General features: G+C 65.7%; 99 protein-coding genes, 1 tRNA gene and 1 pseudogene (2 of these 101 only partly in view). 36 read left to right on the top strand and 65 right to left on the bottom strand.

The features are described from left to right. The 5 genes from dnaA to ahpF form a co-directional block, all read left to right on the top strand. Positions 1-750, top strand: partial view of a chromosomal replication initiator protein DnaA gene (gene dnaA, locus P5703_RS22080; RefSeq protein WP_285589826.1) — the 3' portion only. The gene continues 711 nt to the left of window position 1, outside the view; 750 of the gene's 1,461 nt are visible here — the last part of the coding sequence; its start codon lies beyond the left edge, outside the window; its stop codon occupies positions 748-750. Between the two features lie 33 nt (positions 751-783). Beyond that, positions 784-1,887, top strand: a complete 1,104-nt coding sequence (dnaN, locus tag P5703_RS22075) for a DNA polymerase III subunit beta (RefSeq protein ID WP_011911253.1) — start codon at positions 784-786, stop codon at positions 1,885-1,887. Positions 1,888-1,896: 9 nt separating this feature from the next. Beyond that, a complete protein-coding gene (gene recF / locus P5703_RS22070; protein WP_285589823.1) occupies positions 1,897-3,009 on the top strand; it encodes a DNA replication/repair protein RecF in 1,113 nt (370 codons plus the stop codon). Further along, entirely contained in the window at positions 3,006-5,420 is a 2,415-nt protein-coding gene (gyrB, locus tag P5703_RS22065; protein ID WP_285589820.1) for a DNA topoisomerase (ATP-hydrolyzing) subunit B, read from the top strand. The genes recF and gyrB overlap by 4 nt, the downstream gene beginning before the upstream one ends. Positions 5,421-5,622: 202 nt before the next feature. After that, entirely contained in the window at positions 5,623-7,185 is a 1,563-nt protein-coding gene (gene ahpF, locus P5703_RS22060) for an alkyl hydroperoxide reductase subunit F (protein WP_125866713.1), read from the top strand. A 72-nt stretch (positions 7,186-7,257) separates the two neighbouring features. Here ahpF and P5703_RS22055 read toward each other — a convergent pair whose 3' ends face one another. Genes P5703_RS22055 through glyQ form a run of 5 tightly spaced genes read right to left on the bottom strand, consistent with a single transcriptional unit; the run spans position 7,258 to position 12,967 of the window. Next, complete coding sequence (locus tag P5703_RS22055) at positions 7,258-8,628, bottom strand: GGDEF domain-containing protein (protein ID WP_125866712.1); 1,371 nt, start codon at positions 8,626-8,628, stop codon at positions 7,258-7,260. Between the two features lie 47 nt (positions 8,629-8,675). After that, on the bottom strand, positions 8,676-9,425 hold the full coding sequence (locus P5703_RS22050; RefSeq protein WP_011911258.1) for a lysophospholipid acyltransferase family protein: 750 nt from the start codon (positions 9,423-9,425) through the stop codon (positions 8,676-8,678). After that, positions 9,422-9,964, bottom strand: coding sequence for a D-glycero-beta-D-manno-heptose 1,7-bisphosphate 7-phosphatase (gene gmhB, locus P5703_RS22045; RefSeq protein WP_013981184.1), 543 nt, complete (start codon positions 9,962-9,964; stop codon positions 9,422-9,424). Before gmhB ends, P5703_RS22050 begins: the two co-directional genes overlap by 4 nt. 4 nt (positions 9,965-9,968) lie before the next feature. Next, positions 9,969-12,023, bottom strand: a complete 2,055-nt coding sequence (gene glyS / locus P5703_RS22040; RefSeq protein WP_061374459.1) for a glycine--tRNA ligase subunit beta — start codon at positions 12,021-12,023, stop codon at positions 9,969-9,971. Beyond that, positions 12,020-12,967, bottom strand: coding sequence for a glycine--tRNA ligase subunit alpha (glyQ, locus tag P5703_RS22035; protein WP_003284253.1), 948 nt, complete (start codon positions 12,965-12,967; stop codon positions 12,020-12,022). The genes glyS and glyQ overlap by 4 nt, the downstream gene beginning before the upstream one ends. Before the next feature lie 107 nt (positions 12,968-13,074). Here glyQ and P5703_RS22030 point away from each other — a divergent pair, with 107 nt between their 5' ends. From P5703_RS22030 to P5703_RS22020, 3 genes are all read left to right on the top strand, one after another. After that, positions 13,075-13,632, top strand: coding sequence for a DNA-3-methyladenine glycosylase I (locus P5703_RS22030; protein ID WP_011911262.1), 558 nt, complete (start codon positions 13,075-13,077; stop codon positions 13,630-13,632). Between the two features lie 99 nt (positions 13,633-13,731). Next, positions 13,732-14,619: a lysophospholipid acyltransferase gene (locus tag P5703_RS22025; protein WP_020308639.1), complete on the top strand. Its 888-nt coding sequence runs from the start codon at positions 13,732-13,734 to the stop codon at positions 14,617-14,619. 34 nt (positions 14,620-14,653) lie between these two features. Further along, positions 14,654-14,920: a PilZ domain-containing protein gene (locus P5703_RS22020; protein ID WP_013981187.1), complete on the top strand. Its 267-nt coding sequence runs from the start codon at positions 14,654-14,656 to the stop codon at positions 14,918-14,920. A gap of 8 nt (positions 14,921-14,928) precedes the next feature. Here the strand turns inward: P5703_RS22020 and P5703_RS22015 are convergent, their stop codons facing one another. The 9 genes from P5703_RS22015 to def all read right to left on the bottom strand — a co-directional run bounded on the left by P5703_RS22015 (position 14,929) and on the right by def (position 23,132). Continuing rightward, entirely contained in the window at positions 14,929-15,246 is a 318-nt protein-coding gene (locus P5703_RS22015; protein ID WP_125864994.1) for a tetratricopeptide repeat protein, read from the bottom strand. Between the two features lie 147 nt (positions 15,247-15,393). Continuing rightward, positions 15,394-16,233 (bottom strand): ectoine/hydroxyectoine ABC transporter ATP-binding protein EhuA, encoded by an 840-nt coding sequence (gene ehuA, locus P5703_RS22010; RefSeq protein WP_020308638.1) that lies wholly within the window; start codon positions 16,231-16,233, stop codon positions 15,394-15,396. Then, positions 16,230-16,889 (bottom strand): ectoine/hydroxyectoine ABC transporter permease subunit EhuD, encoded by a 660-nt coding sequence (ehuD, locus tag P5703_RS22005; RefSeq protein ID WP_014595316.1) that lies wholly within the window; start codon positions 16,887-16,889, stop codon positions 16,230-16,232. Before ehuD ends, ehuA begins: the two co-directional genes overlap by 4 nt. After that, positions 16,886-17,545 carry an ectoine/hydroxyectoine ABC transporter permease subunit EhuC gene (ehuC, locus tag P5703_RS22000; RefSeq protein ID WP_279642048.1) on the bottom strand — a complete coding sequence of 220 codons (660 nt, stop codon included), beginning with the start codon at positions 17,543-17,545 and terminating at the stop codon, positions 16,886-16,888. The genes ehuD and ehuC overlap by 4 nt, the downstream gene beginning before the upstream one ends. A gap of 119 nt (positions 17,546-17,664) precedes the next feature. Then, complete coding sequence (ehuB, locus tag P5703_RS21995; RefSeq protein ID WP_011911268.1) at positions 17,665-18,522, bottom strand: ectoine/hydroxyectoine ABC transporter substrate-binding protein EhuB; 858 nt, start codon at positions 18,520-18,522, stop codon at positions 17,665-17,667. A gap of 339 nt (positions 18,523-18,861) precedes the next feature. Beyond that, on the bottom strand, positions 18,862-20,235 hold the full coding sequence (gene trkA, locus P5703_RS21990) for a Trk system potassium transporter TrkA (RefSeq protein WP_011911269.1): 1,374 nt from the start codon (positions 20,233-20,235) through the stop codon (positions 18,862-18,864). Positions 20,236-20,309: 74 nt separating this feature from the next. Beyond that, the gene (gene rsmB, locus P5703_RS21985) at positions 20,310-21,632 is read right to left on the bottom strand and encodes a 16S rRNA (cytosine(967)-C(5))-methyltransferase RsmB (RefSeq protein WP_049325694.1); all 1,323 of its coding nucleotides are present in this window, start codon (positions 21,630-21,632) and stop codon (positions 20,310-20,312) included. After that, entirely contained in the window at positions 21,629-22,573 is a 945-nt protein-coding gene (gene fmt, locus P5703_RS21980; RefSeq protein WP_017245968.1) for a methionyl-tRNA formyltransferase, read from the bottom strand. The genes rsmB and fmt overlap by 4 nt, the downstream gene beginning before the upstream one ends. Before the next feature lie 52 nt (positions 22,574-22,625). After that, positions 22,626-23,132 carry a peptide deformylase gene (def, locus tag P5703_RS21975; RefSeq protein WP_011911272.1) on the bottom strand — a complete coding sequence of 169 codons (507 nt, stop codon included), beginning with the start codon at positions 23,130-23,132 and terminating at the stop codon, positions 22,626-22,628. 147 nt (positions 23,133-23,279) lie between these two features. On the opposite strand from def, the gene P5703_RS21970 reads away from it, so the two are divergent. The 3 genes from P5703_RS21970 to tsaC all read left to right on the top strand — a co-directional run bounded on the left by P5703_RS21970 (position 23,280) and on the right by tsaC (position 26,184). Next, positions 23,280-24,305, top strand: a complete 1,026-nt coding sequence (locus P5703_RS21970) for a LysM peptidoglycan-binding domain-containing protein (RefSeq protein WP_013981193.1) — start codon at positions 23,280-23,282, stop codon at positions 24,303-24,305. Between the two features lie 86 nt (positions 24,306-24,391). After that, positions 24,392-25,489 carry a DNA-processing protein DprA gene (gene dprA / locus P5703_RS21965; RefSeq protein WP_017245969.1) on the top strand — a complete coding sequence of 366 codons (1,098 nt, stop codon included), beginning with the start codon at positions 24,392-24,394 and terminating at the stop codon, positions 25,487-25,489. A 137-nt stretch (positions 25,490-25,626) separates the two neighbouring features. After that, the gene (tsaC, locus tag P5703_RS21960) at positions 25,627-26,184 is read left to right on the top strand and encodes an L-threonylcarbamoyladenylate synthase type 1 TsaC (protein WP_279641091.1); all 558 of its coding nucleotides are present in this window, start codon (positions 25,627-25,629) and stop codon (positions 26,182-26,184) included. A gap of 53 nt (positions 26,185-26,237) precedes the next feature. Here the strand turns inward: tsaC and P5703_RS21955 are convergent, their stop codons facing one another. Further along, entirely contained in the window at positions 26,238-27,215 is a 978-nt protein-coding gene (locus P5703_RS21955) for an NADPH:quinone reductase (RefSeq protein WP_014595321.1), read from the bottom strand. Between the two features lie 152 nt (positions 27,216-27,367). Here P5703_RS21955 and hemF point away from each other — a divergent pair, with 152 nt between their 5' ends. Both hemF and aroE read left to right on the top strand, forming a co-directional pair. Further along, positions 27,368-28,288, top strand: coding sequence for an oxygen-dependent coproporphyrinogen oxidase (gene hemF / locus P5703_RS21950; RefSeq protein WP_011911277.1), 921 nt, complete (start codon positions 27,368-27,370; stop codon positions 28,286-28,288). 89 nt (positions 28,289-28,377) lie between these two features. Continuing rightward, complete coding sequence (gene aroE / locus P5703_RS21945; RefSeq protein WP_108241215.1) at positions 28,378-29,190, top strand: shikimate dehydrogenase; 813 nt, start codon at positions 28,378-28,380, stop codon at positions 29,188-29,190. A gap of 90 nt (positions 29,191-29,280) precedes the next feature. On the opposite strand, the gene P5703_RS21940 is transcribed toward aroE, so the two are convergent. Then, a complete protein-coding gene (locus tag P5703_RS21940; protein ID WP_014595322.1) occupies positions 29,281-29,892 on the bottom strand; it encodes an NAD(P)-dependent oxidoreductase in 612 nt (203 codons plus the stop codon). A 6-nt stretch (positions 29,893-29,898) separates the two neighbouring features. After that, a complete protein-coding gene (locus P5703_RS21935) occupies positions 29,899-30,204 on the bottom strand; it encodes an ElaB/YgaM/YqjD family protein (RefSeq protein ID WP_011911280.1) in 306 nt (101 codons plus the stop codon). A gap of 260 nt (positions 30,205-30,464) precedes the next feature. Between P5703_RS21935 and pbpG the strand changes: the two genes are divergently transcribed. The 4 genes from pbpG to P5703_RS21915 all read left to right on the top strand — a co-directional run bounded on the left by pbpG (position 30,465) and on the right by P5703_RS21915 (position 35,650). Continuing rightward, positions 30,465-31,403, top strand: coding sequence for a D-alanyl-D-alanine endopeptidase (gene pbpG, locus P5703_RS21930; RefSeq protein ID WP_014595323.1), 939 nt, complete (start codon positions 30,465-30,467; stop codon positions 31,401-31,403). Positions 31,404-31,553: 150 nt separating this feature from the next. Then, positions 31,554-31,955, top strand: coding sequence for a DUF2946 family protein (locus P5703_RS21925; RefSeq protein WP_014595324.1), 402 nt, complete (start codon positions 31,554-31,556; stop codon positions 31,953-31,955). Positions 31,956-32,078: 123 nt separating this feature from the next. After that, positions 32,079-34,127 carry a TonB-dependent receptor gene (locus tag P5703_RS21920; RefSeq protein WP_279645094.1) on the top strand — a complete coding sequence of 683 codons (2,049 nt, stop codon included), beginning with the start codon at positions 32,079-32,081 and terminating at the stop codon, positions 34,125-34,127. Between the two features lie 5 nt (positions 34,128-34,132). Then, a complete protein-coding gene (locus tag P5703_RS21915) occupies positions 34,133-35,650 on the top strand; it encodes a PepSY domain-containing protein (protein WP_279645095.1) in 1,518 nt (505 codons plus the stop codon). Here the strand turns inward: P5703_RS21915 and P5703_RS21910 are convergent. After that, entirely contained in the window at positions 35,629-37,332 is a 1,704-nt protein-coding gene (locus P5703_RS21910; RefSeq protein ID WP_020308622.1) for an alpha/beta hydrolase, read from the bottom strand. The two genes, P5703_RS21915 and P5703_RS21910, sit on opposite strands and share 22 nt — an antisense overlap. Before the next feature lie 164 nt (positions 37,333-37,496). Here P5703_RS21910 and treS point away from each other — a divergent pair, with 164 nt between their 5' ends. Both treS and P5703_RS21900 read left to right on the top strand, forming a co-directional pair. Continuing rightward, positions 37,497-39,566 (top strand): maltose alpha-D-glucosyltransferase, encoded by a 2,070-nt coding sequence (treS, locus tag P5703_RS21905; protein WP_197861506.1) that lies wholly within the window; start codon positions 37,497-37,499, stop codon positions 39,564-39,566. Between the two features lie 83 nt (positions 39,567-39,649). Further along, a complete protein-coding gene (locus P5703_RS21900) occupies positions 39,650-40,255 on the top strand; it encodes an eCIS core domain-containing protein (protein WP_020308618.1) in 606 nt (201 codons plus the stop codon). 110 nt (positions 40,256-40,365) lie between these two features. Here the strand turns inward: P5703_RS21900 and P5703_RS21895 are convergent, their stop codons facing one another. Genes P5703_RS21895 through P5703_RS21885 form a run of 3 tightly spaced genes read right to left on the bottom strand, consistent with a single transcriptional unit; the run spans position 40,366 to position 42,882 of the window. After that, positions 40,366-41,139, bottom strand: coding sequence for a MetQ/NlpA family ABC transporter substrate-binding protein (locus P5703_RS21895; RefSeq protein ID WP_020308614.1), 774 nt, complete (start codon positions 41,137-41,139; stop codon positions 40,366-40,368). A gap of 58 nt (positions 41,140-41,197) precedes the next feature. Continuing rightward, positions 41,198-41,875, bottom strand: a complete 678-nt coding sequence (locus P5703_RS21890; protein WP_011911288.1) for a methionine ABC transporter permease — start codon at positions 41,873-41,875, stop codon at positions 41,198-41,200. Next, on the bottom strand, positions 41,875-42,882 hold the full coding sequence (locus P5703_RS21885) for a methionine ABC transporter ATP-binding protein (RefSeq protein WP_020308611.1): 1,008 nt from the start codon (positions 42,880-42,882) through the stop codon (positions 41,875-41,877). Before P5703_RS21885 ends, P5703_RS21890 begins: the two co-directional genes overlap by 1 nt. Before the next feature lie 225 nt (positions 42,883-43,107). Between P5703_RS21885 and katE the strand changes: the two genes are divergently transcribed. Next, complete coding sequence (gene katE / locus P5703_RS21880) at positions 43,108-45,282, top strand: catalase HPII (protein WP_256042952.1); 2,175 nt, start codon at positions 43,108-43,110, stop codon at positions 45,280-45,282. 144 nt (positions 45,283-45,426) lie between these two features. Here the strand turns inward: katE and P5703_RS21875 are convergent, their stop codons facing one another. From P5703_RS21875 to zur, 4 genes are read right to left on the bottom strand one after another with little or no spacing between them, the layout of a single operon-like run. Then, on the bottom strand, positions 45,427-45,924 hold the full coding sequence (locus tag P5703_RS21875) for a YgjP-like metallopeptidase domain-containing protein (protein WP_013981211.1): 498 nt from the start codon (positions 45,922-45,924) through the stop codon (positions 45,427-45,429). Then, positions 45,921-46,706, bottom strand: a complete 786-nt coding sequence (znuB, locus tag P5703_RS21870) for a zinc ABC transporter permease subunit ZnuB (protein ID WP_014595334.1) — start codon at positions 46,704-46,706, stop codon at positions 45,921-45,923. The genes P5703_RS21875 and znuB overlap by 4 nt, the downstream gene beginning before the upstream one ends. Before the next feature lie 12 nt (positions 46,707-46,718). Further along, positions 46,719-47,489, bottom strand: coding sequence for a zinc ABC transporter ATP-binding protein ZnuC (gene znuC / locus P5703_RS21865; RefSeq protein ID WP_041755176.1), 771 nt, complete (start codon positions 47,487-47,489; stop codon positions 46,719-46,721). Next, positions 47,486-47,971: a zinc uptake transcriptional repressor Zur gene (gene zur / locus P5703_RS21860; protein WP_013981214.1), complete on the bottom strand. Its 486-nt coding sequence runs from the start codon at positions 47,969-47,971 to the stop codon at positions 47,486-47,488. The genes znuC and zur overlap by 4 nt, the downstream gene beginning before the upstream one ends. Positions 47,972-48,035: 64 nt before the next feature. Between zur and znuA the strand changes: the two genes are divergently transcribed. Further along, positions 48,036-49,025, top strand: a complete 990-nt coding sequence (znuA, locus tag P5703_RS21855) for a zinc ABC transporter substrate-binding protein ZnuA (RefSeq protein ID WP_014595336.1) — start codon at positions 48,036-48,038, stop codon at positions 49,023-49,025. Positions 49,026-49,163: 138 nt separating this feature from the next. Here the strand turns inward: znuA and aptA are convergent, their stop codons facing one another. Further along, a complete protein-coding gene (gene aptA, locus P5703_RS21850; RefSeq protein WP_045632441.1) occupies positions 49,164-50,483 on the bottom strand; it encodes an omega-aminotransferase AptA in 1,320 nt (439 codons plus the stop codon). A 186-nt stretch (positions 50,484-50,669) separates the two neighbouring features. Here aptA and P5703_RS21845 point away from each other — a divergent pair, with 186 nt between their 5' ends. Then, the gene (locus P5703_RS21845) at positions 50,670-52,163 is read left to right on the top strand and encodes an aldehyde dehydrogenase (protein WP_218650904.1); all 1,494 of its coding nucleotides are present in this window, start codon (positions 50,670-50,672) and stop codon (positions 52,161-52,163) included. A gap of 101 nt (positions 52,164-52,264) precedes the next feature. On the opposite strand, the gene P5703_RS21840 is transcribed toward P5703_RS21845, so the two are convergent. The 9 genes and pseudogenes from P5703_RS21840 to P5703_RS21800 all read right to left on the bottom strand — a co-directional run bounded on the left by P5703_RS21840 (position 52,265) and on the right by P5703_RS21800 (position 65,756). Beyond that, a complete protein-coding gene (locus P5703_RS21840) occupies positions 52,265-53,668 on the bottom strand; it encodes a glycosyltransferase family 2 protein (RefSeq protein ID WP_279645096.1) in 1,404 nt (467 codons plus the stop codon). Continuing rightward, positions 53,665-54,450: pseudogene (locus P5703_RS21835) on the bottom strand (HEAT repeat domain-containing protein); the annotation flags it as partial. The gene P5703_RS21840 and the pseudogene P5703_RS21835, both read right to left, overlap by 4 nt. Then, positions 54,446-54,835, bottom strand: coding sequence for a response regulator transcription factor (locus P5703_RS21830; protein WP_011911301.1), 390 nt, complete (start codon positions 54,833-54,835; stop codon positions 54,446-54,448). The gene P5703_RS21830 and the pseudogene P5703_RS21835, both read right to left, overlap by 5 nt. Next, positions 54,832-57,708: a CHASE3 domain-containing protein gene (locus P5703_RS21825; RefSeq protein ID WP_279643070.1), complete on the bottom strand. Its 2,877-nt coding sequence runs from the start codon at positions 57,706-57,708 to the stop codon at positions 54,832-54,834. The genes P5703_RS21830 and P5703_RS21825 overlap by 4 nt, the downstream gene beginning before the upstream one ends. A gap of 126 nt (positions 57,709-57,834) precedes the next feature. After that, positions 57,835-59,475: a diguanylate cyclase gene (locus P5703_RS21820; RefSeq protein WP_279643069.1), complete on the bottom strand. Its 1,641-nt coding sequence runs from the start codon at positions 59,473-59,475 to the stop codon at positions 57,835-57,837. After that, on the bottom strand, positions 59,468-59,857 hold the full coding sequence (locus P5703_RS21815) for a response regulator (RefSeq protein WP_003282388.1): 390 nt from the start codon (positions 59,855-59,857) through the stop codon (positions 59,468-59,470). The genes P5703_RS21820 and P5703_RS21815 overlap by 8 nt, the downstream gene beginning before the upstream one ends. Then, on the bottom strand, positions 59,854-62,265 hold the full coding sequence (locus P5703_RS21810; protein ID WP_279643068.1) for a PAS domain S-box protein: 2,412 nt from the start codon (positions 62,263-62,265) through the stop codon (positions 59,854-59,856). The genes P5703_RS21815 and P5703_RS21810 overlap by 4 nt, the downstream gene beginning before the upstream one ends. 76 nt (positions 62,266-62,341) lie before the next feature. Continuing rightward, positions 62,342-62,728 (bottom strand): response regulator, encoded by a 387-nt coding sequence (locus tag P5703_RS21805; RefSeq protein ID WP_011911305.1) that lies wholly within the window; start codon positions 62,726-62,728, stop codon positions 62,342-62,344. A 49-nt stretch (positions 62,729-62,777) separates the two neighbouring features. After that, the gene (locus tag P5703_RS21800; protein ID WP_279643067.1) at positions 62,778-65,756 is read right to left on the bottom strand and encodes a PAS domain S-box protein; all 2,979 of its coding nucleotides are present in this window, start codon (positions 65,754-65,756) and stop codon (positions 62,778-62,780) included. A 303-nt stretch (positions 65,757-66,059) separates the two neighbouring features. Here P5703_RS21800 and desA point away from each other — a divergent pair, with 303 nt between their 5' ends. Both desA and P5703_RS21790 read left to right on the top strand, forming a co-directional pair. Further along, positions 66,060-67,250 (top strand): delta-9 fatty acid desaturase DesA, encoded by a 1,191-nt coding sequence (gene desA, locus P5703_RS21795; RefSeq protein ID WP_279643076.1) that lies wholly within the window; start codon positions 66,060-66,062, stop codon positions 67,248-67,250. A 128-nt stretch (positions 67,251-67,378) separates the two neighbouring features. Further along, positions 67,379-68,377 carry a GGDEF domain-containing protein gene (locus P5703_RS21790; RefSeq protein ID WP_279643066.1) on the top strand — a complete coding sequence of 333 codons (999 nt, stop codon included), beginning with the start codon at positions 67,379-67,381 and terminating at the stop codon, positions 68,375-68,377. A 21-nt stretch (positions 68,378-68,398) separates the two neighbouring features. Here P5703_RS21790 and P5703_RS21785 read toward each other — a convergent pair whose 3' ends face one another. The 5 genes from P5703_RS21785 to P5703_RS21765 form a co-directional block, all read right to left on the bottom strand. After that, complete coding sequence (locus P5703_RS21785) at positions 68,399-68,803, bottom strand: VOC family protein (RefSeq protein ID WP_011911309.1); 405 nt, start codon at positions 68,801-68,803, stop codon at positions 68,399-68,401. Positions 68,804-68,849: 46 nt separating this feature from the next. Continuing rightward, complete coding sequence (aguA, locus tag P5703_RS21780; protein WP_279643065.1) at positions 68,850-69,956, bottom strand: agmatine deiminase; 1,107 nt, start codon at positions 69,954-69,956, stop codon at positions 68,850-68,852. Between the two features lie 100 nt (positions 69,957-70,056). Beyond that, complete coding sequence (gene aguB / locus P5703_RS21775; RefSeq protein WP_011911311.1) at positions 70,057-70,938, bottom strand: N-carbamoylputrescine amidase; 882 nt, start codon at positions 70,936-70,938, stop codon at positions 70,057-70,059. 124 nt (positions 70,939-71,062) lie between these two features. Then, entirely contained in the window at positions 71,063-71,713 is a 651-nt protein-coding gene (locus P5703_RS21770) for a TetR/AcrR family transcriptional regulator (protein WP_011911312.1), read from the bottom strand. A gap of 74 nt (positions 71,714-71,787) precedes the next feature. Next, complete coding sequence (locus P5703_RS21765; protein WP_011911313.1) at positions 71,788-73,161, bottom strand: glutamine synthetase family protein; 1,374 nt, start codon at positions 73,159-73,161, stop codon at positions 71,788-71,790. Positions 73,162-73,401: 240 nt separating this feature from the next. Between P5703_RS21765 and P5703_RS21760 the strand changes: the two genes are divergently transcribed. The 4 genes from P5703_RS21760 to P5703_RS21745 all read left to right on the top strand — a co-directional run bounded on the left by P5703_RS21760 (position 73,402) and on the right by P5703_RS21745 (position 78,289). Next, a complete protein-coding gene (locus P5703_RS21760) occupies positions 73,402-74,148 on the top strand; it encodes a gamma-glutamyl-gamma-aminobutyrate hydrolase family protein (protein WP_017245996.1) in 747 nt (248 codons plus the stop codon). Positions 74,149-74,190: 42 nt separating this feature from the next. Further along, a complete protein-coding gene (locus P5703_RS21755) occupies positions 74,191-75,549 on the top strand; it encodes a glutamine synthetase family protein (RefSeq protein ID WP_011911315.1) in 1,359 nt (452 codons plus the stop codon). Between the two features lie 67 nt (positions 75,550-75,616). Continuing rightward, positions 75,617-76,975: an aspartate aminotransferase family protein gene (locus P5703_RS21750; RefSeq protein ID WP_011911316.1), complete on the top strand. Its 1,359-nt coding sequence runs from the start codon at positions 75,617-75,619 to the stop codon at positions 76,973-76,975. 216 nt (positions 76,976-77,191) lie between these two features. Beyond that, positions 77,192-78,289 (top strand): polyamine ABC transporter substrate-binding protein, encoded by a 1,098-nt coding sequence (locus tag P5703_RS21745; RefSeq protein ID WP_011911317.1) that lies wholly within the window; start codon positions 77,192-77,194, stop codon positions 78,287-78,289. Here P5703_RS21745 and P5703_RS21740 read toward each other — a convergent pair. Then, positions 78,273-78,563 (bottom strand): hypothetical protein, encoded by a 291-nt coding sequence (locus P5703_RS21740; protein WP_020308588.1) that lies wholly within the window; start codon positions 78,561-78,563, stop codon positions 78,273-78,275. The two genes, P5703_RS21745 and P5703_RS21740, sit on opposite strands and share 17 nt — an antisense overlap. A gap of 3 nt (positions 78,564-78,566) precedes the next feature. Between P5703_RS21740 and P5703_RS21735 the strand changes: the two genes are divergently transcribed. The 4 genes from P5703_RS21735 (at position 78,567) to P5703_RS21720 (ending at position 82,743) form a co-directional block, all read left to right on the top strand. Beyond that, positions 78,567-79,652, top strand: coding sequence for a polyamine ABC transporter substrate-binding protein (locus P5703_RS21735; RefSeq protein ID WP_279644705.1), 1,086 nt, complete (start codon positions 78,567-78,569; stop codon positions 79,650-79,652). Positions 79,653-79,799: 147 nt separating this feature from the next. Beyond that, positions 79,800-80,951, top strand: a complete 1,152-nt coding sequence (gene potA / locus P5703_RS21730) for a polyamine ABC transporter ATP-binding protein (protein ID WP_011911319.1) — start codon at positions 79,800-79,802, stop codon at positions 80,949-80,951. An 11-nt stretch (positions 80,952-80,962) separates the two neighbouring features. Next, positions 80,963-81,844, top strand: a complete 882-nt coding sequence (locus tag P5703_RS21725) for an ABC transporter permease subunit (protein WP_201267797.1) — start codon at positions 80,963-80,965, stop codon at positions 81,842-81,844. Then, entirely contained in the window at positions 81,841-82,743 is a 903-nt protein-coding gene (locus tag P5703_RS21720; RefSeq protein ID WP_011911321.1) for an ABC transporter permease subunit, read from the top strand. The genes P5703_RS21725 and P5703_RS21720 overlap by 4 nt, the downstream gene beginning before the upstream one ends. An 84-nt stretch (positions 82,744-82,827) precedes the next feature. On the opposite strand, the gene P5703_RS21715 is transcribed toward P5703_RS21720, so the two are convergent. Further along, on the bottom strand, positions 82,828-83,397 hold the full coding sequence (locus tag P5703_RS21715; RefSeq protein WP_125460277.1) for a DUF6436 domain-containing protein: 570 nt from the start codon (positions 83,395-83,397) through the stop codon (positions 82,828-82,830). A gap of 85 nt (positions 83,398-83,482) precedes the next feature. Between P5703_RS21715 and bipL the strand changes: the two genes are divergently transcribed. Beyond that, complete coding sequence (bipL, locus tag P5703_RS21710; RefSeq protein ID WP_011911323.1) at positions 83,483-84,421, top strand: phospholipase BipL; 939 nt, start codon at positions 83,483-83,485, stop codon at positions 84,419-84,421. A gap of 13 nt (positions 84,422-84,434) precedes the next feature. Here bipL and P5703_RS21705 read toward each other — a convergent pair whose 3' ends face one another. Continuing rightward, positions 84,435-85,199: a DUF2059 domain-containing protein gene (locus P5703_RS21705; protein ID WP_125460276.1), complete on the bottom strand. Its 765-nt coding sequence runs from the start codon at positions 85,197-85,199 to the stop codon at positions 84,435-84,437. A 155-nt stretch (positions 85,200-85,354) separates the two neighbouring features. Here P5703_RS21705 and P5703_RS21700 point away from each other — a divergent pair, with 155 nt between their 5' ends. Then, entirely contained in the window at positions 85,355-85,963 is a 609-nt protein-coding gene (locus P5703_RS21700) for a 2OG-Fe(II) oxygenase (RefSeq protein ID WP_014595358.1), read from the top strand. A gap of 37 nt (positions 85,964-86,000) precedes the next feature. On the opposite strand, the gene P5703_RS21695 is transcribed toward P5703_RS21700, so the two are convergent. The 21 genes from P5703_RS21695 to P5703_RS21595 form a co-directional block, all read right to left on the bottom strand. Beyond that, positions 86,001-87,203: an ISL3 family transposase gene (locus P5703_RS21695; protein WP_161612779.1), complete on the bottom strand. Its 1,203-nt coding sequence runs from the start codon at positions 87,201-87,203 to the stop codon at positions 86,001-86,003. 110 nt (positions 87,204-87,313) lie between these two features. Beyond that, a complete protein-coding gene (locus tag P5703_RS21690) occupies positions 87,314-88,516 on the bottom strand; it encodes an ISL3 family transposase (protein ID WP_285585726.1) in 1,203 nt (400 codons plus the stop codon). A 154-nt stretch (positions 88,517-88,670) separates the two neighbouring features. Next, entirely contained in the window at positions 88,671-89,951 is a 1,281-nt protein-coding gene (gene dctM, locus P5703_RS21685; protein WP_011911326.1) for a C4-dicarboxylate TRAP transporter large permease protein DctM, read from the bottom strand. Further along, a complete protein-coding gene (locus tag P5703_RS21680; RefSeq protein WP_011911327.1) occupies positions 89,948-90,577 on the bottom strand; it encodes a TRAP transporter small permease in 630 nt (209 codons plus the stop codon). Before P5703_RS21680 ends, dctM begins: the two co-directional genes overlap by 4 nt. Positions 90,578-90,842: 265 nt before the next feature. Further along, positions 90,843-91,838: a C4-dicarboxylate TRAP substrate-binding protein DctP gene (gene dctP / locus P5703_RS21675; RefSeq protein ID WP_013981241.1), complete on the bottom strand. Its 996-nt coding sequence runs from the start codon at positions 91,836-91,838 to the stop codon at positions 90,843-90,845. 345 nt (positions 91,839-92,183) lie between these two features. Further along, complete coding sequence (locus P5703_RS21670; protein ID WP_014595359.1) at positions 92,184-93,578, bottom strand: sigma-54-dependent transcriptional regulator; 1,395 nt, start codon at positions 93,576-93,578, stop codon at positions 92,184-92,186. Further along, on the bottom strand, positions 93,575-95,380 hold the full coding sequence (locus P5703_RS21665; RefSeq protein ID WP_279643064.1) for a sensor histidine kinase: 1,806 nt from the start codon (positions 95,378-95,380) through the stop codon (positions 93,575-93,577). The genes P5703_RS21670 and P5703_RS21665 overlap by 4 nt, the downstream gene beginning before the upstream one ends. 105 nt (positions 95,381-95,485) lie before the next feature. Then, positions 95,486-96,400: a dTDP-4-dehydrorhamnose reductase gene (rfbD, locus tag P5703_RS21660; RefSeq protein WP_279643063.1), complete on the bottom strand. Its 915-nt coding sequence runs from the start codon at positions 96,398-96,400 to the stop codon at positions 95,486-95,488. Continuing rightward, positions 96,397-96,942, bottom strand: a complete 546-nt coding sequence (gene rfbC, locus P5703_RS21655) for a dTDP-4-dehydrorhamnose 3,5-epimerase (RefSeq protein WP_014595362.1) — start codon at positions 96,940-96,942, stop codon at positions 96,397-96,399. The genes rfbD and rfbC overlap by 4 nt, the downstream gene beginning before the upstream one ends. Continuing rightward, entirely contained in the window at positions 96,939-97,811 is an 873-nt protein-coding gene (gene rfbA / locus P5703_RS21650; RefSeq protein ID WP_020309167.1) for a glucose-1-phosphate thymidylyltransferase RfbA, read from the bottom strand. Before rfbA ends, rfbC begins: the two co-directional genes overlap by 4 nt. Then, positions 97,808-98,878: a dTDP-glucose 4,6-dehydratase gene (gene rfbB, locus P5703_RS21645; protein ID WP_020309168.1), complete on the bottom strand. Its 1,071-nt coding sequence runs from the start codon at positions 98,876-98,878 to the stop codon at positions 97,808-97,810. Before rfbB ends, rfbA begins: the two co-directional genes overlap by 4 nt. A gap of 195 nt (positions 98,879-99,073) precedes the next feature. Continuing rightward, positions 99,074-100,189, bottom strand: a complete 1,116-nt coding sequence (locus P5703_RS21640; RefSeq protein WP_111481808.1) for an ABC transporter permease — start codon at positions 100,187-100,189, stop codon at positions 99,074-99,076. A gap of 1 nt (position 100,190) precedes the next feature. After that, positions 100,191-102,935: a ribosome-associated ATPase/putative transporter RbbA gene (rbbA, locus tag P5703_RS21635; protein ID WP_125919502.1), complete on the bottom strand. Its 2,745-nt coding sequence runs from the start codon at positions 102,933-102,935 to the stop codon at positions 100,191-100,193. Continuing rightward, on the bottom strand, positions 102,932-104,008 hold the full coding sequence (locus tag P5703_RS21630; protein ID WP_125843350.1) for an HlyD family secretion protein: 1,077 nt from the start codon (positions 104,006-104,008) through the stop codon (positions 102,932-102,934). The genes rbbA and P5703_RS21630 overlap by 4 nt, the downstream gene beginning before the upstream one ends. Before the next feature lie 118 nt (positions 104,009-104,126). Further along, on the bottom strand, positions 104,127-104,750 hold the full coding sequence (locus P5703_RS21625) for an ABC-type transport auxiliary lipoprotein family protein (protein ID WP_125843352.1): 624 nt from the start codon (positions 104,748-104,750) through the stop codon (positions 104,127-104,129). After that, entirely contained in the window at positions 104,747-105,685 is a 939-nt protein-coding gene (locus P5703_RS21620; protein WP_279643062.1) for an MlaD family protein, read from the bottom strand. Before P5703_RS21620 ends, P5703_RS21625 begins: the two co-directional genes overlap by 4 nt. A gap of 1 nt (position 105,686) precedes the next feature. Beyond that, positions 105,687-106,472 (bottom strand): ABC transporter ATP-binding protein, encoded by a 786-nt coding sequence (locus P5703_RS21615; RefSeq protein WP_279643061.1) that lies wholly within the window; start codon positions 106,470-106,472, stop codon positions 105,687-105,689. Continuing rightward, complete coding sequence (locus tag P5703_RS21610) at positions 106,469-107,617, bottom strand: ABC transporter permease (protein WP_037005504.1); 1,149 nt, start codon at positions 107,615-107,617, stop codon at positions 106,469-106,471. Before P5703_RS21610 ends, P5703_RS21615 begins: the two co-directional genes overlap by 4 nt. Positions 107,618-107,761: 144 nt before the next feature. Beyond that, a complete protein-coding gene (locus P5703_RS21605; protein ID WP_279643060.1) occupies positions 107,762-108,898 on the bottom strand; it encodes a catalase family protein in 1,137 nt (378 codons plus the stop codon). Positions 108,899-108,924: 26 nt separating this feature from the next. Next, positions 108,925-110,796: a di-heme-cytochrome C peroxidase gene (locus P5703_RS21600; RefSeq protein ID WP_106442601.1), complete on the bottom strand. Its 1,872-nt coding sequence runs from the start codon at positions 110,794-110,796 to the stop codon at positions 108,925-108,927. Between the two features lie 300 nt (positions 110,797-111,096). Then, a tRNA-Arg gene (locus P5703_RS21595) sits at positions 111,097-111,173 on the bottom strand. Between the two features lie 160 nt (positions 111,174-111,333). Between P5703_RS21595 and P5703_RS21590 the strand changes: the two genes are divergently transcribed. Next, entirely contained in the window at positions 111,334-112,035 is a 702-nt protein-coding gene (locus P5703_RS21590; protein ID WP_125875791.1) for a cytochrome b/b6 domain-containing protein, read from the top strand. Between the two features lie 37 nt (positions 112,036-112,072). Here the strand turns inward: P5703_RS21590 and P5703_RS21585 are convergent, their stop codons facing one another. Beyond that, complete coding sequence (locus P5703_RS21585) at positions 112,073-112,525, bottom strand: c-type cytochrome (RefSeq protein WP_017245863.1); 453 nt, start codon at positions 112,523-112,525, stop codon at positions 112,073-112,075. Between the two features lie 312 nt (positions 112,526-112,837). On the opposite strand from P5703_RS21585, the gene gabD reads away from it, so the two are divergent. Then, on the top strand, positions 112,838-114,003 hold the 5' portion of the coding sequence (gabD, locus tag P5703_RS21580) for an NADP-dependent succinate-semialdehyde dehydrogenase (RefSeq protein WP_017245864.1). The gene runs 283 nt beyond the window's last position; only the first 1,166 of its 1,449 coding nucleotides appear in the window; the start codon lies at positions 112,838-112,840; the stop codon falls past the right edge of the window.

Here is a 114,003-nt window from a genome sequence, read left to right as displayed (position 1 = left end):
ATCAACGAATTCAAGCGCTTCTATCGTTCGGTGGATGCGCTGCTGATCGATGACATCCAGTTCTTCGCGAAGAAGGAGCGCTCTCAGGAAGAGTTCTTCCATACTTTCAATGCGCTGCTCGAAGGCGGCCAGCAGGTCATCCTTACCAGTGACCGCTATCCGAAGGAGATCGATGGGCTCGAGGAGCGCCTTAAGTCGCGTTTCGGCTGGGGGTTGACCGTAGCGGTCGAGCCGCCCGAACTGGAGACCCGCGTGGCGATCCTGATGAAGAAGGCGGATCAGGCCAAGGTGGACCTGCCCCATGATGCGGCCTTCTTCATTGCCCAGCGTATTCGCTCCAATGTCCGCGAACTCGAGGGTGCGCTGAAGCGCGTGATCGCTCATGCCCACTTCATGGGCCGCGACATCACCATCGAGCTGATCCGTGAGTCGCTGAAAGACCTGCTGGCGTTGCAGGATAAACTGGTCAGCGTCGACAATATTCAGCGCACCGTGGCCGAGTACTACAAGATCAAGATTTCCGATCTGCTGTCCAAGCGGCGTTCCCGTTCGGTCGCGCGTCCTCGGCAAGTGGCCATGGCCCTCTCCAAGGAATTGACCAACCACAGCCTGCCGGAGATCGGCGACGCGTTCGGCGGTCGGGATCACACCACGGTGCTGCACGCCTGCCGTAAGATCGCCGAATTGCGGGAAACGGATGCGGACATACGCGAAGACTACAAGAATTTGCTGCGAACTTTGACAACCTGAGTGCGACCCAATCTATAGGCAAGGGACCAGACCATGCATTTTTCCATTCAGCGCGAAGCCCTGTTGAAACCCCTGCAGCTGGTTGCTGGCGTCGTCGAGCGCCGTCAGACCTTGCCGGTGCTGTCCAACGTTCTTCTCGTCGTACAGGGGCAGCAGCTGTCGCTGACCGGTACCGACTTGGAAGTCGAACTGGTGGGCCGTGTCGCGCTGGAAGATGCCGCCGAGCCTGGCGAGATCACCGTGCCGGCGCGCAAGCTCATGGACATCTGCAAGAGCCTGCCGAGCGATGCGCTGATCAGCATTCGCCTGGATGACCAGAAGGTCGTCATCAAGTCGGGGCGCAGCCGCTTCACGCTGTCGACCCTGCCGGCCAACGATTTCCCTACCGTGGAAGAAGGTCCGGGCTCGCTGTCATTCACCGTCGCGCAGGGCAAGCTGCGCAAGCTCATCGAGCGCAGCGCATTCGCCATGGCCCAGCAGGACGTGCGCTATTACCTCAACGGCATGCTGATCGAAGTGTCCAGCGGCATGTTGCGTGCCGTCGCCACCGATGGCCATCGCCTGGCCATGTGTTCGATGCAGGCCGGCATCGAACAGCCCGATCGCCACCAGGTGATCGTTCCGCGCAAGGGTATTCTGGAATTGGCGCGTCTGCTCAACGACCAGGATGCCGAGGTCAGCATCGTGCTGGGTCAGCATCACATTCGCGCCACCACCGGCGAGTTCACCTTCACCTCCAAGTTGGTGGATGGCAAGTTCCCCGACTACGAGCGCGTGCTGCCGCGGGGCGGTGACAAGCTGGTGGTCGGTGATCGCCAGCTGCTGCGCGAGGCGTTCAGTCGCACCGCAATCCTCTCCAACGAAAAGTACCGGGGCATTCGGCTGCAGCTGGAAAGCGGCCTGTTGAAAATCCAGGCCAACAACCCGGAGCAGGAGGAAGCAGAGGAAGAAGTCGCCGTCGACTACAACGGCGGTTCGCTGGAGATCGGTTTCAACGTCAGCTATCTGCTGGATGTCCTTGGCGTGATGACTACCGAGCAGGTGCGGCTGATTCTCTCCGACGCCAACAGCAGCGCGCTGGTGCAGGAGTTCGATAACGACGATTCCGCCTACGTCGTGATGCCGATGCGTCTGTAACCCCGCTTAATGTCCCTCAGCCGTCTCTCCGTCACCGGGGTTCGCAATCTGCACCCGGTGACGCTGACCCCCTCCTCGCGCATCAACATCCTCTTCGGCGACAACGGCAGCGGCAAGACGAGCCTGCTGGAAGCCATCCATCTGCTCGGCCTCGCACGTTCCTTTCGCAGTATTCGACTGAATCCGGTGATCACCTACGAGCAACCGGCTTGCACGGTGTTCGGCCAGGTCGAGCTTCCGGATCAGCACAGTCGAGCCCTGGGCGTCTCCAGAGATCGCAGTGGCGAAGTCCGAATTCGTATCGATGGGCAGAGCGTTCGCTCTGCCGCCGAGTTGGCTGACACCCTGCCGCTGCAGCTGATCAACCCTGACAGTTTCCGCTTGCTGGAGGGCGCTCCCAAGCTGCGCAGGCAGTTTCTCGATTGGGGGGTGTTCCACGTGGAACATCGATTCATGAGTGCCTGGCAGCGCCTGCAGCAGGCCCTGCGGCAACGGAACTCATGGCTCCGGCATGGTACACTGGACGGCGCTTCGGACGCTGCCTGGAGCCGGGAACTGAGCCTGGCCAGCGACGAGATCGATGGTTATCGCCGGGCTTACATCCAAGCGCTGAAACCGGTCTTCGAGACCACGCTCAAGGCGCTGTTGGACCTGGATGGCCTGACGCTGAGCTATTACCGCGGTTGGGACAAGGATCGGCCACTGGTCGATGTACTGGCTTCGTCACTGGAGCGCGATCGCGCAATGGGCCATACGCAATCTGGACCGCAGCGCGCGGATCTGCGACTGAAGGTTGGCAGTCATAACGCGGCTGAAGTGTTGTCGCGTGGGCAACAGAAGCTGGTGGTGTGTGCGTTGCGCATTGCCCAAGGTCATCTCGTTAGCGAGGCCAAGCGCGGGCAATGCATTTATCTGGTCGACGACCTGCCCTCGGAGCTGGATGCGCAGCACCGATTGGCGTTGTGCAGGTTGCTCGAACAGCTGAACTGTCAGGTTTTTATTACCTGCGTCGATTCAACCGTTTTGCAAGAAGGCTGGGGTGAACAGACACCAGTCTCAATGTTTCACGTGGAACATGGGCAAATCACCCAGCTCCACGGCCCCTCGGGAGTGAAGGCATGAGTGAGAACCACACGTACGACTCTTCGAGCATCAAGGTACTGAAAGGTCTTGATGCCGTGCGTAAGCGCCCTGGCATGTATATCGGCGACACCGATGACGGCACCGGCCTGCACCACATGGTCTTCGAAGTCGTCGATAACTCGATCGATGAAGCGCTGGCCGGCTACTGCAGCGATATTTCCATCACCATCCATACCGATGAATCCATCACCGTGCGCGACAACGGCCGCGGCATTCCGGTGGATATTCACGAAGAAGGCGTATCGGCAGCCGAGGTCATCATGACCGTGCTGCACGCAGGCGGTAAGTTCGACGACAACTCCTACAAGGTATCCGGTGGCCTGCACGGCGTGGGTGTCTCGGTGGTGAATGCATTGTCCGAGGAGCTGCTGCTGACCATCCGCCGCGAAGGCAAGGTGTGGGAACAGCTCTATCGCCATGGCGTCCCGCAAGCGCCGCTCGCGGCCGTGGGCGAGACCGATACGTCGGGCACGCAGATCCATTTCAAACCATCCGCCGAGACCTTCCAGAACATCCATTTCAGCTGGGATATTCTGGCCAAGCGTCTTCGCGAACTGTCCTTTCTCAACTCCGGGGTGGGTATCGTCCTGCGCGACGAGCGCACGGCCAAGGAAGAACTGTTCAAGTACGAAGGCGGCCTCAGCGCCTTCGTCGCCTACCTGAACACCAACAAGACCGCGGTGAATCAGGTGTTCCACTTCAACGTCCAGCGTGACGATGGCGTCGGCGTCGAAGTCGCGCTGCAGTGGAACGACAGCTTCAACGAGAACATCCTCTGCTTTACCAACAACATTCCCCAGCGTGACGGCGGCACTCACCTGGCCGGCTTCCGCTCCGCACTGACGCGTAACCTGAACAACTACATCGAGCAGGAAGGCCTGGCGAAGAAGCACAAGATCGCCACCACCGGTGACGATGCGCGTGAAGGTCTGACCGCGATCATCTCGGTCAAGGTACCGGATCCGAAATTCAGTTCCCAGACCAAGGACAAGCTGGTTTCCTCCGAGGTGAAGACCGCGGTGGAACAGGAGATGGGCAAGTACTTCGCCGACTTCCTGCTGGAGCATCCAAACGAGGCGAAGGCGGTGGTCGGCAAGATGATCGACGCTGCCCGCGCCCGTGAGGCTGCGCGCAAGGCACGGGAAATGACCCGGCGCAAAGGCGCGCTGGATATCGCCGGCCTGCCGGGCAAGCTTGCCGACTGCCAGGAGAAGGATCCTGCGCTGTCCGAACTGTACATCGTGGAGGGTGACTCCGCGGGTGGCTCGGCCAAGCAGGGCCGCAACCGCAAGACCCAGGCGATCCTCCCGCTCAAGGGCAAGATCCTCAACGTCGAGAAGGCACGCTTCGACAAGATGCTCTCGTCCCAGGAAGTCGGCACGCTGATCACCGCGCTGGGTTGCGGCATCGGCCGCGAGGAATACAACATCGACAAGCTGCGGTACCACAACATCATCATCATGACCGATGCTGACGTCGACGGTTCGCACATCCGGACCCTGCTGCTGACCTTTTTCTTCCGCCAGTTGCCCGAGCTGATCGAGCGTGGCTATGTGTATATCGCGCAACCGCCGCTGTACAAGGTCAAGCGCGGCAAGCAGGAGCAGTACATCAAGGACGACGAGGCGATGGAGGAATACCTCACCCAGTCGGCCTTGGAAGATGCCAGCCTGCACGTCAACGATGATGCGCCAGGCCTGGCCGGCGAAGCGCTGGAGAAGCTGGTCAACGACTACCGTACGGTTATGAAGACCCTGCAGCGCCTGTCGCGACTGTACCCGCTGGAGCTGACCGAGCACTTCATCTATCTGCCTCGGGTTACGCTCGAGCAGCTGGCTGACCACTCCGCGATGCAGTCCTGGCTCGAGCAGTACAGCGCGCGGCTCAAGGGTGGCGAGCGCTCGGGGCTGGTCTACAACCTCAGCCTGCGCGAGGACAAGGAACGCCACCTGTGGCTCCCGGAGGTGGAGATCAGCTCCCACGGCCTGGCCAGCTACATCACCTTCAACCGTGATTTCTTCGGCAGCAACGATTACCGCACGGTGACCGCGCTGGGCGAGAAGCTCAACAGTCTGCTGGAAGAAGGTGCCTACGTGCAGCGTGGCGAGCGCAAGAAGCCGGTCGCCAGCTTCAAGGAAGCGCTGGACTGGCTGATGAACGAGGGCACCCGTCGGCACAGCGTTCAGCGCTACAAGGGTCTCGGCGAGATGAACCCGGACCAACTGTGGGAAACCACCATGGACCCGAACGTGCGGCGCATGCTCAAGGTGACGATCGAAGACGCCATCGCGGCGGACCAGATCTTCAACACGCTGATGGGCGATGCAGTGGAACCCCGCCGAGAGTTCATCGAAACCAACGCGCTGGCGGTCTCGAATCTGGACTTCTGATGCGGTGCGTGTAGATCCAGTGTGATGCAAAAGGAACCCCGGCCTCGGCCGGGGTTTTCGTTTTCAGCATAGACAGATCAAATCGAAGCGACTGTTTTAATCAATTTCGGAATAGCCCTACTGCGGAGTAGAGTTTGCCCCATTCGAGTCATTCATCTTAAGAGCCCCTAGGGCCAATACACTTTGACGGGGTAAGTCGCCAATGTTGGATTCCAATCTCAAGACCCAGTTGAAAGCCTACCTGGAGAAGGTCACCCAGCCCTTCGAGATCGTCGCGTCCCTCGATGACGGCGAGAAATCCCGGGAGCTGCTGAGCCTGCTGCAGGACATCGCCGGCCTCAGCGACAAGATCACCTTGAAGACCGACGGTGACGATGCGCGCAAGCCGTCGTTCTCGCTCAACCGCATCGGCGGCAACATCAGCCTGCGTTTTGCCGGCATCCCCATGGGCCACGAATTCACCTCGCTGGTGCTGGCCCTGCTGCAGGTCGGTGGCCACCCGTCGAGGACCGCACCGGAAGTCATTGAGCAGATCAAGGCGCTCGACGGCGACTACCGCTTCGAAACCTACTTCTCGCTGTCCTGCCAGAACTGCCCGGACGTGGTTCAGGCGCTGAACCTGATGGCCGTGCTCAACCCGAACGTCAAGCACGTGGCCATCGACGGCGCGCTGTTCCAGGACGAAGTCGAAGCGCGGCAGATCATGTCGGTGCCGAGCATCTACCTCAACGGCGAGCTGTTCACCCAGGGCCGCATGAGCGAAGAAGAGATCCTCGCCAAGCTCGACACCGGTTCCAGCGCCCGTGATGCCGAGAAGCTCAAGGGCAAGGACGCCTTCGACGTGCTGGTGGTCGGCGGCGGCCCGGCCGGCGCCGCAGCGGCCATCTACGCCGCGCGCAAGGGCATCCGCACCGGCGTCGCGGCCGAGCGCTTCGGCGGTCAGGTGCTGGACACCATGGCCATCGAGAACTTCATCTCGGTGAAGGAAACCGAAGGCCCGAAACTGGCCCGCGCGCTGGAAGAGCACGTGCGCGAGTACGAGGTCGACATCATGAACCTGCAGCGCGCCAGCCAGCTGATCCCGGCCGGCGAAGACGGCTTGCATCGCGTCCGGTTCGACAATGGCGGCGAGCTCAAGGCCAAGACCCTGATCCTCGCCACTGGCGCGCGCTGGCGCGAGATGAACGTGCCCGGCGAGCAGGAATACCGCGGCCGTGGCGTCGCCTACTGCCCGCACTGCGACGGCCCGCTGTTCAAGGGCAAGCGCGTGGCGGTGATCGGCGGTGGCAACTCTGGCGTGGAAGCGGCCATCGACCTGGCCGGCATCGTCGCCCACGTGACCCTGCTGGAATTCGGCGAAGACCTGCGTGCCGACGCCGTGCTGCAGCGCAAGCTCAACAGCCTGCCCAACGTCCGCGTGCTGAAGATGGCGCAGACCACCGAGGTCAAGGGCGACGGCCAGAAGGTCACGGGCCTGGTCTACAAGGACCGCACCAACGACGAGGTGCACAGCGTCGAGCTGGAAGGCATCTTCGTGCAGATCGGCCTGCTGCCCAACAGCGAATGGCTCAAGGGCACCCTGGAGCTGTCGCGTTTCGGCGAGATCATCGTCGACGCCAAGGGCCAGACCAGCATCCCCGGCGTGTTCGCCGCCGGTGACGTGACCACGGTGCCGTACAAGCAGATCGTGATCGCCGTCGGCGAAGGCGCCAAGGCCTCGCTGAGCGCCTTTGATCACCTGATCCGCACCTCCGCGCCGGCCTGATCGGGATCGGCAAACAAAAGGGGAGCAACCCTGAGGTTGCTCCCCTTTTTCGCGTTCACGGTCGGCGTTGCTTCAGCCGGCGTATAGCACGCAGCGATTGCGCCCGCCGTGCTTGGCCTGATAGAGCGCCTGGTCGGCCTGTTGCAGCAGGCGTTCGTAGTCGGGGTGACCGTCGTGCACCGCCATACCGATGCTGACCGTCACCTGCAGCACCTCGCCGCTGGACAGGCGGAAGTGCTCGCGGGCGATGCGTTCGCGCAGTTTCTCGGCAGCCGTCAGCGCCTTGTTGGTATCGATGTCCACCAGCACCAGCAGGAACTCTTCGCCCCCCAGGCGGAACGCATAGTCGCCGCCGCGGGTGTTGCTCGCCAGCAGCGCACCGACTTGCTGAAGAATCTGGTCGCCGGCGTCGTGGCCATGGGTGTCGTTGATACGTTTGAAGTGATCGACATCGATGGCGAGCACACCGAAGGTGTTGTTCGACTGGCGCGCGTAGAGCACTTCCTTGGCCATCACCACCGGCAGGAATTTTCGATTGAGCAGACGCGTCAGGACATCACGGCCAGCCTCCAGATCGTTGGCCTGCTCGAACAGGCTGTCGAGCAGGAACTTGATCGAGCGCGTCTGCTCGCGGATCTGATGCAGCTTGCCCAGGCGTCCGGCGGCATCGTCCAGCGTGGCGATGGCCTTGAGCTCTTCATCGATCTGCGTGATGTATTCGAGGATGCTCGCGCTCTCCGGCGAGCCCTGGAAGGCATGGGAAGCCTTGTGGCGGAACCACAGGCCGAACTCGGAGCCGGCCAGCTGCGGCAGCGTGCCGGTAAGGTTGCCGATGGCCAGGTCGAACATCAGCTGGTTCTCCCAGTCCAGCAGTGCCGCGCGTTGGCGCTCCTTCTCGACACCGATGTTCTGCGAGACGGAGAACAGCCGATAGGCTTCCTCGGCTCGCGAGTTGCGGTCATGGGACTGGGAATAGGCGAAGCAGATGATCTCCACCGCCAGGTCGATCAGGTCGGCCCCCATGCGCGCGGCCTTGCGCCTGATCGGCTCGGCGAGCTCGCGTTGTTCCAGCAACTGGCGCAGGCGACCCTTGAGCGAGCGGGAGCCGCGCAGCACCAGGCTGACCGGTATCTCGATACGGGCGTGGATGTCGCCGACCTTGCGCTGCAGGTCGATCACGGCATTGAGGTCGCTGTGGGCCGTCGATGAACAGACCGTCACGATCCACTTCTGCATCGATTTGCCGAGGCGGTTCTTCACCTGATCGTGGGACAGGAAGCTGGCCGAATGGGGATCGGCGAGCATCTGCGAATAGAAGTGCTCGGCCAGTTCCTGGCTCTTCTCGGCGGTCACCGCCTGCAGAGCGGCGGCGGCTTCGGCCGGATAGCCGTCCAGCAGGCGCAGCCACTCGGCGACCAGCTGATGGTTGGGTATTTGCTGCATAGGGACTCGCTAGGTTGGGCGGGCGTCCCTGCCGGCCCCGGCGTTGATCAGTGGGTCGGACGACCCTGTACTTCGAGCTGACTGACTTGCGCGTTGACCCAGTCTTCGGCGCGCTGGTTGAGTTCGGCGACAGCGCGCGGGCCTTCGCTCTCGGCCATCATCGGCGGGCCGATGACCACCTGGATGGTGCCGGGGCGCTTGCCCCAGCCTGCCTTGGGCCAGAACATGCCGGCGTTGTGGGCGATCGGCAGCACCGGCAGTCCGGCATTGACTGCCAGCGCAGCGCCGCTGCGGGAGAACTTGGCCGGCTGGCCGACCGGTACACGGGTACCTTCCGGAAAGATCAGCACCCAGGCGCCCTGCTCCAGTCGCTCGTGACCCTGCTTGGCGACCTGGCGCAGCGCCGCCTTTGGGTTGTCGCGGTCGATGGCGATGGGCTTGAGCAGCATGATCGCCCAGCCGAAGAACGGCACCCGCAGCAACTCGCGCTTGAGCACCTGGGTCAGCGGCTCGAAGTAGGCCGAAAGAAAGAAGGTCTCCCAGGTGCTCTGGTGCTTGGCCAGGATCACGCAGGGACGCGCCGGTACGTTCTCCGCTCCATGCACTTCGTAGCGCAGGCCGACCAGCGTCTTGCCCAACCAGATGGCGCAGCGGCACCAGTTCTGCACCACGAAGCGATAGCGGGCACGAAACGCCATGAAGGGCGCGAACACCAGACTCACCAGGCACCAGACGAAGGCGGTGAAGGCCAGCAGGAAATAGAACAGCACTATGCGGAGGGGAAACAGGAGGCTCATCGAGAACTCTCGAGTAGATGATCGACTACGGCGGCCAGGTCATCGAATACCTGCGTACCCGGCGGCAGCGTACCTTCCAGAGTGCGCAGGCCCTTGCCGGTCCTGACCAGGTAGGGGACGCCACCCAGCAGCATGCCGGCATGCAGATCGCGATGGCTGTCGCCCACCACCGGAACGCCCTTGAGATCGGCCAGGCCGAAGTGCTCGGCGATGGTGCGAAACATCCCGGGCTTGGGCTTGCGGCAGTCGCAACCATCGTCCGGGCCGTGGGGGCAATGCACGATCAGGTCGATGCGCCCGCCCTGCCCCATCACCAGCTGCTGCATCTTGAAGTGCATGTCGCCGAGGGTGCTCAGGTCGAACTTGCCGCGCGCCACGCCGGACTGGTTGGTGGCCACCGCCACCGTCCAGCCGGCCTTGCACAACCGCGCAATCGCCTCCAGCGACCCGGGAATGGGAATCCACTCCTCCACCGACTTGACGTACTCGTCGGAGTCCTCGTTGATCACGCCGTCGCGGTCCAGCACGATCAGCTTCACGGGCTTAGCCAAGTGCGGAAATATCGGCAACGCCAAGGAACAATCCTCTCAGCCGGGCCAGCAAGGCGTAACGGTTGGCGCGTACCGAAGCGTCTTCGGCATTGACCAGCACTGCCTCGAAGAAGGCATCCACCGGACCACGCAGGTGCGCCAGACGCTCCAGTGCCTCTCGGTACTGGCGTGCGGCGGCCAGCGGCTGCACGGCCTGTTCGGCCTGCTGGAGCGCCGAATACAGTGAGAACTCGGTGGCGTTGTCGAACCAGCGAGGTTCGACCGCTTCCGGCAGCTTGGCCTCGAACTTGGCCAGCAGGTTGGAGACGCGCTTGTTCGCCGCGGCCAGCGCCTCGGCTTCCGGCAGGGTGCGGAAGGCCTGCACCGCCTGCACGCGCTGATCGAAGTCCAGCGCCGAACCGGGCTGCACGGCACGCACCGAGAGGTAGGCGGCGACGTCGACGCCCTCGTCCTCGTAACGCGCACGCAGGCGGTCGAAGATGAACTCCAGCACCTGATCGGCAAGGCCTGCCGACTTGACCTGGGTACCGAACTGGCCGATGGCGAAGTTCACCGCCTCGACCAGGTTCAGGTCCAGCTGCTTCTCGATGAGGATGCGCAGCACGCCGAGGGCAGCGCGGCGCAGTGCATAGGGGTCCTTGGAGCCGGTCGGCAGCATGCCGATGCCGAAGATCCCGACCAGGGTGTCGAGCTTGTCCGCCACTGCCACCGCGGCACCGGTCAGGGTGCTCGGCAGCTCGCCACCGGCGCCACGCGGCATGTACTGCTCGTTCAGCGCCAGTGCAACGTCCTCAGGCTCGCCCTCGTTGAGCGCGTAGTAGTAGCCGGCGATGCCCTGCATCTCCGGAAACTCGCCAACCATCTCGGTGGCCAGGTCGGCCTTGCTCAGCAGGCCGGCACGCATGGCGCGCGCCTTGTCGCCGCCGGTGCGCTCGGCGATCAGCCCGGCCAGGCGCGAGACGCGCTCGGCCTTGTCGAACACGGTGCCGAGCTGGGCCTGGAACACCACGTTCTTCAGACGATCGTTGAAGCGTTCCAGCGGCTGCTTCTTGTCCTGCTTGAAGAAGAACTCGGCGTCGGTCAGACGCGGACGCACGACCTTCTCGTTACCCGAGACGATCTGCGCCGGGTCCTTCGATTCGATGTTGGCCACGGTGATGAAGCGCGGCAGCAGTTTGCCGTTGGTATCCAGCAGGCAGAAATACTTTTGGTTGTCCTGCATGGTGGAGATGAGCGCCTCCTGCGGCACCTCGAGGAAACGCTCCTCGAACGAGCAGACCAGCGGCACCGGCCACTCCACCAGGGCGGTGACCTCATCGAGCAGCGCCGGCGGCACGATGGCACTGCCGTTCTGCTCGGACGCCAGCTGCTCGACGCGCTTGGCGATCAGCTCGCGGCGCTCGGCGAAGTCGGCGATCACATGGGCGCCGCGCAGGTCTTCCAGGTAGCTGGAGGGTTTGGAGATATGCACCTGACCCGGGCTGTGGAAGCGGTGGCCGCGGGATTCGCGACCGGCGCGCTGGGCGAGGATCTCGCAGTCGATCACCTGCTCGCCGAACAGCATCACCAGCCACTGGGTCGGACGGACGAACTCTTCCTTGCGTGCGGCCCAGCGCATGCGCTTGGGAATCGGCAGGTCGTTCAGCGAAGCCTCGACGATACCCGGCAGCAGCTGGGTGGCGGGCTGACCTTCGATGGTGCGGCTGAACTTGAGCTTGGGCCCGCTGCGGTCAATCTCGGCCAGGTCCACGCCACACTTGCGGGCGAAACCCAGGGCAGCCTGGGTCGGCTCACCGTGGGCGTCGAAGGCGGCCTGCATCGGCGGGCCGTCGAGGTTGATGCTGCGGTCCGGCTGCTGGGTGGCCAGCTGCTCGACCAGCACGGCCAGGCGACGCGGTGCGGCGTAGGCCTGGGCCTTGGCAAAGCCCAGGCCGGCGTCCTTCAGGCCCTTCTCGATACCAGCGCAGAAGGCTTCGGCCAGCTTGGCGAGCGCCTTCGGTGGCAGTTCTTCGGTACCCAGTTCGACGAGGAAATCCAGTGCACTCATTCTGCAGCCTCCAGCTTGGCCAGCACTTCGTCACGCAGTTCGGGCGTGGCCATGGGGAAGCCGAGTTTGGCGCGGGCCAGCAGGTAGCTCTGGGCGATCGAACGGGCCAGGCTGCGCACGCGCAGGATGTACTGCTGGCGCGCGGTGACCGAAATGGCGCGACGGGCATCGAGCAGGTTGAAGGTGTGCGACGCCTTGACCACCATCTCGTAGGCCGGCAGCGGCAGCTCGGCGGCCATCAGCCGGTTGGCTTCGCTCTCGTAGAAATCGAAGAGTTCGAAAAGCTTCGGCACATTGGCGTGCTCGAAGTTGTAAGTCGACTGCTCCACCTCGTTCTGGTGGAACACATCGCCATAGGTCACGGTGCCGAACGGACCGTCGGCCCAGATCAGGTCGTAGACCGAGTCGACACCCTGCAGGTACATGGCCAGGCGCTCCAGGCCATAGGTGATCTCACCGGTGACCGGGTAGCACTCGACGCCGCCGACCTGCTGGAAGTAGGTGAACTGGGTGACTTCCATGCCGTTGAGCCAGACTTCCCAGCCCAGACCCCAGGCGCCGAGGGTCGGCGATTCCCAGTTGTCCTCCACGAAGCGCACGTCGTGCACCGAGGTATCGACGCCGATGCGGCGCAGCGACTCCAGGTACAGGTCCTGGATGTTGTCCGGGTTGGGCTTGAGCACCACCTGGAACTGGTAGTAGTGCTGCAGGCGGTTGGGGTTCTCGCCGTAGCGGCCGTCGGCCGGGCGGCGCGAAGGCTGGACGTAGGCGGCGTTCCAGGTCTCGGGACCGATGGCGCGCAGGAAGGTGGCGGTGTGGAATGTACCGGCGCCCATTTCCATGTCATAGGGCTGCAGGACCACGCAACCCTGCTCGGCCCAGTAGCTTTGCAGGGCGAGGATCAGGTCTTGGAAGGTGCGCACGGCAGGCGTAGTCTGGCTCAAAATTTCACCTGTGCTGGGCTTCGACAGAAAGCCTCGAAGTATACCCCCCGCATGGCTGCGCTTGCGATGGTTTCGGCCATCGGACGAGCCCTGCGCAAGGAGACCACATGCCACGTTGCGCCTGGTGCGGCACGGATCCGCTGTACATCGACTACCACGATCGCGAATGGGGCGTACCGGCCCGCGATCCGCAGGTGCTGTTCGAATTCCTCTTGCTCGAGGCCTTTCAGGCGGGGCTTTCCTGGATCACCGTATTGCGCAAGCGCGAGCGCTACCGGCAGGTGCTGTTCGGCTTCGATGCCGAGCGCCTGGCGCGCATGAGCGATGCCGAGATCGACGAGCGCATGCAGGATCCCGGCATCATCCGCAACCGGCGCAAGCTCGAGGCGGCGCGCAGCAACGCGCGTGCCTGGTTGCAGCTGGAGGATCCGGTAGGGTTCGTCTGGTCGTTCGTCGGCGGCGAACCGAAGATCAATCGCTTCGAGCGCCTGGATCAGGTGCCGGCGGTCTCGCCCGAGGCCGAGGCCATGAGCCGCGCGCTGAAAAAAGCCGGCTTCAGCTTTGTCGGCCCGACCATCTGCTATGCCTACATGCAGGCTTGCGGCATGGTGATGGACCATCTGATCGATTGCGAACGGCATGCCGCGCTGGTCGGCGGAGATTGAGCCGTATGCCACCAAGATATGCGCCATTGCTTGCGTCGCGCCTGAACGCCGCCGCCCGATGCAGGTAGACTAGGCGACCTGAAAATTTCGGAGTGCGGTGTGGAAAAGCTCAAAGGTGCCCTGGTCGTCGGTTCCCTGCGACTCTTCGCCCGGTTGCCCTGGCGCATGGTGCAGGGGCTGGGTTCGGTGATCGGCTGGCTCATGTGGAAGCTGCCGAACCGCTCGCGCGAGGTGGCGCGGATCAACCTGCACAAGTGCTTTCCCGAGCTGAGTGCCGCCGAACTGGATGTGCTGCTCGGAAAGACGCTGCGGCAGACCGGCATGGCCTTCACCGAAAGCGCCTGCGCCTGGATCTGGCCGGCTGAGAAGACCCTCGGGCTGATTCGCGAAGTCGAAGGCCTCGAGGTGCTGCAGGCGGCGCTGGCGTCTGGCAAGGGGGTGGTCGGTATGACCAGCCACCTGGGAAACTGGGAAGTGCTGAACCATTTCTACTGCGCGCAGTGCAAGCCGATCATCTTCTACCGGCCGCCAAAGCTGAAGGCGGTGGACGAGTTGCTGCAGCAGCAGCGCGTGCAGCTGGGCAACCGGGTCGCGCCCTCGACCCGGGAAGGCATCCTCAGCGTGATCAAGGAAGTCCGTCGTGGCGGCGCGGTTGGCATCCCGGCCGATCCGGAACCGAGCGAAGGCAGCGGGCTGTTCGCGCCTTTCTTCGCCACCCAGGCGCTGACCAGCAAGTTCGTGCCCGGCATGCTCGCGGGCGGCAAGGCGGTCGGCGTTTTTCTTCACGCGTTGCGCCTGGAGGACGGTTCGGGCTACAAGGTGATCCTCGAGGCGGCGCCCGAAGGGATGTATAGCGAGGACGCCGAAACCGGCGTGGCGGCCATGAGCGCGATGATCGAGAAGTACGTGCGGGCCTACCCCAGCCAGTACATGTGGACGATGAAGCGCTTCAAGAAGCGCCCCGCCGGCGAAAAGCGCTGGTACTGATCAGGCCAGAACAAGAACCAACAAGGACGAACCCATGCGCAACCAGCGTCAGCATCCACGTACCAACATGAAGTGCCGTATTCGCATCACCCATCCGGCCTTCGGCGAGGTGTTCGCCCACACCCGCGACCTGTCCGATGGTGGCGTCTATGTGCGGCATCCGGAGTTGGTAGTGCTGAAGCCTGGCGACGAGGTGACCGGTCAGGTTCAGGACCTGCCGATTCCAGCGCCGGAACTGCGGATGGTGGTGATGCGGGTCGATGCCGAGGGGATCGGCCTGCAGTTCCTGCGCGAGGACTGAGCGGGCGCTCAGTCAGGTGTAAGGCGGTCGAGCCGACGCAGAAAGACGCTCATTTCCTTTTCCGCCTGCTTGTCGCCGCGAGCGTTCGCTGCGGCGATGCCGCTTTCCCAGGCCTCGTGGGCGCCCTGCTTGTCGCCATCGGCCTGCAGCGCCTTGCCCAGCAGCTTCCACGCCGCCGAGTACCTCGGATCGAGCTCCACGCAGCGGCGCAGGTGCTGCGCCGCCCTGCCCGGCTGACCGGCATCCAGGTAGCCCTTGCCGAGTCCGAAGCGCAGCATCGGATTGTCCATGCCTTGAGAGAGCATCTTTTCCAGCGATTCGAGCATGATCGGACCTTGATTGGAGCACGGGCGCCCAGGGAGTCCCCTCCACTGTAGTGCAAAGCGACTGCCCGGCAAGATGGTCAGCATACGCCATTGGTCTTAGCGGGTGCGCGCAATCTTGAGCGCGCCGCGTGACAGCCGCGTGGCATCTCAGTGGGCTTCGTTGACTGCGCTGAGAAACTCCCGGGTGCGCTCTTCCTGCGGGTTGTTGAACAGCGCGTCCGGGCTGCCCTGCTCGTGGATCCGACCCTGGTGAAAGAAGCATACGCGGTCGGCGAACTCGCGGGCGAAGCCCATCTGGTGGGTGACCATCAGCATGGTCAGGTTGTGCGCCTCGCCGAGACGGCGAATCACGCTCAGCACCTCGCCGCAGAGCTCCGGGTCCAGCGCCGAGGTGACTTCGTCGAACAGCATCACCTTGGGTCGCATGGCCAGCGCCCGCGCAATTGCCACGCGCTGCTGCTGGCCGCCGGACAGCTGCGCCGGGAAATGCTCCAGCTTGTCCTCCAGGCCGACCATCGCCAGCAGCTCCTCGGCCCGTTCGCGCGCCTCGCGCTTGCTCAGTCCGAGCACCTGAACCGGGGCTTCCATGACGTTCTGCAACGCGTTCATATGCGGGAACAGGTTGAAGCTCTGGAACACCATGCCGACCTTGCCGCGCACCCGGCGCAGATGACGGGCGTTGGCCGGGACCAGTCGGCCATGGCCGTCGGGCATATGGGTCAGGGGTTCGCCGTCCACCTCGATCAGCCCGTCGTCGATGCCTTCCAGGGTCATCAGCACCCGCAGCAGGGTCGACTTGCCCGAGCCGCTGGGGCCGATGATGGCAACCTTCTCGCCCTCCTGGACATCAAGGTCGAGGCCCTCCAGTACGGTCAGCTCGCCATAGCGCTTGGTCACGCTGGCGAAACGCACCATCGGCTGCGCCGGCGCTGCGGCCGCCACGGCGGCGGTGTTCGATTCTTCTGTGGCGGGCATTGGCGTATTCATCGGGCCAGCTCCATGCGATGTTCCAGGCGGCGCACGCACCAGGCGAGGCCGAGGCTGAGAATGAGGAAGAAGACGCCGACCATGGTGATCGGCTCCAGGTAGCGGAAGCTCTCCGAGCCGATGTTCTTGGCTCGTTGCATGATTTCCACCACGGTGATCGCCGACAGCACCGGCGTGTCCTTGAGAATCGAGATCAGGTAGTTGCCCAGCGCCGGCAGTACCGGGCGCAACGCCTGCGGCAGGATCACGTCGCGGTAGGCGGTCCAGGGCTTCATGTTCAGCGCGGTGACCGCTTCCCACTGCGAGCGCGGTACCGCGTCCAGGCCGGCGCGGTAGACCTCGGCGGTGTAGCAGGCGTAGTGCAGCGCGATACCGATGATCCCCGCCTGCATGGCGCTGAGGTTGAGGCCGTAATTGGGGAAGACGTAGAACAGGAAATACACCTGGATCAGTAACGGCGTGCTGCGAATGAATTCGATCAGGCCGGTGACCGGCCAGGACAGCCAGCGGTGGCGGCTGCGCCGACCGATGGCGAGAAACAGGCCGAGCACCACGGCGATGGCGAAGCCGGCCAGGGCGATGCCGATGGTGGTCAGCGAGGCGTCCAGCAGCCGTGGCAGGATTTCGCGGGCGAATTCCCAGTCGAAGAAGTTCATGACAGGCCTCCGCGCATCCGGCCACGGGCCAGGCGCTGTTCCAGCCTGCGCATGGCGAAGTTGATCGTCTGGGCGAGAACGAAGTAGATCACTAGCGCCAGGCCGAAGATCTCCAGGGTCATCAGGGTCGCCTGGTCCAGCTGCCGGGCGCGGAAGGCCAGGTCCGACAGGGTGATCAGCGACACCAGCGAAGTGTTCTTCAGCAGTTCGATCAACAGGTTGGTGCCGGGCGGAATCGCCGCCAGCAGCGCCTGCGGCAGGATGATCCGGCGCATGCGGGTCAGCGGCGTCATGTTCAGCGCGTGGCAGGCCTCGTGCTGGCCGCGATGCACCGAGCGGATCGCGCCACGCAGCACCTCGGCGCCGTAGGCACCGATGTTCAGGCCCAGGCCGACCACCGCCACGGCGAAGGCGCTCATCTCGACGTTGAACGGTGGCAGCGGCAGCACGAAGTACAGCCAGAACAGCTGGACCAGCAGCGACGAGCCACGGAACACCTCGACGTAGATGACGGCCAGCCAGCGCAATGGTGGCAATGGCGAGAGCCGGGCCAGCGCGGCGATCAGCGCGCAGGCGATGGCCAGCAGGGAACCGAAGGCAGTCACCTTGACGGTGACCCAGGTGCCCTGCAGCAACAGGGGGAGCAGTTCGATCATGGTGGCGCTATCCGGTTGTCCGGAGCGCTGAGCGAGGCTGCGCAAGCGGCGGCGCAGCCTTGGTCAGCGTTCGCAGGCGGGCGGCGGGTCGGCGCAGCAAACCGGCCGCCCGACGGGCTTCAGGCGCCGCAGAGCTCGGCGGCGGTCTTGTCGGTCAGGTTGGAGCGGTCGAAGCCGAACGGTTCCACGGCTTTCAGATGCTCCTCGCTGCCCAGCCACTGCTTGAGCTCGGCATTCACTGCATCGCGCAGGGCTTCGTCCTGCGGGCGGAAGGCCAGCGCACCATAGCCGGCGCGCGCGGGATCGTCCTCGAAGTCGGCAATGGCCTCGACATCGTTACTGGCCTTGGCCGCCAGCCCGCGCATGGTCAGCTGGGTGCCGATGGCGGCATCGGCGCGGCCGCTGCGTACCGCCTGCAGCTGGGAGGTGGTATCCGGGACCTGGAGGATCTGCGAATCCTTGATGCCGGCCTTGCGCGCATAGCCCAGGTTCACCGTGCCGGACATGATGGCGATCTTCACCTCGGGGTTGCCGGCGATGTCCTCGTAGCTGCGCAGCTCCTTCGGGTTGCCCTGGGCCACCAGCAGGGTGTCGAGCAGGCGGTAATGCGGGTCGGTGAAAAGCACCTGCTTGCAGCGTTCCGGGGTGATGTACATGCCGGCGGCGATGAGGTCGAAGCGCCCGGCGCGCAGGCCGGGGATCAGCGAGCCCCATTCGGTGAGCACCGGTTTGATGGTGCCGATCTCCATGCGCTCGAAGACCTTGCGCACGATTTCCGGCGACTCGCCGGTGACACTGCCATCCAGCGCCGTATAGGCGAAAGGCGTCTCGTTGGCATAGCCGATGCGGACGCTGTTGCTGTCCTTGATCTTTTCCAGGGTATCGGCCTGGGTGACGCTGGCGAAACCGATGCTGGCCAGGGCGGCACAGGCGATCAGCAGCCGGCGGGGGCTTGTCGTGATGGGGCTGTTCCTCATTGGGAGTTTCTCCTGTTCCTTGTAGAGACCCGAGGAATCGGATCGTTATTTGTCTAGGAGTGGTAACTGCGTTGACCGTAGTAAAGGACGCTTGCGAAGCGACAAGGTGCCGTGAACATTACGGCGGTCATAGCTTCCTTCAATCGAAGCCCTGACGAGACGGTCATTCTGGAGGGTACAAAAGCTGCCCATAAAATGGAAATCTGAGGCCATCTGGCGCGATCTGACGCAATTGAAGGGGATGATGGAAAACACGCCGTAACGGAGCTACAGGTTTCCTGATTGAGAAAACAAAACGGCCCACCATAAGGCGGGCCGTTCGGGTAAAAGCGGCGGGCTTCAGAAGAAGGTCAGGCCGGCCTGGAACAGGCGCTCCACGTCGCGAATGTGCTTCTTGTCGACCAGGAACAGGATTACGTGGTCGCCGGACTCGATTCGGGTGTCATCGTGCGCGATCAGTACCTGGTCGTCGCGGATCACTGCGCCGATGGTGGTGCCTGGCGGCAGCGCAATCTGCTCGATGGCGCGACCCACCACCTTGCTCGAGCGCGGGTCGCCGTGGGCGATCACCTCGATCGCTTCGGCCGCGCCGCGGCGCAGCGAGTGTGCACTGACGATATCGCCGCGGCGCACGTGGGTCAGCAGGGTGCCGATGGTGGCTAGCTGCGGGCTGATGGCGATGTCGATTTCGCCGCCCTGCACCAGGTCGACGTAGGCCGGGTTGTTGATGATGCACATCACCTTGCGCGCACCGAGCCGCTTGGCCAGCAGCGAGGACATGATGTTGGCCTCGTCGTCGTTGGTCAGGGCGAGGAACACGTCCGCCTCGTTGATGTTCTCTTCCACCAGCAGATCGCGGTCCGAAGCGCTGCCCTGCAGGATGATGGTGCTGTCCAGGGTATCGGAGAGGTAGCGGCAGCGTGCCGGGTTCATCTCGATGATCTTGACCTGGTAGCGGCTCTCGATGGCCTCCGCCAGCCGCTCGCCGATGTGCCCGCCACCGGCGATGACGATGCGCTTGTAGTTCTCGTCGAGCCGGCGCATCTCGCTCATCACGGCGCGGATGTGGCCGCGGGCAGCGATGAAGAACACCTCGTCATCGGCCTCGATGACCGTGTCGCCCTGCGGCAGGATCGCGTGGTTGCGGCGGAAGATGGCCGCCACGCGGGTGTCGACGTTGGGCATGTGACGACGCAGCTGGCGCAGCTCCTGCCCCACCAGCGGGCCGCCGTAATAGGCGCGTACCGCCACCAGCTGCGCCTTGCCGCCGGCGAAGTCGATCACCTGCAGCGAGCCGGGATGCTCGATCAGGCGTTTGATGTAATTGGTAACCACCTGTTCCGGGCTGATCAGCACGTCCACCGGAATGGCTTCGTTGTTGAACAGACCCGAGCGCACCAGATAGGCCGCCTCGCGCACTCGGGCGATCTTGGTCGGCGTGTGAAACAGCGTGTAGGCGACCTGGCAGGCGACCATGTTGGTTTCGTCGCTGTTGGTCACCGCCACCAGCATGTCGGCGTCGTCGGCGCCGGCCTGGCGCAGCACGGTGGGAAACGAGCCGCGGCCCTGAATGGTGCGGATGTCCAGGCGGTCGCCGAGATCGCGTAGGCGATCGCCGTCGGTGTCCACCACGGTGATGTCGTTGGCTTCGCTGGCGAGGTGTTCGGCGAGGGTGCCGCCGACCTGACCGGCACCGAGGATGATGATCTTCACGCGGTCACTCCTGAGCGGCAGCCATCCGCTGCCGCGTCCATGTTGGGGTCGAGCCTGGCCGGCCCGGGTTCGGCTTACTGATGATGGCCACGCGGTTGAGCTGCGATCTTGATCAGCTTGGCATAGTAGAAGCCGTCGTGGCCGTCCTGCTGCGGCAGCAGCTGGCGACCGTGGGGCTGCGTCAGGCCGAAGCCGGCCGGCAGGTCCAGTTCGCGCGCGCCGGGGGTGCGTGCGAGAAAGGCACCGATCACCTCACGGTTCTCGGTCGGCAGCACCGAGCAGGTGGCATAGAGCAGCACGCCGCCGACTTCCAGGGTCGGCCACAGTGCATCGAGCATCTCGCCCTGCAGTGCGGCCAGTGGAGCGATGTCCTCGGCCTGGCGGGTCAGCTTGATGTCCGGATGGCGGCGGATCACGCCGGTGGCCGAGCAGGGTGCGTCGAGCAGGATGCGCTGGAACGGTTTGCCATCCCACCACTGCGCGGTGGCGCGCGCATCGGCGGCGAGCAGCTCGGCATCGAGCTGCAGACGCTCGAGATTCTCCCGTACCCGCGCCAGACGCTTGGGCTCGAGGTCCAGCGCAACCAGCCCGGCCAGCTGCGGCTCGCGCTCGAGCAGGTGGCAGGTCTTGCCGCCCGGAGCGCAGCAGGCGTCCAGCACGCGCTGGCCGGGCGCCAGATCGAGCAGCCCGGCGGCCAGCTGCGCGGCTTCGTCCTGCACGCTGACCCGTCCTTCGGCGAAGCCGGGCAGCTGCTGCACATCGCAGGGGCTGGCGAGTCGGATGCCGTCTTCGCTGAATTCGCAGGAGAAGGCGTCGATACCGGCGGTTTGCAGCTCGGTCAGGTAGACGTCTCGACTGGTCTGACGGCGATTGACCCGCAGCATCATCGGCGGATGCGCATTGTTCGCCGCGCAGATGGCTTCCCAGTGTTCGGGCCAGTGTGCCTTGAGGGCCTTCTGCAGCCAGCGCGGGTGGGCCACGCGAATCACCGGATCGTGTTCCAGTTCGGCCAGCAGTGCTTCACCTTCGCGCTGGGCGCGGCGCAGCACGGCATTGAGCAGCCCCTTGGCCCAGGGCTTCTTCAGCTTGTCCACGCAGCCGACGGTTTCGCCGATGGCGGCATGGGCCGGAATACGGGTATGCAGCAGCTGATAGAGGCCGACCAGCAGCAATGCTTCGACATCGCGGTCGGCGGCCTTGAACGGCTTCTGCAACAGTTTGTTGGCCAGCCCCGCCAGGCGCGGCTGCCAGCGCGCGGTACCAAAGGCCAGTTCCTGGGTCAGACCTCGATCACGGGCGTCCACCTTGCCGAGGACCTCCGGCAGGCTGCTGCCCAGAGACGCCTTGCCCGACAGCACGACGCTCAGCGCACGGGCCGCCGCCAGGCGCGGATTCATTGGCCGAGAACCAGGCCGGGGGCGAACTGCTCACGGCGGCTGTTATACAGGTCGCCGAAGCCAAGCGGCTTGCCACCGGGCAATTGCAGGCGAGTCAGCGACAGCGCGCCTTCACCGCAGGCAACGGTCAGCCCTGCCTTGCTCGCGTCGAGGATAAGGCCGGGCACGCCGCGGCCTTCGCCGAGGCGTGCGGCGTGAATCTTCAGCGTTTCGCCGTTCAGCGTGCTGTGGCAGATCGGCCAGGGGTTGAAGGCGCGAATCAGCCGCTCCAGCTCGACTGCCGGGCGGGTCCAGTCTACGCGCGCCTCGTCCTTGCTCAGCTTGTGCGCATAGGTGGCCAGGCTGTCGTCCTGCACTTCGGGCGTCAGGGTGCCGGCGGCCAGGGCGTCGACGGCCTTTACCACGGCGTGCGCGCCGAGCAAGGCGAGACGGTCGTGCAGCGAGCCGCCGGTGTCTTCGTCACTGATCGGTGTGTTGACCTTGAGCAGCATCGGACCGGTATCCAGGCCCGCTTCCATCTGCATCACCGTGACCCCGGACTCGCTGTCGCCGGCTTCGATGGCGCGCTGGATCGGCGCGGCACCACGCCAGCGGGGCAGCAGCGAGGCATGGCTGTTGATACAGCCCAGGCGCGGCAGGTCGAGCACCGCCTGCGGCAGGATCAGACCATAGGCCACGACCACCATCAGGTCCGCCTGCAGCGCGGCCAGCTCCGCCTGAGCCGCCGGATCACGCAGTGTCTGCGGTTGCAGCACCGGAATGTCGTGCTGCACGGCGAGCTGCTTGACCGGGCTGGGCATCAGCTTCTGGCCGCGCCCGGCCGGGCGGTCCGGCTGGGTATAGACCGCAACGATCGATTTGCCCGCATCGAGCAGGGCCTGCAGGTGCTGGGCGGCGAATTCCGGAGTGCCGGCGAAAACGATGCGCAAGGGCTGGGTCATGGGGACTCGCTAAGAAAAAGGCTTGCCGTAGCAAGCCTTTGAGGTTCGGGAATCAAGCCTGCTGGCGGTGGATCTTTTCCAGCTTCTTCTTGATCCGGTCGCGCTTGAGGCTGGACAGGTAGTCGACGAACAGCTTGCCGTTGAGGTGATCGCACTCGTGCTGGATACACACCGCCAGCAGTCCTTCGGCGATCAGCTCGTAGGGCTTGCCGTCGCGGTCCAGCGCCTTGATGCGCACCTTCTGCGGACGATCGACGTTCTCGTAGAAGCCGGGTACCGACAGGCAGCCTTCCTGGTACTGGTCCATCTGGTCGGTGAGCGGTTCGAATTCCGGGTTGATGAAAACCCGCGGTTCGGAGCGGTCCTCGGACAGGTCCATCACCACCACGCGCTTGTGCACATTGACCTGCGTCGCGGCCAGGCCGATGCCCGGCGCTTCGTACATGGTTTCGAACATGTCGTCGACCAGCTGACGGATGCCGTCATCGACCACGTCCACCGGTTTGGCGATGGTACGCAGCCGCGGATCGGGAAATTCAAGGATGTTCAGAATGGCCATATGCGTTTGTGATGCACTTATGGAATAAAGTCAAAAGCCGCTGCTAAGATGCCGAGCAGCATGGAAAACGGCTTAATGCCGCGTTCCAAATGGGTCCGCGGCGCTAGGGCGCTTCACGTGAAGGCACATAATAAAGGGATTCACCACATGAGGAAATCACTACTCGCCCTGCTGCTGGTGGCGGTCGGCGGGCTCGCCCAGGCCGCGGTGCAGCTCAAGGACAATCATCCGGAGCGGTATACCGTGGTGAAGGGCGACACACTCTGGGGCATTTCCGGCCGCTTCCTGCGCGAGCCGTGGAAATGGCCGGAGCTGTGGCATGCCAACCCGCAGATCGCCAACCCTCACCTGATCTATCCCGGCGACACCCTGAGCCTGGTCTATGTCGACGGCCAGCCGCGACTGGTGCTGGACCGCGGTACCTCGCGCGGCACCATCAAGTTGTCGCCGACCGTACGCACCACGCCGATGGCCGAGGCCATCCCGACCATCCCGCTGGAAGCGATCAACAGCTTCCTGCTGAGCAACCGCATCATCGACACCGCCGAGCAGTTCCAGGGCGCTCCGTATATCGTCGCCGGCAATGCCGAGCGCGTGATCAGCGGCGCCGGCGATCGCATCTATGGTCGCGGCGCGTTCGAAGCGAACATGCCGGCCTACGGCATCTTCCGCCAGGGCAAGACCTACGTCGACCCGGACACCGGTGAATTCCTCGGCATCAACGCCGATGATGTCGGCTCCGTCGAGATCGTCGAGATCGAAGGCGACATCGCCACCATGCAACTGACCCGGACCACCCAGGAAGCGCGCATCGGTGATCGCCTGTTCCCGGGCGAGGAGCGCGCGGTCAACTCCACCTTTATGCCGAGCGCCCCGTCCACCCAGGTCGAAGGCGTGATTCTGGATGTGCCGCGCGGCGTCACCCAGATCGGCCAGTTCGATGTGGTCACGCTGAACAAAGGTGCTCGTGACGGTCTGCAGGACGGCAACGTGCTGGCGGTGTACAAGACCGGCGAAACCGTGCGCGATCGCGTGACCGGCGAGAACGTGAAGATCCCGGACGAGCGCTCCGGTCTGCTGATGGTGTTCCGCACCTACGACAAGCTCAGCTACGGCCTGGTGCTGCAGGCCACCCGCTCGCTGTCGGTGAAGGACAAGGTCCGCAACCCCTGAACTAAGAAAGCCCCGCGAATGCGGGGCTTTTTCATGCTGCGATAACACCGCAAGGATGCGGTGCCAGGAGACAAGGAGTGTCTTCCATGCCTGCCATTTCCCCCGCCGAGCTTGAAGCCCGGCTGCGTCTTCATCTGTTGCCGGAACTCGGTCCGCGGCGCCTGCAGCGGTTGCTCAGTGCGTTCCCCGATGCGGCGTCGGCCCTCAGTGCGCCGGCCAGCGCCTGGCGCTCCCTGGGTCTGCCGGTCAGCTGCGCCGAACCGCGCCGCAGCAGCGAGATTCGCGAGCGGGCCAGTGCCGCCCTGGCCTGGCTGCAAGCCCCAGGTCGACATGTGATCTGCTGGGACGATCCGGCCTATCCCGCCCTGCTGGCGGAGCTGCCGGATGCCCCGCCTCTGCTGTTCGTCGCCGGCGATCCGACCTTGCTCGAACGGCCGCAGCTGGCGGTAGTCGGCAGCCGCCGCGCCTCGCGAAACGGCCTGGACAATGCCCGCGCCTTTTCCCGCAGCCTGGCCGGCGCGGGTTTCGTCATCACCAGTGGACTGGCGCTGGGAATCGACGGCGCTGCACATCAGGGTGCGCTGGATGCAAACGGCAAGACCGTCGCGGTGCTCGGCACCGGCATCGAACGGCTGTATCCGCAGCGCCATCTCAGCCTGGCCAAGCAGATCGTCGAACATGGCGGTGCGCTGGTGTCCGAATTGCCGCTGGACTGCCCGCCACAAGCGAGCAACTTTCCGCGCCGCAACCGCATCATCAGCGGCCTTTCGCTGGGCGTGCTGGTGGTCGAGGCGAGTCCGTCCAGCGGTTCGCTGATCACCGCGCGTCTGGCCGCCGAGCAAGGCCGCGAAGTCTATGCGATTCCCGGTTCGATCCATCATCCCGGCGCACGCGGCTGCCATCAGCTGATCCGCCAGGGCGCGGCGCTGGTGGAGTCGGTAGAGGATGTCCTGCAGGCCCTGCGCGGCTGGCAGCGCCTTGCACCGCTGGCTGCTGAAGCGCCGAAGCCGCCGCAGACGGATCACCCATTGCTGCGCGAACTGCTGGCGGCGTCGCGCAGCAGCGAGGCGCTGGCGGCCGCGCTCGATCAGCCGCTGGGTCAGGTGCTGGCACAACTGACCGAGCTGGAGATCGAGGGTCAGGTCAGCTGCGACAACGGACTCTGGTCGGTGCTGATGCGCTAACCAGCATCGGCTGGATGCGGCGGTGCCAGGCTTAACGGCTCACTGTTGCAGGCTGTCGCGAATCGGCCCGATCGCCCCCTGCTCGACGGCTGGCGCCTTGGGTACACTGCCGGCTTTTCATCCAGGCAGAGGTCGGCATGATTGGCGATTGGCGTGTGCAGCAGGTGGCGCGGGTGGTCCGGGCTGGCGGGGTGATCGCCTATCCGACCGAAGCGGTCTGGGGTGTGGGCTGCGACCCGTGGGACGAAGACGCGGTGTTGCGCCTGCTGGCGCTCAAGGAGCGACCCGTGGAGAAGGGCCTGATCCTCATCGCGGATACCGTGGAACAGTTCGACTTCCTGCTGGACGACCTGCCGGAGCGCTGGCTGGATCGCCTGGCAGGGACCTGGCCGGGGCCCAACACCTGGCTGGTACCGCACCGCGGCCGCTTGCCCGAGTGGATCACCGGACGGCATGAAAGCGTGGCCCTGCGCGTCACCGACCACCCGCTGGTAAAGCGCCTCTGCGCGCTGACCGGGCCGCTGGTGTCGACCTCGGCCAACCCGGCCGGGCGGCCCGCAGCGCGTTCGCGGCTGCGGGTGGAACAGTATTTCCCGCAGCAGCTAGACGCCGTATTCAATGGTGCGCTGGGCGGCCGGCGCAATCCCAGCGTCATCCGAGACCTGCGCAGCGGCGAGGTGATTCGTCCGGCCTGAGCCGGCGAATCGACGGCGGCGCGGCTGCCCTGCAGCGGCAGCCGCCACCGTGTTCAGGGCAGCAGAATGGTCGATCCGGTGGTTTCCCCCGCTGCCAGCTTGCGCTGCGCTTCGGCGGCATCGCCGAGTGCGTAGCGCTGGCCGATCTCGACCTTGACCTTGCCGCTGCCGATCATCTCGAACAGCTCGTCGGCCATGGCCTGCAGGCGCTCCGGGGTGTCGGCATAGCCAGCCAGGGTCGGGCGGGTGACGAACAGCGAACCCTTTTGCGCCAGCACGCCGAGGTTGACTCCGGTGACAGCACCCGACGCATTGCCGAAGCTCACCAGCAGCCCGCGCGGAGCGACGCAATCGAGGGAAATCTCCCAGCTGTTCTTGCCCACCGAGTCGTAGACCACCGGGCACTTCTTGCCTTCGGTCAGCTCCAGTACGCGCTGCACCACGTCTTCGCAGCTACGGTCGATGGTCGCCCAGGCACCGAGCGCCTTGGCGCGTGCGGCCTTCTCCGCCGAGCCAACCACGCCGATCAGCCGAGCGCCGAGCGCATGTGCCCACTGGCAGGCAATGGAGCCAACGCCGCCGGCCGCGGCATGGAACAGCACGGTCTCGCCAGCCTGCAGCACGTGAGTCTGACGCAGCAGATACTGACAGGTCAGGCCCTTGAGCATGACCGCGGCAGCCTGTTCGTAGCTGATGGAGTCCGGCAGCTTGACCAGGTGGCGAGCTGGCAGCGTGTGATACTCCGCGTAGGCACCCAGCGGACCGGTGGCATAGGCGACACGATCACCGGGCAGCAGATGCTGCACGCCCTCGCCCACCGCATCGACCACCCCGGCACCCTCGGTGCCCAGACCGGACGGCAGGCTTGGCGGCTGGTACAGGCCGCTACGGAAATAGGTGTCGATGAAGTTCAGGCCGATGGCGTGGTTGCGGACGCGCACCTCGCCGGCAGCCGGCGCGCTGAGGGGCACATCGACCTGTTCCAGGACTTCGGGACCGCCGTGCTGGCTGAATTGGATGCGCTGGGACATGTCTGGCTCCTGGTCATTGAAAGAGCGCCTATCGAACCTGCCGGGGCTGCGTTCGTCAATCGGCCTGATGTTATGCTTGCCGGCCGACCCCGTTTCAAGCACCGCTCAGCCACGCGCCGCTGGCTGCGTGCGGTCATTCGCAAGGTGATTTCGTGAACGACAGGACCGAAGCCGTCAAAGCCTATCTGCTGGATCTGCAGGATCGAATCTGCGCCGCCCTGGAGGTCGAAGACGGCGGTGCCCGCTTCGTCGAGGATGCCTGGACGCGGCCTGGTGGCGGTGGCGGCCGGACGCGGGTGATCGAGAACGGCGCGCTGATCGAGAAAGGCGGGGTGAACTTCTCCCATGTGCACGGCGACAGCCTGCCGCCATCGGCCAGTGCCCATCGGCCTGAACTGGCCGGTCGCAGCTTCGAGGCGCTGGGCGTGTCGCTGGTGATTCACCCGCACAACCCCTACGTGCCCACCTCCCATGCCAATGTGCGCTTCTTCATCGCCGAGAAGGACGGCGAGGAACCGGTCTGGTGGTTCGGCGGCGGCTTCGACCTGACGCCCTACTACGGCGCCGAAGAAGACTGCGTGCATTGGCACCGAGTCGCCCGGGACGCCTGCGCACCCTTTGGCGCAGAGGTCTATCCGCGCTACAAGGAGTGGTGCGACCGCTACTTCCACATCAAGCACCGCAACGAACCGCGCGGCGTTGGCGGACTGTTCTTCGACGACCTGAACCAGTGGGATTTCGACACCAGCTTCGCCTTCATGCGTGCGGTCGGCGATGCCTATCTTCAGGCCTATCTGCCCATCGTACAGCGGCGCAAGGCCACCCCGTTCGGTGAGCGCGAGCGGCAGTTCCAGCTGCTGCGCCGCGGCCGCTACGTCGAGTACAACCTGGTCTACGACCGCGGCACCCTGTTCGGCCTGCAATCGGGTGGACGCACCGAATCGATCCTGATGTCGCTGCCGCCGCAGGTTGCCTGGGGCTATGACAAGCGCCCCGAGCCGGGCTCGCCGGAAGCGCGGCTGACCGAGTATTTCCTGCAGGACCGCGACTGGCTGGCCGCCGCGCCCGCCTGAACGAAGACGGCATCCGGCCCGAGTTTCGGCGCTGGAGTCGATGCGTCTCGCACCGGGTCTGCAGCCCGAATTTGAAACAGAGGTATTGGATGGACCGCTACGGCGTCTTCGGCAACCCCATCGGCCACAGCAAGTCACCGCAGATTCATGCGCTGTTCGCCGCACAGACCGGCCAGGCGCTGAGCTATGAGCCGCTGCTGGCGCCGCTGGATGACTTCCCCGCGTTCGCGCGTGACTTCTTTCGCGAAGGCCTGGGTGCCAACGTGACCGTGCCGTTCAAGGAGCAGGCCTATCGCATGGCCGACGAGCTGACCGAGCGTGCGCGCCGCGCCGGTGCGGTGAATACCCTGAAGAAGCTGGAGGATGGTCGCCTGCTGGGCGACAACACCGATGGCGCCGGGCTGGTCGCCGACCTGCTCAATGCCGGCGTGACCCTGAGCGGCCGCCGCATCCTGCTGCTGGGCGCCGGGGGTGCCGTGCGTGGCGTACTGGAGCCGCTGCTGGCGCACCGGCCGGCGGCGCTGGTCATCGCCAATCGCACCGCGAGCCGGGCCGAACAGCTGGTGCAGGAGTTCGCCGAGCTCGGTTCGCTGTCGGCGAGCGGCTTCGCCGAGCTTGCCGAACCGGTCGACCTGATCGTCAACGGCACGTCGGCCAGCCTCGGTGGCGAGCTGCCGCCCTTGGCCGACAGCCTGATCGTTGCCGGCCGCTCCTTCTGCTACGACATGATGTACAGCGCTGAGCCGACGCCCTTCTGCCGCTGGGCCGCGGCGCTGGGTGCAACCACCCGCGACGGTCTCGGCATGCTGGTGGAGCAGGCGGCGGAAGCCTTCGAACTCTGGCGCGGCGTGCGCCCGGATACCGCGCCGGTACTGGCCGAGCTACGGCGCCAGCTGGGCTGAGAGGGCTCTTGGCCGGCCAAATGCCCGCTGGCCATTGGCTGGCCGACGCGCGCAGACATCCATAAGCCGCGCCCAGACGACCAGAAAGGGCTAGCTACGAAAATGGATGCGTTGATGCAGGTGCTGCGGGCGCTCCAGCTCGTCCACGATACCGGCAGCGATGCGCTGCAGCTCGTGAAAGGGATTGGTTTCGCCCTTGCCGGCGGCTTCGGCCAACGTCTCGATGGTCAGCTGGTTGCCGGCCGGGGGCGCATCCACCAGCGTCCACTTGAGCGGATGCGCGGCCAGCCGCTGCAAGGCGGCCTCGACCTCCGGCTGTCGCTCGATGGCCGGGAAGTCGGCGATCAACAGCAGCCGCTCGACGCCGACACGCTCAAGCCCGAGCAGCAGCGCTTCCACCGCCTGGTAGAAATCGCGCCGGGCGGACTCGCCGGTGATGGCATCGGTGCTGGGCAGGCGCGGCGTGTGGTACAGGCAGATCACCGCATCCATCCCTGCCACGCTTTCGCTGACGCTCAGCGGATCGAACGGGTCGCCCGGCTTGGTCCGCAGGCCCGGCCGGGCAGACAGCGAATTGAGATCGTCCAATAGCGCCACAGCCTCGTGCTGCCGGCTGAGCAGCTCGACCAGCAGCGCACTGCCGAGATCGTCATGCGCGCCGTACAGGGCGAACTTGAGGCGTGGCGTTTCGGCGTTGAGCATGGTCGGTCAGCGGCGGGTGACCAGATAGCCGATCAGGGCAAAGGCACCGGCCGCCAGGGCCAGCGTGCCCAGCGGATGTTCCTTGGCACAGTCGCGTGCGGCGCGGCTGGCCTCACGGGTGCGCTTGGACAGATCGGCATAGTGCTCGTCCCAGTGCTGGTCGTGCCAGAGCGATTCGGCACGCGAACGCAGGGCGCTGAGGCGATGGCGCGAGTCACGTGCGGCGTCGTGCTTGAGCTCGTCGAGCGCGCGCATCAGGCTGTCGATCTCGCGTTGGACTTCTTCGCGGGTGGTGGGCTTGTGGCTGAACATGGCGGGACCTCCCCTCGGTAAGCGTGTGGGTTTGACCCCGAAACGTTGCAGAGGTGCGGCCAGAGGCCGGCTTTGCTGGCCGAGCAGACCACATCAAGATGTGTCCGGACCGGCCAGCCGCGCTGGTCGACATCCGACGAACCGTTCATCGGGAACAGGCGAGCCGCCCGTCGATTCCCTATACTGCGTCACAGTTCCGGAGCGCTTTAGTCCGGCGCATCCCGCGCCGCAGCGCCCTTTTCCAGCGGGGAAATCCAATCGTGAAATTGCGTCGTACGGTGGCCAGCCTGTTGTTCGCCTGCCTGGCCTCGTTGCCGGTGATTCATGCCCAGGCGGCCAAGCCGATGGTTCAGGAGCTCGCCTCGGGCAGCGCCCTGCTGGTCGACCTGAACACCAACGAGGTGCTCTATTCCAGCAATCCCGACATGGTCGTGCCGATCGCTTCGGTGACCAAGCTGATGACCGCCATGGTGGTGCTGGATGCCAAGCTGCCGCTGGACCAGGCGCTACCGGTGACCATCCGCGATGCCAAGGAGATGCAGGGCGTTTACTCCCGGGTGCGCATCGGCAGCGAGATCAGCCGCCGAGAGATGCTGCTGCTGACCCTGATGTCCTCCGAGAACCGCGCGGCCGCCAGCCTCGCCCACCACTATCCGGGCGGCTATGCGGCATTCATCCAGGCAATGAACGCCAAGGCCCGGGCGCTGGGCATGAGCCGCACGCACTACGTCGAGCCCACCGGCCTTTCCGAGCGCAACGTCTCCAGCGCCAACGACCTGGTCAAGCTGATCCGCGCCAGCCGTCAGTACCCGCTGATCCAGCAATTCAGCACCACCGACGAGAAGACCGTGGCCTTCCGCAAGCCCAACTACACGCTGGGCTTTCGCAATACCAATGCCCTGGTGCGCAAGAACAACTGGGACATCCAGTTGAGCAAGACCGGCTTCACCAATGCAGCCGGCCATTGCCTGGTGATGAGCACCACCATGAAGCAGCGGCCGGTGGCCTTCGTGGTGCTCGACGCGTTCGGCAAGTACACCCACATGGCTGACGCCAACCGCCTGAAGAAGTGGCTGGAAACCGGCACGGTTACGCCGGTACCGGCCGCTGCCCTGGCCTACAAGCAGCAGAAGCAGGCCCAGCGGCAGCTCGCCGGCCAGCCGGCCGATGCTGCCCAGGCGCTGCTCGACGCCCGCTGAGCTCTACGGTTCGCTGCGTAGCGAGGTTCGCCGCGCAGCGAACCTGTCTGCAGGCCTCTCTGCAAACATTCTTGAGTTTGCTCAACTCTTTTTGCTGAGAGTCGTTCCTATCATGAACGCCATTCGCACCTGCGCCTGATCGGATCGCCGATGACACGCCGCCGCCTCCCCGCCTGGCTCGCCAGCCTGGCACTGCTGATCCATCTGCTGAGCATGCCGCTGTCTGGCCTGTTGCCGGCGGATGCCAAGCGGCTGCTCGGCTGGAGTGGGCATTGCCCGCTGATGCAGGCGCAGGTGCAGCAGGCGCATGCGCTGCACCCGCCGGCAGTCCATGGCGAGCATGATTCGGGCACCCATGGCGCGCACGGCGGGATGCCGCCTTGCTGCTGCTGTGCCGGTTCGGTGGGGCTGGCGGCGCTGCCCGGTGCAGCGCCGCAACTGCCGCAACACACCGCCGGCCAGCTGACCCGGCTCGCCGAATCACGCGTCCATCGACCGTCGCCACGGCAACAGTGGCCGGCCCTCAACCCTCGCGCTTCTCCCCTCGCCTGACGCCGCCGGCGTCACCCCTCGTTGCCACGCCTGAACTGCCTGCACCTGCCGATGGTTGCGTGTTGGCGTCTGCCTGCGGCCATTCGCCGTACGGCTCTGTCTGTTGCACAAGGAACATGCGAGATGCTCGACCATCCTGCGCACCCTTCGCGGCGCCCTGCGCTGCCCCGTTTGTTCATCGCGGTCATCGCCGCTGCCTATCTGCCGGCAAGCCTTGCCGATAGCGCCGCCTCCGCGCTTTCGCTGGGCAGCAGCACCGTCACCGCCACCCAGTCGGGTGGTGGCCTGCCGACCAGCAGCGTGGTCAGCTCGGTGGACCTGCTGGGCAGCGACATCCTCGAACAGCAGCCGGTGCTCTATAGCTGGGAGCTGTTCCGTCGTGCGCCGGGGGTGATGCTCACCGAGTTCGGCCAGGGCACCAGCTCCGGCAAGCTGTCCTTTCGTGGCTTCAATGGCGAGGGCGAGGTCAACGCGGTCAAGCTGCTGATCGACGGCATCCCGAGCAACAGCAATGACGGCAACATGCCCTATCTGGACATGCTGTTCCCGCTGGAGATCGACGGCATCGAGGTGGTGCGCGGTACCAACGATCCGCGCTACGGCCTGTACAACATCGCCGGCAACGTCGCCGTGCAGTCGCGCATCGGTGGCGACTACGGCAAGGCGCGGCTGCGCTACGGCAGCTACGACACGCAGGAGCTGCAGCTGGCCAAAGGCATCGAAAGCGGCAACTGGACGCAGAACTACTTCATCGGGCAACAGAAGAGCGATGGCTACCGCGACCATGCCGGCAGCGAGCGCACCAGCCTTTCCGGCAAATGGTTCTACTCGCCGGACACCGGAAACTGGCGCCTGGGCCTGATCGCCCGGCACTACGAGGCCGAAGCGGACGAGCCCGGGTACCTGTCCCGGGAGGACGCACGGCACTCGCCTCGCCAGTCCTATGCGCTGTCGGCCAGCGACATGGGTGAGCGGCGCATGAACCAGCTCAGCCTGCATCTGGACAGCCAGCTGGCCAGCGACCTCAGCTGGGCGACCAAGGTCTGGCTCAACACCCTGGATGACGACCGCTGGGTGCGTTTCTCCCAGGCCCAGCCGCAACAGCGCCGCTCGACCGAAGAGAAGCACTACGGCGCGCGCACTTCGCTGACCTACCGGCCGGACGTGTCCTGGCTCCATGACCTGGCCCTCGAAGGCGGGCTGGACACCGAACAGCAGCGCAACCGCAGCGAGCGCTACACCACCGTCGAGCGCCGGGTCGTGACCCAGACCCGCGACCAGCGCTTCGACTACGACAGCTACGGCGCGTACCTGCAGGCGGTGATCCAGCCGGTGGAATCGCTGAAGATCATCCCGGCATTTCGCGTCGACCGCATTCGGGGTGACTTCACCGACGAGCTCAGTGGCAACGATTACGCGATCAACGACTACGGCAGCATCGAGCAGCCGAAGATTAGCCTGATCTACACCCCCATCGAGCAGCTGAGCCTGTATGGCAACTGGGGGCGGACCTTCCAGATCGGTACCGGCGCGGCCGCCTACAAGGTGCCGCCGCGCACCAGCGATCTCTCGCCGTCGATCAATGACGGCTGGGAAACCGGCATCAAGTTCAGCCCGGTGCACTGGCTCGACGGCCGCGTCGCCTACTGGGAGCAGGTCGCCACGGACGAGGTGCGGCGCCGGCTCAACGATCCCAGTGGCGAATCGGAAAACCTCGGGCAGACCCGTCGCTGGGGCTACGACGCCCAGCTCAACCTCTACCCTGCCAGCGCTCTGAATCTGTGGCTGGCGCACTCCTGGCAGTTCTCCGAGATCGAAAAGGCCGACCCTAGCCTGCCGGCCAGCCAGGGCCAGGAGATCGATCATGTGCCGCGGCGCCTGTACTCGGCCGGCAGCAGCTATCAGGCGACGCCGGACCTGCAGCTCAGCGCCTGGCTCAACGGCCAGACCGATTACTACCTCGAGCGCGAGAACACCCAGGGCAAGTACGGCGGTTACGTGCTGTTCAACCTGGGCGCCAGCTACCAGCTGACCGAGCAGCTGGCCGTCGACCTGCAGCTGAAGAACCTCACCGACCGCTACCACGAATACGTGTGGTACGACGGCGCGCAGACCCTGCATGCGCCGGGCGATGGCCGCGCGCTGTATGCCGCCGTGACCCTGGACTTCTGACCGGCATGAAGCGTTATCTGTACCTGATGCATCGCTGGCTCGGCATCGCCCTGGGGTTGTTCGTCCTGGCCTGGGTCGTCAGCGGCGTGGTGATGCTCTTCGTCGGCTATCCCAAGCTGACACCGGCCGAGCATCTGGCGCGACTGGCACCGCTGGATGCCGGCTGTTGCATCGCGCCGGGTGCGGCGCTTGTCGCCAGTGGCGATCCGCGTACCCCGCTCAGCCTGCGCCTGACCGGTGCCGGCGGCTCACCGCGCTACCTGCTGGACTACGGCGACGGACCGCTGCTGGCGGTGGATGCGCGCAGCGGTCGGCGCATCGAGCGCATCGGTCCTGCCGAGGCGCTGGCCAGCGCGCGGCAGTTCACCCAGGGGGCTGAAGTGCGCCTGCTCTATCAGGTCGAAGAAGATGCCTGGACGCGCAACCATGCGCTGGCCCGCGAGCGCCCGTTGTATCGGGTCCAGGCCGACGATGCCGAACGGCACCTGCTCTACGTCTCCAGCCACAGCGGGCTGGTGGTGCGCGATGCCAGCGCCCACGAGCGGGCCTGGAACCTGCTGGGCGCCTGGCTGCACTGGCTCTATCCGTTGCGCGAGGTGATGCCGAAGGCCGCCTGGTCGCCGCTGCTGGTCTATGGCGCCCTGCTCGGCGCGGTGCTGGTGCTGCTGGGCATGCTGATCGGCCTGCTGCGCTGGCGCTTCACCGGGCGCTACCGCAACGGATCGCACTCGCCCTACCCGGCTGGAGCCAGCCGTGTGCACCACGTCGGCGGGCTGCTGGTCGGCGTCGTGCTGCTGGTCTGGCTGGTCAGCGGCATGCTGTCGATGGAGCCCTGGGGGCTGTTCGAGAAACGCTCGAGCATCGATGCCGCCGCGCTGCGGCAAGCGCCGCTAAACGCCGAAGCGCTGGATGCGGATCTGGCCTCCTCGCTGGCCCGATTCCGCGCGGCTGGTTTCGAAGCGGTGGAACTGCAGTGGCATATGCTCGGCGATCAGCCCTATCTGGTCGGCCTCGATGCCAGGGGCGATACGCGCATTCTGCCCGCCGCATCCGCCGGGCCGGCGCAGGAACACCTTGAGCGCGCGGTACTGGAGCGCCAGGTCCGCGAGGCCTGGCCGGAACAATCGCTGCACTTCGAGTGGCTGGAACAGGAGGATTTCCACTACTACGCTCGCAGCGAACCAAGCCTATACAGCCATCTGCCGCGCCGCTTGCCGCTGCTGCGGGTGCGCTTCGACGATCCGGCCGCCACCTGGCTGCACATCGATCCCTACAGCGGTGCCGTCATCGAACAGCTGGATCAGCGCCGGCGTGCCGTGCGCTGGGCGTTCAAGCTGCTGCACAGCTGGGACTGGCTGCCCTTGCTGCAACGGCCGCTGCTGCGCGACGGCCTGCTGCTGGCCTTCAGCGCGGGTGCGCTGGTGATCAGCCTGAGCGGGGTGTTGCTGGGCTGGCGACGGCTTAGGCCGCGGGCGCGGCGTCGCCAGGTGCGCCGGCCGGTTCAGCCGCCGCGGTTGTCGTAGGCGGCTTCGTTGCTGTCCTGCTCGCCGGCGCGTACCTGTTCGTGGGTCAGCTGCAGCTTGAGGCGCTGCAGCGCGTCGGCATTCCAGCCGGGCGGGCTGCTGACCAGGCGCCAGGCATCGACATAGTCGGCCGGCGCATAGACGTGGCCGTAGCCGGGCGGCGTCGGCGTGGTCACCGCCATGTCCACCGCCAGCTGCAACATGGTAACCAGCGGGAACCAGCGTAGCGACGGCGATACATCCGGCCCGCGCGGCTCGGCCAGCCAGTCGGGGCGGCGCCAGGCGTAGCGATGGTCGAAGAAGGTGATCGGATCGCTGGCGTACTGCAGGTAGAGCAGACGCATCGGCCCCCAGGGCGCATCGGCCGGCTCCGCTGTGCCCTGCTGGTTCATGAAGCGGACGAAGCGGCCATCGCGGAACCGTGGACGCCATTCGGGGCTGTCCGGGTCGCGGCTGTCGGTGAGCGTGCGCCACAGGTCGCTGCGAAACGGCGGACCGCTCCAAAGCGCGCCGTGGATGGGATCGCCGAGCAGTTCGTGCAGCTCCCAGGAACGTTGCGAATGCAGCGCGCCGAGGCTCAGGCCATGCAGATACAGGCGCGGTCGGCGTTCGGCCGGCAGTTCGGTCCAGTAGCCATAGATCTCGGCGAATAGCGCGCGGGCCACGTCGCGGCCGTAGTCGGCCTCCACCAGCAGCGCCAGCGGGCTGTTCAGATAGGAGTACTGCAACGCCACGCTGGCGATATCGCCGTGGTGCAGGTATTCCACTGCGTTCATCGCCGCCGGGTCGATCCAGCCGGTACCGGTGGGCGTCACCAGCACCAGCACCGATCGCTCGAAGGCGCCGCTGCGCTGCAGCTCGCGCAAGGCCAGACGCGCCCGCTGGCGCGGGGTCTCTGCCGCGCGCAGACCGACGTAGACGCGAATCGGCTCGAGCGCCGAGCGGCCGCTCAAGGCGCTGATATCCGCCGCCGACGGGCCGGAGCCGATGAACTCGCGGCCGGTGCGGCCCAGCTCCTCCCAGCGCAGCAACGAGGCCCGGCTGCCGCTTTTCAGCGGCGAGACCGGTGGCGCCGTCTCCGGTTCGATCAGGGCGTCGTACTGCGCGAAGGATGCGTCCAGCATGCGCAGCGCCCGCGCCGCCAGCACATCGCTGAGCAGCGACCAGAACAGCGCCAGCGCCACCAGCACGCCGATCACGTTGGCCAGGCGCCGTGGCAGCACGCGGTCGGCGTGCCGCGAGACGAAGCGCGACACCAGCCGATACAGACGCGCCAGCGTCAGCAGGATGAGAAAGGTCGCCAGCGCGGTGAGAATGACTTCGAGAAGGTGCGCGCTGCTCACCGGTGGCATGCCCATCAGCGCGCGTACCGCGTTCTGCCAGCCGGCGACCTGGCTGAGGAAATACCCGGCCAGCAGCAGGCAGCCGACCGCGATCAGCAGATTGACCCGCTCGCGCTGCCAGCCCGGGCGCTCCGGCAGTTCCAGATAGCGCCACAGCCAGCGCCAGAACACGCCGAGGCCATAGCCTACCGCCAGCGCCGCGCCGGCCAGCACGCCCTGGCTCAGCGTCGAGCGCGGCAGCAGCGATGGCGTCAGCGCCGCGCAGAAGAACAGCGTGCCCAGCAGCAGGCCGAAACCGGACAGCGAGCGCCAGATATAGAGGACGGGCAGGTGCAGCATGAAGATCTCCGCGGTCGGGTGACGGCGTCGCCGCCTCGGCATATCGAGGCGTGTCCGGTCGTGCGGTTCCCGTGATGGTCGCAGCAGACCAATCCGATGCAACGATGGCCGAGCGGCCGACTCAAACGTCTACATTTCCCTAGTGCTGCCGGAACCGATCGCCGATGAGCATCCCAGACAACACCTATATCGAATGGCTGGTCAGCCAGTCCATGCTGCATGCGGCCCGCGAGCGGTCGCGTCATTACGCCGGCCAGGCGCGTCTCTGGCAGCGGCCTTATGCCCAGGCCCGCCCGCGCGATGCCAGCGCCATCGCCTCGGTATGGTTCACCGCCTATCCGGCGGCCATCATCACGCCGGAAGGCGGCACGGTACTCGAGGCCCTCGGCGACGACCGCCTCTGGAGTGCGCTCTCCGAACTCGGCGTGCAGGGCATCCACAACGGGCCGATGAAGCGTTCCGGTGGCCTGCGCGGACGCGAGTTCACCCCGACCATCGACGGCAACTTCGACCGCATCAGCTTCGATATCGACCCGAGCCTGGGGACCGAGGAGCAGATGCTGCAGCTCAGCCGGGTGGCCGCGGCGCACAACGCCATCGTCATCGACGACATCGTGCCGGCACACACCGGCAAGGGTGCCGACTTCCGCCTCGCTGAAATGGCCTATGGCGACTACCCCGGGCTGTACCACATGGTGGAAATCCGCGAGGAGGACTGGGAGCTGCTGCCCGAGGTGCCGGCCGGGCGTGATTCGGTCAACCTGCTGCCGCCGGTGGTCGACCGGCTCAAGGAAAAGCACTACATCGTCGGCCAGCTGCAGCGGGTGATCTTCTTCGAGCCGGGCATCAAGGACACCGACTGGAGCGTCACCAGCGAGGTCACCGGGGTCGACGGCAAGGTGCGTCGCTGGGTCTATCTGCACTACTTCAAGGAGGGCCAGCCGTCGCTGAACTGGCTCGACCCGACCTTCGCCGCGCAGCAGCTGATCATCGGCGATGCGCTGCATGCCATCGACGTCACCGGCGCCCGGGTGCTGCGCCTGGACGCCAACGGCTTCCTCGGCGTGGAACGGCGTGCCGAGGGCACTGCCTGGTCGGAGGGCCACCCGCTGTCCGTCACCGGCAACCAGCTGCTCGCCGGGGCGATCCGCAAGGCCGGCGGCTTCAGCTTCCAGGAGCTGAACCTGACCATCGATGACATCGCCGCCATGTCCCACGGCGGGGCCGATCTGTCCTACGACTTCATCACCCGCCCGGCCTATCACCATGCGTTGCTCACCGGCGATACCGAATTCCTGCGCATGATGCTGCGCGAAGTGCACGCCTTCGGCATCGACCCGGCGTCACTGATCCATGCGCTGCAGAACCATGACGAGCTGACCCTGGAGCTGGTGCACTTCTGGACGCTGCACGCCTACGACCATTACCACTACAAGGGCCAGACCCTGCCCGGCGGACACCTGCGCGAGCTGATCCGCGAGGAGCTCTACGAACGGCTGACCGGCGAGCATGCGCCCTACAACCTCAAGTTCGTCACGAACGGCGTGGCCTGCACCACCGCCAGCGTCATCGCGGCGGCGCTGAACATCCGTGACCTGGACGCCATCGGCCCGGCCGAGGTCGAGCAGATCCAGCGCCTGCATATCCTGCTGGTGATGTTCAATGCCATGCAGCCCGGCGTGTTCGCCTTGTCAGGCTGGGATCTGGTCGGCGCCCTGCCGCTGCCCGCCGAACAGGTCGAGCACCTGATGGGCGACGGCGACACGCGCTGGATCAATCGCGGCGGCTATGACCTCGCCGATCTGGCGCCGGAGGCGTCGGTCTCCGCCGAAGGCCTGCCCAAGGCCCGCTCGCTGTACGGCAGCCTGGCCGAGCAGCTGCAGCGGCCAGGCTCCTTCGCCTGCCAGCTCAAGCGCATCCTCAGCGTGCGCCAGGCCTACGACATCGCTGCCAGCAAGCAGATCCTGATTCCCGATGTGCAGGCGCCAGGACTCCTGGTGATGGTCCACGAACTGCCTGCCGGCAAGGGCGTGCAGCTCACGGCACTGAACTTCAGCGCCGAGCCGGTCAGCGAGACCATCTGCCTGCCCGGCGTGGCGCCCGGCCCGGTGGTGGACATCATTCACGAGAGTGTGGAGGGCGACCTCACCGACAACTGCGAGCTGCAGATCAACCTCGACCCGTACGAGGGGCTCGCCCTGCGTGTGGTGAGCGCCGCGCCGCCGGTGATCTGAGCGCCCTCTTCGCGCGCCCCGGGTCCGCCGCTATAGTGCGCAGCGCCTGGGGCGCGCATCGCCCTCGCCGTCGAGACCAGCCCGTGTCGTTCACTTCGCTTTTCCGCCTTGCGCTGCTGCCGCTGGCGCTGCTTGCCGCACCCGTATGGGCGCAGACCGCCTGCCCGCCCGGCCAGCAGCCGATCTGCCTGAGTGGCAGCTGCCTCTGCGTGCCGGCCGCCGCCAGCGATCCACAGGCCGTCTACGACCGCGTGCAGCGGATGGCCACGCTGGCCCTGCAGAACTGGATCCAGCAGTCGCGCGACCGCCTGGTGGCCGGCGGTGTCGAGCCGATACCGCTGCACATCCGCTCGCAGCTCGAGCCGTATTTCGATCTTGCCGTGCTGGAGAGTGCGCGGTACCGCGTCGGCGACGAGGTGGTGCTGAATGCCGGCAACACCCTACTGCGCAACCCGGACGTCAATGCCGTGACCCTGATCGACGTCATCGTCTTTCGCCACGAGGAGGATGCCCGGGACAACGTCGCGCTCTGGGCCCATGAGCTCAAGCACGTCGAGCAATATCTGGACTGGGGCGTCGCCGAGTTCGCCCGGCGCTACACGCAGGATTTCCGTGCCGTGGAGCGCCCGGCCTATGCGCTGGAGCGTGAGGTGGAAGAGGCCCTGCGCGAGACGCAGACGGGGCGCTGAGCGAGCTGATCGGTGCTGCTGCCCGCAGTGGGCGGAAGCCCACCAATGACGCCGGCGAAAACGAAAAACCCCGCCGAGGCGGGGTTTCTGACGCGGGTTGTGCGGTCAGCTCAGAACGCCGGGACCACGGCGCCCTTGTACTTTTCCTCGATGAACTGGCGTACTTCCTCGCTGTGCAGCGCGGCAGCCAGTTTCTGCATGGCATCGCTGTCCTTGTTGTCCGGACGGGCGACCAGGATGTTCACGTACGGCGAGTCGCTGCCCTCGATCACCAGGGCGTCCTGGGTCGGGTTCAGCTTGGCTTCCAGCGCGTAGTTGGTGTTGATCAGCGCCAGGTCGACCTGGGTCAGCACGCGCGGCAGGGTCGCGGCTTCCAGTTCGCGGATCTTGATCTTCTTCGGGTTCTCGGCGATGTCCTTCGGCGTGGCGGTGATGCCGGCGCCGTCCTTCAGACCGATCACGCCGGCCTTGTCCAGCAGCAGCAGTGCGCGGCCGCCATTGGTGGCATCGTTGGGAATGACCACGGTGGCGCCGTTGGCCAGTTCGTCCAGCGACTTGACCTTGCTCGAGTAGGCACCGAAGGGCTCGATGTGTACGCCGGCGACGCTCACCAGCTCGGTGCCCTTGCCCTTGTTGAATTCATCCAGGTACGGCTGGTGCTGGAAGAAGTTGGCGTCCAGGCGCTTCTCGGCGACCTGGATGTTCGGCTGCACGTAGTCGGTGAATACCTTGACGTTCAGCGTCACGCGCTGCTCGGCCAGCTGCGGCTTGACGAACTCCAGCAGCTCGGCATGCGGCACGGCGGTGGCGGCCACGGTCAGGGTTTCGGCGGCCTGGGCGGAAAACGCCGCGACGGTGGCCAGGGCGGCAATCAGTTTCTTCATCGTTCGGTTCCTTCAGGAGTTGAGCGGGGTGCGAAGGTTCGCTCGCCCTGGTTGCGGTTCATTTGCGCGAAAAGTGGGTCACCAGCCGGTCGCCGAGGCTCTGCAGCAGCTGCACCAGCACCAGCAGCAGGACCACGGTGACCACCATCACGTCGGTCTGGAAGCGCTGGTAGCCGAAGCGGATGGCCAGGTCGCCAAGGCCGCCGGCACCCACCACACCGGCCATCGCGGTGTAGGACACCAGGGTGATGGCGGTGACGGTGATGGCGGCGATGATGCCCGGACGCGCTTCCGGCAGCAATGCGCTGAAGATGATCTGCCGGGTGGTGGCGCCCATGGCCTGGGTGGCCTCGATGATGCCGCGGTCGACCTCGCGCAGCGCGGTCTCCACCAGCCGCGCGAAGAACGGCGCGGCGCCCACCACTAGCGGCGGGATGGCACCGGCCACGCCCAGCGAGGTGCCGGTGATCAGCACGGTGAACGGAATCATCACGATCAGCAGGATGATGAACGGCAGCGAGCGCAGCACGTTGACCACGAACGACAGCGCGGCATACAGCGGGCCGTTCTCGAACAGCTGGCGCGGACCGCTGAGGAACAGCAGCACGCCCAGCGGAAGGCCGAGCAGAATGGTGAACAGCAGCGAGCCGCCGAGCATCAGCAGGGTGTCCAGCGTGGCCAGCCAGATTTCGTACCAGTCCACGTTCCCCAACAAAGAGCTGAACAAGGCTTCCATCAGCGCAGCACCTCCACATGCACGTCAGCGGCTTGCAGACGGCTCATCGCCGCCGCCATGTCACCACCGATCAGCGCCAGGGTGAGCTGGCCGTAGGGGGTGTCCTTGATGCGGTCGATGCGCCCGGACAGGATGCTGTAGTCGACCCCGGTTTCACGGGCGACGGTGCCCAGCAGCGGCTTGTAGGTGGCGTCGCCCTGGAACGTCAGGCGCAGGATGCGGCCCGGCACGTGGGCAAAGTCATCGTGCATGTCGCCCTCGTCCACCGCCTCGTCTTCCAGCACGAAACGCTGGGTGGTCGGATGCTTGGGATGCAGGAACACCTCGGTCACCGGGCCCTGTTCGACGATCGCGCCGCCGTCCATCACCGCCACGCGGTCGCAGACACGGCGGATCACATCCATCTCATGGGTGATCAGCACGATGGTCAGCTTCAGCTCGCGGTTGATCTCGGCCAGCAGTTGCAGCACCGAGGCGGTGGTCTGTGGGTCGAGGGCACTGGTGGCCTCGTCGCAGAGCAGGATGCTCGGCTCGGTGGCCAGCGCGCGGGCGATGCCGACGCGCTGCTTCTGGCCGCCGGAGAGCTGTGCCGGGTACTTGCGTGCATGGTCCTTGAGCCCGACGCGTTCGAGCAGGCTGGCGACGCGGGCGTCGATCTCGCTGCGCGAGCGGACGCCGGCCAGGCGCAGCGGCATGGCGACGTTGTCGGCCACCGTCTTGGACATCAGCAGGTTGAAGTGCTGAAAGATCATCCCGACGCGCTGGCGGAAGCGCCGCAGGCCGTCGGCATCCAGCGCGGTGACGTCCTCGCCGTTGACCAGGATGCGTCCGCCGGAGGGCTCCTCGAGGCGGTTGATCAGGCGCAGCAGCGTGCTCTTGCCGGCGCCGGAATGGCCGATCAGACCGAACACTTCACCGGAGGCGATTTCCAGCTGCGTCGGTTGCAGCGCAGGAATATCGCGGCCGGCGGTCCGATAGGTTTTATGGACTTGATGGAATTCGATCACGGGCGAACCTTGTGGGTGCGACGTTTGTTGCCGGGATGATCGGCGAAAGCCCGGCATTCTACCCGTTTGCCGGCGACGTCGCTCGCCTGCGCCGCTGCGATTGAGCAAATCCATGGCGCTGATAGGCAAAGCAAATCGTCGCAGGCGGCAACCTTGCGGCGATCAATGGGGTCACTAACCGGTACGCCGTGAATCGATCATGTGGCTGCCCCGCGTTCCGGGCCGATCGTTCGCGGTACCGCTCACCGCAAACGGAGGCCCACCATGACCGACAAGACCCCGCAACAGAGCGAGCTGGCCGGTACCGACACTGTCGACCGCGCCAATCACAACGCCAAGCTCGACCAGCTGGAAGCGTTTCGCAGCGACGCCACCGGCGAGGCGCTGCGCACCAATCAGGGCGTGAAGATCGCCGACAACCAGAACACCCTCAAGGCCGGCGGCCGTGGGCCCTCGCTGCTCGAAGATTTCATCATGCGCGAGAAGATCACCCACTTCGACCATGAGCGCATCCCCGAGCGCATCGTGCATGCCCGCGGTGCCGCGGCGCACGGCGTGTTCGTCAGCTACGCTGACCACAGCTGGCTGACCAAGGCCTCGTTCCTCGCCGCAGAAGGCAAGGAGACGCCGGTGTTCGTGCGCTTCTCCACCGTGCAGGGCTCGCGCGGCTCGGCGGACACCGTGCGCGACGTGCGCGGCTTCGCCACCAAGTTCTACACCGACGAGGGCAACTTCGACCTGGTCGGCAACAACATGCCGGTGTTCTTCATCCAGGACGCCATCAAGTTTCCGGACTTCGTCCACGCGGTCAAACCCGAGCCGCACAACGAGATCCCGCAGGCGCAATCGGCCCACGATACCTTCTGGGATTTCGTCTCGCTGACGCCTGAGTCCGCACACATGGTGCTCTGGACCATGTCCGACCGCGCCCTGCCGCGCAGCTACCGGGCGATGGAAGGCTTCGGCGTGCACACCTTCCGCCTGATCAATGCCGAGGGCGTCAGCCGCTTCGTCAAATTCCACTGGAAGCCGGTGGCCGGCGCCTTCTCGCTGGTCTGGGACGAGACGCTGAAGATCGCCGGCAAGGACCCGGACTTCAACCGCCGCGACATGTGGGAGTCCATCGAGATGGGCGACTACTTCGAGTGGGAGCTGGGCGTGCAGGTGGTCGAGGAGGCCGACGAGCACAAGTTCGACTTCGACCTGCTGGACCCGACCAAAATCATCCCCGAGGAGCTGGTGCCGGTGCAGAAGCTCGGCAAGATGACCCTCAACCGCAACCCGGACAACTTCTTCGCCGAGACCGAGCAGGCCGCCTTCCACATTGGCCATATCGTGCCGGGCATCGACTTCACCAACGACCCGCTGCTGCAGGGCCGGCTGTTCTCCTACACCGACACCCAGCTGCTGCGTCTCGGTGGGCCGAACTTCCACGAAATTCCGATCAACCGTCCGCTGTGTCCGTTTCACAACAACCAGCGCGACGCCTTCCATCGCCAGACGATCCACAAGGGCCGCGCCAACTACGAGCCCAACTCCATCGACAACGGCTGGCCCAAGGAAACCCCGCCGGCAGCTCAGGGCGGCGGTTTCGAGAGCTATCCGGAGCGGGTCGAGGGGCACAAGATCCGCAACCGCAGCGAATCCTTCGGCGACCACTTCTCCCAGGCCACGCTGTTCTGGAACAGCATGAGCGGCCCGGAGAAGGAGCACATCATCGGTGCCTATACCTTCGAGCTGGGCAAGGTCGAGCGGGTGTTCATCCGTGAGCGTCAGGTCAACGAGATCCTCGCCAACATCGACCTGGAGCTGGCCCGCCGCGTGGCCGAGAACCTCGGCCTGCCGGCACCCGCTGCGCCGACCGTAGCGGCGAAGGTACCGACCCCGCAAAGCTCGCCGGCCCTGAGTTTGATGAACCATGCACCGGGCAATATCAAGTCGCGCAAGATCGCCATTCTGGTGGCCAACGGCGTCGATGGTGCGGCGATCGATGCATTCAAGGCCAAGCTGGCCGAGCAGGGCGCGTTGGCCAAGATCATCGGTCCCTCGCCGGCGCCGGTGAAGACGGCGGACGGCAAGATGCTGCCGGTCGATGCCGCGATGGACGGCATGCCCTCGGTGATGTTCGACGCCGTGTTCGTCCCCGGCGGTGCCGATGCGGCGGCGGCCATGGCCAAGTCCGGCGAAGCCAAGCACTACCTGCTGGAGGCCTACAAGCACCTGAAACCCATCGTGGTGCTCGGTGCGGCACGGCCGCTGCTGGCATCGCTGAACCTCACTGCCGACAGCGGGCTGCTGGAGGGCGATGACGTCGATGCGGTATTCGGCAACTTCGCTCAGGCGCTCGGTCAGCACCGGGTGTGGGCGCGTGAGGCCGCGGCGGAGGCGATCCCGGCGTAACGGGTCAGGGTAGGGTGGATGGCCGAAGCCATCCACACGGATGAGGCGCCAGGTCCGGCATGAGGCGAAACCGGGCACTGGCGCGTGGAAAATCGCTTCGCGGGTTTCCATCCTACGCAGGCTCCAGGGCCGCCGGGCGGCTGGTCAGCCGTCCTGCAGCTCCCGCCAGTGCAGGAACAGCCGCAGGTCGAACTCGATCTGCCCGTAGCCGGGCAGCATGTGTTCGCACAGCTTGTAGAACGCACGGTTGTGCTCGCTCTCGCGCAGGTGGGCGAGTTCGTGCACCACGATCATCCTGAGAAACTCCGGCGCCGCGTCGCGGAACAGTGCGGCGACGCGTATCTCCTTCTTTGCCTTGAGCTTGCCGCCCTGCACCCGTGACACCGCGGTATGCAGGCCCAGCGCCCGATGGGTCAGGTCCAGCCGATTGTCGTAGAGCACCTTGTCGATCGGCGGCGTGCTTTTCAGGTACTCCTGCTTGAGCGTCTGCACGTAGCCGTACAGCGCCTTGTCGCTCTGCACCTCATGCCGTGCGGGGTAACGCCGCTGCAGATAATCGCCCAGACGGTTCTCTGCAATCAGCTGGCGCACCTGAACCAGCAGCGCTTCAGGGTAGCCGCGCAGGTACTTGAGATCGGTCATGCGCGCTTCGGCCAGGCGAAGCTGAGCAGGAACAGTGCGGCGGCGCTGACCACGATGGACGGGCCGGCCGGAGTGTCCTCATACCAGGACAGCGTCAGTCCCAGGCACACGGCGACGATTCCGAGGATGCTTGCGCCCAGCGCCATCTGTTCCGGCGTGCGCGCATGGCGCTGTGCGGCGGCGGCGGGAATGATCAGCAGCGAGGTGATCAGCAGCACGCCGACGATCTTCATCGCCACGGCAATCACCACGGCGATCAGCAGCATCAGCGCCAGGCGGATGCCGGCCACTGGCAGGCCTTCGACCTTGGCCAGCTCCTCGTGCACGGTGATCGCCAGCAGCGGCCGCCACAGCGGGATCAGCATCAGCAGCACCAGCGCGCTGCCGCCGATGATCCAGGCCAGGTCGCTCGGCCCGACGGCCAGCAGGTCGCCGAACAGGTAGCCCATCAGGTCGACACGCACATCCTTCATGAAGCTCAGCGAGACCAGGCCGAGCGATAGCGTGCTGTGGGCCAGGATGCCGAGCAGGGTGTCGGAGGCCAGCGGCTGGCGCTGCTGCAGGGTCACCAGCAGCAGGGCGAGCAGCACGCAGCCGACGGTCACCGCCAGCGTCAGGTTGACGTCCAGCATCAGCCCGAGGGCGACGCCGAACAGCGCGGCGTGGGACAGGGTGTCGCCGAAATAGGCCATGCGCCGCCAGACGACGAAGGAGCCGAGCGGGCCGGCGACCAGCGCCAGGGCCAGGCCGGCGAGCAGCGCATTGAGAAGGAAATCGGGCATCTGATGCTCTGTCTAGTGCTTGCAGTTCGGGCCGTGGACGTGGGGTTTGCCGATCACCACGCTGCCGTGCAGGTCATGGCTGTGATCGTGCTGGTGGTGGTAGATCGCCAGGCTGCGCGCATCCTGGCCGAACAGCTCGACGAAGGCCGGGTCGCTGCTGACCTGTTCCGGATGCCCCGAGCAGCAGACGTGGCGGTTCAGGCAGACCACCTGATCGGTGGCGCTCATCACCAGGTGCAGGTCGTGGGAGACCATCAGCACGCCGCAGCCGTAGCGGTCGCGCAACACGCCGATCAGCCGGTACAGCTCGGCCTGGCCGGCGACGTCGACGCCCTGCACCGGTTCGTCCAGCACCAGCAGCTCCGGTTCGCGCAGCAGGGCGCGGGCGAGCAGCACGCGCTGCATTTCGCCGCCGGAGATCTTCTGCAGCGGGCTGTCGATCACATGCTCGGCACCGACTTCACCCAGCGCAGCCAGGGCGCGTGCGCGGTCGACGCCGGGGACCAGGCGCAGAAAGCGCAGCACCGACAAGGGCAGGGTGGGGTCGACGTGCAGCTTCTGCGGCATGTAGCCGACGCGCAGCCGCGGCTTGCGCCAGACCTGGCCATGGTCGGGCTTGAGCAGGCCGAGCACGGCGCGCACCAGGGTGGTCTTGCCGGCCCCGTTGGGGCCGATCAGGGTGACGATCTCGCCGCGATGCACCTGCAGTTGCGCGCCTTCCAGCACGTTCTGGTTGGCGAAGCGCACATGGATGTCATCCAGCCGCAGCAGTACCTCGCTCATGCGGCGTTCCGGCAGTTCGAGCAGAGCCCGACGACTTCCACGGTCTGGCCTTCGACGGAGAAGCCGACGCTGCCCGCGGCGCTGTCGATGGCCTCGGCGATGGCCGGGCGCTCCAGCTCGATGGCGGTGTGGCAGAGACGGCAGATGAGGAACTGGCCCTGATGCGGATGCTCCGGGTGGTTGCAGCCGATGAAGGCGTTGAGTGAGGCGATGCGGTGCACCAGGCCGTTCTCCAAGAGGAAATCCAGCGCGCGGTACACGGTGGGCGGCGCGGCGCGTCGGCCGTCCTGCTCGCTCAGCACGGCAAGAATGTCGTAGGCGCCGAGCGGCTTGTGGCTCTGCCAGACCAGCTCCAGCACGCGCTTGCGCAGCGCGGTCAGGCGCACGCCCTGGCGCGCGCAGAGGCTGTCGGCTTCGGCCAGCGCGTGGCTGACGCAGTGGTCGTGGTCATGGGGCGTGCAGGCCAGCGGGGTCTTGGACATGGGCGGCGACGTGTTGGGGGAGAGACGTTATTATGTACCAATTCAACCCTTTCGAGTGATGCCCGTGAATCGTCTTTTCTCCCTCCCGTTGCTGGCGGCGCTGCTCGCCGGTGCCACTTGCGCCCAGGCCGAAGTGCGCGTTCTGACCAGCATCAAGCCCTTGCAGCTGATTGCCGCGGCGGTGCAGGACGGCGTCGGCCAACCCGATGTGCTGCTGCCGGCCAGCGCCTCGGCGCACTACTATTCGCTGCGCCCGTCCGACGTGCGGCGTCTGCGCGATGCCGAGCTGTTCTACTGGATCGGTCCGGATCTGGAGAGCTTCCTGCCGCGCGCGCTGAGCGCTCGTGAAGGGACGACGGTGGCCGTGCAGGACCTGCCGAAGCTGACCCTGCGGCGCTTCGGCGATGCGCACACACATGCCGAGGACGATCATCACGACCACGACCACCACCACGACCACGATGACGCGCATGACGGGCATGAGCACGACCACGCCGCCCATGCCGACGAGCACGATCACGACCATCGTCCGGGTTCGCTCGATGCGCACCTGTGGCTGCTGCCGGCCAACGCCGTGGTGATCGCCGAGCGCATGGCGGCGGATCTGGCTGCTGCCGATCCGGCCAACGCCGGGCGCTACCAGGCCAACAGCAGCGCTTTCGCCGAGCGCGTCGAGGCACTCGACGGTCGGCTCAGGCAGCGTTTCGCCAAGGTGCAGAACAAGCCGTTCTTCGTCTTCCATGAGGCCTATGACTACTTCGAGGCCGCCTACGGGCTGCGCCATGCCGGCGTGTTCACTGCCGGTGGCGAAGCGCAGCCGGGCGCGCGGCATGTGGCGGCGATGCGCGAGCGCCTGCAGCAGGCCGGACCGAGCTGCGTGTTCAGCGAGCCGCCGGCGCGCCCGCGTCTGGCTGAAACGCTGACCGCCGGCTTGCCGGTGAAGATGGCTGAACTGGATGTGCTGGGCGTCGGCCTGCCGACGGACGCCAAGGGCTACGAACAGTTGCTCGAAGGTTTGGGCGACACCCTGGCGGACTGCCTGGAGTCGCTGTGATCTGGAGGCCTGTCTGGTGAGTTCAGTTGGTCAATTTCGGCGCCCATGGCCACCCGGACTTGCCTCGATCCACTCACCGCACTGGCCACTAACGCCCGGCCTGATCTGACAGGCCGGGTCGTCTCCGGCAATGCTGTGTCAGCCGGCCTTGCGAATGCCGTCGGCGAGCAACTCCATCATCTGGTCGATCTCGGCCTTCTCGACGATCAGCGCCGGCGACAGCGCAATGGTGTCGCCGCTGGCGCGCACCAGCAGACCGTTCTCGAAACACTCGCGGAACACCTCGTAACCGCGCTTGCCGACGCCATCGGCATGGGCGTCGAACTGCACGCCGGCCACCAGCCCGACGGTGCGGATGTCGATCACGTTGGGCAGGTCACGCAGGCTGAACAACGCCTCCTGCCAGTAGGGTTCCAGGTCGATGGCCTTCTGGAACAGGTTTTCCTGCTGATAGATCTGCTGGGTCGCCAGCGCCGCGGCGCAGGCCACCGGATGCCCGGAGTAGGTGTAGCCGTGGAAGAACTCGATGACGCTTTCCGGCCCCTGCATGAAGGCGTCGTACAGCCGGTCGGCGACGAACACCGCACCCATGGGGATCGCGCCGTTAGTCAGACCCTTGGCACAGGTCAGGATGTCCGGCGTGACGCCCCAGCGCTGCGCGGCGAAGGCTTCGCCGACGCGGCCGAAGCCGGTGATGACCTCATCGAAGATCAGCAGAATGCCGTGCTTGGCGGTGATCTCGCGCAGCCGCTGCAGATAGCCCACCGGCGGCAGGATCACCCCGGCCGAGCCGGACATCGGCTCGACGATCACCGCGGCGATGTTCTCCGCGCCATGCAGCGTCACCAGCCGCTCCAGCTCATCGGCGCGCTCCACGCCATGCTGCGGCAGGCCCTTGCTGAAGGCGTTGCGCTGCAGGTCGAGGGTGTGCGGCAGGTGATCGACGCCGGGTAGCATCGGGCCGAAGGCGCGGCGGTTGTTGGCCATGCCGCCCACCGACATGCCACCGAAGCCGACGCCGTGATAGGCCAGCTCGCGGCCGATCAGGCGGGTACGGCTGCCCTGGCCGATGGCGCGCTGATAGGCCAGGGCGATCTTCAGCGCGGTATCGGCCGATTCCGATCCGGAGTTGGTGAAGAACACCCGGTTCAGTCCCTCGGGGCTGATGGCGGCGAGCTTTTCCGCCAGCTCGAAGGGCAGCGGGTGGCCCATCTGGAAGGTCGGGGCGAAATCCATCCTGGCGATCTGCTTGCTCACCGCCTCGCTGATCTCGCGGCGCCCGTGGCCGGCATTGCAGCACCACAGGCCCGCCGTGCCGTCGAGCACTTGGCGGCCGTCGCTCGCCGTGTAATACATGCCTTCGGCGCGCTCCAGCAGGCGCGGACTGGCCTTGAACTGGCGATTGGCGGTGAAGGGCATCCAGAAGTGTTCGGGCGAGGTGGCAAAATCCTGGGACATGGGCGAGCTCCGGCGACGAGCGACTATGCTGCGACGGCGCCGCAGCGTTTCGATCGAGTCTATGTTTAATAAAACGAACAAAACAAGGCGCAAAACCGGCCGTTCGTAAAAAATATTGATAGGGTCCGCGCCGCTGGTTTAGGGTGCATTTTCCATCACCCGAAGACCTGAGAGAGAGGAAGCACCATGCCCAGCCTGACCTTCGCCGATTGGCAACAGCGTGCCCGTGACCTGCGTATCGAAGGTCGCGCCTTTATCCAGGGTGAGTATTGCGCCGCGGCGCAGGGTGGCCAGTTCGACTGCATCAGCCCGGTGGACGGGCGGGTGCTGGCCCAAGTCGCCAGCTGCGACCAGGCCGATGCCGAGCGTGCAGTGGCCAGCGCCCGTACCGCATTCGAGGCAGGCAGCTGGGCGAAGCTGGCGCCGGCCAAGCGCAAGGCGGTGCTGATTCGCTTCGCCGATCTGCTGGAAGCGAACCGCGAGGAGCTGGCCCTGCTGGAGACCCTCGACATGGGCAAGCCGATCGGCGACTCGCTGGCGGTGGACATCCCCGGTGCGGCGCGGGCGCTGCGCTGGAGCGGCGAGGCGATCGACAAGATCTACGACGAGGTGGCGGCCACGCCCCACGACCAGCTGGGCCTGGTCACCCGCGAGCCGGTCGGCGTGGTGGCGGCCATCGTGCCGTGGAATTTCCCGCTGATGATGGCCTGCTGGAAGCTCGGCCCGGCACTGGCCACAGGCAACTCGGTGGTGCTCAAGCCGTCCGAGAAGTCGCCGCTGACCGCCATCCGCATCGCCCGGCTGGCGATCGACGCCGGCATTCCGGCCGGCGTGCTCAATGTCCTGCCAGGCTACGGCCACACCGTCGGCAAGGCGCTGGCGCTGCACATGGACGTCGACACGCTGGTCTTTACCGGCTCCACGCGGGTGGCCAAGCAGCTGATGATCTACGCCGGCGAGTCGAACATGAAGCGTGTCTGGCTGGAGGCGGGCGGCAAGAGCCCGAACATCGTCTTCGCCGATGCGCCCGACCTGCAGGCGGCTGCCCAGGCGGCGGCGGGTGCGATCGCCTTCAATCAGGGCGAGGTCTGCACTGCCGGTTCGCGGCTGCTGGTGGAGCGTTCGATCAAGGAGCGCTTCCTGCCCATGGTGGTGGAGGCGCTCAAGGGCTGGAAGCCGGGCAACCCGCTGGACCCGGCGACCAACGTCGGCGCCCTGGTGGACACCCAGCAGCTCAACACCGTGCTGGGCTACATCGACTCCGGACGCCAGGCCGGCGCGCAGGTGCTGATCGGCGGCCAGCGGACACTGGAAGAAACCGGCGGGCTGTACGTCGAGCCGACCATCTTCGATGGCGTCGACAATGCGATGAAGATCGCTCAGGAGGAAATCTTTGGCCCGGTGCTCTCGGTGATCAGCTTCGACAGCGCCGAGGAAGCGGTGGCGATCGCCAACGACACGCCCTACGGCCTCGCTGCCGCGGTGTGGACCGCCGACCTGTCCAAGGCGCACCGCACCGCACGGGCGCTGCGCGCCGGCAGTGTGTGGGTCAACCAGTACGACGGCGGCGACATGACCGCGCCGTTCGGCGGCTTCAAGCAGTCCGGCAACGGTCGTGACAAGTCGCTGCATGCCTTCGACAAGTACACCGAACTCAAGGCGACCTGGATTCAGCTCTGACGGCATCCGTAGGGTGGATGTCGCCTTTTACATCCACCTTGTTGCACAGCCATGGTGGATCGATGAAGCGTGATCCACCCTACGGTCTTTTGAGCGTTCAGCTAGCTTTGCCCCCACTGCCCGCTGCGGCGCATCATGCCCCACTGGTGCTTGCGCCGGGAGAACCACTGCCAGAGACCGCGGCAGCGCCAGAGGGTGTTGAGCTGGCGGTAGCCGAAGTTCTCCAGCACGGCCATCAGGAATAGCTGCAGCATGTCGCGTCGACGGCTGTAGACGCGGAAGGACATGGTTTCCAGCAGCAGGCCGTTGACCGACAGCAGGATGCCCATGCCGATCGCCACCAGCAGGAAGGCGGCCAGCGCCGCGTAGGACACCGCGCCGAAGGCGAAGCCCGCCAGCATGACGCCGTAGCCCACCAGTTCGATCAGCGGGCCGATCCACTCGAACAGCGCCATGAACGGCCAGGCCAGCCAGCCGGGCGTGCCGCCGCGCAGGCTGAAGGCCAGGCGGGCATGACGCCCGAGGCTTTCGGCCAGGCCGCGCTGCCAGCGGCTGCGCTGCCGACCGAGGGTACCGAGGTCTTCCGGGCATTCGGTCCAGCAGATTGGGTCCGGCAGGTAGCGGATGCGGTAGGGGATGCGCTTTTCGCGGTGATAACGGTGCAGCCGCACCACCAGCTCCATGTCCTCGCCGACCGTATCGGTGCGATAGCCGCCGACCGCCATCACCCGCTCGCGATCGAACAGGCCGAAGGCGCCGGAGATGATCAGCACAGCATTGAGCGGCGACCAGCCGAGGCGGCCGAACAGAAAGGCGCGCAGGTACTCGACGATCTGGAAGCGCGCCAGCCAGTTGCGTGGCAGCCCGGCCTGGATCAGGAAGCCGCCACGCACTTGCGAGCCGTTGGCAATGCGCACCGTGCCGCCCGCGGCAATGGTGCGCTCGTCCTCGAGGAAGGGCTGGACCACGCGCAACAGGCTGTCGCGCTGCAGGATGGAGTCGGCGTCGACGCCACAGAACAGTCCGTAGCGCGCGGCATTGATACCGGCATTCAACGCATCGGCCTTGCCGCCGTTGGCCTTGTCGACCACGCGCAGGTTGGTGTAGCGGCGCGAGCGATAGATGGCCTGCACCGGTTGGTGGGCGACGGCCTGGCGCAACGGCTCGGGGTGCGGCACCAGGTCGAATTCCTCTATGAGCACGGCCAGGGTGCGGTCCTTGGAACCGTCGTTGATCACCACGATCTCGAATTCGGGGTACTGCAGCTGCAGCATCGAGCGCACCGAGGTGCGGATCGTCGCCTCTTCGTTGAAGGCCGGCATGAGCACCGACACCGGCGGCTCGACGCCGAGATAAGGCGCCAGCTCGCCGGTTTCCGCGCGCTGGCGGATGTAACCCATCAGGCTGCCCATCGACAGCAGATTGAGCAGCAGGTACATGCCGTTGAGCAGCAGGAAATAGAGGATGAAGGCGACCTGCAGCCACCACAACCAGTCGACCGTCACCGGCGCACCTCCGCGATGGCCCGGCGCAGGGCATCCCTGCCGTAGCGGTCGTGCACCTGCTCGAGCAGCTGCTGCAGCGCGTCCGGGGATGCGCCGGGCAACGTCGCCAGGCTATCGGCGGCGGCCTGGCGCACCCACCAGCTGCGGTCGGCGAGCAGCGGCAGGAACAGCTCGCTGTCTTCCCGACGTGCCTGCTTGTGTAGCGCCAGCAGGGCGGCCAGGCGCACGCCCTCCTGCTCGTGGCCGAGGGCGCGCAGCAGGCGCGGGCGGTCGCGTGGGTCGCCAAGCTCGCTGAGGCAGCGCAGCGCCACCTGCAGCTGCTCGACAGGCGCCCCCTGGTCCAGCCGTGCCCGCGCCCAGGGCGCGGCATGGCGCGGGTCGCCATGCACCAGCAGGCCGACCAGTCGCTCGCGGCGCGGGTCTGGCGAGCTGGACAGCACGATCAGTAGCGGCGTGGTCACTGCCTGCTCACCGGCCTGCTGGCACAGGCTGACCAGGCGCGGCAACGCCCAGTCGGGGCGTTCCACCGCCGCCGGCAGGATCAGCTGCATGGCCTTTGCCGGGTCCATGGCCACCAGCGTCTGCGCGGCGGCCAGGGCGACGATGGCGTTGCGGCTGAGCAATAGCGGCTGCACCGCGTCCCAATGGGTGGGGTCGGCCAGATGGCGCAGGCAGGTGAGGCCGATCAGCTTGCTGCGCACCCGCCCCCGTAACAGGAGCAGCGCCTGACGATCCATCCCCAGGGCGACCAGTGCGCGGTTCATGCGCTCGCGCGCTTCACCGGCGCCCCCTCAGCAGGCGACGAATGCGTGCCAGCAGTTCCTCCGGCTGGAAGGGTTTGGTCACGTAGTCGTCGGCGCCCAGTTCCAGCGCGCGGACGATATCCACCTCGCGTGCCTTGGCGGTCAGCATCAGCACCGGCACGCTTTCCCAGCCGGCCTGTGCCCGTAACCGTTCGATCAACTCCAGGCCGTCGTGATAGGGCAGCATGATGTCCATCAGGGTCAGGTCCGGTGGGGCGGCCTGGGCGAAGTGATCGAGCGCCTGGCGGCCATCGGCGGCATGGTCGACGACGAAACCGTGGCGTTCGAGCATGTAACGGATGAGGAAGGCGATGTCTTCTTCGTCTTCCACCATGAGGATGCGCTTGCTGGCGGATTCGCTCATGCATGAACCTCGTCAGAGTGAGTGTGGCCCGGTGGCCAGTGCTGCAACAGGTGCTGGATCAGCCTGGCCAGCTCGTCGCCGTCGTGACGGGACTTGACCAGCTGGCGCAGCGCCAGGCGATTGTCCTGGATCGGGGTGTCGAGCGCGGAAAAGATGATCACCGGTGGGGGCGGAATGCTCTGCGCCAGCTGGTCGAACAGCTCGGTGCCGTCGCCGTCGGGCAGCATCAGGTCGATGATGGCGAGATCGAAGGGCTGCGCGCTGATCAGCTGACGCGCCTCCTGCAGGGTGGCGGCGCCGGCCAGTTCGACGTCGAGCATGGCGATCTGCTTGGCCAGCAGTACGCGCAGGTCGTCGTCGTCCTCCACGTGCAGGATGCGCGGTTTCGACCCGCCGAGCTGCAGGCAGGCGCGAATCACCTCCATGACGCGGGAGGGGTCGATCGGCTTGTGCAGCCAGTCGATCACGCCTACCGCACCGCCGCGCAGCAGGCCGTCATCCTCATCCCGGCGCTGCGGCTGCACGCTGACGATCAGCACCGGCAGGTTGCGGTAGTGGTGTTGGCTGCGCAGGCTCTGCAGGAAGGCCACGCTGTTCTCGTCGTCCAGCGCCGGGCTGAGGGTCAGCGCCTGGACACGGTGCTGGCCGAGCAGTTCGCGTGCTTCGGCGGCAGCATGGGCGATCAGCGTGGCATAGCCGTGCTGGTGCAGCGCCTCGGCCAGCTGCTCGGCGGCGTGGCAATCGGGTTCGAGGATCAGAATAAGGGGCGTCTGCTGCGGCGCCGAGCCGAGGCTGAGTGGCTGCGCCGGTGCCTGCGGCTGGAGCGGCTGGGCGTGTTCCTCCAGCGGCAGCTGCAGCCAGAAGCGCGTGCCCTGGTCCGGCTGGCAATCGAAGCCGATCTTGCCGTTCATCTGCTGGACCAGCGAGCGGGTAATGGCCAGCCCCAGCCCGGTACCGCCGCGCTGACGCGCATCGGACGAATCGGCCTGGGCGAAGCGCTCGAAGATGCGCGAGCGGAAGGCTTCCGGTATGCCGGGCCCGCGATCCTGCACCCCGATCTCGAGCCTTTCGCCGCTGCGTCGCAGGTCGACCGTCACGCGTCCGCTGGCGGGGGAATGCTTGATCGCGTTGGACAGTAGATTGGCCATCACCTGAGCGAAGCGGTCAGGGTCGAGGGTTGCTTCACTGGAGGCCAGCTCGGGGGCGTCGAGGAATTCCAGGGTGACGCCGTAGTCCTGCCCGTACGGCGTGATGTCCGACAGCGCCTGCTGGACGAGCGGCCGCACGTCGTGCCGGCCCAGGTTGAACGCCAGGCGGCCCGCTTCCAGCTTCTCGATATCGAGGATGTCGTTGATCAGGCGCACCAGCCGCTCGCTGTTCTTGTGAGCGATGGTCAGCAGCGGACGGGCCTCGTCGCTGAGCTGCCCGGCGATACCGCCGATCAGCATGCCGAGCGCGCCGCGAATGGCGGTCAGCGGGGTACGTAGCTCGTGGCTGACGGTGGAGATGAATTCGGTCTTCATCTGCTCCATGCGCCGGCGCAGGGAGACGTCCACCGCCACCGTGACCACATTGCAGGTGCGCGCGGAGATGCGCAGCGGTCGCTTGACCACCTGGAACCAATGCTCGGTGCCGTGGGCGTCGGTCAGGGCGACCTCGGTGGTGCGCAGCTCCCCGCTGCTGCTCGCCAGGGCCGCCAGTTCGTCGTCGCCCAGCAGCAGCGGTCGCAGCAGGCGAGCGGAAGCCACCTCGTCGGGGTGGCGCTGCTCGATATCCTGCGGTCGCACGTCGAGCAGGGCGGAAAGCGCGGTGTTGCAGAGCAGGAAGCGGCCATGGGCGTCGCGGACGAAGATGAGGTTGTCGTCGGTGTCCACCACCCGGCGCAGGAACAACTGCTGGTCGTGCAGGCTGTCACGGCTGCGCTGCAGCTCGCTGATGTCCCGTGCGATCGCCAGGTGGTCGCCCAGCCCGGTGGGCATCAGGCGAACCTCGAAAGTGCGCCGGGTCTGCACCTCGCACCAGGTGTTCTGCCGCAGACCGCTGTCTTCGTGCTGCTGGAGCAGGTCGTGCAGCAGGGGTTCGATGGCCGCGGGCTGGGGCGCCCGGCGAGCCGTTCCCGCGGCCAGGCTGGATACCTGCTGTCGGTGGTCCACCGCATAGAGGTAATCCGGAATGGCCTGTAGCAGCGCTCCGAGCCGGGCCTCGCCTGCCTGCGCCGCGCCGGCCAGCTGCTGGCGGATGCGCAGATTACGGTGTACCGCCCAGAAGGCGATGAGAAGCAGCGCGACCACCACCAGGCTGCCGATGAGGGCCAGACGCTGGGCCCGCTCGGTCGTCTGGGCAACGGCGCTGCTGGCTGCTTTCAGCTCGCGCCGCTCCTGTTGTTCCACTGCGTTGAGCAGCGCCCGCAGGCGATCCATCAGCAGGTTGCCGCCGGCGCCGCGCAAGCGCTCGGCGGCCGCCTGCAAGCCGGCGTCGCGGCGCGCCTGGACATTGCCGGCAGCCACCTGCAGGCGTTCGGCAATGGCTGCATCCAGCGTGCGGAACCAGCGCTCGTCGGGATAGCTGCGGCCTTCGACCAGTTGTTCCAGACTGCGCCGATAGCCTTCCAGCTGGTTCAGGCCGCGCTCGTAGGGTTCGAGGTAGCTGGCATCGCCGGTCAGGATGAAACCGCGCGAGCCGGTCTCGATGTCCTGCAACGAGGAGAGGATGGCCTGGACCGAGGTGATGACCTCCAGGCTATGGCTGACGGCCCGATTGGTCTGCAGCAGCGTTTCCTGGGTTCGCTTGCCCTGCCAGCCGAGGGCGGCGAGCAGCGCGAACGCAGCCAGAAATGCGATTGAATGCCAACCGATCGCGAGTCTTGCGGGCAAACCGGACTCCTTCCGCGGGGGAGACTGCATGGAACCCTGGCCGCCGCGCGATAGCGGAAACACCGGGACTCCCGAATATAGTCAGACCCCACAGACGCGGAGCGGTTCGCGACGAACGGTAGCCCCTCAGCGCTCGGCGACCTGCACCTGATTACGGCCCTGGTGCTTGGCCAGGTACAGCGCCTGGTCGGCGCGCTCCAGCAGGACGCTGGCGGCGCTGTGCTCATCGGTTTCGCAGATGCCGGCGCTGAAGGTGACGCGAAACTCCTGATGGTCGCCCGCATTGAAGGTCAGGGCGGCGAAGCGCACGCGGATCTCGTCGAAGATGCGCCTGGCCTGCAGAGCGCTGCATTCCGGCAGTACCGCGACGAACTCCTCGCCACCGTAGCGGCCGAGGCTGTCGATGCGACGCAGGCGCTGGCGCAGCAGGTTGGCCAGGGCGCGGATCACGTTGTCGCCGGCGGCGTGCCCATAGGTGTCGTTGACCTGCTTGAAACGGTCGAGGTCGAGCATCACCACGCTTGCCGGTTTGCCGCTGCGGCTGCTGCGCTGCACCTCCAGTGCCAGCTGTTCCTTGATGTCGGCGTGCATGAGCAGGCCGGTCAGGCTGTCGCGGGCCAGCGCGGTGCTCAGCGAGCGGGCACGCTGGGCATGCGAATAGACACCGGCCACCAACGCGCTGTCGCTGATCGGCTTGGTGATGAAATCGTCGCCGGCCTTGAGCAGGGCGGCCATCTGCCGGTGGGTGTCGGTTTCCGCCGACAGGTAGATGATCGTCACCCGCAGCCACTCGTCATGCAGGCGGATCATCTGCGCCAGCTCCGGGCCCGAGCATTCCGGCATGTTGACGTCCAGCAGCACGACCTCGGGGTTGAAGCTGCGCATGGCGTCCAGCACGCGGGTCGGTTCGGTGAGGGTCTGCACCTGCATCTGCGCGTTGCGCAGCACCAGGCTGTAGCGCGCCGCCAGCTCGGCGTCGTCGTCGACGATCAGCACACGGAAGGGCTCGCCCTGCTGGCGGTCGAGGCAGCGTTCCAGGCTGTTTTCCAGCTGGGTAATGTCCAGCGGGCGGACGAAGAAGCCCTGGGCACCGGCGCGCACCGCGGCCAGCTGGCTGGCGAAGTCGTTGCGATCGTGGATCACCAGCAGCGGCAGGGGTTGCTCCAGGCTCTGCTGCAGCGCCGCCAGTGCATCGAACTCGCCTTCATGTTCGATGCCGACGATCAGCGCATCGGGCAGCTCGTTGGCCAGGGCCTGCTCGAGGGCGGCGAAATCATGCCACTGGCTGACCATGTAGCCGAAGTTGCGCAGGGTCACCGCCATGCTGGTGGCGGCGATCGGGTCGCGCTTCATCAGGTAGATGCGGCAGCCCGGCGCCGGCTCTTCGTGGTGCACCGGCAGCGCCGCTGCGCCTTCGCGCTCCTGCCCGGGTGTCTCGCTGGCCAGTTGCAGCAGGGCGGCGGCGAAGGCATCGGCGGCGCGACTGCCGGGCTTGGCCGAGTCCAGCCAGCGATCGGCGCGCTGTTCGAGCTGCCGGGCGTTGTCCCCGAGGCTGGCGAAACCGAAGGTCCCGGCCGCGCCCGCCAGGCGATGGAGTCGCTCGCGCACGCTCAGCATCAGCTGGCGGCGACTGCCGGTGGCGCGGGTCTGCTGCAGGTCACGGGCGAGCGTTGCCAGTTCTGCCAGGTCCGCCTGCAGGCGTTCGCCAAACTGCTGCTCAAGCTGGGTGAGCTGTTCCTGCAGCGCCAGGCGGGCACGCTCATCCATGCTCGGCCTCCCACACCTGCTGCAGCTGGGAGGCCAGCTGCAGGGGGTCGAAGGGTTTGTTCAACACCTGGCGCACACCGAGCTGGCGCAGCTCCTGCAGCCGCTCGGGCTGCAGATGGCCGGTGAGAAAGACCACCGGAATCTGCTGCAGGTCCACCAGATCGCCGAGTTGGCGGACCAGCTCGATGCCATCCATCTGCGGCAGCATCACATCGAGCAGGATCAGGTCGGGGGCGAACGCCTGAACCTGGTCCAGGGCCGCCTGTCCGGACGGACAGCTGAGCACCTCGAAGCCGCCGATCTTTTCCAGGGCGATGCGCGTCACCACCTGAATGGAAGGAACGTCCTCGACGTGCAGGATGCGCTTGAGCTGTCTGTTCACGAACTCTCCTTGGTCTCGCCCCGGACGGGCAGCTCGAACCAGAAGCAGGCGCCCTGGCCGGGTGCGGATTCGAAGCCGATCTGTCCGCCCATGTGCTCGATCAGCTCCTTGCTGATCGCCAGACCGAGGCCGGTGCCGCCCTGCTGGCGGCTGTCGGCCGAATCGGCCTGGGCGAACTTCTGGAATACCCGTTCACGGAATTCGTCGGAAATCCCTGGGCCCCGGTCTCGGACGCTGACCCGCACATGGCCGGCACGCATGCGGGCCGACAGTTCGACCTGCTCGCCGGGCGGCGAAAACTTCGCGGCGTTCGACAGCAGGTTGCTCAGCACCTGCTGCAGGCGCATGGCGTCGATTTCCACCTGCACCGCCGGGCAGTCGCCCAGGCGCAGCTGCACGCCATGGCGTTCGGCGTAGCTGCCATTACTGCGCAGGGCCAGCTCCAGCTGCGGCAGTAGCGGCTGCTCGAGCAGGTCGAAGCGCATCTTGCCGGCATGCAGCTTGTCCATGTCCAGCAGGTCGTCGATCAGTGCCCCGAGGCGCTGGCTGTTCTGCTGGGCGATGTCCAGCAGCTCGCGCATCTGCCCGGGAACCTCGCCCATGACATTGGAGCAGACCAGCGCCAGCGCGCCGGTGATGGAGGTCAGCGGCGTGCGCAGCTCGTGGCTGACCGTGGAGATGAATTCGCGCTGCAGACGCTCGATGCGCTTGCGCTCGGTAATGTCGTGCAGCACGGCGACAGCGCCCAGCAGCTGGCCATCGGAGGTGTACAGCGGATCGGCGTTGGACAGCACATGGCGCGGCGTGCCCTGGCTGAGCAGGACCATCTCGTGATCAATCACGTGTTCGCCGCCAAGGGCGCGGCGCAGCGGGATCTCTTCCGGCTGCAGCGGCGTGACGCCATCGGCCCGGTACAGCTGGTAATGGCTGGCCCATTCGTTCGGTGACACCGGCGCGGCATCGGCGCCGTGCCATTGCTTGGCCTTCTCGTTGAACAGGGTCAGATTGCCCTCGGCGTCGCAGGCGATCACCGCCTCGCTCAACGCTTCGAGCAGACGCCGGTTCATTTCCTGCTGCTTGTCCAGCTCCAGCTGCTCGGCCTTGCGTGCGGTGATGTCGGTGACGAAACCGTGCCAGAGCACCGAGCCATCGACCTGTCGCAGCGGTGTGGCGCGCGCCTCGACCCAGATCAGGCCCTTGCGTGGGTGGTCGACGCGGTGCTCGCTGTGCCACGGCGTGAGCTCGGCGGCGGCCTTGCGGATGCTGCTCAACAGGGTGCTGCGATCGAGTGCGTGCACGCGCCCGACGATGGGCGCGAAGCTGCTGGCCAGCTGCCCCGGGCTGAGGCCGTAGATCTGCTCGACCCCTTCGCTGACGTAGGGAAAGCAGGAGCTGCCGTTGCCGCGCCAGTGAAACTGGAAAAGCATGCCCGGCACCTGCGCGGCGATCTGCTGCAGGCGCAGCTGCAGTTGTTCCTGGTAGGCCAGGTCGTAGGCGTTGATCAGGTAGCCACGCAGCTGTTCCTGTTCATCGTGGATGGCGGTGACGCCCAGCAGCACCGGCACTTCGCTGCCGCTCTGGTGGCGCAGGCGCCACTCGGACATCTCCCGGCGGCCAAGGTGCAGCGGCGCGGTGAGCACTGCGAATCCCGCTTCCACCGGCATCTCGAGTTCGCTGGAGAGCAGCTTGGCGCGCCGCTCCAGCGCTTCGTGGCGAAAGAGGGCAGTGGTCAGCGGGTGGCCGGCCAGCGCCTGCTCGCTGTAGCCGAGCAGGCGTTCGGCGGTCGGGTTGACGCTGGTGACGATGCCGTCCGGGCGGGTGATCAGCACGGCGCTGGAGGCGCTGTCGAGGATCGCCTGCTGCAATGCCGCCTGCTCGGCATGCCGGTGCGCCAGCAGGTGCTGCTCGAACAGGCGGATCACCTGGCGGCCCAGGCGTTCTAGGGTTTCCCGCTGTTCGCTGCTCAGCCGCCGCGGCTTGCGGTCGATGACGCACAGCGTGCCGAGGTTGTGGCCGTCCGGCGAGGTCAGCGGCGTACCGGCGTAGAAGCGGATGTGCGGATCGCCCTGCACCAGCGGGTTGTCGCGAAAGCGCGGATCCTGCAGCGCGTCGGGTACCTCGAAGATCTGCTCGCCGGTGATGGTGTAGGTGCAGAAGGAGATGTCACGCGGGGTTTCGCTGACGTCCAGGCCGACCCGGCTCTTGAACCACTGGCGGCGGTCATCGACCAGCGAGATCAGTGCAATCGGGGTGTCGCACATCTGCGCGGCCAGCGCGGTGAAGTCGTCGAAGGCGCTTTCTTCGGGCGTATCGAGGATTTCGTAACGCAGCAGGGCCGCCAGGCGCGAGAGTTCGCGTGGCTGCGCGGCGGATGGCAACGGCGCCGGGATTGCTTGCGGTGACTCCATCGTCGGTGCCTTGCTGGTTCGGTGAGTGGCGCACGAGCGGACAGCGTGTCGCGTCCCGGCGGATGTGCTCAGGGCCTTAGTATCGGCCAGTCAGCCAAATGCTGCGAATCTGCCCGGCCAGCTGCATCGGGTCGAAAGGTTTGACAATCACGTCGCGCGCGCCGAGCTTGCGCAGGTGCTCGATCTCGCCCGGCTGAACCTTGGCCGTCATGAATGTTACCGGAATCCGCTCCAGGTCGATTCGCTCGCGCAGCTTGAGCAGCGTCTGCGGGCCGTCCATGCCGGGCATCATCACGTCCAGCAGGATGAAGTCGGGCGCAAACGCCTCGACTTCTTCCAGCGCCTGGGCGCCGGACGAGCAGGACAGCACCTCGTAGCCGCCGATGGCTTCCAGGGCCAGTTTGGTCACGGCCTGGATCGACGGGTCGTCTTCGACATGCAGGATGCGCCTGAGCTCTGCCATTGTGCCTCCGGGGGGTCGGTTTGCCTGTGCGTCGGTCGTCATGCGCGCATCAGGGTTGGTCGGTCGCAGCCGGTGCGAGCGGCAGTTCGCACCAGAAGCAGGCGCCATGGCCGGGCTCCGAGTCGAAGCCGATCCGGCCATGCATGTGTTCGATCAGCTCCTTGCTGATCGCCAGGCCCAGTCCCGTCCCGCCCTTCTGGCGCGTGTCCGAGGAATCGGCCTGGGAAAACTTCTGGAAAATCCGTGCGTGGAACTCGGGCGCGATGCCAGGCCCCTGGTCGCGCACCCAGATCCGCACCCAGGCGCCGCGTTGCTGCGCGCCGAGCGAGACTGTTCCTCCCTCGGGTGAAAATTTGACCGCGTTGGAGATCAGATTAGCCAATACCTGCTGCAAGCGATCGTCGTCGGCGATCAGCTGCAGGGTCGGCAGCGGCTCCAGCTGCAGGTATACGCCATGCTTGGCGGCGTAGCCCTGGTTTGCCTCCGTGGCCAGCTGCATCTGCCGGGCCAGTGAATGGCCGTGCAGCTGCAGCGTCATCTTGCCGGCGACCAGCTTGTCCATGTCCAGCAGGTCGTCCACCAGGCGGCCCAGACGCAGGCTGTTCTGATGGGCGATGGTGAGCATCTGCAGCATGGTCGGCGAGGGCTCGCCCAGGGCGCCGCCGACGATCAGGCCGAGGGCACCGGAGATGGAGGTCAGCGGTGTGCGCAGCTCATGGCTGACGATGGACACCAGCTCGCTCTTCATCCGCTCGATGCGCTTGCGTTCGGTGATGTCGCGCACCAGGCCGATGAACCTGCGCTCGCCGTGGTGGCTGATCTGCGAGACGCGCAGTTCGATGGTGAAGGTCTCGCCGTTGCGCCGCAGAGCGGTGAGTTCGCGGTTCTGCTCCAGCGCGCGGGAGGTGCCGCGCCGCGTGTAGTGGTCCAAGTAACCGTCATGGGCCGAACGGTCCGGTTCGGGCATCAGCATCGAGAGGTTGCGGCCGATCACCTCGTCGCTGCGGTAGCCGAAGATCTGCTCGGCGGCATGGTTGAAGGTTTCGATGATGCCGCGACCGTCGATGATGATGATCGCGTCGATCACGTTGTCGATCAGCATGCTCAGGTAGCGCTCGCGCTCTTCCATCTCCTGCTTGGCCAGCGCCTGGTCGGTGACATCCCAGATGAAGCCGTCGCACCAGCCCACGGGGTCGTCACGCTCGCGCAGCACACGGGCCTTTTCCCGTACGTAGACGGTGCGTCCCTCGGCATTGGTGATGCGGTAGATGCGCTCGAAGCTGTCCTGCGCCGGAGATTGCTCGGCCTGCGCCTGGTCGTCCGGGTGGATCAGGCTGCCGTAGCTGCGCACACGGTCGCCGACGAAATCGCTGGCCGGGTAGCCGGTCAGGCGTTCGATGCCTTCGCTGAGGTAGCTCATGCGCCGGCGACCATCGTTGCGGCAGCGGTAGACCACTCCCGGCAGGTTGCCGACCATGGCGCGGAAGCGGCTCTCGCTCTTCTGCAGCGCGCGGGTGGCTTCCATCAGCTCGGTGATCTCGGTGACGAAGCCATGCCAGAGCACTGTGCCGTCCGCCAGCCGTTCGGCACTGGCGCGGCCCTCGGCCCAGAGCAGGCCACGCTGCGGATGCTGGATGCGGAACTCGACCGCGCCGCTGCCCGGATGCACGGCCAGGCGCAGCAATGCGCGATGCAGGCGTGGCAAGTCCTGCGGGTGGACGTGGACCAGCGCCTGGGCGGCGTCCTCCAGCAGCCGTTGCGGCTCGATGCCGTACAGCTCGCGGGCGCCTTCGCTGGCGTAGAGAAACGCATAGCGGCCATTGGCGAAGCGCTTGAGCTGGAACACCATGCCCGGTAGCAGACTGGCGATTTTCTGGGCGCGGTCGAGCAGGCGCTGGCGTCGGCGGTTCTGCTGCTGCTGGGCGAACTGATACTGCTGTTGCACGCTGATGCGCCGTTGCAGGAGGAACGCGAGCACCAGCAGCAGCGCCTCGGCGACCAGCCAGGCCAGGCCCCACTTGATCAGCAGACGGCGTTCGGCCTGCAGGTGTTCGCCCTGCATGGCGCTGATGTCGCGCCAGGCCAGCGCTGCAGCCAGGGGTGGCGTGGACGGCTCGGCTTGCTGCTCATCGTGCAGGGGAATCTGGTTGAGTATGTAGCTGCGCCCGTCGGCATCGAGCAGTCGCGAACCCTTGCCGCTGCCCGGCTCCGGCAGCACGCCCGCCTGGGCCCAGTGCAGCACCTGCGTCGCCGAATGGCCGATCAGCAGCCAGTCACTGCCCTCGCTCAGCTGTACCCCGCTGGGAGGTGTCGTCTGGCTCGCCTGCAGCGCCTCGCGGTTGATGATAAGGGCCAGGCCGGCGGCCAGCTGCGCACTCAGGTCGGGCAGTTCCGGCAATACGTTGTAGCCCACCTCCAGCGCACCGATGACTTCGCTGTCCTGCCGGTCCACGGCGCGCAGCGGCACGATGGCCCGGCTGCTGGCGCCGAGGGCGTCGACTTCCAGGCCGAACTGTTCGATGCCGTCGCGCAGTACCCGCTGCAGCATCGGTCGCTGTGCGGCCTGAGTGTCGCCGAAGCGCTCCGGTTGCTGCATGCGCAGCACGGTGACCCCGGCGTCGCCCCAGAATAGCTGCAGCTGCAGCGCCTGGTGGCGCTGCATCGAGCGCCAGGCTGGGGTCAGCGCCGCACGCAGCCGCTGGCGCGAGCGCTCGAGGCGGGGATCGTCGAGGGAGCGGCCATCACGTAGCGCGGCATCGACCAGGCGCATCTGGCGCAGCACCTCGGCGTTGCCGGCCAGGGCGGTGGCGACCATGTCCGCCTGGCGCCGCTGATTGAGCTGCGCGCTCTGCAGCGCCAGGCTCTGCAACTCGCCATGCGTCTCGATCTCCAGATGCCAGGCGACATCGCGGGCGCGGTAGTCATTGAACGCAAGGCTGCCGAACAGCAGCACGAGCAGCAGACTGCCGAGGCCGAAGATCCATCTGGGGGTCGAGAGGTCGGCGCTGTTCATCCGCGTGCCGGCCATGGGTGCGAGGTGCTGCGCTCGACGTACGACATAGGCATGAGCCGCAAGTTTCCAGGGCAAAAAGAAACAATGATAGCTCTATGCCAGCATCGCCGATAGCGCCTTTCCCGCTCGGTCGTCGGCGCTTCGGCTGCCCACCTCGAGCGTAGCGATTGCAGCCGAAGCTGGCTAAAAAAGCATCAGTTTTTAGACGGTCGGTCAGCCCTCGTTCTGGACTCGTGATGGGCTGATGTTAGTCTGCAGGCAGGTGAACGCCGGCGAAGGTCTCGTCAGCGCACCGTTATCATGAGGCACCCCGTTACCATGTGGCATACCGGCTTACTCGACCTGTCGATCTGGCAGCTCATCGCGACCACGCTGCTGCTGACTCACGTCACCATCGTCAGCGTCACGGTCTACCTGCATCGCTACTCGGCGCATCGCGCGCTGGAGCTGCACCCGGCGCTCAAGCACTTCTTCCGTTTCTGGCTGTGGCTGACCACGGCGATGAACACCCGCGAGTGGACCGCCATCCACCGCAAGCACCACGCCAAATGCGAAACCCCGGACGACCCGCACAGCCCGGTGCACAAGGGCCTGGCCACGGTGGTGCGCAAGGGCGCCGAGCTGTACATGGCCGAGGCGAAGAACGAGGAAACCCTGCGCATCTATGGCAAGAACTGCCCGGATGACTGGGTCGAGCGCAACCTCTATTCCCGCTTCCCCAACCTCGGCATTGTGCTGATGCTGGCCATCGACCTGGCCCTGTTCGGCGCCCTCGGCCTGACGGTGTGGGCGGTGCAGATGATCTGGATTCCGTTCTGGGCCGCCGGCGTGGTCAACGGCCTCGGCCATGCGGTCGGCTATCGCAACTTCGAATGCCGCGACGCCGCGACCAATCTGGTGCCCTGGGGCATCCTCATCGGTGGCGAGGAACTGCACAACAACCACCACACCTATCCCAACTCAGCCAAGCTCTCGGTACGCAAGTGGGAGTTCGACATGGGCTGGGCCTGGATTCGCCTGTTCAGCCTGCTCGGCCTGGCCAAGGTCAACCGCACCGCGCCCATCGCCCATCGCATCGAGGGCAAGCAGCAGCTGGACATGGACAGCGCCATGGCGATCCTCAACAACCGCTTCCAGATCATGGCGCAGTACCGCAAGCTGGTGATCGTGCCGCTGGTGCGCCAGGAGCTCGGCCGAGCCGACGCGACGCTGCGGCACCAGCTGCGCCGTGCCAAGCGCCTGCTGACCCGCGAGCCGAGCCTGCTGCAGCAGGAGCAGCAGGCGCATATCGATGTCATGCTCGCGCAAAGTCAGGCGCTCAAGGTGATCTACGAGAAGCGCCTGGCGCTGCAGCAGATCTGGAGCAAGACCAGCGCCAACGGCCACGACATGCTCGCCGCGATCAAGCAGTGGGTGCACGAGGCCGAGGCCAGCGGCATCCAGTCCCTGCGCGATTTCGCCGAGCACCTGCGCACCTATTCCCTGCGACCGCCCGTCACCCCCGCCTGACCTCTGATCGGCTCCTTCGCCGGGCGCTGCGGCGCCCGGAACTTTGCGCCTTGGCGCCTCTCTGAACAGCATTCTTTAATCCATGCAGTACCGCTGCCACGCGCGGCGGTCGTTTCAGGAAGAAGGCTATGCGGCTTGCGAGCAAGCAGGGTGAGGCGGGAATGAGAATGTCGCCGGGCGGGGATGCGCAGACGTTGCTGGCGCTGATGCACGCGCGGGCAGAGGTCGCCCGGCTGGGTGAGCGCGAACAGCTGTTCAGCACGCTCATGGGCGGTGTGAATGCGGTGCTCTGGGCGTTCGACTGGCAGGCGCAGCGGATGATCTACGTCAGCCCGGCCTACGAACGTATTTTCGGCCGCTCACCGGCCCTGCTGCTGGCCGATTACGGCGAATGGCGCAACGCGATCTACCCCGACGACGTGGAGTACGCCCAGAAGAGCATGCTCGCCGTGCTCGACGAGGGCGCCGTGGAAACCCGCGAGTACCGCATCATTCGCGGTGACGGGCAGCTGCGCTGGCTGAGCGACAAGTGCTTCCTCGGCCGTCCGGGCGAGAACGGGCAGAGTCCGATCATAGTCGGCATTGCCGAGGACATCACCGAGAAGAAGCAGCTCGAGGGCGAGCTGCAGCGCCTGGCGACTACCGACGTGCTGACCCAGAGCAGCAACCGCCGGCACTTCTTCGAGTGCGCGCGAATCGAATTCGAACGCGCCCGGCAGTTCGCCTCGTCGCTGGCGTTCCTGCTGCTGGACATCGACGACTTCAAGCGCATCAACGATACCCACGGCCACCCTATGGGCGATCAGGTGCTGCAGAAGGTCGCCCGCTGCGGCGCCGCCGTGCTGCGTCAGAGCGACCTGTTCGGCCGTATCGGTGGCGAGGAGTTCGCCGCCGTGCTGCCGGGTTGCCAGCCGGACCTGGCCGAGCAGATCGCCGAGCGTCTGCAGCGCGAGATCGAACGGGTGGTGTTCACCGCCGAGAACGGCGAGCGCTTCCGCGTCACCGCCAGCCTGGGCCTGACCTACCTGAAGGCCAGCGACGCAGAACTCAGCGCCGTCTTCGCCCGTGCCGATGCGGCGATGTACACCGCCAAGCGCCTCGGTAAGAATCAGGTCATCGTCGGCTGAACCGCATCGCGCTCGACGGCTCTAGTCGAGCCGCTCGTCATAGCCGCGACCGAGAAACTGGATCAGGCAGAAGCCGTGACCGAAGGGGTCGGCCAGCAGCGCCAGCCGGCCCCAGTTTTCGGTCGTGATGGGCTTCTCCAGCCGCGCACCCAGGGCGATCGCCTTTGCGGTGGCGGACTCGATATCCTCGACGACGAAGTCCAGATGCACCGGCGTCCAGTGGCGTCCGTAATGGCGGTGCTGGTTGCCCTCGGGCGTCGCAGCGCTGCCGGCGTCCTTGTGCAGCAGGTAGATGGGCGCAGGGCCGCCGAGCAACTCCACGGCGAACCCGCCGAGTCGGCGCCCGACCTGCAGACCGAACAGCGAGCTGTAGAAGTCCACGCCCCGCTCCAGGTCGTCGACGTCCAGGTTCACCAGAAAGTCCATCGGACCCTCTCTGCCTGGGCCAGCGCCCAGGCGCGTCGTTTCGCCCTCAGCGTACGAAGGGCGCCGGTTGCTGCTGGGTGATGCAGTGGATGTTGCCACCGCCCAGCAGAATCTCCCGGCCCGGTACCATGACCACGTCGTGCTCGGGGAACACCTCGCGCAGGATGCGCTCGGCTTCGCCGTCCAGCGGATCGCCGAAGGCCGGTGCGATGATGCCGCCGTTGACGATCAGGAAGTTCACGTAGCTGCCCGCCAGACGGATCGACGGATCGCGTAGCTGGCTGCCATCCAGCGCCACGACACCGGCGCACTCGGCGTCCGACGCATGCAGCGGGCCGGGGATCGGGATCTTGTGCACGGTCAGCGCGCGGCCCTTGGCGTCGCGTGCGCGCTGCAACACCGCCATAGCGGCCTGGCAGCGTGCGTAGTTCGGGTCGTTGGCGTCGTCGGTCCAGGCCAGCAGCACTTCGCCCGGGCGGACGAAGCAGCAGAAGTTGTCGACGTGGCCGTCGGTTTCGTCGTTGAACAGGCCGTGGGGCAGCCAGATGATGCTGTCGACCGCCAGGTGCTCGCGCAGGACCGCCTCGATCTGCTCGCGGGACAGCTGCGGGTTGCGGTTGCGGTTGAGCAGGCACTCCTCGGTGGTGATCAGCGTGCCTTCGCCGTCGACGTGGATCGAGCCGCCCTCGAGCACGAAACCTTCGGTGCGATAGCGATCGCAGTACTCGATCTCGAGGATCTTGCGCGCCACCTCGTCGTCGCGTTGCCAGTCGGCGTAGAGCCCGCCGTCTTCGCCACCCCAGGCATTGAAGGTCCAGTCGACGCCGCGCAGGCCGCCGTTGTCGTCGATGACGAAGGTCGGCCCGGTGTCACGCACCCAGGCGTCGTCGGTGCTCATTTCCACCACGCGGATGCGCGGGTCATCCAGTGCGGCGCGCGCCGCCAGGTACTGCTCGGCGCTGGCGCAGACGGTCACCGGCTCGAAACGGGCGATCGCCTTGGCGACGGCGGCGAAGGCCGCTTGCGCCGGCGCCGCGTTGTCCCGCCAGTTGTCCGGGCGTTGCGGCCAAACCATCCAGGTCTGGCTGTGCGGCGCCCATTCGGCGGGCATGTAGTAACCATCTTGGCGAGGGGTGCTGGTCAGGGTAGTCATGGCGATGTCCGTGAAGGGTGGAAACGGCCGCGGGCCTTTCCACCGCCGAAGTCCAACGGTGGAAAGTGCGGCGCGCTTTCGAGCTATGAAGGTCTGCTGCTCACTCGGACGGCAGCGAGCCGTCGAGGGTCTTGATCGAGCCGTACAGGTTCGGCCGGCGATCGCGGAACACGCCCCAGGCGCTGCGGATGTGCTCCAGCTGGTCGAGGTCGAAGCTGTGCACCAGCACGCCCTCGCTGGTTTCATCCATCTCCTCGACCTTGGCGCCAAACTGGTCGGCGATGAACGAGGAGCCGTAGAAGGTGATGTCGTAGCCGTCCTGCTCCTCGCGGCCGATGCGGTTGCTGGCGATCAGCGGCATCAGGTTGGCGCCGGCATGGCCCTGTTGCACGCGCTGCCAATGGTCGCGGGACGTGATGCTCGCATCGTGCGGCTCGCTGCCGATGGCGGTCGGGTAGAACAGCAGTTCTGCACCCATCAGCGCCATGCTGCGGGCGGTCTCGGGGAACCACTGGTCCCAGCAGATGGCTACGCCGATCCTGGCGTAGCGGGTGTTCCACACCTTGAAGCCGGTGTCGCCCGGGTTGAAATAGTACTTCTCGTGGTAGCCGGGGCCGTCCGGGATGTGGCTCTTGCGGTAGACGCCAAGCAACTTGCCGTCGGCATCGATGATGGCGATGGAGTTGAAGCGTGCCCGCCCGGCCAGCTCGAAGAAGCTGATCGGCAGCACCACCTGCAGTTCGGCGGCGAGCTTCTGGAAATGCTGGATCGCCGGGTTCTGCTCCACCGGGGTCGCCAGCTGCAGGTATTGCGGATTGGGCTTCTGGCAGAAGTACGGGGTCTCGAACAGCTCCTGGATCAGGATGATCTGCGCGCCCTTGGCGGCGGCCTCGCGCACCAGCCTGTCGGCATTGGCGATGTTGGCCTGGCGATCCCAGGAACAGGCCATCTGGGTGGCGGCTACGGTAACGACTCGGGACATGGAAACCTCGCGGCGTTGATGGGCGGCTATCGAAGGCGCAAATTTATTCGATAGTTATCCGGATTGATAGAGGCTGTTGAGCTCAGAAGATCAAATGAAGCGGCCGTTTATCGATATTTATCGGTCAGCGTTCCGCCTGTTCCCGCTTCGGCAGCCAGGGCGGCAGGTACAGGCCGAGATAGGCATCGAACACCCGCATGCCTTCCTCGGCCATGCGTGGCGTCAGGCTGCCGTACAGCTGTATGGATCGAGCATAGACGCGGTCGCCAAGTTCCAGGGCCAGGGCGAACACATCGATGTCCTGCGGCAGCGGAGGCAGGGCGAAATGCCGCTCGAACACCGCCTGCATGGCCTGGCCGAGTTCCAGATCCAGGCGCTGGTCGGTTTGGGTGACTTCACCGAGACCGTGTTGCGCCAGAATCAGCTGGCGCGCGGCGCTGTCCTGCTGATAGATCGCCAGCATGCGCTGTTCGATCAGGCGTGAGAGGTCGTGCCAGCTGCCCAGGCTGTCATGCTCGATGGGCCGTTCCAGGCTGGCCCGGAAGGCGGCGTGCACGTCCGCCGTCAGTGCGGCCAGCAGCGCCGGCACACCGGAAAAGAAGTGATAGACGGAAGAGGGGGGAATGCCGGCGTGCTCGGCCACGGCATACACCGATAGCGTCGCAGCGCCCTGCTCGGCGAGCAGTTCGCGGGCGCTGGCGAGGATCTGGCGAATGCGCGCCTGGCTGCTGGCGCGCGGTCGGCGACTGGCGGTCGCGGGGCTGGGCTTGGTCATCGGCCTATTTGAAGCCAGCACGGCGGCGGATGCAAACCGCCGTGGCGGTCGCCCCGCTGCACGCGGGCCTGCGGTTAGACAGTGTGCAGATACCAGTTGTACTCAAGGTCCGAGATCGAGTGTTCGAACTCGGCCAGTTCGCTCTCCTTGCAGGCGACAAAGATGTCGATGTAGTCCGGGCTGATGTAGCGCGCCATGATCTCGCTGTCGTCCAGCTCGCGCAGGGCGTCGCGCAGGTTGGTCGGCAGGCTCTGCTCGACCTGCTCGTAGGAGTTGCCCTCGATGGGGTCATCCGGCTCGATCTTGTTGGTCAGGCCGTGGTGCACCCCGGCGAGAATGCCGGCGAGCAGCAGGTAGGGGTTGGCGTCGGCACCGGCGACCCGGTGTTCGATGCGTACCGCGTCCGGGCTGTCGGTCGGCACGCGCAGTGCCACGGTGCGGTTGTCCATGCCCCAGCAGGGCGCGTTGGGCACATAGAACTGAGCGCCGAAACGGCGATAGGAATTCACGTTGGGGCAGAGGAAAGCCATCGAGGCCGCCATGGTCTGCTGCAGGCCGCCGATGGCGTGGCGCAGCGGCTGGCTGTCCAGCGGATTGTCGGTGGCGAATATATTGTTGCCATTCTTGTCGAGCAGCGAGATGTGCACATGCAGACCGTTGCCGGCCTGGCCCGGGTAAGGCTTGGCCATGAAGGTCGTGTCCATCTCGTGGTCGTAGGCGATGTTCTTGATCAGCCGCTTCAGCAGCACCGCGTAGTCGCATGCCTTGATCGGATCGGCGACGTGGTGGAGGTTGACCTCGAACTGCGCCGGGGCGCTTTCCTTGACGATGGCATCGGCCGGGATGCCCTGTTCCTTGGCGCCTTCGAGAATGTCCTGCAGGCAGTCGACGTACTCGTCCAGGTCGTCGATCAGATAGACCTGGGTCGAGTGCGGGCGCTTGCCGGAGATCGGCGAGCGCGGCGGCTGTGGCCGGCCGTTGATGTTCTCCTGGTCGATCAGATAGAACTCCAGCTCGAATGCGGCGCAGATGGTCAGGCCCAGCTCGTCGAACTTGCTCACCACCTGGCGCAGCACCTCGCGCGGGTCGGCGAAGAACGGTGCGCCGTCGCGCTCGTGCATGGTCATCAGCAGTTGCGCGGTGGGGCGCTTCTGCCAGGGTTCCTTGGACAGGGTGTTGGGAATCGGGAAGCAGATACGGTCGGAGTCGCCGATGTCCATGCCAAGGCCCGTGCTTTCCACGGTGATGCCGTTGATATCCAGGGCGAACAGCGAGGCGGGGAGGTTGATGCCCTTCTCGTAGACCTTGTGCAGGCTGGCGCGCTCGATGCGCTTGCCGCGCACGACTCCGTTCATGTCGGTGATCAGCAGATCGACGTACTGAACCTCCGGATGTTCCTTGAGAAATGCGTTAGCTTCGTTGAGCTGAACGGCACGCGGCGGGGCCATGATGAATTACCTTAATTGTTAAAAATTTCAATCATCAGATGCTTGTCTGGGAGTCAATCGAAAAGCCTGTTCACTGTCAATAGTAGCCGGCCAGCGCCCCATGAGTGCCCATGCTGGGCCTTTTTTGGGGCATCTGCCGTGTGTGTCGAGCGTCGCGCACGCGGCTGAAGTTCGGGCTATTGTCTATAAAAATGAACAAGACTACTCTCCGATATGCCCCATTCGAACGACGAGTATCCCATGTCGCGCAAGCCTCTGATCGGCGTATCGGCCTGTACCAAGCAGATCGGCCACCACAGCTTTCATATCGCCGGCGACAAGTACCTGCGTGCCGCGGCGATCGCCGGCGTGCCGCTGGTGATCCCGGCGCTGGACGAGCTGATCGATCCGGCAACGCTGCTGGAAAGCTTCGACGGCCTGCTGTTCACCGGCTCGCCGTCCAATGTCGAGCCGCATCACTATGGCGGCCCGGCGAGCGAGCCGGGCACCCATCACGATCCGTTTCGCGACCGCCTCACCCTGCCGCTGATTCGCGCGGCGGTGGATGCCGGCATTCCGGTGTTCGGCATCTGCCGAGGATTCCAGGAGATGAACGTGGCGTTTGGCGGCAGCCTGCACCAGAAGGTTCACGAAGCCGGGCCCTATCAGGACCATCGCGAGCGCCCGGACGATCCGCTGGAGGTGCAGTACGGCCTCAGCCATGCGCTGCACGTGCAGCCTGGTGGGCTGCTCGAGCGCCTTGGCCTGCCGGCGCAGATCCAGGTCAATTCGGTGCATGGGCAGGGTGTCGAGCGTCTCGGCGCTGGTCTGCGCATCGAGGCGCTGGCTCCCGACGGGCTGATCGAGGCATTTTCCGTCGAGGCTGCGCAGAGCTTCGCCCTTGGCGTGCAATGGCATCCGGAATGGCAGGTCCAATCGCATCCACATTATCTGGCGCTGTTCCGCGGCTTCGCCGAGGCCTGCCAGGCACGCGCACGACAACGCTGAGGCCGACCCTGTACGGCCATTTTCCAGCAACCCGAGGTCAACATGAGTATCCAGCTCGACCAGCTCACCGGCTGGCTGAAAGAACGCAAGATCACCGAAGTGGAATGCCTGATCAGCGACCTGACCGGGATCGCCCGCGGCAAGATTTCACCGACCAACAAGTTTCTCGACGAGAAGGGCATGCGCCTGCCGGAAAGCGTGCTGCTGCAGACCGTGACCGGTGACTACGTCGAGGACGACATCTACTACGAGCTGCTCGACCCGGCGGACATCGACATGTTCTGCCGGCCCGACCCGAACGCGGTGTTCCTCGTGCCCTGGGCCATCGAGCCCACCGCGCAGGTGATCCACGACACCTACGACAAGATGGGAAATCCTATCGAGCTGTCGCCGCGCAACATCCTCAAGCGTGTGCTGAAGATGTATGCCGATCGTGGCTGGCAGCCCATCGTCGCGCCGGAGATGGAGTTCTACCTGACCAAGCGCTGCGAGGACCCGGACCTGCCGTTCCAGCCGCCGATCGGCCGTTCCGGTAGACAGGAGACCGGGCGTCAGTCGTTCTCCATCGACGCCGCCAACGAATTCGACCCGCTGTTCGAGGACATGTACGACTGGTGCGAGGCTCAAGGTCTGGATCTGGACACCCTGATCCACGAAGAAGGCACCGCGCAGATGGAGATCAACTTCCGTCACGGCGAGGCGCTGCACCTGGCCGACCAGATCCTGGTGTTCAAGCGCACCATGCGCGAGGCGGCGCTCAAGCACAACGTCGCCGCCACCTTCATGGCCAAGCCGATGACCGGCGAGCCGGGCAGCGCGATGCACCTGCACCAGAGCGTCATTGACCTCAACACCGGGCGCAACATCTTCTCCAACGACGACGGCTCCATGAGCCAGCTGTTCCTGCACCACGTCGGCGGCCTGCAGAAATACATCCCCGAGCTGCTGCCGATGTTCGCGCCCAACGTCAATTCGTTCCGCCGCTTCCTGCCGGACACCTCGGCGCCGGTGAACGTGGAATGGGGCGAAGAGAACCGTACCGTGGGCCTGCGCGTGCCGGATTCCGATCCGCAGAACCGCCGTGTCGAGAACCGCCTGGCAGGCGCCGACGCCAACCCTTACCTGGCGATCGCCGCGAGCCTGCTGTGCGGCTACATCGGCATGGTCGAGCAGCTGCCACCGAGCCAGCCGGTCAAGGGCCGCGGCTACGAGCGGCGCAACCTGCGCCTGCCGCTGACCCTGGAAGCGGCGCTGGAGCGGATGGAAACCTGCCGCGAGCTGGAGAAGTACCTGAGCCCGAAATTCATCACCGGCTACGTCGCGGTCAAGCGCGCCGAGCAGGAGAACTACCACCGGGTGATCAGCTCCTGGGAGCGGGAATTCCTGATGCTCTCGGTGTAAGCAAGCGCAGGGTGGGCCGGCCCGTTGCCGGTCCACCGACCCCACAATACTGGCTAAGAGGTGACTGATGAGCGATTCGCAAACCCTGCACTGGCAAGCGCTGAGCCGTGACCACCACCTGCCGCCCTTCACCGACTACAAGGCGCTCAACGCCAAGGGCACGCGCATCATCACCCGGGCGTCCGGCGTCTACCTGTGGGACAGCGAGGGGCACAAGATCCTCGACGCCATGGCCGGGCTCTGGTGCGTCAACGTCGGTTATGGCCGCGAAGAGCTGATCGAGGCGGCGACCCGGCAGATGCGCGAGCTGCCTTACTACAACCTGTTCTTCCAGACCGCGCATCCGCCCGCCGTGGCCCTGGCCAAGGCCATCGCCGACATTGCCCCGGCCGGCATGAACCATGTGTTCTTCACCGGTTCCGGCTCCGAGTCCAACGACACGGTGCTGCGCATGGTGCGCCATTACTGGGCGGTCAAGGGTCAGCCGGAGAAGAAGGTGATCATCGGCCGCTGGAACGGCTACCACGGCTCCACCGTCGCCGGTGCCAGCCTCGGCGGCATGAAGGCCATGCACGAGCAGGGCGACTTCCCGATTCCCGGCATCGAGCACATCGACCAGCCCTACTGGTACGGCGAAGGCGGTGACATGAGTCCGGAGGAGTTCGGCGTGCGTGTCGCCGATCAGCTGGAGCAGAAGATTCTCGAAGTCGGCGAGGACAAGGTCGCTGCCTTTATCGCCGAGCCGATCCAGGGCGCGGGCGGCGTCATCATTCCGCCGGCCAGCTACTGGCCGCGAGTCAAGGAAATCCTCGCGCGCTACGACATCCTTTTCATCGCTGACGAGGTGATCTGCGGCTTCGGCCGTACCGGCGAGTGGTTCGGCAGCGATTATTACGGTCTCGCGCCCGATCTGATGCCCATCGCCAAGGGCCTGACGTCCGGCTACATCCCCATGGGCGGGGTCATCGTGCGCGACGAAGTGGTGCAGACGCTCAACGAGGGCGGCGAGTTCTATCACGGTTTCACCTATTCGGGGCACCCGGTGGCCGCCGCGGTGGCGCTGGAGAACATCCGCATCCTGCGCGAGGAGAAGATCGTCGAGCGGGTGAAGAGCAAGACGGCACCCTATTTGCAATCCCGCTGGCAGGAACTGGTCGAGCATCCGCTGGTGGGCGAAGCCCGCGGCGTCGGCCTGCTCGGCGCGCTGGAGCTGGTGAAGAACAAGAAGACCCGCGAACGCTTCGCTGATGCCGGCGTGGGCATGCGCTGCCGCGAGCACTGCTTCCGCAACGGCCTGGTGATGCGCGCGGTCGGCGACACCATGATCATCTCGCCGCCGCTGGTGATCAGCGAGGAGCAGATCGACGAGCTGATCGGCAAGGTGCGTCTGTGTCTGGATGCGACAGCCAAGGATGTGCTGGGCTGAGCGGTGCGGCCGGCGCTGGCTGGGCTAAGGTTGACGAATGCCGGCCGTGTGCGTTCGGGTTGTTGAAAAGACGGCCCCGACCTTGCCAGACTGCGCGCGTGCTGAAGGCCAGACCTGCCCAGGGGTGTGTCGAGCCGGCACACCGCCAGGCCGCCGCGCGGTACATGGCCTGTTCCACTGCCCCGACATTAATGATGACAAACAGGAGCTGCACGGATGAATCCCTTCGCCAAGACCCTACTTGCCATGACGCTGGCCGGCACCGTTGCCGGGGCTGCGCAGGCCCAGGAAAAGGTGCTGCACGTCTATAACTGGTCCGACTATATCGCCGAAGACACCCTGGAGAATTTCACCAAGGAAACCGGCATCAAGGTCGTCTACGACGTCTTCGACAGCAACGAGGTGCTGGAAGCCAAGCTGCTGGCCGGTAGCTCCGGTTACGACGTGGTGGTGCCGTCCAACCCGTTCCTCGCCAAGCAGATCAAGGCCGGTGTGTTCCAGAAGCTGGACAAGTCCAAGCTGCCGAACTGGGAAAACCTCGACAAGGACCTGCTCAAGGCGCTGGATTCGAGCGACCCGGGCAACCAGTACTCGATTCCCTACATGTGGGGCACCATCGGCATCGGCTACAACGTCGACAAGGTCAAGGCCGCGCTGGGCGACAACGCGCCGGTGGACTCCTGGGACCTGGTGTTCAAGCCGGAGAACATCGAGAAGCTGAAGTCCTGTGGCGTCGCCTTCCTCGACTCGCCCACCGAGATGCTGCCGGCGGCGCTGCATTACCTCGGCTACGCGACCGACAGCGGCAAGGCCGATGAGCTGAAGAAGGCCGAAGACCTGTTCATGCAGATCCGCCCGCACGTCGCCTACTTCCATTCGTCCAAGTACATCTCGGATCTGGCCAACGGCAACATCTGCGTGGCGATCGGCTATTCCGGCGACATCTATCAGGGCAAGTCGCGCGCCGAGGAAGCGGCCAACGGCGTCAACGTCGGCTACAAGATTCCGAAAGAAGGTGCCGGCAGCTTCTTCGACATGCTGGCGGTGCCGGCCGACGCGAAGAACGTCGAGAACGCCCACGTCTTCCTCAACTACCTGATGAAGCCGGACGTGATGGCCTCCATCACCAACTACGTGCAGTTCCCCAACGGCAACGCCGCGGCCACTCCGCTGCTGGATGAAGCCATCCGTACCGACGAGGGCATCTACCCGAGCCAGGCGGTGCTGCAGAAGCTCTACACCTTCCCCGATCTGGATCCGAAGACCCAGCGCGCCATGACCCGCAGCTGGACCAAGATCAAGTCCGGACGTTGATACCGCCAGGCTTTCGCGCCGGGCTCGCGCCCGTCGTGAAAGCCGGCCAATCGACCGGCAGCGCCGGTGCCGTGAGGTTCGCACCGGCGCTGCCAATGCGAGGAACAACAATGACAACGACTTCCCCGCTGCCCGTCGCAAGCCCCTGCGTCTGCGCATGCATCGCGCCGACCGCTTTCGTCATCTCAAATTTGTTGATTTTCAGAGGTTTTTCCAATAAATAGCCCGCCTTTCCCGCCGGGATCATGCGCGGCCGCAAAAGAAGAGGACTCATCCCATGCGCTCGACCCTCAAGTCGCTGATCGTCGCCGCCGCCGTCGCCGGTGCGGCCACCGCCCAGGCCGCCTCGGTGCACGTCTACAACTGGTCGGATTACATCGGCGAAACGACGCTGGAAGAGTTCGAGAAGGAAACCGGTATCAAGCCGGTCTATGACGTCTTCGATTCCAACGAAACCCTGGAAGGCAAGCTGCTCGCCGGCCGCAGCGGCTATGACGTGGTGGTGCCTTCCAACCATTTCCTCGGCAAGCAGATCCGTGCCGGTGCATTCCAGCAGCTGGACAAGAGCAAGCTGCCGAACTGGGAAAACCTCGATCCGTCACTGCTCAAGCAGCTGCAGAAGAACGATCCCGGCAATGCCCATGCGGCGCCCTATCTGTGGGGCACCAACGGCATCGGCTATAACGTCGAAAAGGTCAAGGCCGCGCTTGGCGTCGACAAGATCGACTCCTGGTCGGTGCTGTTCGAGCCTGAAAATGCGAAGAAGCTTGCCAGTTGTGGCATCGCCTTTCTGGACTCGGCGGACGAGATGATTCCCGCCATGCTCAACTACCTGGGCCTGGACCCCAACAGCGAGAATGCTGCGGACTACCAGAAGGCCGAGGAGAAACTGCTGGCCGTGCGTCCGCATGTGCGCTATTTCCACTCGTCGAAGTACATTTCCGATCTCGCCAATGGCAATATCTGCGTCGCCGCCGGGTTCTCCGGTGACGTGTTCCAGGCCGCCGCCCGCGCCGAGGAAGCCGGCAAGGGCATCGAGATTGCCTACGCCATTCCCAAGGAGGGCGGCAACCTCTGGTTCGACATGCTGGCGATCCCCGCCGATGCCAGCAACGTCGAGGAAGCCCACGCATTCATCAACTACCTGCTGCGCCCCGAGGTGATTGCCGCGGTGAGCGACTACGTCGGTTACGCCAACCCCAATCTCAAGGCGAGCGAACTGATGGATCAGGAAGTCCGTGAGGATGCCTCGGTATATCCGCCGCAGGAAGTACTGGACCGTCTGTATGTCTCGGCCGAGCTGCCGCTCAAGATTCAACGTTTGATGACCCGCACCTGGACCAAGGTGAAATCCGGCAAGTGAACCCCGGAGCCCGACCCGTCGAGCGCCCCATGGCGGCCGTGACGCGGGAAGGACATTGAAGGGTGCGTCTGACGACGCGCCCGTAGCAACGACTCATAGATAGCCCGGCTCTGGCCGGCCAACTTTTTTCATTTCGGGAGTTCGCGCATGGCCGTTGCCTCCAGCGCCTACAAGAAGGCCCTCAGTGGCGAGAGCAAGAACAAGCAGGTGCTGCTGAAGATCGATCGCGTCACCAAGAAGTTCGACGAAACGGTGGCGGTCGATGACGTCTCGCTGAGCATTCATCAGGGCGAGATCTTCGCGCTGCTGGGCGGTTCCGGCTCGGGCAAGTCGACCCTGCTGCGCATGCTGGCGGGCTTCGAGCGACCCACCGAAGGGCGCATCTTCCTGGATGGCCAGGACATCACCGACATGCCGCCGTACGAGCGGCCGATCAACATGATGTTCCAGTCCTATGCCCTGTTCCCGCACATGACCGTTGAGCAGAACATCGCCTTCGGTCTCAAGCAGGACGGTCTGCCGAAGGCCGAGATCGAGGAGCGGGTCAAGGAAATGCTCGGTCTGGTGCAGATGACCCAGTACGCCAAGCGCAAACCGCATCAGCTCTCTGGCGGCCAGCGCCAGCGCGTCGCCCTGGCGCGCTCGCTGGCCAAGCGCCCGAAACTGCTGCTGCTCGACGAGCCGATGGGCGCCTTGGACAAGAAGCTGCGCTCGCAGATGCAACTGGAACTGGTACAGATCATCGAGCGCGTCGGCGTGACCTGCGTGATGGTGACCCACGACCAGGAAGAGGCCATGACCATGGCCGAGCGCATCGCCATCATGCATCAGGGCTGGATCGCCCAGGTCGGCAGCCCGATGGACATCTACGAGACGCCGGCCAGTCGCCTGGTCTGCGAGTTCATCGGCAACGTCAACCTGTTCGAGGGCGAGCTGGTGGAGGACATGGGCGACCACGCGATCATCGCCTCGCCCGGGCTGGACAATCCGATCTACGTTGGCCACGGCATCAGCACCCGTGCGCAGGACAAGCACATCACCTACGCCCTGCGCCCGGAAAAGCTGCTGATCGGCACCGAGCTGCCGGAACTGGAGCGTCCGGGCTACAACTGGGCCAAGGGCGTCGTGCACGACATCGCCTATCTGGGCGGTCATTCGGTGTACTACATCAAGCTACCGTCCGGTGGTGTGCTGCAGGCCTTCATGGCCAACGCCGAGCGCCATGTGAAACTGCCGACCTGGGAGGAAGAGGTGTACGTCTACTGGTGGGATGACAGCGGCGTGGTGCTGCAGGCATGAGCCGCTCGCCCTTGAATACCGGACGCCGACTGGTCATCGGCGTGCCCTTCCTGTGGCTGTTCCTGTTCTTCCTGCTGCCGTTCGCCATCGTGCTGAAGATCAGCTTCGCCGAGGCCGACGTGGCGATTCCGCCGTACACGGAAATCTTCCGTTACGCCGAGCAGCAGCTGCAGGTACTGATCAACCTGGGTAACTACATCTTCCTCAGCGAGGACGAGCTGTACCTGGCCGCCTATCTGGGCTCGCTGAAAATCGCCTTCTTCAGCACGCTGCTCTGCCTGGTGATCGGCTACCCCATGGCCTATGCCATCGCCCGCGCGCGCAAGGATCTGCAGACCGTGTTGCTGCTGCTGATCATGATGCCGACCTGGACCGCTATCCTGATCCGTGTCTACGCCTGGATGGGCATCCTAAGCAGCAATGGCCTGCTCAACAGCCTGCTGCTGGGCATGGGCCTGATCGACCGGCCGCTGCAGATCCTCAACACCGACGTGGCGGTGTACATCGGTGTGGTCTATTCGTACCTGCCGTTCATGATCCTGCCGCTCTACGCCAACCTGGTGAAGCACGACCCGAGCCTGCTGGAGGCCGCCTCCGACCTGGGCGCGCGCAACCTCACCAGCTTCTGGAAGATCACCGTGCCCCTGTCGAAGAACGGCATCATTGCCGGCTGCATGCTGGTGTTCATTCCGGTGGTGGGCGAGTTCGTGATTCCCGAGCTGCTCGGCGGCCCGGAGACGCTGATGATCGGCAAGGTGCTGTGGCAGGAGTTCTTCAACAACCGCGACTGGCCGGTGGCCTCGGCACTGGCGGTGGTGATGCTGGCGATCCTGCTGATCCCGATCATCCTGTTCAACCGGAACCAGGCTAAGGCGCTGGAGGGCAAGCTATGAAACGCTGGAGCTTTTCCAACCTGATCCTGGTCCTTGGCCTGCTGTTCATCTACCTGCCGATGGTGATCCTGGTCATCTACTCGTTCAACGCCTCGCGGCTGGTGACGGTGTGGGGTGGCTGGTCGCTGAAGTGGTACACCGGCCTGCTCGACAACTCGCAGCTGATGGGCGCGGTGATGCGCTCGCTGGAGGTCGCCGCGTACACCGCGGTCGCCGCGGTGGCGCTGGGCACCATGGCCGCCTTCGTGCTGACGCGCATCCCGGTGTTCCGTGGCCGCACGCTGTTCGGCGGGCTGGTCACCGCGCCGCTGGTGATGCCCGAGGTGATCACCGGTCTGTCCCTGCTGCTGCTGTTCGTTGCCATGGCGCAACTGGTCGGCTGGCCGGCCCAGCGCGGCCTGGTGACCATCTGGATCGCGCACACCACGTTCTGCTCGGCCTACGTCGCGGTGGTGGTGATGGCGCGTCTGCGTGAGCTGGACCTGTCCATCGAAGAAGCGGCGATGGACCTCGGCGCGCGGCCGTGGAAGGTGTTCTTCCTGATCACCATGCCGATGATCGCGCCGTCGCTGGCGGCGGGCGGCATGCTCTCCTTTGCCCTGTCGCTGGACGACCTGGTGTTGGCGAGCTTCGTCTCCGGTCCCGGCTCGACCACCCTGCCGATGGAGATCTTCTCCGCCGTGCGCCTGGGCGTGAAGCCGGAGATCAATGCCGTGGCCAGCCTGATCCTGCTCAGCGTGTCGCTGGCGACCTTCCTCGCCTGGTACCTGACCCGGCGTGCCGAGAAGCGTCGCATCCGCGCCATGCAGCAGGCGATGGACGAGAGCAACAGCAATCCCACCTGGCGCCAGGTGATCGACAGCCGCAAGGTGATGGTTCCGCCCTCGGCGCATAGCTAAGGTTTGAGCAACAAAGAAAGGGCGCATTGATGCGCCCTTTCTCATCCCGTCCATCGCCCAGCATGCGAGGCCGCGATCCTTGCCTCACCGCTGCCAGTCGCAGAAGCAGGCCACCGCCAGCGAATGGGTTGCGCGTACCTTGCGGCCGGCAAGGACCGCGTCGAGGATCGGCTCGACGAAGCTGTTGTCCGAGGTGCACACCGCGCCCTCGCTGTAGGGGCCGATGTAGACCAGTTCGCCGCTCTGGTCCCAGATGCCAACTGCCGGGCTGGCCGGTAGCTGCTCGGCGCCAATGAGCCCGTCGAGTGGCTTCAAGGCCGCCAGCGGTTGCGGCAAGCGACCCTTGCTGCCGGGCTTGCGCACCTCGTAGAAGTCCACGGCCTGACCGGCGAAGCGCTGCAGCAACTCCTGCAGGTGCTGCTGGTTGCCGACGTTGCACGGGCAGCCAGGGTCCCAGAAATGCACGAAGCGCACCGGCCCCGGGCCCTGCAGCGCGGCGGGCAGGCGCAGGGCGTCGCCGGAGAAGAGTTCGGCGCGCTCGCCCTCGAAGGTGCGCAGGTAGCGCGCCTCGAACCACCAGAACGCGGCGAGCATGGCGGCGCCCCAGAGCAGGGCGATCAGGGCGGCGATCAGGTATTTGCGACGTGCGCTCATGGCAGGTTCCTGGCTGGGTGCGCAAGCTTGCCATGACGCGCTGCAGAGCTGAATATCCGGAGTCCCAGCCAGCCGAAGAAAGTCGATGTCCACGCTCATCCAGCCCGATCGATTGCGCAACAGCCTGCCCGCCCTGAGCGAGGCCACCGAGGCTTCGGCCGAGGCGCTGCACTATCAGGCCTACTACGGGCTGGACCTGCCACACCGGGGCAAGGTGCAGCGGCGTCTCGGACGCTTTCGCGTGCACGACTACGATGTCGTCGCCCAGGCCTGGTGGCCCGAGCAGCCGCACGCCAGTCTGCTGGTTCTGCATGGGTATTACGATCACATGGGGTTGTACCGGCACGTGGTCGACTGGGGCCTGGAGATGGGTTTTGCGGTGCTCGCCTGCGACCTGCCCGGCCATGGGCTGTCCAGCGGGCCGCGCGCCAGCATCAACGAATTCGATGAGTACCAGGCGGTGCTTTCCGGACTGTTCGAGCAGGCCCGTCGGCTCGATCTGCCACGGCCGTGGCATCTGCTGGGCCAGAGCACCGGCGGCGCCATTGCGCTGGATCATCTGCTGCATCAGGAGCCGCTCGACGACCTCGGGCGGACCATCCTGCTGGCGCCGCTGGTTCGCCCGCGGGCCTGGCTGCGCTCGCGCATCAGCTACGAGCTGGTGCGGCGTTTCGTTCAGCAGATTCCGCGGACTTTCAGCGAGAACTCCAGCGACCCCGGCTTTCTCGAGTTCGTGCAGACCCAGGACCCGCTGCAGCCGGACATCCTGCCCACCGCCTGGGTCGGTGCGCTGTCGCGCTGGATTCCGCGCATCGAGCGGGCCGCGGACAGTGCTCAGGCTCCGCTGATCGTGCAGGGTGAGGCGGACATGACCGTGGATTGGCAGTACAACCTGCCGGTGCTGCAGCGCAAATTTGCCGGTGCCGAGGTGCTGCGTCTGCCGGAGGCACGGCACCATCTGGTGAACGAGCGCGAGGAGCTGCGCCGGGCCTACTTCGACTTTCTGCGCGAGCGCCTGAAATAGCCCGACGCGGCGGTCAGATACCCTGCTGCGGCTCCAGCTCGGCGCCGCTCATGCCCACCGCCAGGCCCGCACGCAGGGCTTGCAGCGCGGCCTGGTAATAGGCCTTGCCGGCTTCGGACTGGGCGAACTGTACGTACTCCTCCAGCTCCGCGTCGGACAGCTCGCGATAGACGTAGAGCAGGGTATTGTCCAGATCGGCCTCGATCTGCTGGATCATTCGCTGACGCTGGCTGCTCAGCAGGTTCTGCGCCTGATTGCCGCCCAACAGGCCGGGAATCATCTGGCTGAGACTGTCGGCGGCGACACCGGCCAGCGCCAGGCTGACTTCCGCACCCGCCTCGCTGGCCGGGATGGCCTGGGCCAGATGGCGAATCAGCAACTGCCGGTTGCTTTCGGCCGTCACCCGCGGCAGGCCGTCGGTATGGCGCGCCAGCTGTTCCCGGCGTGCGGCCAGCACCTCGGCCGAGACGATCTTGCGCCCCAGCGGGGACTGGAAGAACTCCAGCGCCGGCTGCGGGTCGGCCAGATGCTCGCGCAGCGCGCGCTGCGCCCGCTGGTCGATGGCATGGGAGGCGAAGCGGCGATTGCTGTTGGTCACCAGGGCCTGGAATACCGCCGGTGGCAGGGTGTCCTTGTAGCGCTGCTGCGCGGCAGTCAGGGCATCGGCGAAGTTGGCCCGCTGTTCGGTCCAGCCGGCGGTTTCGTAGAGCTCTTCATAGGTGTCGGCGAAGCTGGCGAGGCTGAAGGTCAGCAGTACACAGGTCAAGAGGGCGCGCATGGAAGCTCCTGTCTGGCGGGCGGTTCATTTTCCGTGCCCCGACGCGTGCTTGTCGAGGCGCGCGAGTTGCTGCTGCCATTTGGCGCAGCATCGCTGCTTGTGGCGGAGTCTCAACAGACCCTAGACTCGTTCGGTATCCCATCGGAGTCACTTCCTTGCAGTTCTCTTCGATCATCGACGACCTGGCCGAGCGCGGCTGGTCGCTGCAGAGTTCTTTCCTTCCCAGTGATGTGACCCACAAGCTGGCCGACGAGTGCCGCAAGCGCGAGGCCGAGGGCGCGCTGGCCCCCGCCGGCGTCGGCCGCGGCGAGGCCCAGGCGGTGCGCGAAGGCATTCGCAGCGACCATATCCAGTGGCTGGAACCCGGCCAGTCGCCGGTCTGCGACGACTATCTCGAAGTCATGGATGGTCTGCGCCAGCAGCTCAACCGCGAGTTGTTCCTCGGACTCGAGGAGTTCGAGTGCCACTTCGCCTTCTATCCGCCGGGTGCCTTCTACCAGACCCATCTGGACCGTTTTCGCGATGACGACAGCCGCTCGGTGACCGCCGTGCTGTACCTGAATCCGGACTGGCAGCCCGCCCATGCCGGCGAGCTGCGCATGCACATGCCGGACGGTTCGCAGCTGGACGTGCCGCCACTGGCCGGCAATTTGGTGGTGTTTCTTTCCGGCGAGTTTCCCCACGAGGTGCTGGTCACCCAGGCCGATCGCCTGTCACTGACCGGCTGGTTCCGTCGTCGCCCGGCCGACCCGCTGGCGGTCTGACCCCCCGCCCGAGGTTTCTCCCGGCGAAAAAAAAGGTTCATCGCGCTTTCCCGGGGAAGGCAGCCTTGATTTTCAGGAAGAAGTATTCCGAGTCCCGAAAACCATAGGCCATACGCTTGATCACCTTGATGCGGTTGTTGACGCCCTCAAGGACGCTGGTATGCATGTGGAAGTTGGCACTGGCGAGGATGCCTCGGGCGTATTTGCGCAGGTTGCGAGCGAATCGCTGTAGCGGCGCGAGGCCGCTGTCCCGGGCGTGCCGCAACCAGGTTCGCCAGCGGCGCCAGCCCTCTCGTACGCTGGGGGCGAACCAGACATCCTTCAGCGCATCCTTGAGGACATAGACCGTAGCCAGCGGCTGGTTGGCCGCGAGTAGTTCTTGAAGCTGCACGGCTTGTCCGTCCTTCAGGTTGTTGCGATTGCGCAGCAGCAGCCAGCGGCTTTGCTTGACCGCCTTTCGTGCCGGCTTGTCTTCGCGCAGGAGGTTGGCCTGGTCAACCCGGATACGGTCGATCACATCCCGACCGTAGCGCGCGACGACGTGAAACAGGTCGTACACCACTTCGGCTTGCGGGCAATGCTTCTTCACCTCCAGGTCGAAAGCCGTGTTCATGTCCATGGCCACCGCCTCAATCTGCTGGCAGTGCTCGCCGAGCAATTCAAAGAACGGGCGGATCGCCTCACGGCTGTTGCCGTGGCCGACCCACAACACCCGCGTTCGCTCGGCGTCCATGATGACCGTGGCATAGCGATGCCCCTTGTGCAGGGCGAACTCGTCCATCACCAACCGGCGGACACCGCTTGAATCGAAGGTGCCTACCTCGGCTTGAAGGCGTCGTTTATCGAGCGTTTTGAGGGTGTGCCAGTGCAGGCCGGTGAGCTGGCTGACGTGGCTGATCGGCAGCAGCCGCAGCAGGCTTTCGAGCCAGACCCGTAACCGCCGGGTCAGGCGAGATGCAGGCTCCAGCCAGTCGATCCGCTCGGTCACCCGCCCACAACTCAGGCAATCGACTCGGCGCACGGGTAGTTGAAGCAAGACGCGCTGATCGAACAGATCACGATCGCGCACCAGACGAATCCGGCGCTCGTGAATCAACGGGCTGAGCTGACCACAACGCCCGCACCTGGGCACTGAACCGGCTTGAGGCTCAAGCTCAATCAGAAGGGAGTTGTTGGCGGATGAACGGCAGGCAACGGCGTCATAGCCTGGCCAGAACGAGGCAAGATCAATAGGATGCACGGCGACAGCAGGGACAGGTGGATGGTTGGTTTGGCGACTACCAATTTACCTGCTTCCCTGACTGTCAACTCGCTCTTCCCCCAGAGTCCGCGAAGAACCAAAAAAAAGGTTCATCGCGCTTTCCCGGGGAAGGCGGCCTTGATTTTCAGAAAGAAGTATTCCGAGTCCCGAAATCCATAGGCCATGCGCTTGATCACCTTGATGCGGTTGTTAACACCCTCAAGGACGCTGGTATGCATGTGGAAGTGAGCACTGGCAAGGATGCCTCGGGCGTATTTGCGCAGGTTGCGAGCGAAGCGTTGCAGCGGCGCGAGGCCGCTCTCGCGAGCATGTCGCAGCCAGGTTCGCCAGCGTCGCCAACCCTCTCGTACGCTGGGGGCGTACCAGACATCCTTCAAGGCATCCTTGAGTACATAGACCGTAGCCAGCGGCTGGTTCGCTGCGAGCAGTTCCTGTAGCTGCACGGCCTGTCCGTCCTTCAGGTTGTCGCGATTTCGCAGCAGCAGCCAACGACTCTGCTTGACCGCCTTTCGTGCCGGCTTGTCTTCGCGCAGGAGGTTGGCCTGGTCGACCCGGATACGGTCGATCACATCCCGGCCGTAGCGCGCGACGACGTGAAACAGGTCGTACACCACTTCGGCCTGCGGGCAATGTTGCTTTACCTCCAGGCCGAAAGCCGTGTTCATGTCCATGGCCACCGCCTCAATCTGCTGGCAGTGCTCGCCGAGCAATTCAAAGAACGGGCGGATCGCCTCACGGCTGTTGCCGTGGCCGACCCACAGCACCCGTGTTCGCTCGGCATCCATGATGACCGTGGCATAGCGATGCCCCTTGTGCAGGGCGAACTCGTCCATCACCAACCGGCGGACACCGCTTGAATCGAAGGTGCCTACCTCGGCTTCCAGGCGTCGTTTATCGAGCGTCTTGAGGGTGTGCCAGTGCAGGCCGGTGAGCCGGCTGACGTGGCTGATCGGCAGCAGCCGCAGCAGGCTTTCGAGCCAGACCCGTAACCGCCGGGTCAGGCGAGATGCAGGCTCCAGCCAGTCGATCCGCTCGGTCACCCGACCACAGTTCAGGCAATCGACTCGGCGCACGGGTAGTTGAAGCAGGACGCGCTGATCGAACAGATCGCGATCACGCACCAGACGAATCCGGCGCTCGTGAATCAACGGGCTGAGCTGACCACAACGCCCGCACCTGGGCACTGAACCGGCTTGAGGCTCAAGCTCAATCAGAAGGGAGTTGTTGGCAGATGAACGGCAGGCAACGACGTCATAGCCTGGCCAGAACGAGGCAAGATCAATAGGATGCACGGCGACAGCAGGGACAGGTGAAGGGTGTGTTTGGCGACTGCCAATTTACCTGCTTCCCTGACTGTCAACTCGCTCTTCCCCCAGAGTCCGCGAAGAACCAAAAAAAACCCGGCGCGAAGGCCGGGCTGAAAAGCAGGAAGGCTGTGCTGGTGGGCTACATGCCCAGCCAGTTCGGCAGGGCCAGGGAGATCGACGGCACGTAGGTGATGATCACCAGGAAGCTCAGCATCAGTGCCAGCCATGGCAGCACCGCGCGGATCACCTGGGTCACCGGCATGCCCGTCACCGCCGAGGCGACGAACAGGTTCAGCCCCACCGGTGGTGTGATCAATCCGATCTCCATGTTCACCACCATGATGATGCCCAGGTGGATCGGATCGATGCCCAGCTGGACGGCGATCGGGAACAGGATCGGTGCCAGGATCAGGATGATCGCCGACGGCTCCATGAAGGCTCCGGCGACCAGCAGCACGATGTTCACCACCAGCAGGAACATCCACGGCTGCAGGCCGGCTTCGATCACCCAGGCAGTGATCGCCTGCGGGATCTGCTCGGTGGTCAGCACGTGGGCGAACAGCATGGCGTTGGCGATGATGAACATCAGCATGATCGACAGCTTGCCGGACTCCAGCAGCACTTTCGGGCAATCGCGCAGGGTGATGTCCTTGTAGACGAACAGCGCGACGAAGGCCGAATACACCGCCGCCACCGCCGCCGCTTCGGTCGGGGTGAACATGCCGGAGTAGATACCGCCGAGGATGATCACCATCAGCAGCAGGCCCCAGATCGCCTTGCGCGCGGCGCTCAGCCACTCGCGGAAGCTCGCCCGCGGCAGGGCCGGCAGGTTCTTCTTCACCGCGATGATATAGATCGCCACCATCAGCGCCAGGCCGAGCATGATGCCCGGGACGACACCGGCCATGAACAGCTTGCCCACCGAGGTCTCGGTCGCGGCGGCGTAGACCACCATGACCACCGACGGCGGGATCAGGATGCCCAGGGTACCGGCGTTACAGACGATGCCGGCGCCGAAGGCCTGCGGGTAACCGGAGCGCACCATGCCGGCGATGGCAATGGAGCCGACCGCAGCCACGGTGGCCGGCGACGAACCGGACAGTGCGGCGAACAGCATGCACGCCAGCACCGCACCGATGGCCAGGCCGCCACGGATGTGGCCGACGCAGGCATTGGCGAAGTCGATCAGACGACGGGCCACGCCGCCGGTGGTCATGAAGGCGCCGGCCAGCAGGAAGAAGGGAATGGCCAGCAGGGTGTAGTGCTCGGAGGTCTCGAACAGCTTGATCGCCAGCGAGCGCACCGAGTCCTGGCTGAAGATCATGATGGTCAGCGAACCGGCCAGGCCCAGGGAAACGGCCACCGGCACACCGATGAACATCAGTGCGAAGAGGGCGACGAACAGGAACAGGATGGTCATTGCTTGGGCTCCTCTTCGCCGTGCTTGAGCGCATCGGCCGCTTCATCGGCGAGGCCGAGGCCGGTCTGCTCGTTGCGCAGGATGCGCACGAAAATTTCGGCGAAACGGATGAACACCATGGCGAAACCGAACGGCACGATCAGGCCGATGTGCCACTGCTTGACGCCGATGTGACCCAGGTCCTCGGCGCCGATGTTGGCGATGAACAGGGTCTGGATCCACTCGAAGCTGGCAACGGTCAGCAGACCGGCGTAGCCCAGGCAGAACAGGCAGGCGATGATGCCGATGACACGCTGGATATGACGCGGCGCCAGCTTGACCAGCGCGTCGACGCCGATATGGCCGGCGGTACGCACGCCATAGGCCAGGCCGGAGAAGATCAGCCAGGCGAACAGCGCCTTGGTCAGCGCGGTGCTCCAGGTCATGGACTGGGCCAGACCGATGATGAAGTCACCGATGGCGAACCAGAAGTCGGCGGTGCCTTCGAAGCGGTCGCCCAAGTCGTAGAACAGCGTGTAGAGGTTGTTGAGGATCACGTAGACGAAGGTCACCAGTGTCATGGCGGCCAGCAGAAAGGCGATGAAGCCTTCCTCGAAGTGGTCCCAGACGCGCCAGAGGGCGTTCATGGATGACATCTCCCGATGGACTGCGGTTGTATCGAAAGGCAGCACGGAGGTGCGCCGTGAACCAGCCGGGGCAGGCTGGGAGACAGAGCAATGAAAAACTCTTGTTGTGGCCAGTGAAGCGGCCCAGCCCGGGATCACCTCGGCATGGCCTTCCTGCCCTTGGTGCGGGCCTGGTCTTCGCTAGCGGCTTTGTTTTTTCACTGAGCTGTCGGGTATCGCTGGGTGGTACAGCCGAGGAGCGGGGTGGCCGCCCCTCGGCAAAGGCTTAGTTAGCCTGGTTGGCGGCTTCGGCGGCCTTGATCAGGTCGGCACCGATTTCGCCTTCGAACTTCTTCCAGACCGGCTTCATGGCTTCACGCCACATTTCGCGCTGCTCCGGAGTCAGGTCGATGATCTCGGTGGTGCCGGCGTCGATGATGCGCTGCTTGTCGGCCTGGTTCAGCTCGTCAGCCTGCTTGTTCACCGCGACGGTCACTTCGTCCAGGATCTTTTCCAGCTCGCCGCGTACGTCAGCCGGCAGACCGTTCCAGAACTTGGTGTTGGTGATCACCATGTAGTCCAGCAGACCGTGGTTGGACTCGGTGATGTACTTCTGCACTTCGTGCATCTTCTGCGAGTAGATGTTCGAGTAGGGGTTCTCGGCACCGTTGACCACGCCGGTCTGCAGGCCCTGGTAGACCTCGGCGAAGCTCATCTTGCGCGGGTTGGCGCGCACGGCCTTGAACTGCTCGTCCAGCACGGCGGAAGCCTGTACGCGGAACTTCAGACCACGGGCGTCCTTCGGCTCGCGCAGCGGCTTGTTGGCCGACAGCTGCTTCATGCCGTTGTGCCAGTAGCCCAGGCCGGTGATGTTCTTGTCTTCCATCGAGCGCAGCAGGCTCTGGCCGGCTTCACCTTGCTGGAAGCGGTCGACCGCTGCGATGTCGTCGAACAGGAACGGCAGGTCGAAGACCTGAACGCCCTTGGAGTAGTGTTCGAACTTGGCCAGCGACGGCGCGATCAGCTGAACGTCGCCCAGCAGCAGGGCTTCCATTTCCTTGCCATCGCCGAACAGCGAGGAGTTCGGGTAAACCTGTACCTCGACCTTGCCGGCCAGACGCTCTTCCACCAGTTTCTTGAACATCAGGGCGCCCTGGCCTTTCGGCGTGTTCTCGGCGACCACGTGAGAGAACTTGATGGTGATCGGGTCAGCCGCGTGGGCCAGACCAGCGATGCTCAGCGACAGGGCGCATGCCAGCGCCTTGGCAGTCAGTTTGAACATTGATGTTTCCTCTTGTTGTGGGTGGGAGGCCTCGGGGCATCCCGGCAGTAACCAGCTGGGCAAGTCTAGGCGCAATGGCCTGGATGCGATGCACGATCGCGACTCGATCCATCCGGTTCATCGGGTTTCAGGAGCAATGCCTGTGCCAACCGCTGGCGCAGGCACCTGAAGCCAGCGAGTTTACCCAGCAATAGATGAAGGTTTGAATGGCCAATTGCCAACAAGCGCGTCTAGGTCGCACCTTTGCGCGGGGTGAGCAGGCCATCCGCGGTTGGCATTGCAGGGAGGGACGGGATTGGCAGTCGAGGCTCGATGCGGCGGTCAAGGATGGCGGATTTCCGCCATCTAGTCGTTTTCGTCGGGCGAGCTTCCGCCAGCATCGGTAAAGCTCAGGCCATGCTTGCGCAGCTTGTCATGCAGTGTCTTGCGCGGCAGGCCGAGGGCTTCGGCAACGCTGCGCAGCGATCCGTGGGGACGGTTCAGTTCAGCGGCGATCAGCGCGCGCTCGAAGGCTTCGACCTGCTCGCCCAGGCTGCCGCCGCCGGCCAGGTCGGCGCTCGGCTCGCTGCCTGGCCGCTCCAGGCCCAGGCCGAGCCCGAGGGCGAAGCGCTCCGCGGTGTTCTGCAGCTCGCGCACGTTGCCCGGCCAGGTGTGCTGCAGCAGCGTGGCACGCTGCTCGGGCTGCAGTTCGCGAACCGGCAGGCCGTGGCGCTGGGCGGCGGCCTCGGCGAAGTGCTGAAACAGCAGAAGGATGTCTTCGCTGCGTTCACGCAGCGAAGGAATGCGCAAGGGTGCGACGTTTAGCCGGTAATAGAGGTCGGCGCGGAAGCGGCCCTGGTCGGCGGCGACGCGCAGGTCTTCCTTGGTTGCGGCGATGACACGGATATCCAGGGCGATCGACTGGTTGCCGCCGAGGCGTTCGACCACGCGCTCCTGCAGCAGGCGCAGCAGCTTGACCTGTACATCCAGGCTCATGCTCTCGATCTCGTCGAGAAACAGGGTGCCGCCGTTGGCGAACTCGAACTTGCCGATCCGGCGTTTCTGCGCGCCGGTGAACGCGCCGGGCTCGTGGCCGAACAGCTCGCTCTCCACCACCGACTCGGCCAGGGCACCGGCGTTGATGGCCACGAACGGGCCGTTGCGGCGGTTCGACAGGTCGTGCAGTGCGCGCGCCACCACCTCCTTGCCGGCCCCGGTCTCGCCAAGAATCAGCACGTCGGCCTGGGTTCCGGCCAATGCGCCGATCTGCTCGCGCAGGCGCAGCATCGCCCGGGACTGGCCGAGCAGGCGTGCCGACAACTGCTGGCGGTCGGCCAGGGCCAGGCGCAGCGAGCGGTTGTCCAGCACCAGCTGGCGCAGCGCCAGGGCACGCCGCACGCTGTCAAGCAGCGCCTCGCTGGGGAAGGGCTTTTCCAGGAAATCGTAGGCACCGGCGCGCATGGCCTGCACCGCCAGCTGGATGTCGCCGTGACCAGTGATGAGGATCACCGGCAGCTCGCTGTCGCGTGCCCGTAACTGTTGCAGCAGCTCCAGTCCGTCGATGCCGGGCATGCGGATGTCGCTGACCACCACCCCCTGCCAGTCCGCCGGCAGGCGTGCGGCCAGGTCGCGGGCGTCGCCCAGGCTGGCCACCTTGAGCCCGGCCAGGTCGAGGGTCTGGCTCAGTGCCTGGCGCAGATGCGGATCGTCGTCGATCAGCACCACCTGGGCCTGGGTACTGATCGGGGTGTCGCTGCTCATTGGAAATGGTCCTCGGTGGGAAAGGCCACGCCGGGTTCGGCGCTGCGCAGGAACAGACCGAGCTGGGCGCCGCCCTCGGCATGATTGCTCATGCGCAGCTCGCCGCCCAGGGCGCGGGTGAGGGTATCGCAGATCGCCAGGCCGAGGCCCAAGCCCTGGGTGCTGGTCTTGGTGGTGAAGAAGGGTTCGCGGGCGCGCTGCAGCGCCTCGGCGGAGAAGCCCGGGCCGTTGTCGCGCAGGGTCAGCAGCACGCCGTCGCCCTCCAGCTCGGCGCGCAGCCAGATGCGCCGCGGCTGGGGCCGTTCACCGAGGGCGTCGAGAGCGTTGGCCAGGAGATTGGCGAGGATCTGCCGCAGCCGCGTTTCGCCAGCCTGCACCCACAGCGTCGCGTCCGGCAGGTCGCGGATCAGCTCGACGCCCATGGCCTGGCGGCGCTTGGCCAGCAGCGCCAGCGCATCGTCCAGCGCCGGCTGCAGCGCGACCCGTTCCGGTGCGTGCTGATCGCGACGGGCGAAGGCGCGCAGGTGGGCGATGATCGAGGCCATGCGCGCGGTCAGCTCGCTGATCAGCCGCAGATTGTCGCGCGCCTCGTCGACACGCTCATGGTCGAGTAGTACGCGGGCGTTGTCGGCATAGCTGCGGATCGCTGCCAGCGGCTGGTTGAGTTCGTGACTGATGCTCGCCGACATCGTGCCCAGCGCCGATAGCTTGCCGGCCTGCAGCAGTTCGTCCTGGGCGCGCACCAGCTCCTGCTGGGCCTGTTCGCGCTCGAGCACCTCGACCTTGAGCCGGCTGTTCAGCGCCTCCAGGTCGCGGGTGCGCTCGAGCACTCGCTGCTCCAGCTGTTGGCGTGCCTGGCTGTCCAGCGCCAGCCGTTCGAGGAAGTGCCGGCGACGCTGCATCAGCAGGCCGAGCCAGAGCAGCAGCGCCAGCAGGGTGGCGGCGCCGATCGCGACCACGGTGCGCACCGGGCGCTCGACCAGGCTGACCGGCGCGAGGATGCGCACTGTCCAGCCGGTCTCCTTCAGCTCGCGGCTCTGGATCAGCCAGGCGTCGATATTCAGCGTCAGGTCCTGCGGGTAGAGCGTCGGGTAGGGCTGATCGAAGGCGATCTGCTCGCGCTCGTCCACGCCCAGCCCGCGGGTGGCGCGGAAACGCCAGTCGGGCCGCGAGGTGAGGATCACCACGCCGAAATTGTCGGTCACCAGCAGCTGTTCCGGGGTGCTGCCCCAGAGCGTCTCGGTGTGATCGAGATCGACCTTGACCACCAGCACGCCGAGCACCTGGTCGCCGTCGCGCACCGCCGCGCCGAAGTAGTAGCCGCGCTTGCCGGAGGTGGTGCCGAGGCCGAAGAAGCGCCCAAGACGTCCCTCCATGGCCTGGCGGAAGTAGGGGCGGAAGGCGAAGTTGCGATCGACGAAGCTGTCTTCCTCGTCCCAGTTAGAAGCGGCCAGGGTGTTGCCGTCGGTCGCCATCAGGTAGATCACGTCGGCGCTGGTCTGGTTGCGCAGGCGCTTGAGCAGCCGGTTGGCGTTGTCGCGGACCTGGGGCGAGTCCTGCTGCAGCACGGCGCGCAGCGCGGGCAGGTCACCGAGGATGCGCGGCAGCACCTCGTAGCGGTTGAGCGTGCCGAGCAGGTTGGCGACGTACAGGTCCAGGGTCTGACGGTTCTGTTCGGTCAGCTCGTTGCGGTAGTAACGCTCGGCGAGCTGCTGCAGCGGCCAGAGCAATGGCGCCAGCAACAGGGCCAGCAGGGCGAGATTGCGCCAGCGGGGGCGGCGGGGAGCGAGAAGTGCGGTCATGCATGAGGCGCCTGGATGTCGGGCGCATTATGCACGCTGCGCGAGCCGACGTTCAGCGTCGCGGCTCGTGGCAACCCGATGGAGCGAGCTGCAGGCGCAGTTGGCTCAGCGGCCGACGGCGACCGGCTGGCGCGCGTTGTCGGCTTCGAGGTCGCGGGCCCGGGTGCAGCACTCGTGCAGGGCGGTTTCCCAGTCCGGCAGCTGGACGCCCCAGTCCTGCTGCAGCCGTGCGCAGTTGAGCCGCGAATTCAGCGGCCGCTGCGCCGCGGTCGGGTAGTCCTTGGACAGGATCGGGGTGATCTCGGCACGCAGGCGTCCTTCCTGGCGCAACCGTTCGGCGATGCTGCAGGCAAAGCCGTACCAGGAGGTCTCGCCGCTGGCGGTGAGGTGATACAGCCCGCTCGGCCCGGCCTGCCCGGCGTTGCGCTTGCGCACCAGTTCGGCGGTGACGCGGGCGATGGTCGCGGCCCAGGTCGGCGCACCGACCTCGTCGCTGACCACCGACAGCGCATCGCGCTCCTGCAGCAGGCGCTGCATGGTCAGCAGGAAGTTCTTGCCATGTTGCGAGTAGACCCAGCTGGTGCGCAGGATCAGGTGTTCGCCGCCGACGGCCTGGATCGCCTGCTCGCCGGCCAGCTTGCTGGCGCCATAGACGCCCAGCGGGTTCGGCGTGTCGTGCTCGTCGTAGGGTTCGGTCTTGCGGCCGTCGAACACGTAGTCGGTGGAATAATGGATCAGCGGCACGCCGAGGCGCGCGGCTTCTTCGGCGAGCACCTGCGGGCCGCGGGCATTGACCGCGAAGGCCTGCTCGCGGCGGGTTTCCGCCGGGTCGACCGCAGTGTAGGCCGCCGCGTTGATGATCAGGTCCGGCCGCAACAGGCGCACCTGCTCGCGAATCTGCTCAGGTACGGCGAGGTCCAGCGCATTGTGCCCGAGGGCGAGCAGCTTGCCGGTATCCGCCAACTCCGACTGCAGCTCGCGGGCCAGCTGGCCCGTGCTGCCGGTGATCAGGATTTTCATGGAAACAGCTCCGCGTCGCGCAGCAGCTTGCCGGCCTGGTCCTTGGCGGACAGTTGTGGCGCCTCGTCGAAGGGCCATTGGATGCCGAGCTCGGGGTCGTTCCACAGCAGGCTGCGCTCATGCTCAGGCGCGTAGTAGTCGGTGGTCTTGTAGAGGAACTCGGCGCTTTCGCTGAGCACCACGAAGCCATGTGCGAAGCCTTCGGGGATCCACAGCTGGCGCTGGTTCTGCGCGCTCAGGTGGGTGCCGAACCAGCGGCCGAAGCTCGGCGAGCTCTTGCGCAGGTCGACGGCGACGTCGAATACCTCGCCGGCCACTACCCGCACCAGTTTTCCCTGCGGCTGCTGGATCTGGTAATGCAGGCCACGCAGCACGCCGCGCTGCGACTTGGAGTGGTTGTCCTGGACGAACTGACGCTTGAGCCCCGTGGCCGCTTCGAAAGCGGCCGCGTTGAAGCTCTCGTAGAAGAAACCGCGTTCGTCGCCGAAGACCTTGGGCTCGATGATCAGTACGTCGGGAATGCTGGTTTCGACGACCTTCATGCGTCTTCACCCGCCAGCTTGAACAGGTACTGGCCGTAGCCGGTCTTGCCCAGCGCATCGGCGCGGCGCAGCAGCTGCTCGCGGTCGATCCACTTGTGCTGGTAGGCGATCTCCTCCAGACAGGCGACCTTCAGGCCCTGGCGGTGCTCGATGGTCTGCACGTACTGCGAGGCTTCCAGCAGGCTGTCGTGGGTACCGGTATCGAGCCAGGCGAAGCCACGGCCGAAGCGTTCGACATTGAGATCGCCGCGCTCAAGGTAGGCCATGTTGACGTCGGTGATCTCCAGTTCGCCGCGCGGCGAGGGCTTGATCGACTTGGCGATCTCGATCACGTCGTTGTCGTAGAAGTACAGGCCGGTCACTGCGTAGCTGGACTTCGGCTTCTTCGGCTTCTCTTCGATGGACAGCGCCTTGCCGTCCGCGTCGAAGTCGATCACGCCGAAGCGCTCCGGATCCTTGACCCAGTAGCCGAACACCGTGGCGCCCTTCTCCTGACGCGCGGCGCGCTGCAGCTTCTCGGTGAAGTGCTGGCCGTGGAAGATGTTGTCGCCGAGGATCAGGCATACCGAATCGTCGCCGATGAACGCTTCACCGATCAGGAAGGCCTGGGCCAGGCCGTCCGGCGAAGGTTGTTCGGCGTAACTGAAGTTGACCCCGAACTGGCTGCCGTCGCCCAGCAGGTTCTGGTACTGCGGCAGATCCTGCGGTGTCGAGATGACCAGAATGTCGCGGATGCCGGCGAGCATCAGCACCGAGATCGGGTAGTAGGCCATCGGCTTGTCGTAGATCGGCAGGAGCTGCTTGGATACGCCAAGGGTGATGGGGTGCAGACGGGTGCCGGAGCCTCCGGCGAGGATGATTCCTTTCATGCGTTCTCCAGGGCGCCGAGGCGCTCGCGTTGATAGCTGCCGTCCTGGACGCGACGGCACCATTCGAGGTTGTTCAGGTACCACCGCACGGTCTTGCGCAGGCCGGTCTGGAAGGTTTCCTGCGGCACCCAGCCGAGCTCGCGCTCGATCTTGCCGGCGTCGATGGCGTAGCGCAGGTCGTGGCCCGGGCGATCCTTGACGAAGGTGATCAGGTCTTCATAGCGGGCCAGGCCGGCGGGCTTGTTCGGCGCCAGTTCTTCCAGCAGCGCGCAGATGCCGCGCACCACATCGATGTTCTTCTGCTCGTTGTGGCCGCCGATGTTGTAGGTCTCGCCAACCCTGCCCTCGCTGACCACCTTGAACAGTGCGCGGGCGTGATCCTCGACGAACAGCCAGTCGCGGATCTGCGAGCCGTCGCCGTAGACCGGCAGCGGTTTGCCATCCAGCGCGTTGAGAATCACCAGCGGGATCAGCTTCTCGGGGAAGTGGAACGGCCCATAGTTGTTCGAGCAGTTGGTGATCAGCACCGGCAGGCCGTAGGTACGCTGCCAGGCGCGGACCAGGTGGTCCGACGAGGCCTTGCTGGCCGAGTAGGGCGAGCTGGGCGCGTAGGGGGTGGTCTCGGTGAACAGGTCGTCGACGCCGTGCAGGTCGCCGTAGACCTCGTCGGTGGAGATGTGGTGGAAACGGAACGCCGCACGGCGTTCGGTCGGCAGCGTCTGCCAGTAGGCGCGGGCGGCCTCCAGCAGCTGATAGGTGCCGACGATGTTGGTCTGGACGAACTCGGCCGGGCCATCGATGGAGCGGTCGACGTGGGACTCGGCGGCCAGATGCATGATGGCGTCCGGCTGGAAGTCCAGCAGCGCCTCGCTGACCCGCTCACGATCGGCGATGTCGGCCTGGAGGAACTGATAGCGCGGGTTGTCGTCCACGCTGGCCAGCGACTCGAGGTTGCCGGCATAGGTCAGTTTGTCCAGGTTGAGCACGCTGTGCCCGGTATCGAGGATGAGGTGACGGATCAGTGCGGAACCGATGAATCCGGCTCCGCCAGTAACGAGAATGCGCATAGTGATAGGGCTTCCTTGGCGCGCTGTCGAGCATCAGGCTCTTAGCATGTCGGCACGATAGACCGGCCTTCGATACAAAAATTCCCGAAGGGTGCCGGCGGCCGGGTAACGGCTTGGTTACAGAGGTAAACACGGGCTGCTGGCCCGCCGCCAGCCCCGTGCTGCAGGGACCGCACGGCGCGGCGTTGTTGCCGGCTAGCGCAACGACACGCGCAGCCGCGACAGCGCACCGACAAAGAACACCGCACCGATCACCGCCAGCGCCAGCAGCTGCGGCCAGATCACCGAAACGCCGGCGCCGCGGAAGAGGATCGCCTGGGCCAACTCGATGAAGTGCGTGGTCGGCGCCGCCAGCATGATGTGCTGCACCAACTCAGGCATGCTCTCGCGCGGGGTCATTCCGCCGGAAAGGATCTGCAGCGGCATCAGCGCGAGGATGATCAGCAGGCCCAGCTGCGGCATCGAGCGTGCCACGGTGCCGAAGAAGATGCCCATCGAGGTGGTGGCGAACAGGTGCAGCGCGGCGCCGCCGATGAACAGCAGCAGCGAGCCTTGGATCGGGATCTGCAGCCAGCCCTCGACGATGAAGCGCAGGGCGAAGGCCGAGGCCAGCAGCACCACCAGGCCCATCGCCCAGACCTTGGCCAGCATGATTTCGAACGGCGTCACCGGCATCACCAGCAGGTGTTCGATGGTGCCGTGCTCGCGCTCGCGTATCAGCGCGGCGCCGGTGAGGATGATCGAGAGCATGGTGATCTGGTTGATCACCTCGTTCACCGCGCCGAACCAGGCGCGCGTCAGGTTGGGGTTGAAGGCGATGCGCACCACCGCCTCGACCGGCAGCACGGGGTCGGCGCGATAGCGCTGGACGAACGTGGTGACCTCATCGTTGATGATCTGCTGGATGTGCCCGGCGCCGGTGAACGCCTGGCTGACCTGGGTGGCGTCGACGTTGAGCTGGATGGTCGGGCTGCGTCCGGCCAGCAGATCGGCCTGGAAGTCCGGCGGAATGTTCAGGGTGAAAGTATAGAGCCCAGCGTCCATGCCGCTGTCCATCTGCCACAGGTCGATGGGTTCCGGCGGCAGGAAGTAGGGCAGCTGGAAGGCGTTGAGGATACGCTGGGAGACCTGCGATTGGTCCTCGTCGACCACCGCCAGGGTGGCCCGGTGCGGCGACTCGGGCTGGGCGGTGGCGGCAGAGTAGATGGCCACGGTGAAGGCGTAGACGATCAGCACCAGCAGCGCCGGATCGCGGTACAGGCTGCGCAGTTCCTTGAGGCCGAGCTGGAAGGCGTTGCCGAGTGTGCGCATGTCATTTTTCCTGCTTGCGCAGACCGGCGACGCTGAGCAGGGTCAGCAGCGGGATCGCCAGCAGCAAGGGGATGAAGTACCAGTAGAGGTCGGCCATGCCCAACGCCTTGGAGAATACGCCGCGGCTGATGATCAGGAAGTGGCTGGTCGGGTAGATCTGGCCGAAGAAGGCACTGAGGCCCTCCTGCGCCGAGACGGGGTTGGTCAGCCCGGAGAATTGCACCGCCGGCAGCAGGGTGGCGATGGCGGTGCCGAAGATCGCCGCGATCTGGCTGTTGAGCACCGAGGATATCAGCAGGCCCAGGCCGGTGGCGCAGGTGACATAGAGCAGCGCGCCGATCACCAGGGTGAGCAGGCTGCCCTTGATCGGGATGCCGAAGACGAACACCGCCACCAATACCAGGGTGGCGAAGTTGACCATGCCCAGGGCGATGTAGGGCAGCTGCTTGCCGAGCAGGAATTCCAGGCGGGTCACCGGGGTGACGTAAAAATTGGTGATCGATCCCAGCTCCTTCTCGCGCACCACGCCGAGGGCGGTGAGCATCGCCGGGATCATCATCAGCAGGATCGGGATCATCGCCGGGACCATGGCCGGCAGGCTCTGCACGTCCGGGTTGTAGCGGTAGCGGATGGCGATGTCGGCCAGGGCGGCGCTGCTCACCCCGGCGCTGCGCGCCAGGTCCTGCAGATAACTGGCATGCAGGCCTTGCACGTAGCCCCTGATGGTGTCGGCGCGCATCGGCATGGCGCCGTCGATCCAGAACGCCACTTGGGGGGCGGCGCCGCGCTTGAGGTCACGGCCGAAGTCGGGCGGGATCTCGATGGCCAGGCTGATGTCGCCGCTGCGCAGGCGCCGGTCCATGTCGGCGGGGCCTTCCAGCGGCGCCTTCTCGACGAAATAGCGCGAGCCGGCGATATTCAGCGCATAGGCCTGGCTGGTGGTGGTCTGGTCATGGTCGAGCACCGCGTAGGTCAGATCCTCGACGTCCAGACTGATGCCATAGCCCATGATGAGCATCAGCAGCACGGTGCCGAGCATGGCCAGGGTGGCACGGATCGGGTCGCGACGCAGCTCCATGGCTTCGCGGCGGGTGTAGCTGAGCAGGCGGCGCAGGCTGAAGCGGGCGTCCAGCTCGGCGCTGCTGGCGACCATGGCCGGGCGCTCGATGGCCGACGCGGTTACCTGCGGACCGGGGCCGCTGGCGGCGCCTTCAGCCGCGGCGTCCCTTAGATAGGCGATGAAGGTCTCTTCAAGGGTCCGAAGGCCGCGCTTGCGCATCAGCGCCTGCGGCGTGTCGCTGTCCAGCACGCGGCCGGCGTGCATCAGCGAGATGCGGTCGCAGCGCAGCGCCTCGTTCATGAAGTGGGTGGAGATGAAGATGGTCACGCCGTCCTCGCGCGACAGCTGCACCAGGAGTTCCCAGAAGCCGTCGCGCGCCACCGGGTCGACGCCCGAGGTGGGTTCGTCGAGAATCAGCATCTCCGGTGCATGGATCACCGCTACCGCCAGCGACAGGCGCTGGCGCACGCCCAGCGGCAACGCCTCGGGCAGGCTGTCGACCTCGTCGATCAGTCCGAAACGCTCGAGCATCTCGCGGATGCGCGGCTCCCGGCGTTCGGCCGGCAGGTGGAACAGCCGGGCGTGCAGGTCGAGGTTCTGCCACACGGTCAGTTCGCTGTACAGCGAGAAGGCCTGGGACATGTAGCCGACGCGCTGGCGGGTCTGCAGGTCGTGCGGGTCCACCGGCTTGCCGAACAGCAGCGCCTGGCCCTCGCTGGCCGGCAGCAGGCCGGTGAGCATCTTCATGGTCGTGGTCTTGCCGCAGCCGTTGGAGCCAAGAAAGCCAAAGATCTCGCCGCGCTCGATGCGCAGGTTGACCCTGTCCACCGCGACGAAATCGCCGAAGCGCATGGTCAGATCGTGGGCTTCGATGGCGATGTCGTCGTTGGCTTGGCGCGGCGGGATTTTCAAGGCGCGGTGGCGGCTGCTCTTCTCCTTCGGCAGCAGGCGGATGAAGGCTTCTTCCAGGCTGTCGCTGGCGGTGCGCGTCAGCAGTTCGGCCGGCGTGCCGGTGGCGAGGAGGCGCCCGGCGTCCATCGCCACCAGGTGATCGAAGCGCTGCGCCTCATCCATGTAGGCGGTGGCCACCAGCACGCTCATCTGTGGGCGATCCCGGCGGATGCGCTCGATCAGCTCCCAGAACTGCGCCCTCGACAGCGGGTCGACGCCGGTGGTGGGTTCGTCGAGGATCAGCAGATCGGGGTCGTGGATCAGCGCGCAACAGAGGCCGAGCTTCTGCTTCATGCCACCGGACAGCTTGCCCGCCGGGCGCTCGACGAAGGGTGCCAGGCCTGTGCTGCGGGTCAGCTCGGCGATGCGCCAGTGGCGCTCGTCGGCAGCCTGGCCGAACAGCCGGCCAAAGAATTCGAGGTTCTCGAACACCGTCAGCGTTGGGTAGAGGTTCTTGCCCAGGCCCTGAGGCATGTAGGCGATGCGCGGGCACACCGCGCGACGGTGGCCGGCATCGCCCATGTCGCCGTCGAGCACCCGCACCCGGCCCTGCTGCAGCTTGCGCGCGCCGGCGATCAGCGCCAGCAGGCTGGACTTGCCGACGCCGTCCGGGCCGATCAGGCCAACCATGCAACGGGCTGGCAGGTCGACGCTGAGATCGTCCAGTGCGCGGGTCTTGCCGTATTGCAGGCTGACACCCGCGACCTGCGCCACCGGCGCGAGCGGCTGGTTCATGGCGTGACGTTGACCTGCAGATGGGCGGGCCACTCGGCGTCGGCGTCCAGCTTGACGTAGGCCATGCCGGGCAGGCCGGTCTTGACCTGCTCCAGGCGCTTGTTCAGCAGCTCCGGGGCTATCCTCGCCTTGACCCGAAACATCAGCTTCTCGCGCTCGCTCTCGGTCTCCACCGTCTTCGGCGTGAACTGCGCCACGCTGGCGACATAGGTGATTCTGGCCGGGATCACATACTGCGGTACGGCATCGATCACCAGGCGCGCCTCCGAACCCATGGCGACACGGCCGGCGAGGCGCTCGGGCAGGAAGAACGTCATATAGACGTCGGCCAGGTCGACCAGGTTGAGCAGCTTGCCGCCAGCCGGAAGCACCTCGCCCGGTTGCGCCACGCGGTACTGCACGCGTGCCACGCGGTCGGTCTTCAGTTCGCTGTCACTGATGTCGGCCTGCAGGCGCGCGACGTTGGCCTGGGCCGCCTCCAGCGCCGACTGTGCCTCGATCACCTGGGATTTCGCCGCGGCGATGCCGGCCTCGGCGGACAGCACCTGCGAGCGCGAGGCGGCCAGCGCGGCCTGGGCGCTCTGCATGGCGGCCAGGTCATCGTCCAGCTGCTGGCGCGGCAAGGCGTTGCGCGCGACCAGGGCCTCGGTGCGCTGGTAGCGCTTCTGCGCGGCCGTCAGTTCGGCGCGGCGCTGGTGCACCACGGCTTCGGCGGTGGCCTTTTCGCTCTCGCGCTGGGCGACCAGTGCCTGTGCCGTGAGGATCGCGTTCTCCGCCTGGCGCACCTGGGCCCGTGCCTGGTTAAGCTGGGCCTCGAGCACTTCGGTGTCCATGCGCGCGATGATCTGGCCGGGCTGGACGAAGTCGCCCTCGTCGACGCTGATCTCGCGGATACGCCCGCCGAGCTTGGTCGCCACGTCGATCTCGGTGGCCTCGATGCGGCCGTTGCCGCTGGCGAAGCCATCGCCCAGGCCGTCGGTGCGCAGCTCGGACCAAGCCAGCAGGCCGACGACGACCAGCGCGGCAAGCGCGAACAGCACCCGGCGAAGGGTTTTCTGGAGTGGGACTTTCATGGTTATTCCCTTACATGAAGCGATAGCGCGCATGCTAAGCGATGGTCGGACGGGTTGCGCTTAGCCTGAATCAATGAAACCGCTGTTTCGCGCGTTTATATGACCGTTTCGCCGGACTTTACTGCGCGGGCCGCCTTTTTGCTACCTCGATCGTCCAGTCTTGCAGCTGGCGGCTCAGCTCGTCGGTGGCCTGGCCGAAGGCCGCCACCACGCTTTCCAGTTGTGGGCTCGCGCTGGGCTGACGGATCTCGAAGCGGCGGCTGGCGAGGATGCGCTGGTCGGGTGCCGAGGCCAGCTGAGCATCCAGCCGGACCAGTACCTGCGGCTGGCCATCGATGTATTCGCTCTGGAAGGCGCGCAGCTCACTGAGCAGCTCCAACTCGGCGAACAGGTTGCTGTCCTCGTTGCTTACCTTCACCGGTCCGCTCTGGCGGAAATGCTCGATCAGCCGGTCGCGCAGCAGGGTCGGTGCGGCATCGCTCCAACGTGCGCCCTGATAGCTGCTGATCTGGTTGCCAGCCGGCACCACGGCGATGCGCGGCCCGGCCAGGATGCGGCTGGCATGGGGGGTGTGGATGCGCAGCGCCTGCTGCAGTCGCTGCCCTTGCTGGACGGCCGGCGAATCGGCGGTTGGCAGCAGGTACACGCGGATCGGCTCGGCCTCGGGCAGCAGGGAGCAGGCCGCGAGCGTGCCGAGCAGGCTTGCGAGGGCAAGGGGGCGGAACAGCGCAAGGCGGCTCATGGGGTGAACTCCTGGATCTTCTCGCGGCCGAGCAGGAAGCCGCTGGGGTTGTCTTCGAGGCGCTGGGTCATGCGGCGCAGGGCACCGAGGGTGCCGCGCAGTTCGTTGATCGCCGGGCCGAGGTCGTTGAAGCCCTGCAGGCCATTGGTCAGTGCACCCTGGTTGTCGGCGAGCAGGTCGTCCAGGCGCGAGGTGGCGCGTTCCAGCGCGGCCATCGACTGGCCGGCACGGGCCAGCAGCTGGCGGCCTTCGTCGTCGAGCAGGCCGTTGGCGTTGCGCGTCAGGCGGGTGATTTCCTCCAGTGCGGCGTTGGTCTGCCGGCCCAGCTGGGCGAGCTGGGTCAGCGCCTGGCTGAGGTCGCCGCGCTGCTCGGCGAGCACGCTGGTGGCCTGCTCCAGATTGGCCAGGGTGCGGCCGATACGTCCGGCGTTGTCCTCGGAGAGCATCAGGTTGGCGCTGCGCAGCAGGTTGTTGATGTTGGTCATCAGGTCCTCGCCATTCTCCAGCAGTGCACTCAGCGGGGACGGGTCGGCGATGATCAGCGGCGGCTCGCCACGCTTGCCTTTCAGCGGCGGGCTCTGCGGCGTGCCGCTGTGCAGCTGGATGATCATGCTGCCGGTGATGTTGGCCAGCGCCAGGCGTGCGCGGGTGTCCTGCTTGATGGGCGTGCCGGCATACACGCGGATGCGCGCGCGCACCTTGCGCGGATCGTCCGGCTCCAGCCACAGCGCTTCGACGTCACCGACCTTGATGCCGCTGTACTCCACCGAGCTGCCATTGGACAGCCCGCTGACCGCGCGATTGAAGCTGATCTCGTAATAGTTGTACTCGCGGTCCATGCTCGACTTGCCCAGCCAGAGCGCGAACAGCAGGGCGCCGCCGACTGCCAGGACGGTGAACAGGCCGATCAGCACGTGATGGGCACGGGTTTCCATGTCAGTTCTCCTGCAAGTCGGCAGCCTGTTGCGCCGCCCGGCCACGTGGGCCGTGGAAGTAGTCGCGGATCCAGGCGTCGTCGGTGGCTTCCACCACCTCCAGGCGATCGGCCACCAGCACCCGCTTGCGCGACAGCACGGCGACCCGGTCACAGATGGTATAGAGCGTATCCAGATCGTGGGTTACCAGAAACACGCTGAGGCCCAGCGCGTCGCGCAGGGTCAGGATCAGCTGGTCGAAGGCTGCCGCGCCGATGGGGTCGAGGCCGGCGGTGGGCTCGTCGAGGAACAGCACCTCCGGGTCCAGCGCCAGCGCGCGGGCCAGGGCGGCACGCTTGACCATGCCCCCGGAGAGCTCGTCGGGGTACTTGCAGGCAGCATCTGCCGGGAGACCGGCCAGTGCCAGCTTCAGCCGCGCCAGATGCTCGGCGTCGCGGCGCTCGAGCCCGGCGTGCTCGATCAGCGGCAGCGCGACGTTCTCCTGCAGATTCAGCGAGGTGAACAGCGCGCCCCGCTGGAACAGTACGCCGAAACGTCGTTCCACCTGCGAGCGGCGCTCGGCCGACAGTTCCAGCAGATTTTCGCCGAACACGCTGACGCTGCCGGCATTTGGTCGGCGCAGGCCGACGATGCTGCGCAGCAGCACCGACTTGCCGGTACCCGAACCGCCGACCACGCCGAGAATCTCGCCGCGACGGATGTCCAGGTCGAGACCGTCGTGCACGGTCTGGTTGCCGAAGCGGTTGACCAGTCCGCGTACCTGTATCAGCGCGTCGTTGCCCGTCACCAGCCCATCTCCATGAAGAACAGCGCGGCGATGGCATCCAGCAGGATCACCATGAAGATCGCCTGGACCACGCTTGAAGTGGTGTGCTCGCCAACTGATTGGGCGCTGCCGGTGACCTTGAAGCCTTCCAGGCAACCGATCACCGCGATGACGAAGGCGAACACCGGTGCTTTGGCTAGCCCAACCAGAAAATGGCTGACGGCGATGTCGCGCGCCATGATGTTGAAGAACATCGTTGGTGAGATGTCCAGCGCCAGGACGCACACCACCAGCCCGCCAGCGATGCCGCTGAGCATGCCGACGAAGGTCAGGATCGGCAGCGTGATCAGCATCGCCAGCACTCGCGGCAGCACCAGCAGCTCGATCGGGCTCAGGCCGAGGGTGCGGATGGCGTCGACCTCCTCGTTGGATTTCATCGAGCCGATCTGCGCGGCGAAGGCGCTGGCGCTGCGCCCGGCGAGCAGGATCGCCGCTAGCAGCACGCCGAATTCGCGCAGGAAGGAAAAGCCCACCAGGTTGACGGTGTAGATGGTCGCGCCGAAGTCGGCGAGCACCGTCGCGCCAAGAAAGGCCACCACCGCGCCGACCAGAAAAGTCAGCAGCGCGACGATCGGCACCGCGTCCAGCCCGGTCTGCTCGATATGTACGGCCAGTGAGGTCAGCCGCCAGCGCCGCGGCCGCGGCAGCGTCAGCAGCAACGTCTGCAGGGTCAGGCCAATGAAGCCGAGCAGCGCGCGCTGCTGCTTCCACACCGCCGCGACCGTGCGGCCGATATGCGCCAGCACATAGCCGAATTCATAACCGCGTGGCGACTCGGCGGCATCCGGTTGGTCCAGGGCGGTGGCGACTGTGCGCAGCAGCGCCAGGCGTTCGGCTGGCAACTGCGGCGCCCAGGCTTCGATGGCGGCGATCCGCTCGGGGCCCAGCAGCTCCACCAGCAGGCCGGCGCCCGCCGTATCCAGCGCCCCGAGCCCGCTCAGCTCGATCTGGCTGCGCTCGTCGATTCGCGCCCTGAGCCGCTGCACCTCTCGGCGCAGTGCCGCGTAATGGGCGAGGGTCCAGTCACCGACGATGCGCGCCCGCAACGGCGAAGCCCCTTGATCGAGGGTCACCGAACCGGGAGACGAGGACAGGGTGGCGCTCATCTTCTGCAAACGGGTGCCTATGTCGGGCGATGGAGTCCTGATTGATGCTAGCAGGGTTCCGCCCGGCAAGACAGGACCGGGTGGCCCGTGGTCAGCAACAGGCGGCGCGCGTCGGCTGCTGATCCATGGACCACCACGGTGGCGTCAAAGTGCGCCGTTACGCTCGAGCCGGTAGCTGCTGATCGCCTCGTACACCGCCTTGCGCAGCCGGTTGATGCCGCCGATGGGGCGATGCTCCGGCAGTGCATGCCAGGGGTTGAAGCTGAGGTTGTCGCAGGCGAGGTTCTGCTCGGGGCTGTCGAAGTCCTGCGGCGGCAGGCGGATGTCGGCGACCGTCTCGAATGGCGCGATGGCCTCGTCCCACTCGATGCTGGTGTCCTCAATGGGCATGTAGTACTCGGTGTTCTGCCGCTGCACCTGCAGGGCGAAGCAGGCCGGTGCGCGGTCGAGGGACAGCTGCTGGTAGAGCGCGCTGCGCAGGAAGTTCGGCAGGTCGCGGTTCTGCTCGGGCAGTTGGTAGGTCGGGCAGTTTTCCGGCGTCGGGATAACCCGGTACTTGATGTTGTGCGGGCCGAGCTTGTATGGCGCCACGGAGCTGTAAGTGGTCGCGACCGGGCTTTCCGGTGCCGGCGCCAGGGTCTGCAGCGCGATGAACAGGTGGCGCAGCTCCCAGCTGCGCGGATCGATGCTGGGGAAGAACGCCAGCGCCTTCTTGCCCTGCGCCTGAGCAGCGAAGTTGCTGCGATATTCGGCAACGTCACGGACGAAGAACACCGGGTGGTTGAACATCACGAAGTCCTGCTCGCCAGCGTGGCGCGGGTCACGCGTGAGCTTTTCCCCTGGCACGTCGAGTAGCTTGATCGCCATGCCGCGGGCGTCCCGAATGCGATCGAACTGCGGGTAGGCGTTGCCGTTGGACAGCCGCACCCAGGCCTGCCAGGTCTTGCCCGGCTCGCTGAAAACGCCCTGGCGCAGTGCGGGCTCCAGGTCGGCGCGCACACTGACTTCGGCGCGCACGCAGCCGTGGGCCTTGGCATGGGCGTCGCGCAGCACGCGGGTGTTCTCGCTGTGCTGTTCCACCACGGCAATGGCGTCGGCGATGATCGCCTGGGTGTCGGCCGCTTCGCTCGGCGCGATGACCTCTTCGCTGGAGACGGGACCACGATGGGTGAGGTGAAAGTGCACGGCGGCGATCGCCCAGCCGGCCAGGCCGATAGCAGTGACGGCAAGCAGCAGCCGGCCCAGCAGGCGACCGATCCAGAGCCAGAGTCTTGTCAGCATGTGGCAGATCCTTGTGCGGGGACGAGTCAGCGGCAGCTGGGGCCGGGATTGTGGGCGCGCGCCGGCAATTCCTCGAGGCGCGGCTCGAAGCGGGGGTCGCCGAGCACCTTGAGGTACTCGACCAGCGCCCAGCGCTCGTGCGGCGCCAATGCCCGGCCGATCACGCCATTGCCGCGGCAGCCGGCGCGGAATTCGTGGCCGCGGTTGCTGTTGCCGGTGATCGCGGTATCCAGCAGAAAGCCGCCGTCGAAGCGTTCGGTGCGGACGCCCACATGCCGCGGATCGTATTCGCGGCTGCCGACCCAGAACTGCTTCTGCCGTTCGGCCACCGGTGACAGCAGCTGGAACAGCGTCGGCACCGAGCCGTTGTGCAGGAACGGCGGCGTCGCCCAGATGCCGTCCAGCGGGCGTGCTTTGTAGCCGCGCAGTTCCTGCACGCCGATCGGCAGGCCGAAGCCGTCGAATTCCGCGCGCTCGGTCTCGCCGATGCCGGCGTCACGGTAGGCGCGCTCCTCGACATAGGCGGTGATATAGGCCAGCCCCTTGGCGCTGGATAGGCTGGCGAGATCGAGCGGGCCGGATGACGCGCCATACAGCTGCACATCCAGGCGATCCAGCTCATCCTGGGTCCAGCCCAGGCGGGTCAGGTCGAAGCGGTGGTCGGCAATATTGTCGGCGGTGGTCGGATCGGTACCGACGAAGGAGGTGGGGGTCACCTTCATGCGCCACTCGGGGTCGCGTTCGGCAGCGAAACGCTTGTCGACCGGCTTGGGCCTGGCGTCGTGGCAATGCGCACAGTTTTCCTTGTACAGCGCGCGACCGAGGCTGGCCTGCTCTAGATCGATCGCGCCCAGCACGTCTTCGGGCCAGCGAGGCGGGGTCAGCTGCATGAGCGTGGTTTCCAGCCTGTGCAGGTCGCGTACGCGAACGCCCGATGCGTAGCGCTCGGCTTCGGCGACGGGCTGGCCGTTCTCGTGCAGCAGACGCAGTGTGGCGCCAACACCCAGCGCCTCGCCGATATTGCGTGCCATCGGCTGCATGGCCGAGCCGTTCCACTGCACCCAGTCGAACTTCCAGATATCCCACAGATGCGGGTAGCTCACCGGCGCGTTGGCCACGCGGTAGTTCGCCGGATCGATGGCATCGCCGAACACGCTGTTGGCGATGCGACCGAACGCATCGGTACGGCCGAAGCCTTCTTCGGTGGGGTAGAGCCCGCGGTGCCAGTCGTTGTAGGCGGTGCCGAGCAGGCGGTCGAGCACCTGCTTGAAGTCGTGGCGCAACTGCGCGCGGTCCTGCTCGTAACGCTCGCCCAGCACCTGCTCGGCGAAGCGACGGAACTTGAGCGGGTTGTAATAGGTGAAGGCCATGCTCATGCCCAGCGCCTGGCCAAAGGCGCCACCGCGCAGGGTCGGCACGGTGGAGGCCAGCGAATGCATCGCCGCGCCACCGTCGATACGAATGGCCTGCCCCCCGTAGCGCAACTCACCGGTGTGGCAGGCCGCGCAGGTCACATCCAGATAGGCGCGACCGGTCTCATCATCCTCGTGGCGGGCAAAGCCGACCGGCAGGTTGCCGGGGTTCAGCGCAGTGGCTTGTTGCGCGGGATCGACCAGAAAGCCGAAGCGGGCAAGGTAGTCGGGCGTGGCGAACTTGTCCCGGCTGAACGGCAGTTCCAGCGCACGGAACCAGTCGTACTCCAGCCCCTTAACCTGAGTGCCCTGCGGCGTGTAGTAGTAAGTCTGTCGCTGCGTGGCGTCCCACTGCTCCAGATAATGCAGCGCTTCGGGCGCTTCATACTCTGGAAGGTTCGGGTAGGCCACGAAATACAGCCCGACCCCCACGGCCAGCACAGCCAACAACAACACAGCCCCCAGGGCTCGGCGCAGCAATCGCATCGGTACATCCTTGTAGCGTCATGGCGAGTGCGCGTTTATGGCAGGGTTGTGGGGTGATGGCAAATAAATGGACCAAGGAGCACTTATTGATTGCCGGGCAGATATCAAGGATGCGTCTAAAACGAGCGTGAGGTCAGGTTGAGGCGGCCCGGTGATGCTGCGCGGCGGGTTTAACTTGCGCCGACCGGCCGTTTGCTGGCAGGCGATCCGGTCAGGCGGATGGACCAGCAGAAACGCAAAAGCCCGCAGCGAGCGGGCTTTTGCGGAGCGCTTCGAGGGGCTCGAAACGACTATCTAATATGGCGCATCCGGCGGGATTCGAACCCACGACCCCTGCCTTCGGAGGGCAGTACTCTATCCAGCTGAGCTACGGATGCGTTGCGGGGGGCAATCATACGCATGTCGTTGACGGGCGTCCATGCTGGTGCGGCTGGGCGGATATGCCCGGGTGCGGCTTTTTCGCAGCTGCCAGTGGCCGGGCCGGCTGGTACCCTTGCGTGTCGCGGCCGGGGGCCGTGGGTGTTCGATGGCAAGGGGATGGAGATGTCAGGCCATATCAAACTCTGGGACGCGCCGCTGCGGCTGTTTCACTGGCTGTTCGCCGGGGCGGTGATCGCCGCCATCGTCACGGGCTGGGTCGGCGGCAGTCTGATGCCCTGGCATGGCCGGCTCGGCCTGCTGGTGCTGGGGCTGCTGGTGTTCCGTCTGATCTGGGGCTTCGTCGGTTCGACGTACGCCCGCTGGCCGCGCATCTTCGCCGCGACGTTCGGTGTGAAGGACTATCTGCAAGGCAACTGGCGCGAAGCCGGGCACAATCCGCTTGGCGCATTCTCGGTACTGGCCATGTTGCTGCTGGTGAGCTTCCAGGTTGCCAGCGGGCTGATGGCGACCGACGACATCGCCTTCCAAGGCCCGCTCTATGCGCTGATCAGCAGCGAAACCGGCAGCGCGCTGAGCGGCCTGCATCGGCAGGCGAAGTGGCTGCTGCTAGTGCTGATCGGCATGCACCTTGCGGCCATCATCTATTACACGCTGGTGATGCGTCGGCCACTGGTGCGGGCGATGATCGCGGGACGGGCAGAGCGCGAGCATCCGACGCAGCAGGACGCGCGGGGCGGCTCGCTGCCCACCGCGGTTCTGGCGATCGCGCTGGGTGCGGCTTGCGTATGGGGTGTGCAGGCGGTGGGGGACTGGCTGAAGCCTGAGCCAGCGGCGGTAGCGCCCGGCCTGGACTGGTAAGCCAGCCGACCGGAAGGTGTCGGCTGGCTGCGCGCGATCAGTCGGCGCGGAACTTGTCGTGGCAGGACTTGCAGCTGCCGCCGACGTCGCCGAAGGCCTTCTTGATCGCGGCCTGATCACCTTCTGCGGCGACCTTGGCAAGCTGGTTGGCGGCGGCGGTGAACTTGCGGCCGATCTGCCCGGCCTCATCGAGGTTCTGGAAGAACTCAGGCTTTAGGCGGGTGGCCTTGCCCAGTTGCTCGGTGGTGGTGTCCGGGCTGTACAGGCTACCCATGCCAGAGTTGGCGATGGCGGCGATGGCATTGGCTGCGGCTGCCACCTTGGGCTGGTCGTAGGGCTCCTTGCCGTCGACTACCTGAGCCTTGATCTTGCCCATGTTCCACGACATGAACTGGTAGCCGGCCTGGCGGGTTTCGACCATCTCTTCCGGTTTCATCTGCGCCTGGACGGCAGTGCTGGCCAGCAGGACGGCGGCCACGGCGCCTGTCATCAATGCTTTCACGGTAACTCCTTATCGATCCTTGGTTGTTCGGCGGCTGTGCCGCTCGCGCGCAACTATACCCCGACCCGTACCCGGGTTTGGGTAACAAGGCGTGACAGGCCGCGCAGGCATCAGGCTGGTCAATGGCACGACAATGCCAAGCGCCATGAGCTTGCCGGCCGGCCGGCTGCGGTCCTAGCATGGTCGTTCGAAGTGCAATGCGGCGGCAGGAACCGGGCGGCGAAGGACGGTTCAGATGATCGTCGCGTTCGCCAAACTTTCCGCAGCGGGCCTGCCGCTACGATGCCCGAGGAGACTGCCATGCAACTCAAAGACACCGCGCTGTTCCGCCAGCAGGCCTATATCGATGGCGCCTGGGTCGATGCCGACAGTGGCCAGACCATCAGCGTGAACAACCCGGCCACCGGCGAGATTCTCGGTACGGTGCCGAAGATGGGCGCCGCCGAAACCCGCCGCGCCATCGATGCCGCCGAGCGGGCGCTGCCGGCCTGGCGTGATCTGACCGCCAAGGAGCGCTCGCAGAAGTTGCGTCGCTGGTTCGAGCTGCTGATGGAGAATCAGGACGACCTGGGTCGGCTGATGACGCTGGAGCAGGGCAAGCCGTTGGCCGAAGCCAAGGGCGAGATCGCCTATGCGGCGTCCTTTATCGAGTGGTTCGCCGAGGAAGCCAAGCGCATCTACGGCGACACCATCCCCGGTCACCAGAAGGACAAGCGCATCCTCGTCATCAAGCAGCCGATCGGCGTGACCGCGGCGATCACCCCGTGGAATTTCCCGGCGGCGATGATCACCCGCAAGGCCGGCCCGGCGCTGGCGGCTGGCTGCACCATGGTCATCAAGCCGGCATCGCAGACGCCGTTCTCGGCACTGGCGATGGTCGAGCTGGCCGAGCGCGCCGGGATTCCCAAGGGCGTGCTCAGCGTCGTGACCGGCTCGGCCGGCGACATCGGCAACGAGCTGACCGCCAACCCCAAGGTCCGCAAGATTTCCTTCACCGGCTCCACCGAAGTGGGCGCCAAGCTGATGGAGCAGTGCGCGCCGGGAATCAAGAAGGTGTCCCTGGAGCTGGGCGGCAACGCGCCATTTATCGTCTTCGATGACGCCGACCTGGACGAGGCGGTGAAGGGCGCCATGCAGTCCAAGTACCGCAACGCCGGGCAGACCTGTGTGTGCGTCAACCGCATCTACGTGCAGGACGGCGTTTACGACGCCTTTGCCGAGAAATTCCAGGCGGCGGTGGCCAAGCTGCGGGTTGGCAACGGCCTGGAGGAGGGCACTGACATTGGCCCGCTGATCGATGATCGCGCCGCCGCCAAGGTCCGTGAGCACATCGAGGATGCCGTCGCCCAGGGCGCAAGGCTGGTAGCCGGTGGCCAGGCGCACCAGATGGGTGGCAGTTATTTCGAGCCCACCGTGCTGGTGGACGTGCCGGACAGTGCCAAGGTGGCCAAGGAGGAAACCTTCGG

The sequence above is a fragment of the Stutzerimonas sp. FeSN7 genome, from assembly GCF_030263795.1.
GTDB classification, from domain to species: Bacteria; Pseudomonadota; Gammaproteobacteria; order Pseudomonadales; family Pseudomonadaceae; genus Stutzerimonas; species Stutzerimonas stutzeri.
The sequence above is the reverse complement of the archived record's forward strand: the minus strand, read 5'-3'. Positions and strand labels throughout refer to the sequence as shown.

Bases quoted from the DNA above. Each gene is read 5' to 3' on its own strand.
- P5703_RS21890 (WP_011911288.1), bottom strand. From the start codon at position 41,875: ATGGAAGCCTTGTTCAGCTCTTTGTTGGGGAACGTGGACTGGTACGAA.
- aroE (WP_108241215.1), top strand. From the start codon at position 28,378: ATGGACCGCTACGGCGTCTTCGGCAACCCCATCGGCCACAGCAAGTCA.
- P5703_RS21600 (WP_106442601.1), bottom strand. From the start codon at position 110,796: ATGCGATTGCTGCGCCGAGCCCTGGGGGCTGTGTTGTTGTTGGCTGTG.
- potA (WP_011911319.1), top strand. From the start codon at position 79,800: ATGGCCGTTGCCTCCAGCGCCTACAAGAAGGCCCTCAGTGGCGAGAGC.
- bipL (WP_011911323.1), top strand. From the start codon at position 83,483: ATGTCCACGCTCATCCAGCCCGATCGATTGCGCAACAGCCTGCCCGCC.
- P5703_RS21745 (WP_011911317.1), top strand. From the start codon at position 77,192: ATGAATCCCTTCGCCAAGACCCTACTTGCCATGACGCTGGCCGGCACC.
- P5703_RS21800 (WP_279643067.1), bottom strand. From the start codon at position 65,756: ATGGCCGGCACGCGGATGAACAGCGCCGACCTCTCGACCCCCAGATGG.
- P5703_RS21790 (WP_279643066.1), top strand. From the start codon at position 67,379: ATGCGGCTTGCGAGCAAGCAGGGTGAGGCGGGAATGAGAATGTCGCCG.
- P5703_RS21735 (WP_279644705.1), top strand. From the start codon at position 78,567: ATGCGCTCGACCCTCAAGTCGCTGATCGTCGCCGCCGCCGTCGCCGGT.
- P5703_RS21680 (WP_011911327.1), bottom strand. From the start codon at position 90,577: ATGAACGCCCTCTGGCGCGTCTGGGACCACTTCGAGGAAGGCTTCATC.
- aptA (WP_045632441.1), bottom strand. From the start codon at position 50,483: ATGTCCCAGGATTTTGCCACCTCGCCCGAACACTTCTGGATGCCCTTC.
- zur (WP_013981214.1), bottom strand. From the start codon at position 47,971: ATGTCCAAGACCCCGCTGGCCTGCACGCCCCATGACCACGACCACTGC.
- P5703_RS21670 (WP_014595359.1), bottom strand. From the start codon at position 93,578: ATGAGCAGCGACACCCCGATCAGTACCCAGGCCCAGGTGGTGCTGATC.
- P5703_RS22030 (WP_011911262.1), top strand. From the start codon at position 13,075: ATGCCACGTTGCGCCTGGTGCGGCACGGATCCGCTGTACATCGACTAC.
- P5703_RS21625 (WP_125843352.1), bottom strand. From the start codon at position 104,750: ATGAGCCGCCTTGCGCTGTTCCGCCCCCTTGCCCTCGCAAGCCTGCTC.
- dprA (WP_017245969.1), top strand. From the start codon at position 24,392: ATGCCTGCCATTTCCCCCGCCGAGCTTGAAGCCCGGCTGCGTCTTCAT.
- P5703_RS21920 (WP_279645094.1), top strand. From the start codon at position 32,079: ATGCTCGACCATCCTGCGCACCCTTCGCGGCGCCCTGCGCTGCCCCGT.
- P5703_RS21640 (WP_111481808.1), bottom strand. From the start codon at position 100,189: ATGCGCACACTCGGCAACGCCTTCCAGCTCGGCCTCAAGGAACTGCGC.
- P5703_RS21955 (WP_014595321.1), bottom strand. From the start codon at position 27,215: ATGTCCCAGCGCATCCAATTCAGCCAGCACGGCGGTCCCGAAGTCCTG.
- P5703_RS21895 (WP_020308614.1), bottom strand. From the start codon at position 41,139: ATGAAGAAACTGATTGCCGCCCTGGCCACCGTCGCGGCGTTTTCCGCC.
- dnaN (WP_011911253.1), top strand. From the start codon at position 784: ATGCATTTTTCCATTCAGCGCGAAGCCCTGTTGAAACCCCTGCAGCTG.
- P5703_RS21605 (WP_279643060.1), bottom strand. From the start codon at position 108,898: ATGCTGACAAGACTCTGGCTCTGGATCGGTCGCCTGCTGGGCCGGCTG.
- ehuD (WP_014595316.1), bottom strand. From the start codon at position 16,889: ATGAACTTCTTCGACTGGGAATTCGCCCGCGAAATCCTGCCACGGCTG.
- P5703_RS21715 (WP_125460277.1), bottom strand. From the start codon at position 83,397: ATGAGCGCACGTCGCAAATACCTGATCGCCGCCCTGATCGCCCTGCTC.
- rfbA (WP_020309167.1), bottom strand. From the start codon at position 97,811: ATGAAAGGAATCATCCTCGCCGGAGGCTCCGGCACCCGTCTGCACCCC.
- recF (WP_285589823.1), top strand. From the start codon at position 1,897: ATGTCCCTCAGCCGTCTCTCCGTCACCGGGGTTCGCAATCTGCACCCG.
- P5703_RS21630 (WP_125843350.1), bottom strand. From the start codon at position 104,008: ATGAAAGTCCCACTCCAGAAAACCCTTCGCCGGGTGCTGTTCGCGCTT.
- P5703_RS21765 (WP_011911313.1), bottom strand. From the start codon at position 73,161: ATGGCCCCGCCGCGTGCCGTTCAGCTCAACGAAGCTAACGCATTTCTC.
- ehuA (WP_020308638.1), bottom strand. From the start codon at position 16,233: ATGAATACGCCAATGCCCGCCACAGAAGAATCGAACACCGCCGCCGTG.
- treS (WP_197861506.1), top strand. From the start codon at position 37,497: ATGAGCATCCCAGACAACACCTATATCGAATGGCTGGTCAGCCAGTCC.
- P5703_RS21705 (WP_125460276.1), bottom strand. From the start codon at position 85,199: ATGCGCGCCCTCTTGACCTGTGTACTGCTGACCTTCAGCCTCGCCAGC.
- dctM (WP_011911326.1), bottom strand. From the start codon at position 89,951: ATGACCATCCTGTTCCTGTTCGTCGCCCTCTTCGCACTGATGTTCATC.
- P5703_RS21770 (WP_011911312.1), bottom strand. From the start codon at position 71,713: ATGACCAAGCCCAGCCCCGCGACCGCCAGTCGCCGACCGCGCGCCAGC.
- P5703_RS21620 (WP_279643062.1), bottom strand. From the start codon at position 105,685: ATGGAAACCCGTGCCCATCACGTGCTGATCGGCCTGTTCACCGTCCTG.
- P5703_RS21940 (WP_014595322.1), bottom strand. From the start codon at position 29,892: ATGCTCAACGCCGAAACGCCACGCCTCAAGTTCGCCCTGTACGGCGCG.
- def (WP_011911272.1), bottom strand. From the start codon at position 23,132: ATGGCCATTCTGAACATCCTTGAATTTCCCGATCCGCGGCTGCGTACC.
- rsmB (WP_049325694.1), bottom strand. From the start codon at position 21,632: ATGAATCCGCGCCTGGCGGCGGCCCGTGCGCTGAGCGTCGTGCTGTCG.
- P5703_RS21785 (WP_011911309.1), bottom strand. From the start codon at position 68,803: ATGGACTTTCTGGTGAACCTGGACGTCGACGACCTGGAGCGGGGCGTG.
- tsaC (WP_279641091.1), top strand. From the start codon at position 25,627: ATGATTGGCGATTGGCGTGTGCAGCAGGTGGCGCGGGTGGTCCGGGCT.
- P5703_RS21720 (WP_011911321.1), top strand. From the start codon at position 81,841: ATGAAACGCTGGAGCTTTTCCAACCTGATCCTGGTCCTTGGCCTGCTG.
- P5703_RS21760 (WP_017245996.1), top strand. From the start codon at position 73,402: ATGTCGCGCAAGCCTCTGATCGGCGTATCGGCCTGTACCAAGCAGATC.
- P5703_RS21590 (WP_125875791.1), top strand. From the start codon at position 111,334: ATGGAGATGTCAGGCCATATCAAACTCTGGGACGCGCCGCTGCGGCTG.
- P5703_RS22020 (WP_013981187.1), top strand. From the start codon at position 14,654: ATGCGCAACCAGCGTCAGCATCCACGTACCAACATGAAGTGCCGTATT.
- dctP (WP_013981241.1), bottom strand. From the start codon at position 91,838: ATGTTCAAACTGACTGCCAAGGCGCTGGCATGCGCCCTGTCGCTGAGC.
- P5703_RS21910 (WP_020308622.1), bottom strand. From the start codon at position 37,332: ATGCTGCACCTGCCCGTCCTCTATATCTGGCGCTCGCTGTCCGGTTTC.
- fmt (WP_017245968.1), bottom strand. From the start codon at position 22,573: ATGACCCAGCCCTTGCGCATCGTTTTCGCCGGCACTCCGGAATTCGCC.
- rbbA (WP_125919502.1), bottom strand. From the start codon at position 102,935: ATGAACCAGCCGCTCGCGCCGGTGGCGCAGGTCGCGGGTGTCAGCCTG.
- znuC (WP_041755176.1), bottom strand. From the start codon at position 47,489: ATGAGCGAGGTACTGCTGCGGCTGGATGACATCCATGTGCGCTTCGCC.
- P5703_RS21810 (WP_279643068.1), bottom strand. From the start codon at position 62,265: ATGGAGTCACCGCAAGCAATCCCGGCGCCGTTGCCATCCGCCGCGCAG.
- P5703_RS22050 (WP_011911258.1), bottom strand. From the start codon at position 9,425: ATGAGCCTCCTGTTTCCCCTCCGCATAGTGCTGTTCTATTTCCTGCTG.
- P5703_RS22015 (WP_125864994.1), bottom strand. From the start codon at position 15,246: ATGCTCGAATCGCTGGAAAAGATGCTCTCTCAAGGCATGGACAATCCG.
- P5703_RS21585 (WP_017245863.1), bottom strand. From the start codon at position 112,525: ATGACAGGCGCCGTGGCCGCCGTCCTGCTGGCCAGCACTGCCGTCCAG.
- P5703_RS21830 (WP_011911301.1), bottom strand. From the start codon at position 54,835: ATGAGCGAATCCGCCAGCAAGCGCATCCTCATGGTGGAAGACGAAGAA.
- P5703_RS21875 (WP_013981211.1), bottom strand. From the start codon at position 45,924: ATGACCGATCTCAAGTACCTGCGCGGCTACCCTGAAGCGCTGCTGGTT.
- gyrB (WP_285589820.1), top strand. From the start codon at position 3,006: ATGAGTGAGAACCACACGTACGACTCTTCGAGCATCAAGGTACTGAAA.
- P5703_RS21820 (WP_279643069.1), bottom strand. From the start codon at position 59,475: ATGGATGAGCGTGCCCGCCTGGCGCTGCAGGAACAGCTCACCCAGCTT.
- P5703_RS22055 (WP_125866712.1), bottom strand. From the start codon at position 8,628: ATGCAGCAAATACCCAACCATCAGCTGGTCGCCGAGTGGCTGCGCCTG.
- P5703_RS21845 (WP_218650904.1), top strand. From the start codon at position 50,670: ATGCCCAGCCTGACCTTCGCCGATTGGCAACAGCGTGCCCGTGACCTG.
- P5703_RS21740 (WP_020308588.1), bottom strand. From the start codon at position 78,563: ATGAGTCCTCTTCTTTTGCGGCCGCGCATGATCCCGGCGGGAAAGGCG.
- ahpF (WP_125866713.1), top strand. From the start codon at position 5,623: ATGTTGGATTCCAATCTCAAGACCCAGTTGAAAGCCTACCTGGAGAAG.
- ehuC (WP_279642048.1), bottom strand. From the start codon at position 17,545: ATGATCGAACTGCTCCCCCTGTTGCTGCAGGGCACCTGGGTCACCGTC.
- rfbB (WP_020309168.1), bottom strand. From the start codon at position 98,878: ATGCGCATTCTCGTTACTGGCGGAGCCGGATTCATCGGTTCCGCACTG.
- aguA (WP_279643065.1), bottom strand. From the start codon at position 69,956: ATGACTACCCTGACCAGCACCCCTCGCCAAGATGGTTACTACATGCCC.
- P5703_RS21915 (WP_279645095.1), top strand. From the start codon at position 34,133: ATGAAGCGTTATCTGTACCTGATGCATCGCTGGCTCGGCATCGCCCTG.
- rfbC (WP_014595362.1), bottom strand. From the start codon at position 96,942: ATGAAGGTCGTCGAAACCAGCATTCCCGACGTACTGATCATCGAGCCC.
- desA (WP_279643076.1), top strand. From the start codon at position 66,060: ATGTGGCATACCGGCTTACTCGACCTGTCGATCTGGCAGCTCATCGCG.
- P5703_RS21805 (WP_011911305.1), bottom strand. From the start codon at position 62,728: ATGGCAGAGCTCAGGCGCATCCTGCATGTCGAAGACGACCCGTCGATC.
- P5703_RS21665 (WP_279643064.1), bottom strand. From the start codon at position 95,380: ATGACCGCACTTCTCGCTCCCCGCCGCCCCCGCTGGCGCAATCTCGCC.
- znuB (WP_014595334.1), bottom strand. From the start codon at position 46,706: ATGCCCGATTTCCTTCTCAATGCGCTGCTCGCCGGCCTGGCCCTGGCG.
- glyS (WP_061374459.1), bottom strand. From the start codon at position 12,023: ATGAGTGCACTGGATTTCCTCGTCGAACTGGGTACCGAAGAACTGCCA.
- P5703_RS21750 (WP_011911316.1), top strand. From the start codon at position 75,617: ATGAGCGATTCGCAAACCCTGCACTGGCAAGCGCTGAGCCGTGACCAC.
- rfbD (WP_279643063.1), bottom strand. From the start codon at position 96,400: ATGAAAATCCTGATCACCGGCAGCACGGGCCAGCTGGCCCGCGAGCTG.
- P5703_RS21610 (WP_037005504.1), bottom strand. From the start codon at position 107,617: ATGAGCGCCACCCTGTCCTCGTCTCCCGGTTCGGTGACCCTCGATCAA.
- P5703_RS21935 (WP_011911280.1), bottom strand. From the start codon at position 30,204: ATGTTCAGCCACAAGCCCACCACCCGCGAAGAAGTCCAACGCGAGATC.
- P5703_RS21755 (WP_011911315.1), top strand. From the start codon at position 74,191: ATGAGTATCCAGCTCGACCAGCTCACCGGCTGGCTGAAAGAACGCAAG.
- P5703_RS21970 (WP_013981193.1), top strand. From the start codon at position 23,280: ATGAGGAAATCACTACTCGCCCTGCTGCTGGTGGCGGTCGGCGGGCTC.
- ehuB (WP_011911268.1), bottom strand. From the start codon at position 18,522: ATGAGGAACAGCCCCATCACGACAAGCCCCCGCCGGCTGCTGATCGCC.
- P5703_RS21925 (WP_014595324.1), top strand. From the start codon at position 31,554: ATGACACGCCGCCGCCTCCCCGCCTGGCTCGCCAGCCTGGCACTGCTG.
- aguB (WP_011911311.1), bottom strand. From the start codon at position 70,938: ATGTCCCGAGTCGTTACCGTAGCCGCCACCCAGATGGCCTGTTCCTGG.